Below are 115,343 nucleotides of genomic sequence, written 5' to 3'. Positions count from 1 at the left end.
TCTGTATCGCTCTGGCGGCCGGACTGTCCGCAGCCCCCGTATTCGCGCAAGATGAGGGGTTATACCCAGAGCCAAGCGCCCCGGACGCATCGTTCGTTCGGGTTTATGCCGGACCCACCGAAAATGTCTCTGTTCAAAGGGGCCAATCACTTGATCAAACAGCCAACGGGCTGACCGAATATACCGAGATCCGGCCAGGTCTCGTCGTCATCCGGATCGGTCCCAACGAATACACCATCGAAGCCGGAGCAAGCGAGCATTACACTTTTGTACCGGCGTCCACGGTGGAGGAAAGCGTTCTCCTGACCGACGCGGTGACCAACGCGCCCGGTGAGGCGGATTTGATCTTCTACAATTTCACCGATCTGGACGCGGTGGATCTTTTCGTGCCAGAGGCCGGGGTGGTCGCCGTCTCGCCTGTGGGGCCGGGGCAGGGCGCAGGTGTGGCTCTTCGCGCTCCCCTGACGCTGGGGTTTGTCGCGCGCTTCGAGGGGCAGGACATTGCCCAAGCGCCCTCGGTTGCGATGCGCCCACGCACGGGAACAAGCCTCGTCATCACGGGAAACGCAGGGGCGTACGTGATGAGGGATGCGCCCAATGTCTATGATGACTGACCCCCGAGCGCAGCATCCTAGGCGATCCCTAGCGTGCCTCATCTTGGCCGCCACCTTTACCTTTCACGCCACCTTGTCGGCAGGTGCGGAGCCTCTCGACATCCGTTTCTTGCCGCCAGACATTTCACGCGATCCGATCTGCGAGCCGCGTCCAACCGACGATGTGGTAACGGCGCGTTGGATGGATTGGGACGGCTCCCGGATGCCTGACCTCTCTACGTCGCAGATCCGACGCGATCTCCGGTTGCTGCGCGGGATCGACGCGGATCGCTGGTTCGATACGATCATCGCGGCGACCCTGCTCTTGCACGACCTCGACACCGGGTATTCCGAAACCGACATGCTCATGGACCATGTCGATCTGCATATCGCGGCTGGCCGGATCTCCGATATGCAGAATGCTGGACTGACCGAGCGACTGTTGGCGATCGACGTCTCGACCTCGCTCCGGGCGCAACTTCTTTTGTCAGAAATGCTGATGTCCGGCACCGGCGTTCCCCGTGATCGGGAGTTGGCGATGAGCCACCTCGTGTCCGCGGGCTATGGCGGCAATTCCGAGGCGCTGATCGTTCTGGCGGAAATGACGATCGACGGTGTACAGGTTCCGGGTTGGGACATCTCACCCGAGGTGGCGGTGACGCTGGCCTTCGGCAGTCTTGTGGGGGGGCTGGATGCAGCGATCTGCGATCGCATGAACCGTATTGCCAACGAGTTCCGCACAGGGACACTCGTTAGGCAAGATATGCCGCTTGCCGAGGATTGGTACCGCCTGTCTGCCGACCTCGGCGACTTCAATGCAGCGTGGTCTGTCGCGCAAATGCATATGGAGTCGAATGGCATCGTTAAAGACAACGAGACCTTGCTGGCCTACCTGGAACAGGCAGCAGCAGGGGGCCTGACCTTCGCGCAGGCCGAGCTTGGCAGCATTTATGAAATGGGCGCGCTGGCAGAACAGGATCTGGACCTTGCCCGCCATCTCTACACGCAAGCTGCCGAGACCGGCTATCCTTTCGCACAGGTCCGGCTTGCCCAGCTGCTGGGAGATTTGGACGACCCCACGCCGGAAGACCATGCAGCATGGCTCCAAAGCTTGCGTGCCCTTACCGAACTGGACGATCCACCGGATTGGGCCTTCATACAATTGGGGGACGAGCTGCTCAGGGCCGAGGGGCGTTGGGCGGGCGAGGCTGTGGCGCTTGCGCTTTATGAGCGCGCCCATGAGATCGACCCGACCCAACCGCTAACGATTTCTCGGCTGGTCAACCTGCGCATGAACGGCCTGAGCGATTACCAATCCTATCTCGACGTGATCGGACCACTCGAGCGCAGCGTGCGGATAAACGGATCGAATGGACCGATTGTTCAGTTACGCAACGCCTATATGTGCCAAAGTCCGCGTGCGCCGGAAGTCCAGCGTGCCCGCTTTTGGGCTGCAGCAGAGGACATGTCGGCCAATCTGACCCCGGTATTGTCTGACACGGATCTGCAGGCGGCCATGCTCGATCCCGACCCGGATCTGCTCGCCACGGTTCAAAGCCAAACACTGAGCGGTCGCGGCACCGCCTTTGCAATTTTCGTCCTCATGCAGGAGGGGTCGAACAGCATCGCAGGTGATCGAGACCTCTTGGCTCGCCTCGCGCGATCCGCCGATAGCTCACCCATGTCAGAGATCGGCAAGCTGCAAATCCGTTTATCCGGAGAGGATGGGCCATCGGCCGCTACCCTCGATTTGCTTCGAACGGCGGTCGAGGCCGGCGAGCCACGCGCACGGACGCAGCTTCTTCGGGCGCTCATCGCTCATCCGCACCAGACAGCCGACCAGCTTTCCGAGATACGCCACGTCGCGGAAACACTTGCCGCGGATGGCAACGGTGCTGCGATGCGCACCCTTGTGGATCTTGATGGCCGCGATGCTGCGGCAACCAACGCGATCCGCCTCGAGTATCAGAATACGATCGCGGCACGGGGCGATTTCGACGCGCTTGTTTTTGCAATGGAAGGCATGTCTGCAGGACCCGAAGCCGACGTTTACGTGCAGCGCGCCCGCGCCGCCATGGATTGCGATCTGCTGTCATCACTGGAGATGGCGCGCGCAACACACCGTCTGGCGCGGCAATCAGATGCCGAGACTTGGCTCAACATCGCGGCCATCTTGGTCGACGACGTCGGCTGGCAGCTCATTGCCCTTGGCGATGCCGTTCTGCAGATCAGCGGCGAGCCAGACGGCGCGCGCCGCGCTCTCGCCCTCTTCGAGCGTGCAGTGGCGGCGGGCGACCGCGTCGGGATTTTGCGCCTCTTGGCGTTAAGGGATGATGATCGGTTTGATCTCGATCTGGATGATGCTGGCACCGCCGATCTGTTCGTAGAGCTTGTGGCGTTGACAGAGGTAAGCGGTATTCCCGATGTGCTGGAACGCTTGCGATTTGAGTCCTCCGCCGTGCAGGCGATGGTGACGAATGTGGTCGATCCTCGCATGATCTACGCTGATGCCGCACTTGCGGGGTCTGCCGTCGCGCAACTCGAACTTGCCCGCATCGTGCGGCGCGAGGGTCAAGGGCCAGACACGCTTGTCCGCTACGCAACACTTCTGACCAGCGCAGCGGAACAAGGCGAGGCCGATGCGATGGTTTTGCTTTCCGAGGCCTATTCATACGGGCTTGGCGTGTCGCCTTCGCTGGAGGCATCGCGCACGTGGCTGCTTCGGGCCGCCGAAGCCGGAAACGCCGGGGCCATCGCGACAGTCCGGCTCCTGACGCTGGAGGAAACGACAAGATGACGATCAGACCACTTGCGATCCCGGTTGGCTTCTTGCTCGGTCTCATGCTCGCCCAAGACGCAGGGGCTGCAGAAGATTGTTTTGCAGTGCTGGAGCCGGTGACCTCGCTCTCGTACGGTAGCCGCTATACCGAAGAAAGTCAGAACCGGTCGGACATCGATCTTGAGGCGAACACGCAAGTGAATGCAGCCCTCGGGCCGATCGACGATTTCATTGTCGATCTCACGCAGGCGTCCAATCTTGCGCTGGAAGGGGGGGCAAACGCCGCCAGATCGGCCAATTGCGTTGTCGCTGCTATTGCGGCCTGGGCAGAGGCAGATGCATTGAGTGACCTTCGCACCATGAATGCGCAAATTTCCAGCCCATCACGGATTGCTGGTATGGCTTTTGCCTGGCGTCAGGCGTCGACTGTGGCAACCGAGATTGACGCCGACACGCGCAGCATGGTCGAGGCGTGGTTTAACCGCCGTGGTCATGCCATGGCCGCCTACTTTGACGATCAAGCTCCGCCGAACGCCAGCCGTAACAATCTCCGAGCCTGGGCCGGACTGGCCGCTGCCTCCGTGGCTGAAGCCACGGGTGACACGGCTCTCGCGGCTTGGGCGGCCAATACGGTCGAGCTTGTAGCCTGCCAAGCGAACGCCGATGGTGCCCTGCCGCTTGAGATGGCGCGTGGCGCCCGCGCTCTGCACTACCAGGTGCATTCCGTTGGCCCGCTGGTGGTCACCGCCGCGATGCTGTTTGACGATTGGCCAGACTTGTTCAGCCTTTGCGACGGGGCCATCCATAGGATCGTAGGCTTCGTGCCTATGGCCTTCGCAGACCTCTCGATTGCCGAGCGCATCGCAGGAGAACGTCAAACTTACCAAACTGGCGAGGACGATCTTGCCAGTTTTGAACTTGCTTGGGCTGAGGCCTATCTGTCGCTTTTCGTAGATGCCGAAATAACCGCCTTCGTGGAGGAGTACCGCCCGCTCAGCAATTCGAAACTCGGCGGCGATCAGTCTCTACTGTGGTAGGCAAGGACACCGTTCTCCTTGCTCCACCTAGAATAGGTGAACATCGCGACGCCGATTGTCCGTGCCGGCCGGAGCGTGGGCTTCTTCGTCACGATCCGGCACGGCGCCGCGCATTTCGAGGGGCAATGACGCCGGGCGGGGGGCTTCCTCGAGGCTGAAATGCCGAAAGATCAAGACCCTAAGACATCGAACCCACGCTCAGAGTGAGGGGGTCAAGGGTGAGCGGCCGGTCGCGCCAAGGTCGCGTCGAAAACGATCGGGCAGGCCACGAAAAAGGCAGCAAGCGAGATGAAGGCCCTGCTCCAGGCAGTTCGCGGCAAACTCTTAGAGCCTCGCCGAGCCCTTTGCAACGACAGGGTCCCGATCAGCCGGAACGCAGCACAAAATGAGGAAGGGTAGAATGTGATGACGACAGAAGACACGCTTTGGGCGACTGAGGAACAGTTCTGGACGCAAGGCGCGGACAGCGCGCGGACGATGACGGCCAAGGGCGCGGTCTTCGTCTTTCCCTATCCAATAGGCATCTTGCAGGGCGACCGGATCTGGCGCGAAGATTTGGTGGCGCAGCGGTGGCGCTCGGTCGAATTTTCCGAACGGTGCTTCAGCCGGGAAAAGGATATCGTCGTTCTGGCCTACCGCGCATCGGCAGAACGGCAAGGACAACCGGTCTACGAAACCTATTGCACGTCATCTTATCTGAACGATGGCGAGGCATGGTTGCGCATCTTGCACCAACAGACCCCCGTGTCCGCATCTGACCTGTCCTGACCTGTCCGGGGCGACGTGGATTATCGCCCCGGACGTTCCATAAAAGAAGACAGTCAGGCGCCGGCGTTTACTCGGGCCGGCGCAACCTTGGGCGTGAGGCCCCAGAATGCCGCGATGTGTCGGGTTGAGGATATGCCGACATCCAGCATGTATTTACCCTCCTTTCCCAGACCATGCGCCGATCTCGGGTTGATCGGCATGCCGTGGCCCATCGCTGCGACGATGTATTCCTCGATCACCGCCCGTCCCTTTGGTTCGCACCAGACCCGTCGGACCGCGCCGTCGATCTTTTCGATCCGTGTTGGCGGACCTTCGACCTTGTGAAGCTTTTGCCATTGACCGACGATGGCTCCGGCATTGGCTTGGTCGACCGTTGTGTCGCTGTCGCCATGCCAAACCGAGATCGTCGGCCAGGGACCTGTGAATTTCGACGCGCCGCGCACCAATGCGCTGAGCCTGCGGTCGGATGGTATGCCGTAGCCGTTCATGCGAAAGAGCGCAGCGGTCAGGTTGTCGGCGCTGCGGTAGGGCAGGCCCGCGACGATGGCGCCGCCCGCGAAGACCTCGGGATAAGTCGCAAGCATCACCGATGTCATGGCCCCGCCCGAGGACAGCCCCGTCACAAAGACGCGCTTGGGGTCGACCTTGTGGTCCTTTACGACGCGCCGGATCATCTGGCGGATGGACAGCGCCTCACCTTTCCCGCGGCGGCTGTCGCTGGTCATGAACCAGTTGAAACTTCCGATGGAATTGTTTGCCAGTCGCTGTCGAGGGAAGAGGAGGGTCACCCCAAGTTCCTCGGCAAGGACGGACCAACCCGACCCGATGTCATAGCTTCTCGCCGACTGGCTGCTGCCATGCAGCACGACGACGAGTGGGCCGTTCTCGGTAAAGGATTTCGGCACGAAGGTGCTTGCGCGCAACCCTCCCGGATCCGTCCCGAAGGTCTCGAGAGGGCTGAGGTGCGGGCGCCTTGCCTGTAAGGGAAGCGTCGGATGTTTCTTCATGACGTCTGGTGCCAGGTGGTCTGGCCGCAGCGGGTCATTCGCTTATTCCGACGTCGAAGGCTGCGTCTGCGGTGTAGATCGGCATGGTAGATTGACCTCTATACTGGGGTGGTCGGCGTCCAAAAGTGTCCCCCTGACAATTCTGATCAGAAGCGTCCTCAGAGGCATCAGGGAGCAATCAGGGGATGTTGGTTGTGGAGACGATCGCGAAGATCAGGCGTGCGCATTCTGTTAAAGGCGAGCCGATCAAGGAGATTTGCCGCGAGCGGCGGTTTTCAAGGGGCCTGTGCGCGTGTCATTCCACGCCTCTTTTACGGTCTTCATCTTGTCGGCAGTCCCGGATTTGGACGCTTTTTTTGTTCATTGTGGTCGTTCGTTCCCGATCTGATTGAATAGACGCAGCATCCCCGCGTGACTGACGGGCACGCCCGTTCGCCCTGCCGGGATACTGCGCCGGAACTCGGAACAATCGATCGACGACTGAAACTGCTGCCGTCCGATGAACCATGCAGCAGGATTGGCTTTTGTAGGCTGATGCAGGTTGGTTGTTCATCGGCATTTTCCGCATGTCGAAAGGCCGGAAATGTTGCAGCGGAAGTCCTGCGCTCGGACACGTGATCTGTGTCCTGTCCATCGGCACACTGCCGTGTCTGATTGGCGGGCGGGGATCTCGACACGGTTCTCTGCACGGCCGCAAAATCATGGCGCACCGTCTTTGTTTGGCCACGCCACTGCCCGGCCGATCGGAGCTTTGGGCGGCTTCCCGCCGGCAGGCCAAGGTTCCTTTTGCCTCCATCCGAATTGATCGCTAGCGTATGACGCCGTTGGCAAGGCCTCGAGCCTATCGGTTCAGGTGGCCCTCCCAACGGCAACGTGCTTGCCCACTGCAGTTGACGATTTTTGATGTTTCGTCCCGGTGTTCCCGATCCCGTTTCCCCGTGAACCAAAAGAAAGATCACAATGAACACTCAGATTGGCTTTGGACTTGTCGTCTTCGCCGTGCTGGTTTCGGCCTGCCAAGACACGCAGTCCGGTTTTTCGGTGCCGCAAAACGTGCAACGGCAATATTCCTCGTCGGGGACAGGGACACTGGTATCAACCGGCCCTGCGGCGCGAACGCCGCGCTGGACGTGCACTGTCTCCGGGGCCGGCATGGCAGGCAGTTGCTGGGGCACCTGACACTCCGTACGGGGCTACCCTGCATTCGCGACAGACAAACACCCGATCACGGCGCAGGTTTCGACACTTCCATCTGTATGGGGGCCGCCAAAGGCCTCGACTGTCCGTTCAGCGCAGTCGCCGGCGTGTAAACGCTCAAGTCCATCGGTGGCATATGCACAGCCACGGCCGTTTGGGGCGCTTCGACCCAGTTGGCCTTGCTGCCGATGGCATCATAAAGGCGAAATCCCGCAGTCGTTGCGCTGGCCGGAGAGAATATGTTGCGCAGGTCGACCATGTGGGGTTGGCACATGTCCTTTGCCAGTCGCTTCAGGTCCAACGTGTCGAAGTCCTGCCACTCCGTCATCACGACCAAAACGTCCGCTCCTTTTGCGGCTTCGTAGGCCGAGGAGTGCCATGTGACGCCGGGCAGAAGCTGTTCGCCCATACGATGTCCCTTGGGGTCGACGACCCGAACGCGCGCGCCATTTCCGATCAGCGCGGGAAGGATGGTCAGCGAAGGCGCATCACGCACGTCGTCGGTATTGGCCTTGAACGTCACGCCGAGGACAGCGACGGTTTTTCCGGTGACCCTGCCGCCGCAGGCCCGCACAATCTTTTGGATCATGCGCGCCTTGACCAGTTCGTTGGCATGCATGACGGCCTCGGTGACGTGTAAGGTTAATCCGTTCTCCTGCCCCATTCGCGCAAGCGCATGTGTGTCTTTCGGAAAGCACGAGCCGCCATATCCCGGTCCGGCCTTCAGGAATGCGGGTCCGATGCGTCCATCCAGGCCCATGCCCAGCGACACGTCGCGCATGTCCGCTCCGACACGTTCGCACAGCCCGGCCAGTTCGTTCACAAAGCTGATCTTGGTGGCCAGAAACCCGTTCGAGGCGTATTTTATCAGCTCGGAGCTTTCCAGTCCGGTCTGAAGGATGGGAATGTTTCGTCGCTTCAGCGGCGCATACATCTCGCTCAACAGCAGGGCCGCTCGGTCTGATGTCGTCCCAAGGACCACCCGGTCAGGCCGCATGAAATCAATGATCGCGCTACCCTCGCGCAGGAATTCGGGGTTCGAAGCAATATCGAAATCCAAGTCGGGCCGGAGCATCCTGATGCGCTCACCGATTTTGCGGCAGGTGCCTACGGGCACCGTGGACTTGGTCACGATGACGGCGTGATGCGTCAGCGCGTTCGCCACCTCGTCCACTGCGGCAAAAACCTGTGTCAGATCTGCCTGACCGTCGCTCTCCCGCATGGGCGTGCCCACGGCCAGGATAATCACCTCTGCGTTGCGCAGGGCTCGCTGCATCTGCGTTTCGAAACCAAGCCGACCTGCTGCGATGTTGCGGCCCATCATCTCCTCAAGGCCCGGTTCGAAGATCGGGATTTCACCTGATCGCAGCCGTTCGATCTTGTGCAGCGAGGAATCGAGGCAGGTGACCTGATGGCCGAATTCCGCCAGACAAACGCCGGAGACCAGCCCGACATATCCTGTTCCGACAATCGTGATCTTCATGGTTTTTCCCTTCATGCCACCGCAGGAGGTGGTTGCCGGAGCGATGCCTGAATCGCTGCGGCTCTGCTTTGGCTCAATTGAGCGGTTGGGCGCTGTCGCGCCAATCGGGAAGGCCGAAGTTGTTCGGCCACGGCCAGACTTCCTCGCGATTGAAATAGATGACTGCTTCCAATGCCGGGAAACGAGCGTCGATGCGGCGGACGGAATTGTACCAATCGTTCAGAAAGGCTTGGTCCCCGACAAATCCCAGTTCGGCCACCATGATGGGTTTGCCAAAACGGACTGCCCGGTCGTAGCGCGGCCCCAGGACTTCCGCAAAGGACAGGTCGGATCCCTGAAACCTTTGTTGGAAGTCTTGGGCTGCAAAGACAGATATCCCGATGACATCGACCACATCATCGCCGGGGTAGTATGCCTCCATCCCCTCGTCCCCCGCAGGCGACCACATATAGCGCAGCCCCGGCGCTGCCGATCGGCAGACACCCACCATGCGTCGATACGCTTCGATATGTTGGTCGGGCCGCCACTGGGACCATGGGAAATGACCGTTTCGGTTGTCCATTTCCTGTGCCCATCGCACGGTCACAGGGCTGTCGAGCGTGCCAAGAACGCGGCATACGCCGCGCATCGTTGCATCGTGGCGCCCCGCCAAAACGTTGTTCCGCAGTTCGGCTGCCGTGCCACGCTCCCCCCATATCCAAGGCTCGATCGTGACGAGCATCGACCGGTTTCGTTGGCGGGCATAGGCATCAGCGATGTGCAGCGTCTCAAGGTCGACGCCCTCCCAAGGCAGGAAGACATGCTCGATACTCACCTCGGGATCGTTGGAAAAGCGGCCCTCCGGATCATACACGCCGAAGGGCAGGGGCCCCGGCGGTGCTGCAAAGGCAATGCCGCTGAAGACCGTCAATCCCGCGACAAGCAACGGAACGATCCGGCGGATGGCCACAGGCGGCTGGGCGCGGCGCCGAGGAAGATCGCGATTGAACATGTTCATCAAACACTCCTCTTTTGCAGATGCAGAAACATCTGATGGGATCATTCCCACCAGACCTCGAAGTGAATGCGCCCGGGCGTGTCACCCGGCTGACCAGCCCCAGACACCGGGTACAGGATCCTCGTGACATGCAGCGGCTCGAGCCCCATGGACAGAACGTGAAGACCTTCGACGCCGCGCAGCGACATTGCTTGGACACCAAGCGTTGCCAAAACCGCGATGCCCACGAACTGAAGGGACGCGGATGCAAGATCACGCGGCAGTGTGACCGTGTTCTCGCGGATGTGCCGGATCACAATGACCGCAAAGATCGTTCCATAGAGAAACAGGTTGAACGCCGCCAGAATGTAGAAGCCGCGCGCGTTCTCAAGATCCGCAGCCCAAAGTATTGGCAGCCCGGACGACAACGCCAGCACGAAATACGGCACCAGAACCTTGATCGGCAGCACGTCGTCCGCCGCTTCTCCCTTCGGGGTAACGCGAAAGACGGCCTGTGTTCCGCGCAAGTGATCGAGGATTGCAGTTCCGGTCCCCCACAAGACCCATGGCCACTGGATAGGCATGAACAGAGCTTTTTCCCAGCTCAGAACCCGCCCGTCGCATGGACGAAAGAAACCGTCGCGGCGCACGGCATATGCGATCCACAACAGCACCAGCGTCGACGGCAGCATGTGACCGACGAAGGCAGGAAAGGTCACATCGACGAAACGGATATCGAGCAACAAGGCGATGATCGGCAGGGCGAACATAACTGCCATGAATGTCGCTTGCAGCGGATACCACATCTGCATGAAGACGAATTGCGCCTTCATCCGTACCGGTAGAGCTGAGTAATAGCGCGGCGTATGCGCCAGCATGATCGTCATCAGACTGCGCGACCATTGGAATTCCTGGGTTATCAGATCCGTGATCGTGACCGGACCCGCACCCACGGCGACCGCGTCGATTGCGTGAACACCACGCCAGCCATTGGCGTTGAAAATCATGGTCGTCGAATGATCCTCGGCCAATTCCGGCCCGAGACCGCCGACCTGCCGCAATGCAACGGTCCGCACAGCATAATGCGAACCGATACAGACAGGTGCGAGACCGTTCGTATACCCAGATTGCAGCACGCCGTGAAACATGCCCTCGGCAAACAGACGCGTGCGCGCGGCCCAGTTTCTGGTGGCATTGGATCCGCAAATGCTTGGAGCCGTGACGTAGCCCACGCGGTCATCGGCGAAAGGGGCCAAAATCTGTCTCAGATAACCGGGCTGGGCGACATGATCGGCGTCCAGCTGAACGACGAAATCGTAATCGCGGTATCCATATTGATCGTAAAAATAGGCGAGGTTTCCCTCTTTGCACTTGGCGCGACGGGGCCAGTCGCCGGAATGGTAGCCTTGCACACCCTTGCGCGATGAAACCTTCACGCCATGAATATCGCACCAGGTCTGTGTTTCGTGGTTTGGGTCTTCATCGGCCAACCACGTATCATGTGGATGATCTTGCGCCAGCATCGCCTCAAGCGTGTCACGAACCACAGCGAAAGGTTCTGCGGGCGTCTTGGTCGTAATCATGGCGACGCGAGCCTTCCCAAGGCTTTCAATCTGCCCACGCGACACTTTTGCGCGTAAAAATATAGCGAGAAAATAGACCTGAACAAAGAAGAGCCAGCCAATCCCGATGGTCAAAACCAGAAAGCTGAACAGGTTGGTGTTGTGTGGGGGTAGAAACCACCAGACCCAGAAATAGGCGGATGTTGCGAGCCATAGGGTCGCCGCAATCCGGTATTTGACATTTTGAGCAGGTGACAGCAAAGGAACGAGAAAATTCCCGTCTGACGCGGCGGCCTTGGGGACCATGTCAATTGTTGTTTGCATGGACCGCATCGATCTGAAACCGCCGCGCTGCATCGGCGACAATGCTTGAAATGTCGGATCGTTGCGTGACGAAGCCGAGCGTGCGGGCCGCAACGCGCGCGTCTGCCACAAGGGCAGGTGGGTCGCCCAAGCGACGCGGCGCCTCGCTCATCGGGATAGGACGGTCCGTCAGCTGTTGAATTTCCGTGACGATCTCAAGGATCGAATATCCGTGGCCCGATCCCAGATTGACCGCGAGGTTCGGCCCATTCCTGAGGAGATGGGCCACGGCATAAACATGTGCGCGCGCAAGATCACAGACGTGGATATAATCCCGGATGCAGGTGCCATCCGGCGTATCGTAATCGGTGCCGAAGACCGTCAATGCCCGCATCTGTCCGTAGGCGGCCATGAGAGCCAGCGGGATCAAGTGCGTCTCGGGATCATGTCGCTCTGCCAAATCTCCCGAGGGGTCTGCCCCGGCGGCATTGAAATAGCGCAAAATGACAAACTGCAGACCATAGGCGGCACCATGATCGTGGATCATCTGCTCGCACATCAGCTTTGTGCGTCCATAGGGGCTGAGGGGGTTCTGAGCTGCAGCTTCGGAGATCGGCAAGTGTTCGGGAATGCCGTAGGTCGCACAGCTTGACGAAAAGACGATCCTTGCGACCTTCGCGTCGTTACAGGCCTGCAAAAGGGAGATCGTGCCGCCGACATTTGCGGCGTAGTAACTTGCAGGCTCGACCATGGACTCGCCGACATAGGCCTTCGCGGCCAGATGAACGACCGCAACAATGTTGTTTTGCGTCAGAATCCTTTGGACGAGATCGGTATTGCGAACATCCCCTTTGACGATGGGGCCCCATTTCACCGCGTCTTCATGCCCGGTGCTCAAATCGTCCAGCGTGATCGGGTTATAGCCCGCATCTGCAAGGGCTTTGCAGGTGTGGCTCCCGATGAAGCCTGCGCCCCCCGTAACCAAGATATTGGGTTTGCAGGTCACGCCAGCACCTCGATCGCCCGGGCTTCCATCAGCGCTGCGCGTCGGAACCAGGGAATGGTCAAGTCAAGACCTTGGTCGAGGCTCACCTTGGGCTGCCAATTCAAAACCTTTCGTGCGAGCGATAGGTCCGGGCAACGTTGTCTTGGGTCGTCAATGGGCAGCGGAAGCTGGATGATCTCGGAGACAGAACCCGTCTTGCGGATGATCATATCCGCAAGTTCGGCGATCGTGAATTCGCCGTCATTGCCAAGGTTTATCGGGAAACTCACATCGGGTGGCATAGACATCAGCCGGATCAATCCATCGAGCAGATCGTTCACGAAGCAAAAGGACCGCGTCTGCAGTCCATTGCCATAAAGTGTGATCGGCCGATCTTGCAGCGCCTGCATTATGAAATTCGACACCACACGTCCGTCATTGGCCGTCATTCCGGGGCCGTAGGTATTGAAGATCCGGGCAATCTTGGTCGTGACGCCATGCTGGACACCATAGTCACGGAACAATGTCTCGGCCGCACGCTTGCCTTCATCATAGCAAGATCGCGGGCCGACAGGATTGACGTTGCCATGATAGCTTTCGGCCTGCGGGCTGAATTGTGGATCCCCGTAGACTTCGGATGTCGAGGCTTGAAGAATCCGTGCGCCCTTGTTTCGTGCGAGCCTCAGCAGATTGAGCGCACCCAGAACACTGGTCTTCAATGTGTGTACGGGGTCGATCTGGTACATGGACGGAGATGCTGGGCAAGCAAGATTGTAAATCTCGTCAATCGGCTGACTCATGATCAATGGATGGATGACGTCATGCTTGATGAAAGAGAACCCTGTTTTTCCCATCATATCTGCCAAATTTGCGGCGCGGCCTGTTTGCAGGTTGTCAATGCAGATCACATTGGCGCCGTTGGATAGGAGCCTGGAACAAAGCTGCGCTCCAATAAATCCTGCACCGCCAGCAACGAGTATTGTTTTTTTCAACTGTATGCGACTGGTCATGATATAAACTCGGTGAGGGTCGGTTTTTTCGTGGATTTGGTGGAATGGAGTTACAAAGAAATTTTTTTGCGCCTAAAGTTCATGTAGGCAGATGTCTGCCATGACTATCTTGCAGAATGGGGTACTTGGGATTGGGTTCGACTTTAATTCCGATGTGTCAGCGCTGGACAGGTATCCACATTAGTCAAGAGTTTGACTGGAGGAGATTTTCAATGGGTGACGCGACGGCCGGTGCATAGTGCTAGGCCCCACAGGGGTCGACGAATACGTGACCAAGAAAAGGCGTGCGATGGCGGCCTTTGCTGAAGCTTCCTTTCGCCCTAGGGATTACAGAATATGCTTTCTCTTGTGTGATCTGTGGATTTTCAGGCCACAGCAGACAATAAAGGCATACGGTGTCTTACCCGTCCTGTAATCCATCGGAATCTACCTAGGGCGCGGCTGCCGACACCGAGGCGGCCACGACGGGTGTTGCACGATTAATTATGAGTGGGACGCTGTTGAGCAGTGATTGGCACAAGCAGGGAGGTTGCTGACCGATTTTTGTCGCGGTGAAAAGGCTTAGAAACGAGCACCGGTATTTGCAGCAGGTGATCCCAATCCCGATGCTGTTCCTGTCGCGTCATTCCATACTCTTAGCTCGTCAACCCGCGCGTCACACTTCCAGCCACGCCATCAACGGATGGAAATTTTGCCACACATTTTACTACACAAATCTCTTTCCGAAGAATTGCAATTAACTGATTTGAAGCATGGAAAAAAATAGTACGCTATTTATTTAGACTCACTGTCCGCCACCCCACCCTTGACCGAGAAACTTGCCTCACGTGCGACCACAAGCGTGACACTGGCCCGGCCGCACATAGACGGGGCCGGGCTTGGCCAAGATATACCGCACGGATTGGTGCCGACACCGAGCGCGGCCCCTTGCGCGCCCAGCTGTGCGCAACATCGGCACCGACCATCCCTTGGGGTCTTAGCTCGATCCGCGCTTTGCCACCTTGCGCTTGCGCGGTGTGAGCATGATCAGAAGAAAGATCATGAGCAACGGCGTCAGCAGCAGCGAGAACAGGAAGGTTCCGAAAAATCCGAGCCGTGACCCGGTGCCAACGATGGCCACCGGGATGCACAAGGCGATGTAGACTGCGCCCAGTATGTAGATCATGGGTTCGCCTGTCGCGTTCGCATCTGGTGTCAGGCGGTCGCTGCCGCGGCCTCGGCCGAGGCGGCTGCCGTGTCATCGGACGCTTTCTTGCGCGAGGTCAGAATATCGGTCGCCATGGCGCGCCCCTTGGCATAGGCGCTGCGGGCCTGCGGGACGTTCGACCGGGGATCGAAATCGAACAGGGTTCCGCCCATCTCGAAATGGCCGATGAACATCTTGCCGATCATGTAGGCGGTGGCCGCGTTGGCGATCGGCAGGGTCACAGTGCCCGCCGCGGTGCCGATGCCCGGTACGAACTTCGCAAGGCTGAACCCCACGGTGACAGCCGCCCCGATGGAGCCTACGGTTCCCATGATCGTCAGAATTGCGGTACGGGCGATCGATGCCTTGAACGGCTGGTCGTAAAGCGCGCAAAGGCGGCTCACCAGCGTGACATTCGAGGCGACGCCGGTCGCGATGTCGACCAGCGGAAAGGGGATAAGCCCCAGCCCGAGCGACGCGATCATGTGTTCTTTGACGATCATCTCGGCGCGGAACTGACGGTCATGCACGGCCTGTTCCTCGGTCGTGTCACGCGCCGTTTCGGTCACGGCGGTTTCCTTGGCTGCGCTTTTGGTTTCCGCGGCCGTCGTGTCGGATGTCTTCGAGTTCGTGGGCATGGCGATCTCTTTCAATCTTGCGCCGGTCGACAGGGCGAACCTTCCCAGCGCGAATGGGGCCTCTAGGGCAAGAAAAGGGGCAAGCAAGAGCCTGCGCCTCATGACGATTCTCTCCTCGGAACAGAACGCTGCTTACTCGTTTGTCTCCTTTTAGCATGAATGGCGGGATCTTGGGACATGCGTTTGTTTCCCTACGTCAATTCCGTTGAACGTCCGTCGTGGCGGGAAGGCGCTCTTCATTGGGCACCATCGGCCAGGGCAGCTGCATGTCCCCCGCGCCCGACGGCGCGACGGATCCTACGCCCGGCGTAGGCGGCACCGGGGCGGGCTGACTGCCCGGCGTGGTTGGGAAACCCGGGCGTTCGATCGGCGGGATGGAGAGCGATGTGTCGGGGAAGAGCGGCGGCAGGCTGTCGAACCGCAGCACCCCGGTCTCCGACGTCGCGGGCTCCACGGCCGCGGGCGGGCCGGGTGGCAATGATCCGATCTCACCGCCCAGAATGATCGGCAATTGTCCCTCGCCCGAGCCGATGACGACCACCTTGGCATTCTCGGAATTGGCCAGTTGAACAGTCGCGTCGATCCCCTGCCATGTCAGAACCTCCTCGCTCAGCGACGAAGCGACGATGGAATAGAAATTCTGCAAGCCGATGGCCTCGATCCGTCGGCGTTCGGCCTCGGCCCGCTGGCTGTCGAGGATGAAGGTATAGGATTCCGCGATCTGTTCCTGTTCCAGCTTTCGCTCGATGGCCAGCCGCACGATCTCGGGCAATTCCAACCGCATGATCAGGACAGAGGTGAATTCCACCAGATCGCGCACCGCTGTTGATTGCAATTGGTCCGCGATCTGTTCCTGGAAGGTGGCGAAATCGGTCGAATAAACCGCGTGCGACGTGTAGCGGCCGAAGATTTCGCGTACTGTGGAAACCACGATCGGTTCGATCACGCGCTCGCGGTAATTGGGCCCCAGTTCCTGGTGCAATTCCCCCAACGCTTGCGCGCGCGGGCGATACAGCACGGAAATCTCGATGTCGAACCCCATCCCCTCCGAGGAGAGCGCGCGCATCGTGTGCCGGCTGTTCTGCAGGCGGGTTTCATAGGTGTAAAACCTGTCCCACGGGAACTTGATCACTAGCCCCTCGGTATAGACCTCCGTCTGGGTGCCGCCAAAGAACGGGTCGTAGCGCACACCGATCTCACCCGGCAGGACATAGACGAAGATCGACCGCGACAGCGCCATCATGATGAAGCCGGCCAGCACGATGGCCGCCACCGGGTAGACGAAAAAGCTTCGCCTGACCAAGGGGATGACGATCTCGGTGTCGGGCTCGTTCGGGTCGAGGTCGGTGTCGTTCGATCTTCTCATGTTGACCGCAGCGAAAGCTGCCCCTCTTCCATGAAGTAAAGCCTGTCGGCACAGTGAAAATACCGCTCGTCATGCGAGATAACGAGCACCGCTTTGCCGCTGGCGCGCAGGTCCGGCAGGATCTCTTCGTAAATGCGGCGGCGGAATTCGGGGTCCTGTTCGGCGGCGATCTCGTCGAACACCATGATGTCGCGATCCTCCAGCATCGCGATGGCGAGCGCCAGCCGCTTGCGCTGCCCCGTCGACAGGCGAAGCGTCGTGAACCGGCCGTCATGATAGGCGGTCTTGCCCTTCAGGCCCACCTTATCCAACGCCGCGTCCACGGCCTCCTCGGGGATGTCGCGCTGCCCGTAAAGACGGTCGAACAGGTGAAAGCTCGCAAAAATCGCCGAGATGCGCTTGCGGTAGCTGATCGCGTTGGCCGCCGTGATCGGGATGCCGTTCCAGCACACCGCGCCCGAGGTCGGCTCGTAAAGCCGGCACAGGTTGCGCAACAACGTGGTCTTGCCCGATCCGTTGCCGCCGATGACAAAGACGATCTCGCCGCGCGAAAGGGTGAAATCGCAAGGTCCGATGCCGAATGTCTTTTCCGCGCTGTCTTCGCGGGGGGGGTAGGCGTAGCACAGCTTGTCCAGTGTCAGCACCTCGAAGTCCGGCAGATCGAGGCTCGGCACCGTCTCGCGGTGCTGGATGGCGCGCAGCTGGCGTTCCAGCTTGCGCAACTCGGTAAAGGCCGCATCCCCGCGCAGGATCGTGGGCATGATCCGCAACAGCCCCTCGATCAGCAGCCAGATGACGGACGACACATAGACGATCTTCATCGCGGTGGCGGCGCTGTCGACATATTGGGGCGTGATGAAGGTGACGGTGCCGAGCAGAAGGTAGAAACTGGCAAAGACCAGAACCCCGAAGGCGATCATGGAATCCAGCGCCGAAAGCCGCGCGGTTCGCGCCGAAACGGCACGTTTGATCAGGAAATTCTCGAACAGGTCTTCGGTCCGGTCGCGGTCCATCCGCGCCTCTGCCAAACCCTCCAGCAGATGGTCGAAACTGTCGAAGAACTGCCGCTCCGCGCCTTGACCCAACGCCATGGCATCCCGCGCGCGCTGCGTGCGCAGACGGCTGGCCAGAACCACCACGATGGTCAGCGCGACCACAAGGATCGCAGCCATCATCGACAGGGTCGCGACATAGATCGTGGCCAGAACGAAAGTCACCGCCGAGGCCACGCCTTGCGTCAGAACCGCCGGGCTTTCGGCCAGGATCTGCGCATTGCGCGCCAGCGTGGACTTGATCTTTTCCTGCCCGATCATCTCGACCTGCACGAGGTCGGCTTCCTTGAGCAGGCGGGCGTATTGCACCCGCATGTGATGGGCGATGCCTTCGCCGACCGCGTTCATGATCCGCGTCGTCTCGCCCCGGGACATGACGGTCACGGCGCAGACAAGGATGAAGGCGGCGAACAATTCGTAATCGGGGCCCGCGGCGGGGTCGTAATCGGTGACCGTATTCACGAGGATCGCCACACCCAGCGTCCCGAGGCTGGACAGCGCGACATAGACATAGACCCAGCGTCCGCTGGACAGGATCGCGCGATGAACGACGGAGACGAATTCCATTTCCTGTCCCGGTCCTCAGCCCTTGCCTGTTTCGTTGCTGTGCTCCGGGGCAGCGGCCAACCGCGCCTCGTGTTCGCTCAATGCCGCTTCCAGTCGGTCGACCAATTCGATCGTCCCGTGCAGCAGCGTGGTCAGCCCGATCAGGATCACGGCATGGTGCAATTCGAAAAAGCCCTCGTAGTCGGGCAAGGCTTGTTCAAGGAACTCGTTGATCCCGATGAACAGCAGGCCGAACCCGACAAGAACGTTCAGCACTGGGTGGCGCGACACCTTGGACAGCGGTCCATAGATCACCCGCGCGATCCGAAGCGTCAGGGGCGTGTGCGGGTTTGGTGGGGCTTGGTTGCTCATTGGCGTGCGTCCTACATGGCCACGATCTTGGGATCGGCCGCGTCGCGGTTCGCATCGACGAAGGCGGCCAGCTCCCCGATGCTCAGATCCGGGCGCGGTTTGCCGTCTGGCAGCAACAGCGGCTCGTACATGATCTTCTTGCCCACCGACTGCGTGATCAGCGCCAGCACGTTCAACAGGTCGATCGAGCTCAGGCCGAGGTCTGCGCGCAGCTGCGTGTCGCCATCGAGCCAGTCCGGATCGAGGTCCGGGCGGACCTTGGCGATACTATGGGCGATGGTGTGAATGGTCGACATGGGCCGTTCCCCGTTTGGCAAGTGGTTGGGCAGAGATGGTCAGATGCGCCGCAATCTCTGCGGCTTGGCTCTGCGGGATATGGCACAGCGCGACGTGGTGGCTTTCGGACCTCGAAAACGTAACGGGTATCTCCACCGACGCAACAGATACGTGAAGCGCGTCCCCGCGCAGATGCGCCTTGAACCGGGTTGGCGCGCCCATCAGGCCGGTGCCTATGGCCTTGGCCGCAGCCTCTTTCGCGCACCACACGGCCTTGGGCCCGAACCGGTCGAGGGCCGCACGTTCGGAGGGATCGAAGGCCAGCACATTGCGCCCGATCGGATCATCCAGCCCGCTGATCGGCTCGATGTCCAGCCCGATGGCCCAGCCCGGGGCCGCCACAGCGCCCGCAGCCGTGCCGTTGCTGTGGGAAATCGAACAGGGCACCCGCGCGCCGTCCGGCAGCACAAGTGTCGGCCTCCCGCCCTCGTCTTGCGCCACGTTCAGCTCGACGAGGTCGGCAGCATCGGGATCGGGCAGGGCGCAAAGCCCGGCTTCCTTGACCGCGATCCGCCCCAAAAGCCATTCCTCCTGCCGCGGGCCGCGCGGCGGCAGCGCGTGGAACGCGGCGCGTTCCTCCGCCGACAGGCAGGCCCAGGCCAACGACCGCAGCCAGATCCGGTTGCTCGTCGTCAGGAAACTCCCTTCGAAGCCGCGCAGGATGCGGAGAGTGACGCCCTCGGGTGCCTCCAGCGGTTCGGCCAGCGACCCGCCCGCGCGACCGCGAAAGAAACTCGCCTCGAACCGGCGTGGCCAATGGATGAACACCATCTTCATGCCTTCCACCCGCATCACCACGCGCTGCGACGCGTCGCGGTAATCCAAATCGCCGGTGACCGTATTCTCCCCCGCAACCTGCCGCGTGACCACGCTCAAGGGCGCGCCCGCCTCCGGCCGCGGCCCGAAAAACCTGATGCGCTCCACCAGAACCGGGAACAGGCCGAAACTGCGGATCGTCGCATGTTTTTGCTGCAGCGCGAGGATCTGCCCCGCATTGTCCAGAAGCGGTCCGTTGATCACGCGCGGCCCCGACAGATCGGGCGTGACGAAACCCGTCTCCGACGGCGCGGTCACCGCAACCTCGATGCCGGTGTCGGACCAGCCACCGACCGCGCCGATACTGGTGAAACAAGGGCCGTGGAACAGGCGCTCGGCAAAGCCTTCGCCGGTGATCATCCGCGTGCCGTCGGGATAGGTGGCAGGGGGCGGCGGCAGCGTGGCGGGCAAGGGGGCAGGGCTTGGCGCAGGACGCCGGTTCACGATGACCTCGCAGGTGGCCGCGACACCGCCGCCGCTGTCGTCTTGCGCATTGCGATGGGAGAGCGTCACACCGTAGCGCCGCGATCCGGTCTCCGTCGTGGGCAGCGCGCGCAAGTCCAACTGCAGGTCGATCCCCCCCGTATCCCCCGCGATCCAGCGATGCCCGCGCAGCCCTTCCAGCGCGACCACATGCCAGCCGGGTCCTGCCCGCTGCACCGCAGCCGCGGCGGCGATCTCGGCCGAGACCATCAAAGGCAGAACCGTCAAACCGGTCGCGCCCGGATCGACCGAGCGTGCCTTGCAAAAGGCATGATCGCGCAAGAACATCTGGCGCTCGGGCGTCATCCGCAAATCAACGGTCATGCCCTCGTCCGTCAGCTCGATCCGGTGCGCACCGAACGGGCGCAGCAGGTCCGGTTCAGGCGCTTCTGCGTGCCGCCGCGCTGCGCCGCTCGCAGTCCCTGCCAGACGGTCGCGCAAACCGGCAAAGATCCGCGCCTCCTGTGCGAGGTGATCTCGCATCAGGCCGAAATGCGCCTGCGCAAGCGCCGCCCTCCGTCCCGCAGCGTTGAGGGCACCCGCGCCGGCTGGCGGCGGGACCGTGGAAATTGCCATCTTGGCCGGAATGGCCGCTCCGGCGACAGTCTGCGCGATGGTGGGCTCTGGCCGCGCCGTCCGGGCTTCCGCGTCGGGGCGCTGCGCCTCTTGCGGCCTCGCCGCCCGCCTATCGCTCGACACCGCGTCCAGAATACCGAGGCAGAATCCCTGCACCAGCATCCGTGGCAGGGCGCTGCCATCCTTGCGGCTTTCTTCGTCGACCGAAAGCGCGGCATGGGGCCGATCCGCCAGCGTATCGCGCACGAACCCGGCCAGCCGCCCGCCCGGACCCACGTCGACAAATACCCGGATCCCGTCCGCATGCATCCGTTCGATCGCCCGGCCAAAGCGCACCGGTTCGCTCCACTGCCGCGTCGCGGTCTCGATGATCTCCGCCCGGTTCTCGGGAAACGGCGCGCCGGTATGCCCGCTGTAGAGCGGGATCTGCCCCGGCCCGAGGTCGAGCAGCATGTAATCGGCCAAGAAGCGGTCCACGACCGGGCGGAAATGCCGGGTGTGGTAGGGCGCTGTCAGCGGCAGGCGGATCGCCAGCAATCCCTCGGCCCGCAGCGGCGCAATCCGTGCCTCCAGCAGCTTGGCGGGGCCCCAGACGACCTTCTGGCTGGGGCAATTGTCCATCATCAAGACGATCTCGCCGTCCAGCACCCGGTCCAGAACGTCGGGCTCCATCGTGGCGGGCAGCGCCAGTGCCACGCAGATCGACGTGTCCTCTCCCGCACCGGCCTCTTCCCCGCCGAAACTGGCATCGGCATTGGAAAACAGCCCGCACATATGCGACAGGACCGCGAACTTGCCCTTGCGGGTCGTCGTGCGGATCACCCCGGCGGCGAGCAGCGCCGCATTCTCCCCGTTGGAATGGCCGAGGATGGCATCGGGCCGCAGCCCCAGATCGACCAGCAGTTCGTGATGGGCCAGCGCCGCGGTCAGGCTTGCGTAACCGCCGCCCGCCAACCCGTGAAAGGCGCGCGCAGACGGGCTGTCATCGTCCCAATCCTCCAGCAACAGGCGGCTGGGCAGGGGCGACAGATCGGCCGGGTAATGCCGGTCCAGCGCGTCGAACCAATCGCGCAGCGTGGGTTGCGCATCCAGCGCCGCCCGCAACATGCCCCGGTATTGCGCGCCCTGTCCCGGAAACAGGAAGGCCACGGGTTCCCGTTCCGCCTCGGGGTTGAAACACAATCCCGACGGATGGGTGACGCGCCCCTTCGCCGTCTCGATCACCTTGCGGCCAAGGGCACGGGTCTTTTCGGCATCCATGCCCACGCTATGAACAAAGCCCAACCGCATGCGCTGCCGGGGCGTCGCGGGCGGGCAGGGGGCACCGGGCCGCCATAGGTCCAGCGCAGCCAGAAGCCCCGCCCGGTCCTCGGCGGCCAGCGTGACGATCTCGACCCCGGGCCCGATCAGCCGCGGCGGGTCGACGGCCATCGCGTCCCACAACACGATCCAGCGTCCATCGGGCAGGGCCAGCGCCGCCTCCCGGGCGGGCAGGCCGCTGATCCACGGGCGGGACGCGCCCGGTCCGTCGCCATCCCCGGGCCCGATGCGGCGCTCGTGCAGCATCAGGCTCAACTCCCACAGGGCCTGCCCGGCATCGGCGGTGGCCGGCCGGTGTTCGACCCGGAGCGGCGGGTGGCGGGGCAGGGGCGGCGGCATGGGCGATGCGCCCAGCGCCATCGCCACGTCGGGCAGGTGATCGGGCGCGGTCTCCAGCACCGCGATCCTCTGCGCGCCCGGCACCGGCTCGCCCATAAGGCGCAGCGCCCCACCGTCGCAGTGCAACAACTCTCCGACAGCGCCGGAGACGATCCATTCGACCAGCGCGGGCGCGGTCATGCCGCACACCGCCCCGGCCACACCGGAGCTGTCATCTGGAATGGGGAGAATCCAGCCCGTCACGATGCCGCCCGCATGACCACTTCGAAGCCCAACGCCGCGATCCCCTCGTTGCCCGAATGCAGGACCGTCCGATCCGACAGCCCCGCCTCCTCCAGAAGGGTCTGCATCTCGGCGGGGGTCAGTTTCTCGTCCAGCGTCGTCGGCAGATAACCCACCTTGGCGCGCATCGCGTTGAACCGCTGCATCAATTCGGCGGGCATGTCGCGGCGCGCATCGTGGATCAGCCCGATGCCGCCGGGTCGCAACACCCGGTCCATCTCGCGCAGCGCCGCCACCTTGTCGGGCAAGTGATGGATCGTGGCGCGGCTCACCACCATGTCGACGCTGGCATCCTCCAGTGGCAGGGCCTGCGCATCGCCTTGCCGCATTTCGGCGGCGACACCTTGCGCCGCGAAGCGCGCATTGCCCGCCTCCACCATGTCGTCGAACAATTCCAGCCCGATCAGCGTCCAGTCGGCAAAGACCGGGCGCTGCGACAGCCGGTAAAGAACCACCCCCGTGCCCGCCCCGACATCGACAAAGGTGCCCGCCTCCGACGGGCGCAGCGCCGCGCAGCGATCAAGGAACAATTCATCCCACGGGCCCAGAACGGCCTCGGAAAACCGGTCGTAATCCGTGGCATCTTGGCGGTTTCGCAGTCCTTTTTCGGTCCAGCCCTGCGCCATCACAACCATCCTTCCGGAAAGGCCTCTAGGTGATCGCGCGCCGCCTGCCGCCGGATGCCGAAGGCGGGGCGCGCGCGCCGCTCCAGCACATGCGCGGTGATGCCGATCCCGCGCGCCATCATCGCCAGCCCCGCCGCTGCCGCAGGGTCGCGGACGCCCGCGGCGATCATCGCCGCGCCGCAGGAGAAATCGACATTCGGCTCCAGCCCCGTGGTGGCGGCCATATGGGCGCAGGCCGCATCGTAGACGGCCCAGACCGGGTGGGAGGATCCGAGATCGCGCGCCCGCGTTCGCAGATGCGGGGGGCGTGGATCGCGGTTCAGAAGCGGATGGCCGAACCCGCCGATCTTCTGCCCCGCCGCCAGCATCCGGTCGAGCAGCGCCTCGACCGGCCCCTCCGCCTTCGCGTCCAGCGCCCGGTTCAGGATCGCCACGGCCTGCATCGTCGCCCCGATATGAAGCGGCCCCGCCGCGGCAAAGGCCGCGGCGACGGCCTGCTGGATCGACACGCCCGTCCCGATGGCGATGCGCGGGATCATCACCGAGGGCGGCAGCGGGCCGAAGCCGCCGATCCAGCCCACCAGAACATCCTCGACCAGCGCCAGATCGGCCGGGGCGCACTCCGCCCCCTCGGCGCAAAGACCATGGGCCAGCGAGACAAAACCCGCCCCCTGCGCCCGACCCGCAGGCCGCCCCTGCGCCGCAGCCCAGGCCGCGATCAGCGCGGGCACCGCCGCGCAGACCGACAGCCCTTCCGCCGCGCCCTCGGGCAGGGATGGGACAGCCTCGCGGATCGCCCCAGCCTCCGCTTCGCCCAAGGCGCAAAGCCCCGCCATCACCGCCCGCGGCAGATCTGCCCCGGCCCCTGCGGCCAGTGCCGCGATCCGCGGCCCCGGATGCTCCGGCCCGCAGGCGGCGATCACCCGCGCTAAGCCCGCGTCCAGCGCCGCCGCCGCGTCCGTTTCTGCGCCCAGCGTGAACAGCGCCGCCTCGCATAGCGACAGCGCGCCGATGATATCGGTGATCGACCGCCCCCGGATCTCCAGCCGGTCGGGGTCGATCGACACCCCGTCGATATCGGTTCCCCGATAGACAAAGCTCCGCCGCGGTTCGGTCATCTCCGTCACACCGGGCGCTCCTCGTAGGTATCGACGAAGGTGAAGCCGACATTGTGGAACATGCGCAGCCCGTAATCGAGCGTGATCTCGGGGTAATGATCGGGGAACAGCTTGCGCAGCTTGCCCTGCTCGGACTCCGGTGCGGCGGGATGCGGCGCGATCGCCTCCACCTCGGCGAAAATCCGATGTGCGAACTCGGTTCGCGCAATCCAGAGCCCCCCGTTCAGATGCTTGTAATCCGACCCCTTCGCCCCGGGCAGATCCAGTTCGAATTCCGTCAGATCCTCGGCATTGGGCCAGCTCAACTGGCAGGCACCGAACACCATCTGCGCCCCCGGAAAATGCAAATCCATGTCATCGACCAGCCGGTCGGGATCGCCCGCAAGGATGGCGTCGCGGCTGTCGGCATACATGACCCAAGGCGTGCGGATACCCTCCAGCGCGTTCAGGATGGCGCGCGGCTTGTGGACCGCGTTGATCCAGTCGGGGAATTCGCGCCCCCCCACCACGACCGGCACGCCCAACTGGGCGCAGCTGGTCTCGAACAGGCCCATCGCCCCATGCCCGTTGTTGCAGGTCAGGACGGTGATCCGGTCGCTCGGGCCAATGGACCGGGGGGCCGCGTCAAAGACATGCGCCCGGATGCGCGGCCAGACCGGCTTGTATTCGTGGTAGCCCTGCGCGTGAAAGGCCAGCGGCTCGGTGCCCGTCAGGGCATTGTGAAACCGCGTCCGGCCCTCGTGTGTGGTCTCGGTCTGCACGGTCAGGCGGCTTTCGGCAGGGGAAAGGCCGGGCCGCCCAGACGCACGAGGATGGAGCGCTTGCCGCCATCGGTCTCGGCGCGGCCGTGCAAGATACGGTGGTTGTCGATCAGCACGATATCGCCCTGTTCCCACGGAATCTTGCGGGTCATCCGGTCCGAGGTCTGGCGCACATCCTCCATCACGGCGCGGGGGATCTCGCCGCCATCGCCGGCGCGCACCACCATCGGGCAGTCCGCGCTGCGCAATCCGGGCAGGTTCTTGCTCGCCCAACCCGACCGGAACGCCATCTCGCCCAGGTAGATGAAAAGGACGTTGTTGATGAACAGCGTCTCGCCGCCGTGTTGGCGCAGGGCCGAACACCGGAACTCCGCCCCGACAGTGCCGGTCTGGGGATCATGCGTCATGGTCAGGTCGTTCTGCGCCGCAAAGGCGCGCGCCTCCTCCAGATCGTCGGTCATGAACGTCGCCTGCCAATCGCCCTCGACGAGGTTGCGCACATATTTGATGTCGTTCTCGCGGAACCATGCCTGCGTCTCGGGCTTGAGCGCCCGGAACAGGGCTGCGCCATCGCCCAGCGTTGTCTGCCCGCCCGCGACGGGCGGCACCTCGGCGTAGAACCACAGCAATTGCGGCGGATGCTTCATGTAATACATCTCGCCATGCAGCGGGATGCCGAAGCTCTGCGTATGCCCCGTCGTGGTCAGAACCGTGCTGTGCCCGCCCACCGCCTCGCGGTCGAGCATCGCAAACCGCAAGCCACCGCCCCGGTAATTCGAGAAATCCTCGGTCAGCCGATCCGAAAAGGCGACGAACCCTTCGGTGTCCTTGGTGAACCCCCGAAAAAGCAGAACCCCGTGACGGCGCAACAACGTGCCGACATGCTCGGGCGCCAGATCGTCAAGGCCGCGTCCCCGCGCTTCGATGATGGCGCCTATACCCTCGTCGATCGGTGCCGTGTCGAAATCAGCCTCTGTCATCTGTGCTTGGCTCATCTGTCACTCTCCCATCCAGTCATGCTTGTGCCGGCGGCGCTTCCGCCCCGAGGTTTTCCATCCAGTCGCCCCGCCCCGCGATCAACTCGACCGGGGCCGCGCCGTTGCCCAGCGCCCGGTTGGCCAACGCCGCACCCGCCACTAGGTCGATGGGGTGGATGCCGCGCGCCACGAATTGCGCGTTGACCGCGTCCGAGGCCATGCCCGCACCGCCCCATGGTCCCCAGTTGATCGACGCCACGCGCACATCGGGCCGGGTGGCCGCGAACCAAAGGGCCGCGCGGTTCAGGATCTCGTTGGCCGCGCCGTAATCGGCCTGTCCCCGGTTGCCGAGCCGCCCGGCGATCGAGCTGAAGAACAGCACATGGCGATAGCCCGCCGCGGCCTCGTGGGTCAGCAACAGGTCCAGCGCCCGGGTCTTGGTTCCAAGCACCCGGTCAAAGGAGGCTTGCGTCTTGTCCGCAACCAGCTTGTCCTCGACAACGCCCGCGCCATGGACCAGCGCGTCGATCCGGCCGTGCCGGGCCAGCGCCGCGTCCAGAAGGGCGCTGGTCGCCGCTCGGTCGCACAGATCGACGGCGTGAACCTCGACGTCAAAGCCATGAGCGCGCAAATCCTCCAACCCCCGGCGCGCCGCGCGGTCGCGCAGGATCTGCTCGATCCGCGCCTCGATCTCCTGCGGTCGGGGGATGGCGCCTGCGGCGCGCCCCTGTGCGATCAGCACCCGGCGCAGCGCCTGCGCATCGCCCGCTTCGGCGAGTCCGGGGGCCTCCGCTTCCGGTTCGGCGCGGCGGGCCAGCGCGATGATCCGCGCGCCCGGGGCCGCGATGGCCTTGAGCGTCGCGGCCGTCACCCCCCGCACCCCCCCGGTGGCAAGGATCACGGAACCCGGGCCGAGCGTCGGCGCGTGGACCGTCCCGCCGATCTCGAGGGGCGCGACATCCAGAACCACCCGCCCCTCTGCCGTATGGCCCACCTCGACCCGTCCGTCCGCGAACCGCATTTCCCCGATCAGGATCGCCGCCGCCGCCGCGTCCGTGATCTCGGGCGCAAGGTCGATGCCCCGCGTCACGATCCCCGGATGTTCCAGCGTCAGGCTGTTGAACAGGCCCTGCACGCCGCCTGCCGCGCAAGACGCCAGATCCGCGGGCGCATGACCGCCTGCCTCCGCCCGTCCGCCAAGGCCGCCCAGCCGCGTCAGCGCGACGATGCGCGCCCGCTCCGGCCCGTCCTTCGTGGCGCTGGCAGCCAACTCCGGCAGGCAGTCCGATATGGCGCAAAACAGCGCCTTCGTGGCGATGTCGGTTGCCTCGGGCCATGCCCCGGGCGGTGCGCACCCCGACAGATGCACGATGCCCCCGATCCGTCCCAACGTCTTGCGTGCGGCAGCGATGGCTTCGGGCAGCCTTGCCGGATCGGGGTCGACCGTCGCATGGGGCAGTCCAGCATCTTCCAGCGCGCGGGTCACCGCCCGGGTCAGATCCTCAGGGCCGCGCAGCACGAGGACCGGCCCGCAGCGCAGCGGCGCATCGCCCTCGGGCAGGGGCGACAGGCGCGGCACCATCCGGTAGGCCGGGCAGATATCGGAACGGGGCGCCGGGGCAGGGGCCGTCGCGGCCTCCGTCCCCGACGCCCCTAGATCAAAAGGGCGCGCGCCCTCCGTCCGGGCGATGGCCGCCATTGCGGCCTCGACCCAGACATCCAGGACCCGCTCCCGCGCCACGCGCTCGGCGTCGGCCCGGAACGCCTCGACCGCCGTGGCGGGCAGGCCTGCGATAAACCTCTCGAGGATTTCCAGTCGCTTGATCGAGTCGATCCCGAATTCCGCCTCGATATCGACGTCGAAGGCGATCATGTCGTCGGGATATCCCGTGCGGTCGGCCACCGTATCGCGCAGCATGGCGGCGATGGCGGGCCGGTCGGCGGCTGCGTCGGCCTTGGCCGGGGCGGCCGCCACAGGCTCGGCAACTGGCGCGGGGGCAGGGGCTGGCGCCGGGGCCGTCACGGCGACCGGGGCGACCGCTGGCGTCGACGGCGCGGCCAAGGCCTGCGCTGCGGTGGCTGCAGGCATCGCCGCGCCGGGTGTCCCCGACAAAAGCAGGTTCATCACCTGCTCCTGCGTGTGCAGGAACTGGCGCATCGTGGCCTGGTATTCGCCATAGGCTTTGAGCAGGCCGTCTTCGGCTCCGGGGTGCATCGGCTCTCCTTGGGCAATGGGGGGGGCGTGGGCCGCTTGCGGCGCGGCGCGTGGCGTAGGCGGGGCGTCGATCCCCCGCAGGTCATAACCATCCGTCGCGGCCGCGGCCGCGACGGGCTGAGGCGCATGGGCGGGGCGAATGTGCATCCCGTCGACCAGCCAGGCCGATTTCGGCACGGCGCGCGCTGCGGCCTCCGCCAGCCCCGACAGGCTTTGTCCGGTGCGGGGCGCAAGCTCCGGCATCTCGACCGGATAACCCCGCACCCACAGCCGCGCCAACGTGCCCAGCGTTCCGCGCAGGCCGCGCCCATCGTCGAGCGTCAGGAATTCCACCGCGGCCCCGCCGGTCTCAGCCGCGCTGTCCGGCGCCCGCCCAAGCACGCTCGTCGCCAGCTGGGTCAGGACACCCGTGGGCCCGACCTCCAGGAACACGCGCGCGCCTTTCTCGTAGAGCGTCTCGACCTGCGCGACCCAATCCACCTTTTCCGTCATCTGCGCCGCCAACTGGTCCGCGATGCCCACGGGCGTCTCGGGATAGGCCGCACCGCCCCGGGCCGAGATCACCGGGCAAGACGGCGCGCGGAACATGTCCGCGTCGAGGGCCTTGGCGAATTGTGCCGCAGCCTCTGTCATCAGGGGCGAATGAAAGGCACCGCCCACCGGCAACATGCGCACCGACTGGCCCCCGGCCTCCAGCGCGTCGGCCGCCGCGCGCACCGCATCGCTCGGCCCCGAGATCACGGTCTGCTGCGGCGTGTTGCGGTTGGCGATCACCACCTCGGGATGGTCCGCGATCACCTCGGCGACCAGATCGGTCGCGGCGGTCACGGCGCACATGGCCCCCGGCGCGGCCCCTGCCATGGCGCTGCCACGGGCCACCGACAGCTGCATCAGCTCTGCACGCCCCATCGCCCCCGCCGCATAAAGTGCGACCAGCTCCCCATAGCTGTGGCCCGCCACCAGATCGGGCGCGACGCCGATCCGGCGCAACAGGTCGACCAGCCCGGCACAGACTGCGCCAAGCGCGATCTGCGCGTTTTGCGGCTGGGTGAGCCGGGCGGCCTGCGCGGCCTTGCTCTCCGCATCGAAGGCGGCGGGCGGATACAGGATGCGCCCGATCTTTTCCCCGGTCCCGGCCAGCGCCGCGACTTGCGCGGCCTCAAGGCTTTCGCGCATCTCGGGCAGGTAGACCGCAGCTTCCCGGCACATGTTGGGCCGTTGGCTGCCCTGCCCGGGGAACAGGAAGGCCAGTGGCGGCACCGGCCCCGTCTCGCCCAGAAAGGCACTGTCGGGCAGCGCGCGCACAGGATCGGCCAGATGCGCGATCATCCGCGCGGCCTGCGTCGCCAGATCGGTGGTGCTTTCGGCCACGATGACGGACCGCAGGCCGGCCTCGCCGTCACACTGCGCCATCGCGGCCCCCGCAATCTCCTCGAGCGTGGGGCCACCCTTGGGCTGTGCCGCGAGGTCGCGCACCATGGCCCACTTCCGCGACAGATCCTCGGCCGAACGCCCGGTCACCGCGACCACATGCGCGGGCCAGCGCCGCGCGCCCGGCAGCGTCTCGCCAAAGGCCCTGTGCTCCTCGAGCACGGCATGGGCGTTCGTGCCGCCAAAGCCGAAGGCGCTGATCCCGGCGCGTCTTGGCCGATCTTCCGCCAGCCAAGGCTGCGGCCCATCCGTGAAATAAAGTGGGAATTCGGCCTGACCCAGCGCCCCGACGGGCCGCTCGATCCCCGGTTGCGGGGGCAGGGTGCGGTGATGCAGCGCCATCGCCACCTTGGCGAGGCCAACCGCCCCCGCCGCCGTCTTCGTATGGCCGATCAAGGCTTTGACCGATCCCAAAACACAGCTTTCGCCTGCCGCGCCGGCCTCCGTCATCAGCGATCCGACCGAGTCGAGTTCGGCCGTGTCGCCCACCGGCGTGCCCGTTCCATGCGCCTCGTAATAGGCGATATCCGCGATGCTCGACCCCAGCGCGTGATAGGCCCGGCGCAGGGCGCGCTTCTGGCCCAAGGGGCGCGGCGCGGTCATGCCCATGCCCCGCCCGTCGCTGGACGAGGCGACGGCCTTGATCGTCGCATAGATGCGATCCCCGTCGCGTTCGGCATCCACCCGCCGCTTCAGGATGAAGGCCGCCACCCCCTCGGCCAGAACGGTGCCGTCCGCCGATTGGTCGAAGGCCGACAGCCGACCACGCCGCGACAGCGCCGTGACCGAGGAAAACGCCGTGTAGTGATAGGGTGTCTGCGTCGTGTCGATGCCCGCCAACACGACAAGGTTGCTGCGCCCCGAGGTCAATTCGTCGGCCGCCTGCGCCAGCGCCGTGATGCTCGACGCGCAGGCGGAATCGATCGTGTAATTCGCCCCGCCAAGGTCGAACCGGTTTGCGATCCGCCCCGCCACCACGCTGGTCAGAACACCGGGAAAGGTTTCCTCGGTCCAACCCGGCGTGCGGTCCCGGATTTCCGCCACACCCTCGGCATCGGTGACCAGCGGCGCCAGCGCCCGCAGCGTCAGCGCATTGCCGAGAAACCCGCCCGCATCCTCGCCGCCCACCACGACGGATGTATTTTCCCGGTCGAAATCGCGCTCGGCGTAACCCGCATCCTCAAAGGCGCGCCGCACCGCCTCCAGCGTCAGCAACTGACCCGGTGCGATATGCGGTACCGATTTCGGCGGGATGCCGAACCGCAGCGGGTCGAACAGCATGGGTTCGATGAAGCCGCCCCAGCGGCTGGTCACGCAATCGGGCGCGTCCGGATCGTCGGAATAGACGCGGTGATCCCAGCGATCCGCCGGGATTTCCGAGATCGCGCCGCGCTTGTCGAGGATGTTGCGCCAGAACCCTTGAGCATCCGTCGCGCCCGGCACATGCACGGCCATGCCGATGATGGCGATGTCGCAGGCGGCCGCCCGCGCTGCCACGGCATCCTTGCCGCTCAGGCCGCTGGCGGGACGGCGCGCGATACCCGCCAAAAGATCGGCGGCTCCCTTGCTCACGCCCCGGTGCAGATCCTCCACGTCACGGGTCGTGGTGATGAGGGATGCGGCCTCGCCCGCCATGAACATGCCCTCGGCGCGCTGCGTCTCGGGCGTGACGGCCACCAGCGTCCCGTCGTTGCGTTCCAGCCCCTTGCTGGCCAGCCGCAGCCGCCCCAGAAGCAGCCCGTCCAGCGCGTCGCGCATCGTCTCCGGGTCGGTGCCCTTTGCCAGCAGCGCGCGCCGCTCGGCGTGGAACGTGTCGACGAAGGGCGTGCGCAGGCAGCGGTTCGAATGGCCCCGCCCGCTTTCGATCGTCGCGGTATCGGTCGCCTCGATCAGCGCGGATTGGAACCCGGCCCCGATACCACCCGCCTCGCACAATTGCCGCGTCGACAGGTAGGCGGTGCCCATCAGAACGCCGAGCTTGGCCCCGGCCTCCAAAAGCGGGGCGGCCGCCGCCATCGCCATGGCCGCGCTCAACCCGTCATGGATGCCGCCCGCCAGCAGGATCGACAGGTCCTTGGCCGCCGGATGGCGCGCAAGGTCCGTCGCCACCGTTTCCCACAGAACCATGGAATGCAGCGGCCCTACATGCCCGCCGCATTCCCGCCCCTCGAGGATCAGACGCCGCGCGCCGCCGTCGATCATCAGACGCGCAAGCTGCGCGGTCGGCGTATGGACATAGGTCCGGATGCCTTCCGCCTCGAGCCGCAGCACTTGGTCGGCGCGCCCGCCCGCAAGGATGGCAAGGGGCGGGGCGGCGGCCAGCACCGCCTCCATCTGCTGCGCGAATTGCTCCGTCGGCAAAAAGCCCAGCATCCCCACGCCCCATGGCTTGCCGTCGAGCTGCGCCTTGGCCTCGGCCAAAAGCGGTGCGATCTCTTCCGCCCGGAGCGCTGCCAGCGCCAGCATCGGCAAACCCCCGGCGGCGGCAACGGCGGCGGCGAACCCGGGCCTGTCGCTCACCCGCGTCATCGGTCCCTGCACGATGGGCATCGCGCAACCATGCTCTTTGGCCAACGCGGCCTCGGGGCCTATGGCGGCCGCCAGAAGCGAGGCCTTGGACCGGACACGTTGCGCGGCATCGCGATAGGTCGCGATCACCGGCCCGATCCGGCCATATCTGTCGCGCAGCGCGCGCGCGATCCCGATCCCCTGTCCCATCGGGCGCACGGTGGCCTCCGCCAGTGCCGCCTCGACAGCCGCGATCCAGTCCGTGCGGGTTTGGCCCGCGTCGCCGCCCCGCGCCTCGATCCGCAGCGCCTCCGCCTCCAGCGCGCGCGCCCCGGGCTGCGAGGGGTGCAGGAACACCCGGTAGGGCGCCCCAAGCGGCGCACCCAAAACCACCGCCTCGGTCCCGTCGGCCCCATCCAACGCGCGCAACACGCGCCGCTCCATGCCGTTCTCGGGCAGCAAGATCAGCTCGTCCGACAGAACGACCCCCGCCGCGCCCGCCAGCGCCAGCGCCCCCGCGCCCTCCGGCCCGGTCGCGCCGCGCATGAACCACGGCACGAGCTCGGGCAGGCTGCGCCCCAGCGCGGCCATGCGCTGCGCCAAGATGAAAGCCGCCTCCGACCCGCACCAGCCGCCCGCTTCCTCTCCGACCGCGATCAGCCCCGACACCGAAGGCACCCGCGCCGCCGCCTCGAGCACGGCGAAGACCCCGCTTTCGACAAGGCAAGGACCGCCATGTTCCAGCGTGGCAACCCGGTCCAGCTCGTCCAGATCGCGGCATCTGAGGATTAGGCCGACATCCGCGAAAGCCTCGCACAGCATTCCCAGAATGTCGTCCCGCCCCGCCTCGACCGTGATCAACACACCGTCGCGCGCGCCGATATCCTCGGCCGCCCGAAGCGCCGTCTGCAAACCCGACATCCCGTCGCGCGCGTCGAGGATAACCTTGCCCTGTGCGACCAGTACGGCCTTGATCGCCGCGATCTGTCGCGCGGGCAGCAGGGTCATGCAATCGAAGGCGGGGCGCGGCTGCGAGGTGAAACGGTGGAGGTCCGGAGAAGCTTCAGACTGCATGTCGCCGTCTCCCTCAAGGAGAAGAGAAGGCCAGCCGTCCATATCCGGGCTGTCGCCGGCCGCTGATAATTTGCCGATGTCCCACGGCACCGCAGCGCCGCTCGCATCGGTGGGAAAGCCGTTTGAGAACTGTGAAAATGACTAAGCCCCACCGCACGATAAGCAGCGATTCTTCGCCTGTCAGCGATTCCTTGAAAAAAATTTGGTCTTTGGACGAACCATCGGAAATCTGCGTGGACTGGCAGCAAGACGGGCATCGCACGCACGGCCCTGCCGCTTTTATGGGCGGCCCGCGAAGGTCCGTCGCGGGGTCGTCGCTTGCGCGCGCAGGTCGTGCGGCCGACCACCGCCTCCCGTTCCGCCCTGTCCATTCGCAGGCTGTCACGCGCGATTTCCGGGGGCGGCGCGGCAAAACCCGCTATATTGAACCGGCCGGGGGTGGCGCGGCCACCCCGCTCAAGGGAGGGATGCAGGCATGTTGGCAAGGATTCTCGTTCCGGTCTGGGGCGAAGACGTGGGGGAAACCGTTTTGGCGCATGCCGCCGCGCTGGCGCATCGGCACAAGGCGCATATCGTCGTCGCCCATTGCCGGGCGCGCCCCGAGGATATGATGCCCCATGGCATTCCGCTGCCCGGTTTTGTGCGCGACGCCATCCTGAAACAGGCGGCCCAAATGGCCGATCAGGAGGAAACCGGCCTGCGGGATCGCTTGCACCGCTTCGCCATGGCCCTCGATCTGCAGGAGGCGGAACGCCCGACGGGCGACGCGGCCACCGTCCATTTCGTCGAGGAACACGGACGCCTGACCGACATGATCAAGCACAACGGTCGCCTCGCCGACCTGATCGTCGTGGCCAAGCCCGACCGCGACCGCAACCTCGGGCAGAACGCGCTGAAATCGGGCCTGTTCCAGACCGGTCGTCCGGTCCTGATGTGCCCCTCGGGCGGGGATGTGGCCCCCGACTTCGGCGGCCATGTCACCGTGGGCTGGAACGGCTCGATCGAGGCGTCGCGCGCCGTCGCCCTGACCCTCGATCTGGTCGCCGCTGCGCAAAAGGTCACCGTTCTGGCCGCCGGCAGCGGCAAGCCGCATGGTGCCACGCCCGAGGACCTTCTCGACTATTACCGCCTGCGCGGCATCACCGCCGATCTCGTCCGCTTCGAGGCCCGCAATCCCGGCCTCGCACTTCTGAAACGCACCGCCGAACTGGGCGCGGGCCTCCTCGTCATGGGGGCCTATGGCCAAAGCCACGAGCGCGAGACGCTCTTTGGCGGCAACACCCAATCCGTTGTCGACAAAGCAGAAATTCCCGTCGTGCTTGCGCATTGAGCAATCGTTTCAACGCGAAATAAAATAATTCTTGAAGAGGCAATTCGGAAAGATAGTTACTCCTCCACAATCGTGCGGCGCAGGGCGAGGGATCCTGCGCCGCGTCTTTTCAAGTTACGGAGGAGGAGCCGTCATGTCGTTCACCAAGCGTGCTGTCTTGAAATTGTCCTGCGCGGCGCTCGTCGCGTTCTCGCCCCTTCCCGCGCTCGCGCAGGATTGGGAACCGCGCCGCCCGATCGATTTCGTCATCATGGCCGGCCCCGGCGGCGGTGCCGACCAGATCGCCCGCTTCATCCAGTCGGTGGCCGAACGCTACGACCTGACCTCCCGCCCGCTCGTGCCCAACAACCAAGGTGGCGGTTCGGGGGCCGAGGCGCTCTTGCATCTCAACAACGCCAACGATCCCGATCACACGATCCTCGTGACGCTGAACTCCTTCTTCACCACGCCGTTGCGGCAGGCCAATCTCGGCATCGACATCCAGACCTTCACGCCGGTCGCGATGATGGGCGTCGATCCCTTCGTGCTCTGGGTCCACCGCGACAGCGGCATCACCAATTTCGACCAATGGCTCGAAACCGTGCGCGGCATGAACGGTGATTACGTCATGGGCGGCACCGGTTCCGGGCAGGAGGACAGCATCGTCATCGCCTTCCTGTCCAACGCCTATGACCTCGACATCACCTACATCCCCTATGACGGCGGCGGGGCCGTGGCGCGCGACCTCGCGGGCCAGCAGATCATGGCCACCGTGAACAACCCCGCCGAGGCCAAGGGCTTCTACGAGGCGGGCGATGTCGTGCCGCTTCTGGCCTTCTCCGACGAACGCCTGCCCGCATTCCCCGATATCCCGACTATCCGCGAACTGGGGCATGATTTCTCCTATGCCAACCAGCGCGCCGTGGTGGGCGCACCGGGCATGTCGGACGAGGCGGCAGCCTATTACCAGGCCGTTTTCACCCAGGTCTACGAAAGCCCGGAATGGCAGGGCTATCTCGAATCCGAAAGCCTCTCGCCGCTCTGGATGAGCCCCGAGGAACAGCGCGCCTATTGGGACACCCAGGTCGCCAATCACCGCGACCTGCTGGCCTCGCTGGGCCAATAATCCGCCCTCGGGCACCAGGGCCCCGTCCGCGCCGTGCCGGCCGGACGGGCAAGGGGAAGACGAATGCGCTACGGCGAAATCCTGACGGCGGGCGTTCTGGCGCTCTTTTCCATCTACCTGATGTGGAAAAGCACCGAACTGCCCATCGGCTTCATCGAGGGCAGGGGGCCAGGCGGAGGAGCCTGGCCTTTCTGGCTTTCGGCCATCATGCTGCTCAGCTGCATCATGGTCATGGTCAGATGGTGGCGCGGCACCAGCCCCGCCGCGCAATCCGACGAGCCGTTTCTCGACGGCTACGGCTGGCGCACACTGGCGCTGGTGGGCGGCGGGCTTCTGGGCTTCGTCGCGCTGATCGACATCTTGTCGATGTACGGGGCGATCGCGGTGTTCCTGATCTACTACCTGCGGTTTCTGGGCCGTCACTCATGGGCCCTGACGCTGGTCTTCGCGGTCGTGGCCCCGATCGCGCTCTTCTTCTTCTTCGAAGGCGCGATGCGGATCACCATGCCCAGCGGCTGGTCGTTCACCGATCCCGTTTTCGACATCCTTTACGACATCATTTACTAGGCGCGCCTCATCATGGAAACTCTCGGCCTTCTTGGCGACGGCATGTTGATCGCGCTCCAGCCGATCAACCTGCTTCTGATCGTGATCGGCGTGACCGTCGGCCTGTTCATCGGCGCAATGCCGGGGCTGGGGTCGGTCAACGGGGTTGCGATCCTTTTGCCGATCACCTTCCTCGTACCGCCCACGGGCGCGATCATCTTTCTCGCCGCGATCTATTACGGGGCGATGTATGGGGGCGCGATCTCGTCGATCACGCTGGGTATCCCCGGCGCCTCGACGGCGGTGGCGACCACCTTCGACGGGCGACCACTCGCGATGCAGGGTCGTGCCTCGCTCGCGCTGGTGACGGCGGCCATCGCCTCCTTCATCGGGGGCACGGTCGCCAACATCATCTTCACAGGCTTCGCGCCGCTTTTGGCCGGCGTGGCGCTCTCCTTCGGCCCGCCCGAGATCTTTGCCCTGATGCTACTGGCCTTCGCGACCTTCGTGGGATTGGGCAGCGACGATATCCCCAAGACGATCTTTTCGATCTGCTTCGGCCTCGTTCTGGGGGCCATCGGCTTCGACCAGATCTCGGGCGCGCCGCGGCTTGTGCTCTTCGACATCACCGGTTTCTTGCAAGGCATCGGTTTTCTGGTTCTGGCCATCGGTGTCTACGGCCTGGGCGAGATGATCTGGACCATCGAACAGACACGCGGCGACGTGGAGAACACGACACCGCGCATGACCGCCAAGGGCATGGCGCAGGATACGGCGGAATCGCTCCGTCGCGGCTGGCGCGGAACCACCATCGGCTCGCTTATCGGCTTTTTCGTGGGCATCCTGCCCGCGGCCGGCGCGACGCCTGCCTCGCTCATGTCCTATGGCGTGACCAAGATGATCTCGCGCCGCCCGCAGGATTTCGGGCGCGGCAGCGTCGATGGCGTGGCAGCCCCCGAGGCGGCGAACAATTCCGCCTCCACGGGCTCCATGCTGCCCATGCTCACGCTTGGCATCCCGGGTTCGCCCACCACCGCGATCCTTTTGGGTGGCATGGTGATCTGGGGCCTGACGCCCGGCCCACGGCTTTTCGTCGATCAGACGGAATTCGTCTGGGGCCTGATCGGGTCGTTCTACATCTCGAATGTCGCAGCTTTGATCATCAACCTAGCGTTCATCCCGGTCTTCATCTGGATGCTCAGGATGCCCTTCACCATCCTCGCGCCGGTGATCTTCGTTCTGTCGATCATCGGGGGCTATGCCGCGACGCGCGACATGTTCGACATCTGGATGATCCTGATCTTCGGCATCGGGGCCTTCGTGCTGCGGCGGATGGACTACCCGCTGGCGCCCGCGGTTCTGGCCATCGTGCTCGGTCCCATCGCGGAACCGACGCTGCGCCAGTCGCTCCTCCTGTCCGGCGGCGATCCGATGATCTTCCTCAACCGGCCCATCGCAGCCCCGATCACGATCATTGCCATAAGCTTGATCCTCTTGCCGCTGGTGAAAGTTTTCAGAAAGAAAAAGCCCGCCTGAGAAAGCTTTCCTTAACTTTCCTCAAGGACCGTTAACCAAAACCGCCGCCCCTGCATCGGCACGGGCGGCGGTTTTTTTGGCGGTCACTCGGCCGCGCGGAGCGGTGTTCCGGGAGCCTCGTCCTCCCTGTCCTCCGCCTCGTCGGCATCGGTCGCGGGCGGGGCGGTCTCGGTGGGGCGGGGATCTTCGTCCCAGTAGATCGTGGGGTTCGTCGCGCGCCGCGCCTCGCGCATCAGCGCGTAATCCTCGGCCCGCTGTCCAAGCCCCTTTGCCCCCATCCGCGCCACACGCCGCGCGCCCCAGCGCAGGATGGTCCAGAACCAGATCCTCAGCGCCAAAAGCGAGGGTGTCACGATCAGTGTCAGAACCGTCGCGATGCCAAGGCCAAAGACCACCGCCGTCGCCAGCTGCTTCCACCACAGCGCGGTGGGGCTATCCACCGTGTAGCCGCCATTGGCGAAGTCGAGGCTGATGCCGAACATCATCGGCGCAAGCCCCGCCATCGTCGTGATCGTGGTCAGCAAAACGGGCCGGATCCGCGATTCCGCGGTGCGCGTGATCGCCTCCAGCCGCGGCATGTAGCGCGCGTATTCCTGGTAGGTGTCGATCAACACGATGTTGTTGTTCACCACGATCCCCGCCAAGGCGACGATCCCCGTTCCCGTCATGATGATGGAGAATGTCTGGTCCATCACCAACATCCCGATCAGCACGCCCGTGGTCGACAAGATCACCGCCAGAAGCACGAGGATCGAATTGTAGACCGAGTTGAACTGCGCGAGCAGGATGATGAACATCAATCCCAGCGCCGCCCCGAAGGCCTGCCCGAGGAAGGCCTGGCTTTCGGCCTGATCCTCCTGATCGCCCGCCCATTCCCAACTGACCGAAGCGGGAAAGGGGTTTTCCGTCTGCAGCCATTCGGTCAGAACCGCGATCCGCTCGTTGGCGTTGACCGGTTCCAGCGTCAGGGCACCGGTGCGCAACCCGTCGGCCAGTGTCTCGGCCGTCTCGCCCGACGACAGGCGGTAGACCACGTAGGACGCCTCGCCGAAGGTGAAATTGGCCGTGCCGCCCCCGGCCACGGTGGACAGGTCGCGGATATAGCCCCGCGTCGCGCCTGCCTCGTCTTGAACCCGCGACAGGCCCACGGTCACATCGGCCTTCACGTCGAAGACGCGCGATTGGTCGATGCGCTGGATCTCGGCCAATTGCGGGGTGGGGATGTAGCTCACGAAATTCGACAAGGGCACCAGCCCGTCGCGCGTGCGGACGCGCAAGGTGTCGAGCGTCGACAGCACCCGCGCCTCCTCGGGGAAACGGACGCGGATCTCGATCTCTTCGTCCGAGCTGGGCACCCGCATCGTGTCGAGCAAGATGCCCCGCGTGACGAGTTGCACCATGGCGCCAACGGTCGAGACATCGGCCCCGAACCGTCCCGCGGCCTCGACATCGACATCGATCTGCCAGTCGATGCCGGGCAGGGGCAGAGTATCTTCCACGAGGGTCAGACCCGGCAGGCCCTCGAAATGCGCGCGGGCCAGACGCGTCGCTTGCTGCAATTCTTCCCAATCATCGCCCGACAGACGCAAGTTGATCGGCTTGCCCGCCGCAGGGCCGCGCGATTGCGAAAAGATCTCGGTCTGGATGCCCGGCAGTTCGTTCAACCGCGCCTGCAACCGGTCGAGGATCAGGTCGCCGTCATCGCGCGCGCCCCAGGGCTCAAGGTCGAGCTGAACCTGGCCGATCGTGTCCGACGGTGCGGCCACGCCCCCGGTGTTGTTGTTCAACCCGCCTTCGCCCGCAAAGGCAAAGACGTCGCGCACCCCCGGTTCCTCCAGCACGATCGCCTCGACTTGCTGGACCAGCGCATCTTGTTCCGCGACCGACAGGTTGCCGCGCGCGCGGACATAGACGATGGCATTTTCCGGCTCGCTCTCGACGAAGAATTCGACGCCGTTGTTGTTGGCACCGAAATAGCTGAACGTCGCCATGACAAAGCCGATCACGGTCACGATGGTGACGACGGGCATCACCGGGTTGCCGACGATGGCGTGGATCGTCCAGCCAAACGGCGTGCGCCTGTATCCGGCCTCCACCGGCTTGGCGCGGCGTGCGACCTGCACGCTGCCCAGCATCACCGACATCCCGGCCGAGGCCAGCACGAACAAGATCACGCCGGGTGCCATGCGGACAAGCGCAGGGGCATCGGGGGCGACATCGACCAGAACACCGGGATTGATCGTTTGCAGCGCGGCAAGGAACATCAGGTAAGCCACAGCCACGGTCAGAACGATCCGCGCCGCGTACCACGGGATCAGGTTCGTCACGACCGCGCTGGCGCGGTCCACAATTCGGGTGAACCGCGCCGCCACCCCGCCCAGAACCGGCAGATAGATCAACGCCACGATCAAGGACGCCGACAGCACGAAGATCATCGTGACGGGCAGCATCCCCATGAATTCACCCGGCACGCCCGGCCAGAACAGCATCGGCAAAAAGGCGCAAAGCGTCGTCGCCGTCGAAGACACGACCGGCCAGAACATCCGTTTGGCCGCGTCCGTATAGGCCTGCATGGGCCGCGCGCCTGCCTGCAATCGCTTGTCGGCATATTCGACGACCACGACCGCCCCATCGACCAGCATCCCCACGGCAAGGATCAGGCCGAACATCACGATGTTGGAAATCGCGACCCCCATGATCCCCAAAAGGACGAAGGCCAACATGAAGGACGTGGGGATCGCGAAACCGACCAGCATGGCGGACCGCGTGCCAAGGGCTGCCAGAACCACGATCATCACCAGCGCGATGGCGGTCAGGACCGACCCTTCGAGCTGGCGCACCATGTCGGCAACCGTCACCGACTGGTCCAGCGTGGTCGTGACATGCACCGATTGGCGCAGATCCTCGGGCCATGTCGCGCGGACCTGTTCGACCGTCTCGCGTACCAGCGCCGAGGTGTCGATGATGTTGAACCCCTGCCGCTTGACCACCTGCAAGGCGATCGAGGTCTCCCCGTTGAACCGTGCCGTGCCCAGCCGATCCTCGTAGGTCAGGCGGATATCGGCCAGTTCGCCCAAGGTCACCACCCGGTCGCCGTTCACCGTGATCGGCAGGGCATAGACATCGGCGGTGCTGTCGAAACTCGACGGGATCTTGACCGAGATCGCGCCGTTTTCCGTCGTAACCTCGCCTGCAGCGATCAGCTGGTTGTTGTTGACGACCGCGTTGATCAGATCGGCGGCGGTGACGTCATAGGCCTCCAGCGCCAGCGGGTCGAGAATGACCTCGAGCATCTCGTCGCGGGTGCCGGCAAGACCTGCCTCCAGAACGGGTGTCAGCGATTCCAGCGCGTCCTGCATCTCGGTCGCCAGCCGGATCAGTGTCCGTTCAGGTGCGTCGCCGGAAAGCGCCACGATGATGATCGGAAACTCCGAGAAATTGATCTCGGAAATCTGGAAGCTTTCGGCACCCGCCGGGAAATCGGCCTCGGCGCGGCTCATCGCGTCGCGCACATCGGCGATGGTGGCCGACTTGTCCCAGCCGAATTCGAATTCGAGAAACACGCCGGCAAAGCCTTCGGAGGCGGTGGCGGTGATCGTGGTCAGCCCGTCCAGATCCTGGAACTCGGCCTCCATCGGTCGCACCAGCAAACGCTCGCTGTCCTCGGCCGAGATGCCGGGAAAGGGCACCGAGATGAAGAGCCCCGGAATGTCGATATCGGGCTCGCCCTCCTTGGGCAGGCCGACATAGGCCGCGGTACCCACGGTCAGCGACAAGATCACGAAGGCCACGATCATGCGGGCGCGGCTGGCGGCCCAATCGATGAGCCCGGTCATTGCGTCTGCTCCGATTCATACGTCACGCGGACCGCGACGCCATCTGTGACGAATTCCTGCCCGACGGTGATCACTTCGGCCATGTCCGGCAGTCCGGTGAGCCAGACGCCGTTGGCGGTATCGCGGATCATGCGGACCGGCACGAATTGCACGATCCCGTCGACGACGGTCCGCACGCCCAGCGTGCCCTCGTCGCTCAGCGTCATCGCCGATGCGGGCAAAAGATGCGCGGCCATCCCCTCGGTCTGGATCAGGATGTCGGCGGTCTGCCCATCGCGGATCGACTGGTCGGCGTTCGGCACCGTGATCTCCACCCGAAAGGTGCGGGTCTGCGGATCGGCCGAGCGGCTGACAAAGCTGACCTCACCCATCACGTCGCGGCCCGAGGCCAAGCGCGCGCCCGCTCTCGCACCCAGCCTCACGCGGTCAACATGCGCCTCGGGCACGAACCCCACCAGCTTGATCGGGTCGAGCTGGATGATCGTCGCGCAAGGCGTGCCCGGCTGCATCAGACTGCCAAGTTCGGCCGTGTCGGTTTCCAGAAGGCCCGCAAACGGCGCGTGGATGGTCAGACGGGTCAATTCATCCTCGGCGCGGGTCACGGCGGCCTCTGCCGCGCGGATGCCGCTTTCGGCCGACTGGATCGCGGCCTGCGCACTTTCCACGCCCGCCGCTGCGGAAGATACCGCAGCCTCGGCCGAAGAGACGCCCGCCACGGCATTGGCCGCCCGTGTTTCTGAGGCAAATCCGCTTTCGCTCAAGCGCGTGGCGGCATTGCCGTCAATCCGCGCTGCCGTCAGGGCGGCCTCGGCCTCAAGCTGCCGGGCCCGGGCAAGGGGGAGTTGTGCCCGCGCCTCGGGCAGACGCGCCTGCGCTTCCAGAAGGCGCGCTTCGGCCTCGGCCAAGGCAGACAAACGTGTCCCGGCGTCGATCTCGCACAAAAGCTGCCCCTCGGACACCCGCGCACCTGCGCGCAACGGTTCAGATACGATCCGCCCCGACGTCTCGGCCGAAACCACGACCTGCCGCAACGCCTCGGTCCGACCGCGCAGAACAACGGCATTCTCGGTCACTTGCGCCTCGGACCTGCGGACGACGACATGGATGCGCGCATCCTCCTCGCCCGGCTCCGCAGCCGGGGCAGGGGTTTCGCCGGCCGGTGCCGTCTCGGAGGTCTCGCCCGTGGTATCGCCGCCGAACCGACCGGCAAAGGACATCAGGGTTTCCCGGTCGAGGATCACGAAATAAAGCGCGACACAGACAAGGGTCGCCGTGATGATCGGAAAGATGCGCATGAGTGTCCTCTTGTTCGGGCGACCCGATCCCGCACCGGGCCTGTCGTCTGATGCGTCCGCTGCCCCGTCCGGCATGGCTTCTCATGCTACGCTGAACTGACCAGTTCAGATTAGAATCTTCGGCGCTTTTGCGCAAGACTGAACTAATCCGTTCAGATCACGACGCAAGAGCGGCGCAAGAGGAGGGCGCAATCCCCCGCGCCGGGCGCGCGGCCCTTGCGGCGACAGCCCGCCTCGGGCTAAGACGCGCGCAACTTTGGGTATCCCGGCGCAACCGGGGCGGGGGCGGAATGGCCAACAGCGACAGTTTCATCGATGAAGTCAGCGAAGAGCTGCGCCGCGACCGTCTGTTCGCGCTGATGCGGCGTTGGGGCTGGCTTGCGGCGCTTGTCGTCGTCGGCATCGTGGGTGGCGCGGCTTGGTTCGAATACCAGCGCGCGCAGGATCGGGCGGCGGCGCAGGCCTTCGGGGATGCGCTTCTGGCGTCCCTCGATCTGCCCGACCCCGAGGCGCGCGTCGCGGCCCTTGACGGGATCGACGCCGCGACACCGATGGCCGAGATGCTTCTGGCGCTGATGGCGGCGGGCGAGGTTGCGCAGGGCGGACAGGGCGCCGCCGCAGCAGCGGACCGGCTGCGCACCGCTGCCGAAGCCGCCGATGTGCCGCGTCATTACCGCGATCTCGCGCTCCTGCGCGCCGAGATGATGGACCCGTCCGATCCGGCCACCGCGCGGCTTGTGCTGGGCACACTGGCCGAACCCGGCGCGCCCTTCGCCGCGCTGGCCGAGGAACAGCTCGCGCTTGTCGACATCCGCCAGGGCGATCTTCCGGCCGCCCTCGACCGCCTGCGCGGATTGGAACGCAGCGCAGCGGCCACGCCGGGCTTGCAACAACGCGCGTCTCAGTTGATTGTGGCGCTCGAAGCGGGATCGCAACTGGTCGACACCGCGCCCGAACCGGTCGTGCCGCCACAGGCGGACGCGCCCGAAACGGGCGATGCAACCGGGGCCGAAACCGCCCCGGCCCCGCAGGACGGCGCGGCACCCACCGGGGCCGAGGACGACACCGGGGCGACGACCGAGACTGAGACCGAGACCGAGGCAGATGCCGCCGAACCGGCCCCTGCCGAAAGCAACTGAACCGCCGACAGGGCGGAAGAACAGGAAGGCCGGGGCAGATGAGCGTGGGCAAGGGCAGACTGGCGGGCCACCGTTTCGCGCGGATTGCGGCGCTTGGCATTCTTCCGGCGCTGGTTCTGGCAGCCTGCGAACGCGATACTGTCCTGCCCGGCGAACGTTTCGGCACGCGCACCGCGCTCGAAGCGACGCTGCCGGGCGAAGATGGCCGCGCCGCCGCCTCAAGTCTCGTCTCGACCGATGCGGCCCGTGCGATCAATCTGCCCAGTCCCACGCGCTTGGCCGATTGGCCCAGCCGGGGCTACAGCGTCACCAACCGCCTGCCGCATGGCACATTGTCGGCCAATCCCGTCGAGGTCTGGGCCGCGCCCATCGGCACCGGCAACAGCCGTCGCAACCGCATTGCCGCCGATCCGGTCGCGGGTGGCGGACTTGTCTACACGATCGACGCGGGCTCGCAGCTTCAGGCCACGTCGCTCTCGGGCGGCGCACCGGCGTGGATCACCAGTCTCGTGCCAGATTTCGACCGCGGCGCGAATGCCTCGGGCGGCGGCCTCGCGCTGTCGGGCAACAGGCTCTACGCCACCACGCCTTTTGGCGAGGTCGTGGCGCTTGATGCCGCCTCGGGCGCGGTGATCTGGCGGCAACGCTTGGGCACCGTTCTGGGCGCGCCGACCGTGTCGGGCGGTCTCGTCTATGTCGTTGGCCGCAATTCCGAGGCTTGGGCGCTCGAGGCCGATGATGGCCGTCAGCGGTGGCGCATCCCGTCCTCCGATGTTCCTTCGGTGCTGGTGGGCGGCTCCGCCCCCGCCGTGGCCGATGGACGGGCGATTTTTCCCTTCCCCTCGGGTGAACTCGTGGCGGCGATGCCCAATACCGGCATCACCTTGTGGCATTCCTTCGTCGCGGGCGGTCGCCTTGGCACGGCCTATGCCGGGATCAACGACATCACCTCCGATCCTGTGATCGTGGGCGGTACGATCTACGCCGGCAACCAGTCGGGCCGCGTCGTGTCGATGAACGCACGCACCGGCACCCGCAACTGGACCGCGACCGAAGGCGCCTATTCGCCGGTCGTTGTCGCGGGCGATGCCATCTTTTTCGTCTCCGATCGCAACGAGCTGATCCGGCTCGACGCCTCCGACGGCAGCCGCGTCTGGGGCACGGAATTGCCGCTCTACCAGCGCGACCGCCCGCGGCGGCGCGAGGCGGTCTTTACCCATTACGGGCCTGTTCTGGCGGGTGGCCGTTTGGTCGTCGCTTCGGGCGATGGGCTGATCCGGCTATTCTCGCCCGAAAGCGGTGACTTGATCGGTACGCTGGAATTGCGCGGTGGTGCGGCCTCTCATCCGATCCTGGTGGAGGATACGCTGCTCGTGGTCAGCCAGGATGGGCGTCTTCACGCCTATCGCTGAGCGCGCCTTGCACCTCAGTCAAACCAGCCGATCCGCCGATCCCTGTCGATGCCCAGCCAACCACCCGCCACATAGGCAAGTCCGCGCGCGGCATTGACCCAGATCACGACGCTTTCGCGCAACATCCAGCGCCATGTCGATAGGCTTTGGGCAGCGCTTTGCTGCACCGGAAACAGGTCCAGCTCGGGATAGCCCGCCAGCCGAAAGATCACCGCGCTCCGGGGCAGGTGGAACGCGTCACTGACCAGAACCACACGCCGGGCCGCGTTCGGCAAAAGGGGCAGAGAATAGGCCGCGTTCTGGACGGTCGACCGCGCCTCCGCCTCGATCCGTGCCGCTGCCGGTGGCAGGCCAAGGGCTGTGGCATGGGCAGCCATGGCTTGGGCCGTGGAATGGCCCGCCAGACCCGCCCCGGTGAAAATCACCTGCGGTGCCACACCCGCCGCCCAAAGCTGCGCGCAAACCTCCGCCCGCCGGGTCGAGGCCGCATCGGGCTGGCGCGGATCATCCCGCGCCACGCCCGCGCCAAGACAGATGATCACATCCGCCGCATCGGGCGGGGGGCTTGGGCGTGACAGGGCGAATGTCGTCACGACGACGGCAAGAATCGTCAGCGACCACAGGCAAAGCCCAAGAAGACCCAAACGCCCCAAGATGCGCCCGATCCCTTGAAGGCGGCTCGGCCTTGATCGCGCCATGGGTCACATCCTACCCGGTCACGCCCGCTCGAACGGGCGCGGCCGCGTCACTCCCATTCGATCGTTCCGGGCGGTTTCGACGTGATGTCATAGGTCACGCGATTGATGCCCTTGACCTCGTTGATGATCCGTGTCGCGGTTTCGCCAAGGAAATCATGGGTGAAGGGGTAGTAATCCGCCGTCATCCCGTCGACGCTCGTAACCGCGCGGAGCGCACAAGCGTAATCATAGGTCCGCCCGTCGCCCATCACCCCCACCGTCTTGACCGGCAAGATCGCGACGAAAGCCTGCCAGATTTCGTCATAAAGCCCGTGCTTGCGGATCTGGTCGATGAACACGGCATCGGCCTTGCGCAGGATGGCAAGCTTCTCTCGCGTGATCTCGCCGGGGCAGCGGATCGCCAGACCGGGCCCGGGGAAAGGATGGCGGCCGATGAAACTGTCGGGCAGTCCCAGTTCGCGGCCCAGTGCGCGCACCTCGTCCTTGAACAATTCCCGCAAGGGTTCGACCAGTTTGAGGCCCATCTTTTCCGGCAGGCCACCGACATTGTGGTGCGACTTGATCGTGACCGACGGGCCGCCGGAGAAACTGACCGATTCGATCACGTCCGGGTAAAGCGTGCCCTGCGCGAGGAATTTCGCCCCCTCGATGCCGTCGGCATAATGCTGGAACACGTCGATGAAGAGCTTGCCGATGGTCTTGCGCTTGACCTCCGGGTCGCTGACGCCTTCGAGCGCGGTCAGGAACCGCTCGCTCTCGTCGGCATGGATCAGGGGAATGTTGTAATGGTCGCGGAACATGGTCACGACCTGTTCCGCCTCGTTCTGCCGCAAGAGGCCATGATCGACGAAGACGCAGGTCAACTGGTCGCCGATCGCCTCGTGGATCAGCACGGCCGCGACCGAACTATCGACCCCGCCCGACAGGCCGCAGATGACGCGTGCATCGCCGACCTGCTCGCGGATGGCGCGGATCGCCTCCTCGCGGTAGGCCTTCATCGTCCAATCGCCCGCAAACCCCGCCAGCCGGACGAAATTCTCGTAAAGCTTCGCACCGTTGGGCGTGTGATGCACCTCGGGATGGAACTGGACCGCGTAGAACCGCCGCTCCAGATCGGCGGTCATCGCAAAGGGCGCGCCGGGCGAGACGCCCAGAACCGCGAAACCGGGCGCGATCTCCGACACATGGTCGCCATGGCTCATCCAGACCTGTTCGCGTCCGCCGTCGCCGAACCAGCCGGTCAGGAAGTCCGAGGCCTCACCTGCCCGCGTGACATAGGCGCGACCGAATTCGGCGGTCGCATGTTCGCCCGCTTCCACCTTGCCGCCCAGATCTTGCATCATCACCTGCTGGCCATAGCAGATGCCCAAGATCGGGATGCCGCGGTCATAGACCGAGCGCGGCGGCCGGGGCGATCCTTCCCGCGTCACGCTGTCGGGCCCGCCGGAAAAGATCACGGCCTTGGGCGCGAAATCATCCAGAAAAGCGTCGGTGACGTTCTGGTAGGGGTGGATCTCGCAATAGACGTTCAGCTCGCGCAGGCGGCGGGCGATCAATTGCGTGACCTGGCTGCCGAAATCGATGATCAGCAGGCGGTCATGGTCAAGCGGGTCTGGCGTGGCGGATGTGCTCATGGCCCCGCATTAGAACCGGGCGCGACCCCGCGCAAGCCCACGCCGCGGCGCGCATGTCGCTTTCCCCCGCAGGGTGCCGCAATCCGCCCTCAGCCTCGCGCCCATGCGCGCTAGGACAGCGCCACGGGCATCACCTCACCAAGGGGGCATGGGATCATGGCGGCAGCGGAACAGACGGCACGGCGCGGACGCGGCGGCGGCGGGGCCGCGCGGCGGGCGGAACGCTCGGCCGTCAGCTTCGAGACCGCGCGCTTCATCGAACGCAACATCCCGAATTTCGACATTCTCACGCCCGAGGCGATCGAGATCATCGAAGCCAATGCCGAAATCGTGCTCGAGGAAATCGGTGTCAATTTCGTCGAGAATCCTGCCGCCCTGCAACGCTGGCGCGAGGCGGGGGCCGATGTGCGGGGCGAGCGGGTCCATATCCCCAAGGGCCTTGCGCGCAAGCTGTGTTCGACCGCGCCCTCCCGCTTTACCCAGATCGCCCGGAACCCCGCCCGAAACGTCGAGATCGGGGGCAATTCGCTGGTTCTCGCCCCGGTCTATGGCCCGCCCTTCGTGCGCGACCGGCTGGGTGGTCGGCGCTATGCGACGATGGCCGATTTCGAGATGTTCGTGAAACTCTCCTACATGTCGAAATGGCTGCACCATTCGGGCGGCACGGTCTGCGAGCCGACGGACGTGCCGGTCAACAAGCGCCATCTCGACATGCTCTATGCGCACATGAGCCTGTCTGACAAACCCTTCATGGGATCGGTCACCGAACCCTCGCGTGCCGCCGACTCGATCGAAATGGCGCGTATCCTCTTCGGCTCTGACGTGGTCGATACGCAGTGCGTGATGACCTCGCTCATCAACATCAACTCGCCCTTGACCTTTGACAGCGTGATGATGGGCGCCTTGGAACATTACGCGGCCGCGGGGCAGGCCTGCATCGTGTCGCCCTTCATCGTGGGCGGCGCCATGGCGCCGGTCTCGGTCGCGGGCACGCTGACGCAAGTTCTGGCCGAGGTTCTGGCCGGCATCGCCTATAGCCAATTGGTCCGCCCCGGCGCGCCGATGATCTTCGGGGCCTTCGTCACGTCCATCGACATGAACTCCGGCGCGCCCACCTTCGGCACGCCGGAGGCGTCGCAGATCACCTATGGGGCGGGCCAACTCGCCCGCCGCCTGAACCTGCCCTATCGGTCCGCCGGGGCCTTCAACGGTTCGAAACTGCCCGATGCGCAGGCCGCCTATGAATCCGCCAATTCGCTGAATGCGGGGCTGCTGTCCGGCGTGAACTTCATGCTTCATGCCTGCGGCTGGCTCGAAGGTGGTCTGGTCGCCAGCCCCGAGAAATTCGTGATGGATGCCGACCAGCTCGGTATCTTGCACAAGCTGGCCGAGGGCGTGCCGGTCGACACCAACGCGCAGGCCATGGACGCGCTGCGCGAGGTCGGACCGGGTGGCCATTTCCTGGGCTGCGCGCATACGCAGGCGAATTACGCCTCGGCCTTCTGGCGCACCAACCTTCTGGATTACAAACCCTACGAGACCTGGTCCGAGGAAGGCGCCCGCGACACCGAGGCGCTGGCCTCCGTCAAGGTCGACAAGATGCTGGCCGATTACCGCCAGCCCTATCTCGACCCCGCCACGGACGAGGCGCTCAAGGCCTACATGACCGAGAAAAAGGCCGCGCTGCCTGACGCCTTCATCTGAGGGCTCAGGTCACCGACCGCGCGGCACACAAGATGGCGCTCATCACCTCGACATGGCGGCTGGGCGAATAGCCCAAGCCGCCGCCCAGACGCGCGGCATTCAGCCGGTCTTCTTCCGCCAGAAGAACGGGCAGGGGGCGACGACGGGCGCGTCTTTCGGCGTCGCCGGTCAGCGCGGCCATGCGCGCCGCCTGCACCAGCAATCCGGGCCGCCGCATCTGGGCGAGGGTCGCGATCACGTCTTTCATCTGGCAGGAACCTTTCGGAACGGATGTGTTGTCCTGCCAGGATGAGGCTCCGCCACGGGGTGTTGCCGGAAAAGTTATCCACCGCGCGCTGCTCCGCTATCCGTTTACAAAATGGAAACAAATTCGGGCTTATCCCCAGAATTTAACCAATCAGTAATCAATTCACCGAAAATCTGCCTCCCGTATCCAACCACAAGGGAGGTGGAGCCATGACATCGGCCTCGGCCGATCACGGCAGCCCCATGCCTGATCTCACCCGACCCTTCCCCAACCTGCCCGAATGGATCCCGATCCCGACGCGGCAATATCTGGCCCATACGGCGCGCGGCCTGTCGCTCCGCGACATCGCCCGCGTCTCGGGCGAGGCGCCGTCGACCGTCTGCCGCCGCGTCCGCCGGATCGAGGCACGGCGCGACGATCCGCTTTTCGACGAGGCGCTGACCCTGCTCGGGCGGGCCGGGTGGCCCCGGCCCGAACAGAACGCGCCAAGGACTGCGCCGCGACCTCAAGATGACGACCCTCAGGCAAAGGAGCCCCTGAAAATGACAGTTCCGTTCCGGTCGCCGCTCGGCGATGAAGGCATGATCGCGCGCGAGGCCCGCCGCATCCTGCGTCGCCTGTGCGAAACCGATGCGATCCTCGCGGTGGCGGCCGATCTCGACAAGGCGGTGGTGCTGCGCCCCGGGCCGGATGGCGAACAGACCCGCACCGCTGTGATGGATCGCAAGATCGCGCAGGCCTTCGCGGTCAAGGATTGGATCGTTTGCCTCAATTCGGGTCGCGTCGCGCGCTATGCCATCACGGCCGCGGGCAAATCCGCGCTGCGCCGCCTTCTCGACGAGGATCGCCGCCGCCGGCAGGAGGCGCTCGGCTTTGCCGAAGCCACGACGCCGTTTCAGGCCCAGCATGCCCGCTGGGGGCAGGCCGATGTCGCCCAGCCCGGCGGCGGGTCGCGCAAGATGCGGGTGAACCTCGCGGAATCGCCCCTCACCGCGCTGGCTCGCCGCAAGGACGCGGACGGAAAGGCCTTTCTCACACCGGCCCTCGTGCAGGCCGGCGAACGCCTGCGCGAGGATTTCGAGCGCGCCCAGATGGGCCCCCGCGTCGGCCAGAACTGGGACCGGTTCCTGACCGGCGGCGATCGCGGCGGCTTTCTCAACGACAGCGGCCTTGCCGAAGGTCCGCGCGCCGCCCGACAACGCGTGTCCGATGCGCTCGACGATCTGGGCCCGGGCCTGTCCGACGTGGTCCTGCGCGTCTGCTGTTTCCTCGAAGGTCTTGAATCGGCCGAGAAACGGCTCGGCTGGTCGGCGCGCTCGGGCAAGATCGTGCTCAAGATCGGCCTGCAACGCCTGCTCAAGCATTACGAGGACCGCCACGGTTTCGTCCCCGCGCTGCGGGGCTGATCCCTCATATTTGTCGAAAATCGCATCGAAAGGCGGGTTTGCACCGCGCGCAAGGCACCTGCGCCGAAATGCACATGCAGACCCGTCAAGGATGCGCTACATAGGGGGCATACAGACCAGAGAGGCACCTCTCCCATGCGCGACCTGAAGATCCCCGAACAGCGCCACCCCGAAAAGGCGCATCGCCCCGACAACGCCCAGCCCAAGAAACCGAGCTGGATTCGCGTCAAGGCGCCCGTGGGCAAAGGGTATCAGGAAACCCACCGCATCATGCGCGAGCACAAGCTGGTGACCGTCTGCGAGGAAGCGGGTTGTCCCAATGCCGGCGAATGCTGGAGCCAGGGCCACGCCACCATGATGATCATGGGCGACATCTGCACCCGCGGCTGTTCCTTTTGCAACATCGCCACCGGCAAGCCGCAGGCACTCGACGTGTTCGAACCGGGCCGCGTCGCCGATGCCGTGGCCAAGCTCGGCCTGAACCATGTCGTGATCACATCGGTCGACCGCGACGACCTCGAGGATGGCGGGGCCGAACATTTCGCCATGACGATCCGCGCCATCCGCAAACGCTCGCCCGACACCACGATCGAGATCCTCACACCCGATTTCCTGAAATGCGATGCCACCGTGCTGGAAACCGTGGTTGCGGCCAAGCCGGATGTGTTCAACCACAATCTCGAAACCGTCCCGGGGCTCTACCCCTCGGTCCGGCCCGGCGCGCGGTATTTCCATTCCCTCCGCCTCTTGCAGCGGGTCAAGGAGATGGACCCAACCATGTTCACGAAATCGGGCATCATGGTGGGCTTGGGCGAAGATCGCCAATCCGTCCTTCAGGTGATGGATGACATGCGCGCGGCGGATGTCGACTTCCTGACCATCGGCCAGTACTTGCAGCCGACCCCGAAACACCATGCCGTCGACCGCTTCGTCCATCCCGACGAATTCGCCGCCTATGAAAAATCCGCCTACGGCAAGGGCTTCTTGATGGTTTCGGCCACGCCGCTCACCCGCTCCTCCTACCACGCGGGCGATGATTTCGCCCGGCTGCGGGATGCGCGCCTGAAAAAGCTCGGGATGGCCTGAGGCGTCATTCGCCCGCGGGCGGCAATGCCTTGAGATAGGCGGCAATGGCCATGCGATCCGCCTCGGGCAGCATGGCCATGTTGCGGATCACCGACACCATGTGCCCGCCCGCACTGTCGAAATCGGGGGTGAAGCCGTCGTTCAGATAGGCGGCGATCTCGCCCTCGGACCAGGTCAACCGGTCGGGTGTCAGCGCGGGGATCGTGCCAGAACCCGACGGGTTCGGCGCTCCCGCCATCCATGCCGACCGGTCCAGCCCGCCCAGCGCATCGCGCGGCGTGTGGCACTCGGCGCAATGGGCCAGCGCCTCCACAAGGTAGCGCCCCCGCGCCTCTGCCGCGTCCAATTCGCCGGTCACGGCGAAGGCGTCGTCCATGTACAAAAAGTTCCAGAAGCCCACCGCGCGCCGGATCGAGAACGGAAAGCCCACCTCATGCGCCGCACTTGGCGCGTCGGAGGCCGGCAGGCCCTGCCAGAAAGCCCACAGATCCGCGAGATCCTGCCGCTCGGCCAATCGGTAGGCGGTATAGGGAAAGGCGGGGTAATAATGCCGCCCGTCGGGGCTGGTCCCTTCCTGCAGCGCGGTGACGAAATCCGCGAAATCCCAATTCCCGATCCCCGCCTCGGGATGGGTCGAAATGTTGGGCGCGACAAAGACCCCGAAATCCGAGGCGAACCGCTGCCCCCCCGCCAAAACCAGCCGATCCTCGCCCGTGGCTCCTTCGGCGGCATGGCACGACGCGCATCCCGCCGCCCAGAACACCTGTTCCCCTGCCACAGGGTCGCCGACCAGCCCCTCAAGGGCGCTGTCGCTCACCACGCCCGGTCGCGTCAAAAGGACCGCGCCGGCAAAACCCGCGAGGCAAAACACCAAAAGATAGATCAGGCTGGAACGCATGGGTCGGAACGGAAACGACCGGCCGCAGCGTGGGCGGCCGGTCCCTGCCAATCGTCACATCGGCTGGCGATAAGCGTCGTGGCAGGCACCGCAGGTGCCACCGACAGCCCCGACAGCGGCCCGCATCGGCTCCAGCCCCGTGCCGGCAACCTCGGCCAAGCCTTGGGCCGCCGCTCCGAACGCGTCCCATTTCGCGATCACGTCAGGCAGGTTTTCCCAGATGGCGGGCATTGCGCGCGTGCCGTCGATCGCCATGTTGTCGGTGCCCTCGGGCCAGTGGAATTGCTGGTCCAGCATCGAGATGGCGACAAGGTTGTCTGCGGCGGCCTGTGCGGCCTCGGCGTCATAGTCCACGTTGCCGCGCGCCATGTTGCCGACCACGCCGATATTCAACGCCATGATCTGGAACTGGCCCTGACGTGCCTGAACGGCAGCCGGAACATCTTGTGCCAGAGCGGGGAGGGCCGCGATGGTTGTCGCAACAAGGGCAATCTTCAAGAGGGTGGAACGGGCGGTCATCGGATGGCTTCCTTCGGATGGCAAGGGTCACAATCGTTCGAACCACACGCTACCCTGTCCGGATCACGGGTCAACAAACGCTATTGTGACTTGGCGCAGGGTCAGGGTGCGCGAATCTCCGGATCGCGCGCCTTACGGCGCGTCTGCCGCCATGCGTACCTTGCCGATGTAGGGCAGGTTGCGGTTGCGCTGCGCGTAATCGATCCCGTAGCCGACCACGAATTCATCGGGGATTTCGAACCCGATCCAATCGGCCTTGATCGCCACCTCGCGCCGCGACGGCTTGTCCAAAAGCGCGATGGTCTTGAGCCGCGCGGGTCCTTTGGACCGCAGCAGGTTCACCACATGGTGCAGCGTGTGGCCTGTGTCGACGATATCCTCCACCACCAGCACGTCACGTCCCGCGATCTCGCCGCGCAGATCCTTCAGGATGCGCACCTCGCGCGAGCTTTCCATCGCGTTGCCGTAGCTTGACGCCTCCAGGAAATCGACCTCCACCGGCAGGTTCAGTTCGCGCACCAGATCGGCGATGAAGATGAAGGAGCCGCGCAAAAGGCCCACCACCACCAGCTTGTCGGTGCCAGTGAAATCCGCCGCGATCTCACGCGCCAGCTCCTCGATCCGGGCCGCGATGGCCTTGGCGGAAATCATCTGCACCACTTCATAGGCCGCTGTCTTGGCCACGCCCGTGCTTGCCTGCGCCATAATGCCCCCCGGCCGATACGGCCCGAACCCCTTGATCTGCAGCGCTGGTTTTATGACATGGTAGTCACGGAAGAAAGACGAAAGCACCGATGCCGACCCATGCCGAAACGCGGGCTCTGCCCTACAGCCCAGAGCAGATGTATGCGCTGGTGGCCGATGTGGCGCGCTATCCGCAGTTCATCCCCTGGATCAGTGCGGCGCGCGTCCGCTCGGTCACGCCCGAAGAGGATCACGCCGTGATGCATGCCGACCTCGTGATCGGCTTCAAGATGTTCCGCGAACGCTTCCTCAGCCGCGTCACCCTGTGGGAACAGGATCGCCGCATCGACACCGAATATGTCGATGGCCCCTTCAAGCACATGATCTCGACCTGGTCCTTCACCCCCGCGCCCGAGGGCAAGACCGGCTGCGAGGTGCATTTTTCCGTCGATTTCGAGTTCCGCAACAAGATCTTGCAGAGTGCTGCCGGCCTCTTTTTTCACGAGGCGATGCAGCGCATCGTGCGCGCCTTCGAAACCCGGGCCGCGGCGCTTTACGGTCAGGGCGGGGCCGCGGCCACGGCCTGATCCTCGGCCGGCAGAAGCCTGATCTCGCCCTCTTCCTCCAGCGCGCGAATGGCCGCGACGATCTCGGCCATCGCCGCCTCGCCATCCTCGTGCCGCGGCCGCGCCATGGTGGTCGCCTCGTCGCGGATTTGTTCGGCCAGGCGCTTCGACATGTTTTCCAGCAGGAATTCGACCGACAGGGGTGCCGCGTCGAACCCGCTTGCGATGGCGCGCGTCACCTGTTCGGGATCGACCCGGCGCAAGATGCGGGGCACATCCTTTCCCTCTACCCGCTTGGGAATATGCTGGAAGGTGAAGATCGCCTTGCGCACCTCGCCCGCAAAGCCCGCGTCCCGCGCCTCCAGCCCGCCCAGCAGGCTTTCGCGCAACGCCCCGCTCACGGCGTTCAGGATCGCGCCCACCCGGTCCACCGGGCTGACGCGGAACGCCGGTTCCGCCTCCGCCTGAAGCTGGGCCACCAGCTGCGCGCCGATCCGTTCCACCATGGCGGGCGTCACTGTCGCGGTCAGCGACACGGCATGGGCGATGACCTGCGCCCGCGCCTCGGGCAGGCCCGCCAAAAGCGCCGCCGCCTTCGCGGCACCCAGCTTGGACAACAAGATTGCCGCAACCTCGGCGCTTTCGCTCAGAAGCAGGGGGCGCAACCTGTCGGGATCGGTTGTGGCCAGCCGCGTCCATGGGTCGGTCGGATCGCCCGCCTCGGCCTCCGCGCGCAGCCCGTCGCGGGCGACGGGGGAGATATGCGGCTCGAGCAGCGCCAGCGCCGCAGCCAGCCCATTGGGCGCCGTCAGGGCAAGGCTGTCCAGCCGCGCGGTGAAATCGCCCACCACATCGGCCAGCGTTGCGCGGCTGATCGGCCCGAGGCTTGCCATCGCGCGGGCAAGGTCCGCCTGCAACGCGGGCGGCAACCGGTCCAGACCCGGCGCCACGTCCTGGCTCAACAGCAGCCGTACGATCACCGCCGCCTTCTGTCGCGATCCCAGCCGCTGGGGCTGGTCGACAACGCGCATTCCCCCGATGCCGGTGTCGGCATCGCAAATTTCCCGCTGCAGGCCCATGACCCACCCATCCCGTTTCCAAAGCTCACCCGATGATGATCTTGTGGGGCAGGGGTTAACCCCTTGCTTACACAAGGGCGGCAAAAGCCAAGGATTTGTTTAGAATTGGCTCAGTAGTGGAAGCCTTCAGCCGTACCCCCGGCAATGGCCTCTGCCAGCGCCCGTTCCGGCCAGCTGCCGTCGCCACCCCGCGCCCGGATTTCCGCCAACTGCCCCTCCGCGCGGTCTGGCGATCCGAGGATCAGGTAGGCCATGCCAAGGTAGGAGCGCGCCAATAGGTTGTCGGGATCGGCGGCCAATGCCCGATCGTAGAACGCCAGCCCACGCGACATGTAGCCGAGGCTGCGGGTGGAATACCCGATATATGTCAGCACCATCGTATCCGCGGGGTCCGGCGCGCGCGCCAAAAGCGCCAAGGCATCGCCGTGCCGCCCCGCATAAGCCAGTTCGCGCGCCGTTGCGACCAACGCCGCCGGGTCGCGGATCAACCCGCTTTCGATGATGGGAAGGCAGGCGGCCTCGTCCACGTCCCAGACCTGTCCCTCGGGGCAGATCGTCGTCGTGGGCGTGGGCGTCGGGGGGCTCTCCTCCTCCGGTCCGACAGCCCGCAGCCCGCTTGGAACCAGCGACAGGACAAGGCAGAAAACGGATGCGCGCAGGATCATGGTGCTGCCCTTTTTCCCCGTTTGGATGTTGCAAGAACGTGGGATGATCGCGGCGCAGGGCAAGTGACATCTCCATGACATCAAACGAAAAACCGCGCGCGACCCGGTCCGGTCGCGCGCGGCGTGGTACAGTCTTGGTCTGGCGGCTTGGTTCAGCTGGTCGCGGTGGTGACGCAAGATTGCGACGCAGCATCCCATGTCGTGCCGTCCGCACAGCTCATGGTCACCTCATGCGCCCGGCCCCACGAACATTCTGCATAGGCAAAGCCGGGCAGGGCGGTCAGGACGAAAGCGGCCAGAAAGGTCTTGATGCGCATCATCGCGTCTCCTCGTTCAGCTGCGGTCTGGTCGTCTATTGCAGATGAAAGGGTAGCACGGGACCACAGAAAGGCAACGATCTTGCGTCAACCGACACGTATCATTGCCTTTCTTGCTGAAATCACGGGCAAATGCGCCTGCGCGCGTCCTCAGCTTTCGCCAAAAACACGGGCAAAGATCGTATCGACATGCTTGGTATGATAGCCCAGATCGAATTTCTCCTCGATCTGCGCGGGGCTGAGGGCGGCGGTGACGTCCGCATCGGCCAGCAATTCCTCGCGGAAATCGCGGCCTTCTTCCCAGACCTTCATCGCGTTGCGCTGCACCAGCCTGTAGGCATCCTCGCGGCTCACGCCCGCCTGCGTCAGCGCCAGAAGCACGCGCTGCGAATGCACGAGGCCGCGGAACTTGTTCATGTTGGCGATCATGTTGTCGGGATAGATCACCAGCTTGTCGATCACGCCGGTCAGACGCGCCAGCGCGAAGTCGAGCGTGATCGTGGCATCGGGCCCGATCATCCGCTCGACCGAGGAATGGCTGATATCGCGCTCGTGCCAGAGCGCGACGTTTTCCATCGCGGGCACCACGGCCGCGCGCACCATGCGGGCCAGACCTGTCAGGTTCTCGGTCAGGACCGGGTTGCGCTTGTGGGGCATGGCGGAGCTGCCCTTTTGCCCTTTGGAGAAAAACTCCTCCGCTTCAAGGACTTCAGTCCGCTGCATGTGGCGGATTTCGATGGCGATATTCTCGATCGAGCTTGCGATGACCCCCAGCGTGGCAAAGAACATCGCGTGGCGGTCGCGCGGGATGACCTGCGTCGAAATCGGCTCGGGGCGCAGGCCCAGTTTCGCGCAGACATGTTCCTCGACCCGAGGATCGATATTGGCGAATGTGCCGACCGCGCCGGAAATCGCGCCGGTGGCGATCTCCCAGCGGGCCTTTTCCAGACGGTTCCGGTTACGCTCCATCTCGGCGTAGAACCGGGCGAAGGTCAGGCCCATGGTGACGGGCTCGGCGTGGATGCCGTGGCTGCGCCCGATCCGCACCGTCATCTTGTGTTCCATCGCGCGGCGCTTGAGAGCCGCCAGAAGCGCGTCCATATCCGCCAGAAGGAGATCAGCGGCGCGCATCAGCTGGATGTTGAAGGTGGTGTCGAGCACGTCCGAAGACGTCATGCCCTGATGAACGAACCGCGCCTCGTCCGCGCCAACGATCTCGGCCAGATGGGTGAGAAAGGCGATCACGTCATGTTTCGTAACCGCTTCGATCTCGTCGATGCGCGCCACGTCGAATTCCACATCCCTGGCTTTCCAGACCGCTGCCGCGTTTTCCTTGGGGATCACGCCCAGATCGGCCATCGCGTCGCAGGCATGGGCCTCGATCTCGAACCAGATGCGGAACTTGGTGGCGGGTTCCCAAAGGGCGACCATCTCGGGGCGGGAATAACGGGGGATCATGGGCTGGGCCTTGCGTTCGGGTCGGGGTTGGCGTTCTCATAGGGGCAGGGAGGCAAAGGGACAAGATGAGCAGGGCAACCAAATGGACGCGGGCTTTTGCGGTCATGGCGGGGCTTGCCCCGGGACCATCGGCCGGCCAGTCCGGGGAGGCGCCCGATCTTGCTGCGATCCTTGTCGGTCATGACATCATCTACGTCGGCGCGGCTTGGGAACGCCATGTCGCCAGCGGCCGTCTTGTCCTACGCAGCCTCGAAGGGCCGAGTGGCGTGACCAGCCTTGGCGAATGGCGCGTCGAGGATGGCGCGCGTTGCCTGCGCTGGAACCCCATGATGGATTGGGAATGCTATGCCGTCGCGTTGGACGGCAGCGGGGGCATCACCTTCACCGATGGGTTCGGGAACGCGGTCACAGGTCGACTTGTGCCGCGATGATTGTCCTGTCGGATCTGTCGGGGCGTTGGCGGCTGACGCGCCGGATCGAGGATTTTCGCACCGGCCAGACCGGCACGCTCGAGGGCACGTGCCTTTGGCGGCCCGACGATGACGGCCTGCGGCAGGAAGAGGCAGGCGTTCTGAGCTTTGGCAGTGCCCCTGCGATGCAGGCCACCCGGGTCTATCTCTGGCGGCAAGACGGTGCGGATCTTGTGGTGTTTTTCGAAGATGGCCGGCCATTCCACAGACTCTCGGCCCAAGGCTTGACCGACCGTCACCTGTGCGACCCCGACACATATGATGTCACGTATGAATTCGGCAGCTGGCCTGATTGGACACAGGAATGGCGTGTCACCGGCCCGCGAAAGAATGCCCGCATCTTCAGCCGGTTTCAGCCCTTGGCATAGGCCCGGGCGATGGCATTCTGGGCCGCAAGGCCCATGCCGCCGATTTCCAGCACCAGCGCGCCTTGGATCAGCGTCAGCATTTCGGCCGCACGTTGGCGCGGCTTGGGCGTTCCTTCGGGCAGGCGCGCGGCAATCCAGTCGACCTGCCCGCCGAGAATGCGTCGCGCCGCCGCCGCAGGATCGGCCTCGCCCCGACCCGCCTCCGACAGGATGTCGAGCCAGACCCGCAGATAGGGCCGGAAGGTCGGCGTGCTCAAGAGCGCCACCACCTCGGCGGCGCAGGCGGCCTCGGTCGCGGCGCGCGTGTTTGGCAGCGCCGCGCTCATGGCCGACAGCATCTCGGCGGCGAGGTGGTCCAGCAATTCGGCCATCAGCGCCGCCTTGCTGCCGAAATGATAGATCAGCATCCGGTCCGATGTGCCCGCCGCCCGCGCCAACGGCCTCAGGCTTGCCCCGGCAAGGCCAGTGCCACGCACATGGGCCGCCATGGCCACAATCAGGTCGGATCTGTTCAGACTTGTCATGGTTCCTTGTCCCGCCCTGTCGGGGTTTCGTCGGGATGATTGGCTCGATTGCGCGGGGTCAGGCCCCGCTGTCGTGCTGCACGGGCGCCTCGGGGGCAGGGCCGGGCGGGACCGCGAGAATCCGGTCGGCCTTTTTGCGCACCAGAACGGAGCGCAGGTCATGCATCGCCAGCAAAAGCCGGTCGGTCACATCGTCCAGTTCGGCATCCGACGCGCGGCTCTGGACCCAGTGGGTCGTCAGGTTCAGGTAGTCGATGGCGCGGTGGATATCGTCGATGTCACGCTCGGCCAGAACGGCGCGGCGTTCCTCCATCCAATCCTCGATGAGCTGCATTTGCTCGGCCGTCAGAACGGTATCGCCATGCGGGCGGATGTTGCCGTTGCGGATGTTGACGACGGCGATCTCTTCCATCTCGAGACGCCTTTGGCGGTTCTCGGTCGACACGCGGAACACCGCCGCGCCGTTTTCCCGGATACGGAAATAATACTCGGGTAACTCGCTCATCCGCATCCTGTCGGTTTTCGGCCGGTGTTTCTGGCCATGTCTCGAACTGGCGGGCAAGGTATGCCGCCCATCGCAGCCTGTCAAAGGTGGAGGTCCTTAGCGTCCTGCTGCCTCGAAACTCGCGCTCAAGACCATGGTCAACGCGTGGCGCGTGGAAGACGCCCGCACCTCGGCGCGGCCGATCGCTCCGAAATCGCGCGTCTCGGTCAGAACCTTGTGCCCGGAGGCGAGGCCGAAACACACTCGCCCCTCGGGCTTGTGTTCGGATCCGCCGGGGCCCGCGATGCCGGTGACCGAAACCGCGATCTGGGCCTTTGATCGGTTCAGTGCGCCTTGCGCCATCTCGGCTGCCACGGCCTCTGAGACTGCGCCATGGGACGCCAGCGTTTCGGCAAGCACACCCAAAAGCTCGATCTTGGAGGCGTTGGAATAGGTGACAAAACCCCGTTCGAACACGTCCGAGGATCCGGCCACATCGGTCAGCGCGGCAGCGATCATGCCGCCCGTGCAGCTTTCGGCGGTGGCAAGCATCCAGCCTCGCCGCCGCAGGGCCTCCAACACATCGGCGGCCGTCATGCCAAGACCCGCGGCAGATGCGCCAGAAAGGCCAGAACCGCGACGACCAGCGCCGCCATCCAGCCTGCGATCACGTCATCGGCCATGACCCCCATCGCCCCCTCCTGCCGGTCGGCCCAGCCGACGGGGCCCGGTTTGAGGATGTCGAAGGCGCGGAAGGCCAGAAAGGCCGTCAGAACGCCGGGCCAAAGCGCCCAGAACTCCGCCCCTGCCATTTGCGCGCCAAGCGAGACGGGCCAAAGCGCGATCCACTGGCCCGCCACCTCGTCGATGACGATTTCGGACGGATCCTTGTCCGCGCTGCCCCGCGTCGCCACGCCGACGGCCCACCAACCCAGAGCGGTCACGCCCAAAGTGGCCACCAGCAAAAGCCAGAACCCGCCCGTGACATGCAGGCCCCAGGCCAGCAGGACCGCCGCCGCGCTGCCCCAAGTGCCGGGCGCGGGGCGCAGGTGGCCGACAGGCCCCAAGGTGCAGATCGCCCGGATCATGTCTTCACCAGCGTCACGGTGGCCAAAGCCGCGATCCCTTCCTCGCGCCCGGTAAAGCCCAGACGCTCCGTCGTCGTTGCCTTGACCGAGATGCGCCCCACCTCGATCCGCAGCAATTCGGCCAGACGCGCCCGCATCGTGGCGGCCTGTGGCCCGATCTTGGGTCTTTCGCAGATCAGCGTGACATCGGCATGGGTGATGGCAAACCCGCGCGCTGCGACCCGTTCGACCGCATGGGTCAGGAAAATATGGCTTTCTGCACCCTTCCATTGCGGGTCGCTGGGCGGGAAATGCGTGCCGATATCGCCCTCGGCCAGCGCGCCATAGATCGCGTCGGTCAGGGTGTGCAGCCCCACATCGGCATCCGAATGTCCCTGAAGGCCGCGATCATGCGGAACGGCCACGCCGCACAGCATGACGTGATCCCCGGGCCCGAACCGATGCACGTCGAAGCCGTTGCCGGTGCGGATATCCATTTGCGTCTTCTCCAGAATTTGGGCGGCGCGGGCGAAATCGCCCGGTGTGGTGATCTTGAGGTTGTCCTCGTGTCCGGGGACGATGGCAACCTCCATCCCCGCGGCGCGCGCGACCTGCACGTCATCGGTCGGATCGCCAGCAAAGGTTTCATGGGCGGCAAGGATCGCGGAGAGGTGAAAGCCCTGCGGCGTCTGTGCCCGCCACAGCCCGTCGCGGGCCAGTGTCCCCTCGACCAGGCCGTCCCCGCGCCAGAGCGCATCCGTCACCGCCAGCGCGGGCGCCGCACCCGGATGATCGTCAAGGGCCGCGATGACCGCGTCGATCACAGCGGCGGGGACGCCGGGACGGGCCACGTCATGGATCAGAACCAGATCGGCCAGACCGTCCAGCGCCTGCAGCCCAGCCGCGACCGAGGCCGCCCGTGTCGCGCCACCGGTCACGCTGCGCAGGGGCGTCGTCTGCGCCATGGGCAGGGCATCGGGCGGGGCGTCATCGGCCACGACCAGAACGATCTGCCCGACGGCCGGATGCGTGTCGAAGGCATCGACCGTCCATTGCGCGACGGTCTTGCCCGCAAGGGCGCGCCATTGCTTGGCCAGCCCGCCGCCTGCACGCAAGCCCCGGCCCGCTGCGACGATCAGCGCGGCGATCCGTGGATGGTCAGTATGCGGTTCTTGGGTCATGTGGCGGTGATAGGCGCTGGACGCGGACCGCACAACGGGGCACGATAATTGCACAAAAAAAGTGCATACCGCCCGATTTCTGGGCGGCTTCCCTTGCGGTCTTGGCTGTCATGATTGTTTCTTTTGAACTCCCCTGCGCCCCGACCTATGCCGTCAGGGCGTGCGCACAAGGAATAGGCACTTGACTGTTTCACTGGCAGATATGCCGCTCTCGCCCCCGGTCCTGCTGGCGCCGATGGCGGGCATCACCGACCGGCCGTTTCGCGATCTCGTCGCCTCCTTTGGCGCGGGCCTCGTCGTTTCCGAGATGGTCGCGAGCCAAGAGATGGTGGAAGCCAAGCCGTCGGTCCGTGCCCGCGCCGAGTTGGGCTATGATGCTGGCCGTACTGCGGTGCAAATCGCGGGCCGCGAGGCGCATTGGATGGCCGAGGCCGCCCGCATCGCCGAAGCCCAAGGCGCGCGGATCATCGACATCAACATGGGATGCCCCGCCAAGAAGGTGACGAATGGCTATTCCGGCTCCGCGCTCATGCGCGACCTCGACCACGCGCTACGGCTGATCGAGGCTGTGGTGGGCGCGGTCAAGGTTCCCGTGACCCTCAAGACCCGGCTGGGCTGGGATGGCGATTGTCTCAACGCCCCCGATCTTGCGCGCCGGGCCGAGGAGGCGGGCGTGCACATGATCACGATCCATGGCCGCACCCGGTGCCAATTCTACAAGGGCAGGGCCGATTGGGCGGCGATCCGCGCGGTGACGGAGGCCGTGACGATCCCCGTCATCGCGAATGGTGATATCACCGATGCCGCAAGCGCCGCGCGTGCGCTGCGCCTGTCGGGCGCGGATGGCGTGATGGTTGGGCGGGGCGCACAGGGGCGCCCTTGGGCCTTGGCCGAAATCGCGGCGGCGCTCTACGGCACATCCGCACCCGATGTGCCCGAAGCTGCCGCGCTGGTCGCGCTGGTCGCGGGCCATTACGAGGCGATGCTGTCCTTTTACGGGCGCGATCTGGGCCTGCGCGTCGCGCGCAAGCATCTGGGCTGGTACATGGATGTGGCCGCCACGCCGGCCGACCTGCGCCGCCTTGTGCTGACGGCCACGGATCCCGCACAGGTGATCGCGCATCTCGCCGATGCACTCGACCGGCCCATGACACGGGTGGCGGCATGACGCAGGTGACGACCAGCCTTTGGGCCTCGCTGCCCATTCCCGCGCTGATCTGCGATGCCGAGGATCGCATCCGCGACGTGAACCCCGCCGGCGAATTGTTTCTCAACGCCTCGCGAAAGGCGCTGGATGGCAGCCCGGTCTGGGACAAGATCTTTGTCGATGCGCCGCTGGAAGAGGCCTTTGCCCGTGTCCGCAGCGCCAGCGCCCCTCTTTTTGTGAATTCCGTCGATGTCGGCACGGGCAGTCGCAAGCCGGTATCTTGCGATGTTCAGATCGCGCCGCTGGCCGACAAGCCCGACCATGTGCTGGTGCTGCTCGAAAGCCGCGAACTCGCAGGGCGGATGGATCGGTCGATGTCGTCGAAATCGGCGGCCAAATCCGCCATCGGCATGGCCGAGATGTTGGCGCATGAGATCAAGAACCCGCTGGCGGGTATCACCGGCGCGGCGCAGCTCATTTCGATGAATGCAAGCGGCGAGGATCGCGAGCTGACCGACCTGATCGTCGAGGAAACGCGCCGTATTCTCAAGCTTTTGGGACAGGTCGAGGAATTCGGCAATGTCCGCCCGCCGGACCGGCGCGCGGTCAACATCCACGACATCCTCGACCGCGCCCGCAAATCGGCGGCCATCGGCTTTGCCGCCCACATGACGATCGAGGATGATTACGACCCGTCGCTGCCGCCGACATGGGCCGATCCGGACCAGTTGCAGCAGGTGTTCCTGAACCTTTTGAAGAATGCGGCCGAGGCCGGGCGCGCGGGGGGCACGATCCGCCTGCGCAGTTTCTACGAAACCTCGCTCAAGGTACGGCGGCGCGATGGCACCGGGGGTGCCGTGCCTTTGCAGATCGAGGTGATCGACGATGGCCCGGGCATCCGGCCCGACATTGCCGAAGACCTGTTCGAGCCCTTCGTATCCGGCCGCGAGAACGGAACCGGGCTTGGCCTTGCCCTTGTCAGCAAGATCGTCGCCGATCACGACGGCTGGATCGCCGTGGACAGCGTGCCGGGGCGCACGGTGTTCCGCGTCTCGCTGCCCGTCGCCCCGAAGGAGGCGCGCGAATGACCTTTCGCTCCGATGGACGCGCAGGAATGAAACGGGTTGCCCAAGACGCCCAGACAACCGGAGAGACCTGACCCATGGACGGCACCGTTCTTGTCGCCGACGACGACCGCACGATCCGCACCGTGCTGACCCAGGCGCTGACGCGCGCGGGCTGCAAGGTACATGCAACTTCCAGCCTCATGACGCTGATGCGTTGGGTCGAGGAGGGGAAGGGCGATCTGGTAATCTCCGATGTCATCATGCCTGACGGCAACGGTTTGGAAACCTTGCCGCAGATCACCGAGAAACGGCCCGGCCTGCCGGTGATCATCATCTCGGCGCAAAACACGATCATGACCGCGATCCAGGCGACCGAGAAGGACGCCTATGATTATCTGCCCAAACCCTTCGACCTTCCCGACCTGATGAAACGCGCCGCCCGTGCGCTGGACCAAAAACGCCGCGTCCAGCCCGCGCGCGCGCCCGCGCTCGATGCGCCGACCGCCATCCCCGCCCAGCAGGAGGATTTGCCGCTTGTGGGCCGCACGCCCGCGATGCAGGCGCTCTACCGGCTGGTGGCGCGCGTGATGAATACGGACCTGCCGGTTCTGGTGACGGGGGAAAGCGGCACCGGAAAATCCCTGATCGCGCGGGCGATCCATGATTTCTCGGACCGCCGCACGCTGCCCTTCGTCGTGGCCACTGCCGCCGATCTGGAGGGGATGGATGGCCCATCGGCCTTGGTGTCGCGGGCGCGGGGTGGGTCGATCCTGTTCGACGAGGTGGGCGATCTGGGCGAAGAGGCGCAGGCGCGGATCGTGCGGATGCTCGATGCGTTCGGGGACAGCGCGCCGCGTGTCATGGCCAGTTCGCAGCGCGACCTGATGGAACGGATGGAGGCGGGCCAGTTCCGTCAGGACCTGTTCTACCGTCTGGGCGGTGTCACGCTGAACGTGCCCAGCTTGCGCGAAAGGGTCGATGACATCCCGCTTCTGTCGGCGCATTTCCTGGCGCGGGGGGAACGCGACGGCCTGCCGCTGCGCCGCTTCTCGACCGAGGCGATGGACCTGATCCGCGCCTATTCGTGGCCGGGCAATGTGCGCCAGCTGGAAAACACCATCAAGCGGCTGACCGTCACCGGCCAGTCCGAGGAAATCACCAAGGCCGAGGTCGAGATGGTGCTGGGCAACCAGCCCGCGATCGAGCCGTTGATGGGGGGCGGGCCGGGCGACAAGCTGTCTGCGTCGGTGGCCAAACACCTGCGGCGATACTTCGATCTGCACGGTGGCGTGTTGCCGCCCGCGGGGCTTTACAACCGCATCCTGCGCGAAGTGGAGACACCTTTGATCGAGATCGCGCTGGATGCCACCGGCGGCAATCAGGCAAAATGTGCCGATCTTCTCGGCATCAACCGCAATACCTTGAGAAAAAAGATCACCGATCTGGATATCCGCGTGACACGCCGCCGCAAGTTGATGTAAACTCGCAACAGTCGCGTGGCCTAAGGGCGACAGGGAAACCCGGGCCGCGCCACCTTGGGGGAGCAGCCCGTGGACGAACCCGCGGACAGGCAGGCAGGCGGACTGCTGGACCGTTTCTGGCGGTTCAAGGACGACCCGTCCGTGCGCAGCGTGGCGACGCTGGGTCTTGTGCTTCTTGGCCCCGTTCTGGCTTTCCTGACCTTTCTGGTTCTCGGACCGCTGTCGGACATGGCAGATGCGCCGGGGCTGCGCCTGATCCTCTTGGCCGATCTGGTCTACATCCTTGTCGTGGCCGCGCTGGTCTTGCGCGAAGTGGCGCGGATCGTCGCCTCGCGCCGGGCGCAATCCGCGGGCTCGCGGCTGCATCTGCGGCTGACCGGGGTCTTCACCGTCGTGGCGCTCGTCCCCACCATCCTTGTCGCGGTCTTTGCCACCATCACAGTGAACATGGGCCTTGAGGGCTGGTTTTCCGATCGTGTGTCCAGCGCGCTTGGCAATTCGGTGGATGCCGCCGTCGCCTATAGCCAGGAACATCGTGACGACCTGGAAACCGACACGCGGGCACTGGCGAATTTCCTGAACCTCAACCGTCGGGCCACGGTGCTCTTGTCCGACGGGGATCTGCGGCAATTGCTGAGCCAAGGCCAAAGCCGCATCCAGCGCGGACTGGAAGAGGCCTTTGTCATCGACGGGGCAGGCGAGATCCGGGCGCGTGGGGAATCAAGCTACCTGTTCGATTACGACCGGCCGACAGACGCCGATCTTGCCAGCGCTACCGAGGGCGATCTGGTCTTGATCGAGGATCGCGCCCAGAACGAGTTTCGCGCGCTCTACCGGCTGGCGGCTTTTCCCGACCGCTATCTCTACGTCAGCCGCGAGGTCGACGGCGCGATCCTGTCCCTGTTGGACGAAACGCAGCAGACCGTACAGCTCTACCGCCAGCTCGAGGCGGATCGCGGCCGTGTCCTGTTCGAATTCGGACTGCTCTACCTTGGCTTTGCCATCATCATGGTGCTGGCCGCGATCTGGCTGGGCCTGTGGTTTGCCGAACGCCTGTCGCGGCCTGTGGGCCAGCTGGCCGGGGCGGCGCAGCGCGTGGGGCAGGGCGATCTGTCGGTGCGCGTCGCCGAGGAAGCGGGCGATGACGAGATCGCGATGCTGGGACGGCTGTTCAACCAGATGACCCGCCAGCTCAAAGGGCAGCGCGACACGCTTCTCGAACAGAACGACGCGACCGAGGCGCGGCGGAGGCTGTTCGACAGCGTGCTTTCCTCGGTCACGGCGGGGGTCATCGGTCTCAATGAAGCGGGCCGGGTCGATTTCATGAACCGCTCGGCCATCCGGCTTCTGCAACTGGTCGATGCGCGCGACAACGGCCTGAGCCTTGCCGCCGCCGTCCCGGAATTCGCGAACCTTTTCGAGCGGTTGCAGAAATCCACCGCAGAGCAGGTGCAAGAAGAGATCAAGCTGACCCGCGCCGGAAAACAGGAAAGCCTGCTGGTACGCATGGCTGTACGGCGCACTGCCGAGGGCACGCTCGAAGGCTATGTGGTGGCCTTTGATGACGTGACGCAGTTGGTTGGCGCGCAGCGCATGGCGGCATGGGGCGATGTGGCGCGTCGTATCGCGCATGAGATCAAGAACCCCCTGACCCCGATCCAGTTGTCGGCCGAACGGATCAACCGCCGCTTTTCCCGCGCGCTCGAGGGGGAGGAACAGGACAAGCTTGCGGAACTCACCGGCATCATCGTGCGCCAGACCAACGACCTGCGCCGGATCGTCGATGAATTCTCCAAATTCGCGCGGATGCCCGAGCCCGAAACGCGGGTGGAGGATCTTGCGAAACTGTTCCGCGAGGCCATCACCCTGCAGCGCGCGGGCCAGCCCGGCGTGACATTCGCCTTCGACATACCTGACACGCCGGTTTTGGCCGAATTGGATGCGACCATGATCGGTCAGGCCTTCACAAACTTGTTGAAGAACGGCGGCGAAGCCATTGAAAGCTTGCAAGAAAAGGGGGCCCCCGATGGGCATCGCCCGCAGTTGCGCGGGGCCCTGACCCTCAGCGGCACCATCGCAACGATCACGATCAGCGACAACGGCATCGGGCTGCCAGCCGACCGGGCCAAGCTGTTCGAGCCCTATGTCACCACCCGCGACAAGGGCACGGGCCTTGGCCTGCCCATCGTCAAGAAGATTATCGAGGAACACGGCGGAACGCTGGAGTTGCTGGATGCGGAGCCCTTCGAGGCGGGCGCGCATCCCGGCGCAACGGCGCGTATCACCCTGCCGATCTTGCCCAACGGAGAGACAGCATGAGCGACATTCTGGTCGTCGACGACGAACGCGATATCCGGGAACTGATCTGCGATATCTTGCAGGACGAGGGCTATGCCACCCGCATGGCCGGATCCTCGGACGAATGCATGGCCGAATTGAACAAGGCCCAGCCGGGGCTGATGATCCTCGACATCTGGCTCAAGGACAGCAAAATGGACGGGATCGATATCCTGGGTCATGTGAAGCGCGACAATCCCGATGTGCCGGTCGTCATCATCTCGGGCCATGGCAATATCGAGATCGCGGTCGCCGCGATCAAGCAGGGTGCCTATGATTTCATCGAAAAACCCTTCAATATCGACCAGTTGCTGGTGGTCATCCGCCGCGCGATGGAAACCTCGCGCCTGCGCCGCGAAAACGCGAGCTTGCGCCGGCAGGATGTGAAATCGGCGGAAATGGTCGGCAACGGCGCGGCGTTCCGTCTGCTCAAGGGGCAGCTCGACAAGGTCACCAAATCCAACGGGCGCGTGATGCTGACCGGTGGCCCCGGATCGGGCAAAGAGGTGGCGGCGCGCTACATTCACGCCAATTCGAACCGGGCGACTGGCCCCTTCGTCACCGTCAGTTCCGCCGCGATCCAGCCGGACCACATGGAAGAGGTGCTCTTTGGCCGGGAAAGCCCGGAACGCGGCGTGGAACAGGGACTTCTGGAACAGGCACATGGCGGCGTCGTCTATTTCGACGAGGTGGCCGACATGCCGCCCGGCACGCAATCCAAGATCTTGCGGGTGCTGGTAGACCAGAGCTTTACCCGCGTCGGCGGCACGGCCAAGGTGCGGGTTGATCTGCGGGTGATTTCCTCGACCTCGCGCGATCTTACGGCCCTGATCGCCGAGGGGCGGTTCCGCGAAGAGCTGTATCACCGGCTGAACGTGGTGCCGATCGACGTGCCGAGCCTTGAGGACAGGCGCGACGATATCCCCGAACTGGCGCGGCATTTCATCCATGAATTCAACCGTGAACAGGGTTTGCCCCTGCGCGAGTTGGGCGAGGATGCGGTGGCGATGCTGCAGACGATGCGCTGGCCCGGAAACGTGCGGCAGCTGCGCAACGTGATCGAACGCGTGCTGATCCTGGGCGATGGCACCGGCCCGATCGAGGCGCGCGATCTGCCGGGGCAGGCCGAGGCCTCGGGCGATGACGCGGGCGCGGCGCTGTCGCCGACGCTGACCACGCTGCCCCTGCGCGAAGCGCGGGAATTGTTTGAACGTCAGTACCTTATGGCACAGATCAACCGGTTTGGCGGCAATATCAGCCGCACCGCCAGCTTCGTCGGGATGGAGCGCAGCGCGCTGCACCGCAAGCTCAAGTCGTTGGGCGTGGTCACGACCGGCAAGGCGGGCGGTCGCGTCGCGCAGGTGGAGGAAGACGAGGACTGACCGCCTCAGGCCGGGTTCACGATCAGCGCCGGTCCGGGCGCGGGGCGGTAGAGGCAGGTGCCGACGGTCAAGGGCGGCATCGTCGTGCTGAGGACGACGGCCTCCCCCTCCTCGCAGCGGGGTAGGCCCACCTCGGTATAGCCGCGCGCGCCCATGCAGCCGACAAAGGCCGTGCGACGGAAAGTTTCATTGAGATCAACGGTATATGGGTCTCCGCCTTCGAAATATCCGGGGCGGATGGTGCAACTGCCCGCGCTGTTGCAGACCTGCCGCGGCGGGACATAGACGCGGGGCGTGTAGCGGATCTGGGTCTGGACCGGGTAGCTGGACAGGGCGTGGCGTTCGCAGCCCGCGATGTCGGCGTCGCGCGTGGCGAGCGTCACGCCTTCGGCGTGGTAAACGGTCTCGGACACACAGGCCGAAAGCAGGCCCAAGGCGAGGCAGACGAGGAGCGGACGGTGCATGGTTCGGTCCCTTGTCGAATGGTGAGACAGACGCGTCAGCGGCGGGTCATCAACCGTTCAAGTCCATGAAAGTGATAGATATTCGCGTATTTTGGCGGCTCCGTCAGCCGCAGGTTCGGGCAGTGTTCGAAAAGGATAGGCAGGGCGATCTGCAGTTCCAGCCGGGCAAGCGGCGCGCCGACGCAAAAATGCAACCCGGCGCCGAAGGCGAGGTTTGCGGGACCGCCCTGTCGGTCAGGGATGAAGCTGTCGGCCTGTGGATACGCGGTTTCGTCGCGGCCAGCGGAGGCAAGGAGCAGCCCGACCTGATCACCGCGGCGGAAGTCGTGGCCGAAGAGCGTGACATCCTCATAGGCCGTCCGGGTGAACAGATGCAGCGGCGGGTCATGGCGGAGGATTTCCTCGACCAGGAGATCGACCTGAGAGTCTGGCCGCAAGCCATTCTCCAGAAACAGTTTTATGCCATTGCCCATGGTGTGGACCGTCGCCTCGTGACCGGCGTTGAGCAGCAGGATGCAGGTCGTGATCAACTCGTCGGTGCTGAGTTTCTCGCCCTCTTCCTCGGCGGCGATGAGCGCGGTGATCAGATCGTCGCGCGGGTCGGAGCGGCGTTTTTCGACATAGGCGCGCAGGAAATCGGCGAAGTCGCAGGCGGCTTTCGCGGCTGCGATTTCCTCGGCCCTTGTGCGGCGAGCCTGATACATCTGGACCATGGCGCTGGACCAACCCACAAGATCTTGTGCCATCTCTTCGGGCACGCCCAGAAGCCGGGCGATCACGATGACGGGGATCGGGCGGCAATAGGCGTCGAGAAGGTCGGTGTCGCCCTCGGGGATGTTGCGCGCCAGATCATGGGCGAGGGCCGTGATTTCAGGCGCGAGCGACTGGATACGGCGCGAGGTGAAGGCGCGCAGGACAAGGCCGCGCAGGCGCGTGTGGCGGGGCGGTTCCAGTTCCAGCATGGAATGCTGTTCGACCGCGTAAAAGGGCGCGGAATGTTCGGGAAACTCAATGGGAACAATGGGTTCGCGGCCAAAGCGGCGGTCGCGCAGGATCGTGTTGACGGCGCCGTGGGTGGTGGCCATCGGCATGTCATAGTCGGTCCAGAACACGAGCGGGCCCGCGGCGCGGGCGCGGCTGTAGAAAGGATAGGGGTTCTGGACGAAGCCCGGTTCGGTGGGGGATTGGTCGAGGCGCTGCATGACCGGGTTGTCGCAGGTTTCGGGGCGCCGTTCCATCGGATTGGAGGGGAAGAAACCTTTCCCAAGGGTAAAGATTTCGGGACGTTTCTTGCCGAAACGTTAAAGGGGGCGCGCACATCCTGCGAAAGGATGAACGCGCCCCCGTGTCGTTAGGGATATTTTCAATCCGCGCCGCGGACGGGGATCGAAACGTCCGGGCGGGGTTTGAAAATCCGCTGGATCAGGTAGACGCCACCCGCGACGCCCACGCCCGCCAGATCGGTCACCAGACCGCCCTCGATCATGAAGAGGGCGGCGATGATCAGGCCCACGCGCAGGAACCAGGCCGAAGGTCCGCCCATGAACCATCCCTGCACACCGGCCGACAGGAGGAACACACCGACGGTTGCGGTGATGCCGGCACGGATCACCTCGAACCAGGTGCCGTCCATCAGGAGGGCGGCGTTGTAGAAGAACATGAAGGGCACGATGAAGGCGGTGATCCCGATCTTGAACGACGCGACCGAGGTTTCCATCGCATTCGCCCCCGAGATCCCCGCCGCGGCGTAACTGGCCAGCGCCACGGGGGGCGTGATGGCCGAGACGACGGCGAAGTAGAAGACGAAGAAATGCGCCGTCAGAAGCGGGATGCCGAGGTTCACGAGACCCGGTGCCACGACCGCCGCCGCGACGGCGTAGGCCGCCGTGGTGGGCATCCCCATCCCCAGCAGGATGGCGATGCACATCGCGAAGAAGAGCGCGAGCAACTGGCTGACGCCCGCGAGGTCGAGCAGCAGGTTCGAGAAGCGCGCGCCGACGCCCGTAAGGCTGATGACGCCGACGATGATGCCCGCTGCCGCACAGACCGCGATGATCTGGATCGACATGATGCCCGCCAGCTCGAAGGCCTTGATGATGGCGCGTGTGCCCATGCGGTGGGGGGTGAGCCAGCTGACCATGGCGGCGGCGACCGTGGCGAGCGTGCCCGCGCGGATCACCGAATAGCCCATGAACAGAGCGGCGATCAGGATGATGATGGGAATGAAGAGATAGACCTGCTTCACCATCTTGGCGAATTTCGGCAGTTCATCCTCGCGCATCCCGCGCATGCCGAGCTTGGCCGCTTCGAAATCGACCATGAAGTAGATCGAGGCGAAGTAGAGGATCGCGGGGATGATCGCGGCGGCGGCAATCTCGGTGTAGGGGATGCCCGTCACCTCGGCCATGATGAAGGCGCCCGCGCCCATGATCGGCGGCATGATCTGCCCGCCGGTCGAGGCCGCGGCTTCGATGGCGCCGGCGGTCTTGGGCTTGTAGCCGACCTTTTTCATCAAGGGGATGGTGAGCGACCCGGTGGCCACGACGTTGCCCGCCGAGGTGCCGTTGATCATGCCCATGAGGCCCGAGGCGAAGATCGCCACCTTGGCCGGACCGCCGCGTGCGCGACCGGCTGCGGCGAAGGCGAAGTTGACGAAGTAATCGCCCACTTTCGAGGCCTGAAGGAAGGCCGCGAAGATGATGAAAAGGATGATGTAGGTCGAGGAGACCGAGGTGGTGGTCCCAAGGATGCCCACGTCCGAATAAACCGTGCCGAAGAAGCGCTGCCATGTGTAGGGGGTTTCGACCCGGAGGATCGAGGGCAGCAGGTGGGCGGTGAAGGTGTAGACGAGGAAGATGCCCGCGATCACCACGAGCGCCATGCCGGCGACGCGCCGTGTCAGTTCGAGGATGAGCGCCGTGCCTGCGGTCGCGGCGAAGGCCACGCCGATCGGAACCTGCGGGGTGCCCACCGCGTTGCGCGCCGCCGTGCCGTAGATCGGGATGAGGTAGAGCGCGACGATGATTGCGCAAAAGCCCAGAACGATGTCGGAGGCGGTGAAGGACGCGCGGTCGCGGCGTTCGAACCAGCCGGTGATGATGGAGCCGAAGGTGGCGATGAGGAGCGGGACGCCGAACCACCAGATCTCGCGGCCATAGACCCAATCATAGGCCGAAAAATTCTCGGGGATCTCGGGCATGGACATCCAGAGCACGCGGCCGCCCATTTCCAAGACTTGATCGGTGCCCAGATACTGGATGAAGCCCAGCGTCGTGATGGCCGCGACAAGCGCGGGCAGGGCCAGAGCGGCGGCGGCATAGGTCACGAGTTTCGTGTCGCGCGCAGGCGCTGCATTGGCCGGAAAGCTGTGGGAGGCGAAGAGCAGGAAGCCCAGAACCAGCGCCCCCGCGATGTGGATCATGCGGAAGTTCCACGGCTCCATCGGGAGGGTGGGCAGGAAGAAGAAGCGGTCGGCCCAGACGGATTGGATATCGCGCGCGGTGCGGCGCAGTTCGGACGCTTCGTCTTGCGCGATCTCGATGTCGGCCATGAGCGCCGTGATTTCATCGGCATTGGGGGCGGTCTGTGCGACCTCGCCTGCCAGCGCCATCAGGCGGCGCATGGAATTGCCGGAAAATTCCTCGCCCGCTGGGCCGAGGGCTGCGCGCAGATCCTCGAACCCTTCTTGCGTGGTGCGTTCGGCGATGGTGGCCTGCACCGACCAGGGCGACGCGATCAGCCCGCTGACCGACAGCCCGTTGAGGGCGGCCATGTGGAAGGCCGCATAAAGGAAGGCGATCGCGGCGATGAACATGTAGGCGCGGCCCGTGAACAGGCGGCGATAGCTCTCGACCGGTTCCTCGTCGACGCCTTCGGCAAGGACCTGATCGGTCTGGCTGGTCTGGTCGGTCATTTTATGGTGTCCCCCACGGACGGCCCCTTTGGGCCTCACGGTATCGACGGCCCTTCGGGCTTGTCTGTCCTAAGGCCTTTTTGGCCTGTCGGTCCTTGGTCTTGGTGGAGCGCGCCCGGTCGGGCGGGCGCGGCCCGTAGTGTCGAAGCGGGGCGCGGGACAGGCCCGCACCCCGCCAAGGGTCTTACATCGAGCCGTGGATACGGTCGGCGGGGATGGTCGCACCGGCGTTCTCGGTGAACCAGCGGGCCGCACCGGGGTGCCACATCAGCGCGGTGTTCTTGTCCCAATGCTCGGGCAGGGTTTCACGCGCCGAGGAGTGGATGCCCACCATGCGCTCGTTGTCGGACATGATGATGTCCGTCACGGCGTAGACGAAGCTTTCGGGCAGGTCGCAGTTGGCGATGGCGAAGTTCCACATCGCGACCGAGCGCGCGGGCGCTTCGAGCGTGGTGTAGGTGGTGTCCGCGATCTGGAAGCCCGAAACGGGGAAGGCTTCGATGATCTGGGCCTGCTCTTCTTCGGTGAACTCGATGATGTTGATGTCGGTCTGCACCTCGAGCTGCGAGACGGCGGGGATCGGAACGCCGGCCGCGAAGGCGATGACATCGAGAAGGCCATCCTGAAGCTGGCCGCCGAGGTCATCCCAGCCACCGTTGCGACGCTCGAATTCCACGCCGAGCGCTTCGAGCATCAGCGGGAAGTAGGTGTCGGAGGTGGAGCCCGCCGGGCCGAAGCCGATGCGTGCGCCCGCCGGGATATCGGCGATGGTCTCGATCCCCGAGGAGGACAGCGCGGTGACGCTGAAGGGCGTCTGGTACATCGGGAACATCGCGCAGGCGTTGGTCATCTGCAGGCCGGGCGCGATCGGGTTGGTGCCGGCATAGGATTCGGCGGCCGGGCCCATGGTGGTGAGGCCGAACTGGACTTCGCCGGTGTGGACGAGCGCCATGTTCTGCATCGGGCCGCCGGTGACTTCGCCGCCGCCGGAAATGCCGAGTTCGTCGGCCACGAGGTTCGCCCAGCCGGAGCCGTAGACGAAGAAGGTGCCGCCCTGCGAGGCGGTGCCGACGGTGAAGCTTTCGGGCCAGCCGGTGCGGTCTTCCTGCGCGAAGACGGCGGTGGCGGTCAGCGCAGTGGTGGCCGCGAGGGCCGCGATACGGGTAAAGGTCATGTCACTCTCCCTGATTGACGATGAAAGCGCCCGGCTCCCCCCGGGCCGCTTGGCGGCGGGTTGTGGGGCGCATGGGGCTGTCATGCAAGCCTTGCATGGCCGGATTGCGCGGTTTCGCGGGCTTTCCGGGCCGGGATGGGTGCGATCCGACCCATCGGGCGGTCCGGGATGTTCCCATACTGACCCATCGGGGTGGTTCGGGGTGGTCGGGCCTCAATCCTCGCGGAAGCTGTCGCGGTTCAGGCCGTGGCGCTGCATCTTTTCGTAGAGCGCCTTGCGCGAGAGGCCGAGCGCCTCGTAAGTCGATTTCAGGCTGCCGCCATGGGCGGCGAGGCTGGCGGCGATGAGCGCTTTTTCATGGGCGGCCATGCGGTCGGCGAGCGTGCCTTCGGCCTCGGGGGCGAGGGGCCAGAGGCCCGCGTCCAGACCCATGGCGAGACGTTCGGCGGCATTGCGCAATTCACGCACATTGCCGGGCCAGTCGCGGGCGGCAAGGGCTGCGAGAACCGCGCCGGGCACCTCGGGCGCGTCGCGGCCGGTGCGGGCGGCGGCGGCGGAGAGGAGCGAGAGGAACAACTCTGGGATATCCTCGCGCCGGTCAGAGAGCGGCGGCAGGCGGAGCGTCACCACGTTCAGCCGGTAGAGGAGATCGGGGCGAAACGCGCCGTCCTGCGCGGCGGCGGCCAGATCGCGTTTGGAGGCGGCGATGATGCGCAGGTCGAGCGGGATCGCGTCGTTGGAGCCGAGCCGGGTGACGCTGCGCTGTTCGACGACGTGGAGAAGTTTGCCTTGAAGGGCGAGCGGCAGGCTGTCGATCTCGTCCAGAAAGAGCGTGCCGCCCCGGGCATGTTCGAATTTGCCGTAGCGGGCGCGGGTGGCGCCGGGAAAGGCGCCCGCCTCGTGGCCGAAAAGCTCGCTCTCGATGAGATCGGCGGGCAACGCCGCGCAGTTGACCGCGATGAAGGGGCGGTCGGCGCGGGGGCTGGCGGCGTGCAGCGCGCGGGCCGCGACCTCCTTGCCGGTGCCGGTTTCGCCTTCGATCAGGACATCGGATTGGGTGGCGGCAAGGGCGCGGAGTTGCGCGCGCAGGCGGACCATGGGGGCGGAGCGGCCCAGAAGGCGCGCCGCGACCGGATCGTCGGGAGAAAGGCTCGTGCCGCCCGCGCGCAGGCGACGGTTTTCGAGCGTCAGGCGGCGCTTTTCGAGTGCGCGGCCCACGGCCTCGACTAGGCGGGCGGGGGCATAGGGTTTTTCGAGGAAATCATAGGCCCCGCCCTTCATCGAGGCGACGGCGAGATCGACATCGCCATGGCCGGTGACGAGGATCACGGGCAATTCGGGATCGGTTTTCAGCGCCTCGGCCATGAGCGTCAGGCCGTCCATGCCGGGCATCCGGATATCAGTGACGAGGATGCCGGGAAAGTCGCGGTCGAGATGGGAGAGCGCCTGTTCGCCGGTGTCGCAGGGGATGGCGTTCAGATCGGCGAGCATGAGCGCCTGGGCCGCCGCGTGGCGCAGGGGCGGTTCGTCGTCGACGAAAAGGACGGGGGCGGACGTGGTCATTCGGCGGCCATTTCGCCGGGCGGGGCGGTCAGGTCAAGTTCCACGGTGAAGACCGCGCCGCCGGTCGGGCGGTTGGCGGCCATGAGCCGCCCGTTGAAATCGCGCACGATGTTGTAGGAGATCGAGAGGCCCAGCCCCAGCCCTTGACCGGGGGGCTTGGTGGTGAAGAAGGGATCGAAAGCCTGTGCCAGCGCATCGTCCGAAAGGCCGGGGCCATGATCTTCGACCTCGATCCGGCACCGACGGTCGGTCACATGAAGCGACAGGGTGACGACGGGATGGGGCACATCCTCCATCGCGTCGAGCGCGTTGCCGATCAGGTTGACGATCACCTGTTGCAGGCGGACGCGGCCCCCGGTGGCCCAGACTTCGGTGGTGGGCGGGTCGTAGGCGATGCGCGCGCCCGCGCCATCGAGGCGGGGGCGCATCAGGTCGAGCGCGTCGGAGATGACGGCGCGCAGCGGCACCGGGCCGGTCTTGTCCTGCGGGCGGCGGGCGAAGTTGCGCAGGTGGCGGGAAATCGCGGCCATGCGGTCGGCCATGGCGGAGATCAGGCCGATGTTCTCGCGCGCCTCGGGGATGCGGTCGCGGTCGAGGAAGGTGGCGGCGTTCTCGGCATAGGCTTTCACGGCGGCGAGCGGCTGGTTGAATTCATGGCTGAGCGCCGCCGACATCTGGCCCAGCGCGGCCAGTTTGCCCGCCTGGATGAGGTCGGTCTGGGTCTTGCGCAATTGCGCCTCGGCGCGGGTGCGTTCCTCGATCTCGAGGCGAAGCTGGGCGTTGGCGGCATCCAGATCGCGGGTGCGTTCGCGCACGCGGGCCTCGAGCCTTGCCTGTTCGCCCGCCTGGCGGGCCAGCCGATCCTCGAGCCGGAGGCGGCGTTGCCAGATGGCCGCGGCCAGAAACACCACGAAGAGCGCGACAAGCCCCGCGATGGCCAGCGCGACGAGCGCCTGCGCGCGCGCAGGTGCGGTCGGCGACAGGATCGACACGCGCCAGCCCGAGGTGGCGATGAGGCCCGTCTGCATCACCATGGTTTCCCGCGCGCTGTCGCCCTCGATCGTCACGATCTCGTAGGGGGTGCCTTGCAGGGGCAGGCGCCGCACGGGCAGGGGACGCAGCGCCGAGACCGGGTATTGGCGCGTGACCGCGATTGTTTCGAGCGCCGCCTCGGGCATCGGCCCGAGCGTGCGGAAATGCCAATCAGCGCGGTCCGACAGGAAGATCACGTTGGAGCTGTCTTGCACGATGATGGTGGAGCCGCTTTCGGCCCATGTCATCTCGAAGGCGTCGAGGGTGATCTTGACGGCCAAGACGCCCGCGATGCGGGTGCCGTCGAGAACCGGGGCAGCGAAGAAATAGCCGCGTTCGCCCGAGGTGGTGCCGAGCGCGTGGAAGCGGCCAAGCCCGCCGGCCAGCGCCTCGGTGAAATAGGGGCGGTAGGCGAAGCTTTGCCCCACGAAGGAGCGGTCGGTGCGGTAGGAGGAGGCCGCGATGGTCAGCCCGGTGCGATCGATCAGGTAGACATCGGAGACGCCAAGCGACAGCGCGGTCTGGCGCAATTGTTCGTTGACGAAGGGCAGGAGGCCCGAATTGTCGGGATCGGCCAGAAGCTCGGCCAGGATCGGGCGTTCGGCCAGGAGGCCCGGCAAGGCCTCGGTCCGGTTGAGCGCGCCGCGCAGCACCTGCACCGCCAGATCGAGCGTGGCGCGGTCGCGGTCGCCGATGGCCGCGAGATAGGCCCGTTCGATCCGCGGAAAGGCCAGCGCGGCCAAGATCGCCAGCACCGCCAGCGCGCCGAGGACCATCGGCACGGGGCCCCGCCTGCTGCGGCGGGGGACAAGGGGGAACGGGGCGGGTGCATCGTGCATGGCGGCAGTATGCGCGGGGCGCGCGGCGCTGGCCAGTGGGGCGATGATGCTGCGGCGGGCGGGATTTTCCCCGCAGGCGCGCGCTGCATTTCGCTGGCTTTGGCGGGGCGCGATTGGCTAGGGTCGGCGCAAGGCGCAGGTGCCGCGCCAAAAGATCGTTCCGGAGGAGATGTCCATGGCCCGCAGTTTCATAGCGCCCGTCGCCACAGCGATGGCATTCGCCACAATCGGTTTGCCAAGCTTCGCGCAGGAGGTGTCTTGCGGCGGGATCGGGGCAGGCGCGCCCTGGATCGGGGGAAGCCGGGCAGGGTCGGATGTGACTGCGGCTTCGGCGCCCTTGGCGCTGTCGGGGATCAATGTCGCGCCGGGTACGCGGGGCGTGGCCCTGTTCACCGTGGGCAGCCCCGGGGAGGTTCGGGTCGAGGCGGCACCGGCGGATGAATTCGGCGACACCGTGCTGGAGGTCTTTGACGCGGCGGGCAACCTTGTCGTCATGGATGACGATTCCGGCGGCATGCTGGCCAGCCGGTCGGAATTGCCGCTGGCGCAAGGGGATTATTGCCTCGCGGTCACGGGTTTTGGTGGCGGGCCGGTTCTGGCCGATCTTCAGGTCAGCCGGTTGGAGCAGCCCGCGCTGACCGTGGGGCTGGCTGGCGGGTTCGCCGGGACCGGGGATGGGCCGTTCTTCGTCGGGGTGGATCCCTGTCTGGCCGATACGCCCGCGATGATGCTGGGGCAGGGGCCGATCGACGGGATGCTGGGACAGGGCGGGGTGAGTGCCACGAACACCATCGCTGCGGCGCCCTATTACCGCTTTACCCTGTCGAGCGCGCAGCCCGTCACGATCCGGGCCGAGAACCCCGATGCCGACCCCTATATCTACGTCTTCGACGGGCAGGGACAGTTGCTGGCCGAGAATGACGATTACGACAGTCTCAACAGCCGGATCGATTTCACCGCGCCGCTGGCACCCGGGAGTTATTGCGTGGGGATGCGGGCCCTGTCGAACCCGAACCTGCCGGTGACCGTGCGGGTGTCGGGGTTCGATGCGCGTGCCATGGCGATGGAGGCCTATGCGACGGGCGATGCCGCGCCGCCGCTGGATGGCAGCTACCCGGTGCAGGCGCTGGGCGTGGTGGGCCGCGGCCTGACGCAGGACGTGACGGTATCGGGCACGATGGCGCAGTGGTTCGTGGTGGATATCGCGGATTACGGGATGCTGGTGGTCAATGCCGATGCGGTGACCGACAGCGACCCGGTGCTGAGCGTGTTTGACGCCTTCGGCCGCAACCTCGGCTTCAACGACGATGCGAATGGCACGCTGAATTCGGAGCTGATGGTGCGGACCCCGCCGGGCCAATACCTGATCGCGGTGCGGCAGTATTCGGAGGGCTATTCGGGGATCATCCGGCTGGGCTTCCAGCGTTTCGTGCCTGCGCCCTGAGCGGGGGCAGAGCGTATCGGGCCGCCGGTCGGGCGGCCCGATGGCAAGCGCTCAGGCGGCGTCGAGAGCGGTGATGATGCCGCCGAAATCGGCGGCCTTGAGCGAGGCGCCGCCCACCAGCGCGCCGTTCACATCGGGCACGGCAAAGATCTGGGCGGCATTGTCGGGTTTGACGGAGCCGCCGTAGAGCACCGAGATCTCGTGGCCCTGTTCACCGAAGCGGGTGACCAGATGGGTGCGGATCGCGGCGTGAACCTCGGCGATCTGGTCGGTGGTGGGCACACGGCCCGTGCCGATGGCCCAGACGGGTTCATAGGCGATCACAAGATTGGCCGCGGTCACGCCCTCGGGCACGGAATGCGCCAATTGGGTTTCGACGACGGCCAGCGTCACGTCGGCGTCGCGTTCGGCCTCGGTCTCGCCGATGCAGAGGATAACGGTGAGGCCTGCGGCGAGGGCGGCTTGCGCCTGCGCGTTGATCTGCGCGTCGGTTTCGCCGTGATCGGCGCGGCGTTCGGAATGGCCGAGGATCACATGGGTGGCGCCCGCCTCGGCCAGCATGGTGGCGGAGATGTCGCCGGTATGCGCGCCCTTGGACGCGGTGTGGCAGGTCTGGCCGCCGATGGCGAGCGCGCTGCCCTGCGCGCGGGCCGCCATACGGTGGATCAGCGTCGCGGGCGGGCAGATCACGATGCGCGACACGGGCGTGGGATGGGCGGCGATCAGGGCGTCGATCTCGGACAGGGCGGCGCCAACGCCGTTCATCTTCCAGTTTCCGGCGGCGATCTTGCGGGGCATGTGTCTGGTCCTCTGGCCTGATGTTGCCCCGGAGGGTGCGCAGGGGCGCGCCGCGAGGTCAAGGCGGGCAGGCGTGTGGTGCGGCGTTACTTGCGCACGTCGGCCTGTTCGGCCTCAAGCTCGGCCAGATCCTTGAACTTGATCGATTCTCCGCAGCCGCAGGCATCGGCCACGTTGGGGTTGCGGAACTTGAACCCGGATTCGAGCAGGCTGGTTTCGTAATCGATCACGGTGCCGAAGAGGAACATCTGCGCCATGGGCGCGATCATCACGCGCGCGCCATCGGTTTCCACGATCTCGTCATGGGGGTCGATGTCGGTGACGTAATCCATGGTATATTCCATGCCCGCGCAGCCCCCCTTTTTCACGCCGATCCGCAGGCCCTGATGGCTGTCGCGGGCCATGAGCTTGGCGATCTGTCGCGCGGCGGCGGGGGTGATGGTGACGGCCTGTTTGCCGGGGATGCCGAACATGGAACCTGTCCTTGCGGTGGGGCGGCCGTGGTGTGGCCGTGCTATCAATGTAGGGCCTCTTGGCCCGTCACTCAACCGCGGAGCGGACGCGCCGCCTTACATGAAGCCAAGTTCGAGACGCGCCTCGTCGGACATCATGTCCATGCCCCAAGGCGGATCCCAGGTCAGGTCGACATCGACATGCTTGACGCCGGGGAGCGGCTCGATCGCATCCGCGACCCAGCCCGGCATCTCGCCCGCGACGGGGCAGCCGGGGGCGGTGAGGGTCATGGTGATCCTGACCGCGTTCTCGGCATCGATGTCGATGGTGTAGACCAGCCCAAGGTCATAGATATTTACCGGGATTTCCGGGTCATAGACGCTGCGGCACGCCTCGACGACCGGCTCGTAGAGCGGATGATCGGTGCTGGAGGGCTTGATGAGGGGGGTCCCCTCGAGCTGTGGCTGCGCGTCTGACATTTTGGCCTGTCCCGTGGTATTCCTGAGCGAAGATATAAGGAAAGGCTGCGCGGGCGTAAAGGGCAGGGCTGCTGCCCGATCCGGCAAGATCCCGCGCGATCAGGCCGTTCGGCGTTTGCGGACGGGGGCGGGGCGGACCTTGCGCTCGATGGCGTCGTAAAGCAGCGCCGCGATATTCTTGCCGGTGGCCAGTTCGATCCCTTCGAGACCGGGGGAGGAATTGACCTCGAGCACCTTGGGGCCGTCATGGGCGCGCAGAAGGTCGACGCCCGCAAGCCCGAGGTTGAAGACGCGGGCGGCGCGGAGCGCCGTGTCGCGTTCCTCGCGCGTGATGCGGACGGGTTTGGCGGTGCCGCCGCGATGCAGGTTCGAGCGGAAATCATCGCCCGAGGCGCTGCGTTTCATCGCCGCCACGACCTTTCCATCGACGACGAGGCAGCGGATATCCTCGCCCGCCGCTTCCTTGACGAAGCTTTGCACGAGGAAATTGGCGCGCAGGCCGCGGAAGGCGTCGATGACCGATTGCGCGGCCTTGCGGGTTTCGGCGAGCACCACGCCCTTGCCTTGGGTCGATTCCAGAAGCTTGACCACCAGGGGGCCGCTGCCCACGAGGCCGATCAGGTTGTCGGTATCCTTGGGGCTGGCGGCGAAGGCGGTCTGGGGCATCCCGATGCCGCGCGCGGCCAGAAGCTGGTGGGCGTGAAGCTTGTCGCGGCTGGCGGTGATGCCGGCGCTGCCGTTCACGCAATGGGTGCCGAGCGATTCGAACTGGCGCAGGACGGCGGTGCCATAGGCGGTGATCGAGGGGCCGATCCGCGGGATCACGGCGTCGTAGCGGGGCAGGCGGGTGCCGTCGTAATGCACCTCGGGGGCGAGCGTGTTGATCGCCATGTAGCAGCGGGTGGTGTCGATCACCTCGATCGTGTGGCCGCGTTCCTCGCCCTCGGTCACGAGACGCCGGGTGGAATGGTTGTCCTCGCGGCTGAGGACGGCGATGCGCAAGCTGCGGGCAGGGGCGGCGAGTTTCACCTCGGCGCTGTGGTAGATGTCGTAGGAGAGTTTGGGCTGTCAGAAGCTGGCGGTGGGGCTGATGCGCCAATCGGGCTGGATCGCCTGCCGCCCGATGAGCATCCGGTAGGCCATGTTGGTGCGGTCGGTCAGCGTGATCTCGATCGGCACCTCGGCCTCGCCGATGCGGAGACTGGTTTCGATGACATAGCGCAATTCGGATTCGCCGTTCGAGGAGGTCACCTCGCGCCGGTCGCGGATGAGCGCGGAACAGGCGATGGTCAGGTCGGTGCGCCCCGGCACGGGATGGACGGCAAAGCGCAGTTTGGGGCGGGAGGCAGGCCCGAAGGGTTCGATGTCGAAGGCATGGAGCGCCGAAGTGCGCGCGCCGGTATCGACCTTGGCCTTGAGCGCGGGCAGGCCGAGGCCGGGGAGGGCCACCCATTCTTCCCATCCCAGCGTCAGGGGGCGGTGTTGCATGACCATGGTGCGCTCCTTGGCATCGGGGGGGAATCGGGGCATGACCTGCGGGGTTTCGCGGGCGCAGGCAAGGATGACAATGGGTCAGGTCTTCGACTTTCATGTGACAGCGACGGATGGCGCGGCGCGCACCGGGACGATCACGACACCGCGGGGCGACATCCGCACGCCGGCCTTCATGCCGGTGGGCACGGCGGCCACGGTCAAGGCCATGCTGCCCGAGAGCGTGGCGGCGACGGGGGCCGATATCTTGCTCGGCAATACCTATCACCTGATGTTGCGGCCCACGGCGGAGCGGATCGCGAACTTGGGCGGGCTGCACCGGTTCATGAATTGGGACAAGCCGATCTTGACGGATTCGGGCGGGTTCCAGGTGATGAGCCTGGCCGATCTGCGCAAGCTGACCGAGGAGGGCGTGACCTTTCGCAGCCATGTGGACGGGTCCAAACACATGCTGTCCCCGGAACGGTCGATGGAGATCCAGAAGCTATTGGGCTCGGACATCGTGATGTGTTTCGACGAATGTCCGGCGCTGCCCGCCGACCGCGACCGGATCGCGGAAAGCATGCGGTTGTCGATGCGCTGGGCGGAGCGGTCGAAGGAGGCCTTTGGCGACAGGCCGGGACATGCGCTGTTCGGCATCCAGCAGGGCGGGTTGGAGCGCGATTTCCGGGAGGAGAGTGCCGAGGCGCTGAAATCCATCGGGTTTGATGGCTACGCGGTGGGCGGTCTGGCCGTGGGCGAGGGACAAGAGGCGATGTTTTCCTGTCTCGATTACGCGCCGGGGATGCTTCCGCAAGACAAGCCGCGCTACCTGATGGGGGTGGGCAAGCCCGACGATATCGTGGGCGCGGTCAAGCGCGGGATCGACATGATGGATTGCGTTCTGCCGTCCCGGTCGGGGCGGACAGGGCAGGCCTGGACCCGGCGGGGGCAGGTCAACATCAAGAACGCCCGCCACGCCGACGATCCGCGCCCGCTGGACGAGGATTGCACCTGTCCCGCCTGCCGGGGCTATAGCCGCGCCTATCTGCACCATGTGTTCCGGGCGGGCGAGATGATCTCGGGGATGCTCCTGACCTGGCACAACCTGCATTACTACCAAGAGATGATGGCGGGGATGCGGGCGGCGATTGCGCAGGGGCGGTTCGCGGCCTGGGAGGCGGGGTTCCATGCGCAGCGGGCCGAGGGCGATATCGAGCCGATGTGAGCTGGGGCGCTGCCCTCGCCGGAATGTCACGGTTTCGCCACCATCCCTCCCTTGCGCCCGCGCCTGCATGGGCGCAGGATATGGCTCAAGGCGGGTTCGTCGTTGCGGTTGAAACCCCGGCCCCGGCGCCCCAAGTTATGACATCCTGACCCGGAGGGGGGCAGGGCGGCCGCCGGGCGGAGCCCAATCCCCTTGCCAACACCAAGGAAGGCTAGAGCCAGTGACCCAAGAAACGTATCCCGTCCTGCCCCTGCGCGACATCGTGGTGTTTCCGCACATGATCGTGCCGCTTTTCGTCGGCCGCGAGAAATCGGTGCGCGCGCTGGAAGAGGTGATGCAAGACGACAAGCAGATCCTGCTAAGCTCGCAGATCGATCCCGCCGTTGACGATCCGACGGCCGATGGGATCTATCGCACCGGCGTTCTGGCCAATGTGCTGCAACTGCTGAAACTGCCCGATGGCACCGTGAAGGTGTTGGTCGAGGGGCGGTCGCGGGTGCGGATCACCGGGTTCACCGCGACGGAGGCGTTTTTCGAGGCGCGCGTCGAGACGCTGGACGAGGTCGAGGGTGACCGCGCCGCCGTGCAGGCGATGATCGGCGCGGTGGCCGAGGAATTCGCCAAATACGCGAAGGTGAAGAAGAACATTCCCGAGGACGCCCTGACCAATGTCAGCGAGGCGACCGATCCCGCGCGGCTGGCCGATCTGGTGTCCGGGCATCTCGGCATCGAGGTGGGCCAAAAGCAGGAACTTCTGGAGACGCTCAATGTCGCCGAGCGGCTGGAGAAGGTCTATGGCCTGATGCAGGGCGAGATGTCGGTTCTTCAGGTCGAAAAGAAGATCAAGAGCCGCGTGAAGAGCCAGATGGAGCGTACGCAGCGCGAATATTACCTGAATGAACAGATGAAGGCGATCCAGCGCGAGCTGGGCGATGGCGAGGAAGGTGCCGGCGAGATCGCCGAGCTGGAAGAGCGCATCGCAGCCACGAAACTGTCCAAGGAGGCGCGCGACAAGGCCGAGGCGGAGCTGAAAAAGCTCAAGAACATGTCGCCGATGTCGGCCGAGGCGACCGTGGTGCGCAATTACCTGGATTGGATGCTGTCGATCCCGTGGGGCGTGAAAAGCCGCGTGAAAAAGGACCTTGGCCGGGCCGAGGCGATTTTGGATGCGGATCACTACGGGCTGGAGAAGGTCAAGGAGCGGATCGTCGAATACCTGGCGGTGCAGCAACGCTCGGCCAAGCTGAAGGGGCCGATCCTGTGCCTTGTCGGGCCGCCGGGCGTGGGCAAGACCAGCCTCGGCAAATCGGTGGCCAAGGCCACGGGGCGCGAATTCATCCGTATCAGCCTTGGTGGTGTGCGCGACGAGAGCGAGATCCGGGGTCACCGGCGGACCTACATTGGGTCGATGCCGGGCAAGATCATTCAGGCGCTGAAGAAGGCCAAGACCACCAACCCGCTGATCTTGCTCGATGAGATCGACAAGATGGGGCAGGATTTCCGGGGCGACCCGGCCAGCGCCATGCTGGAGGTGCTGGATCCGGAACAGAATGCGACCTTCATGGATCACTACCTCGAGGTCGAATACGACCTGTCGAACGTGATGTTCCTGACCACGGCGAATTCCTACAACATGCCCGGGCCGCTTTTGGACCGGATGGAGATCATCCCGCTTGCGGGCTACACCGAGGACGAGAAGCGCGAGATTGCCAAGCAGCACCTTGTCGCCAAGCAGATGAAGAACCACGGTCTGCGGGCGAAGGAATTCGAGCTGTCCGATGCCGCGCTGACGGATGTCATCCGCTACTACACCCGCGAGGCGGGGGTGCGGAACCTTGAGCGCGAGATCGCCAAGCTGGCGCGGAAGGCCGTGACATCCATCGTCAAGAAGGAGACGACGCGCGTGGTCGTCACACCCGAGACGCTGGAAGACATTCTGGGCGTGAAGCGGTTCAAGTTCGGTCTGGCCGAGCGCGAGGATCAGGTGGGTGTCGTGACCGGGCTGGCCTGGACCAGCGTGGGTGGCGATCTGTTGTCGATCGAGGCGTTGCGCCTGCCGGGCAAGGGCCGGATGAAGACCACCGGCAAGCTCGGCGAGGTGATGAAGGAATCGATCGATGCCGCTGCCAGCTATGTGCGGTCCATCGCGCCCCGGATCGGGGTGAAGCCGCCGCGGCTGGACAGCTGGGACATCCACGTCCACGTCCCCGAGGGGGCGACGCCCAAGGACGGGCCGAGCGCGGGCATCGCCATGGTGACCTCCATCGTGTCGGTACTGACGCAGATCCCGGTGCGCAAGGACATCGCCATGACGGGCGAGGTGACGCTGCGCGGCAACGTGCTGCCCATCGGCGGGCTGAAGGAAAAGCTTCTGGCCGCGCTGCGGGGCGGGATCACCACCGTCATGATCCCCGAGGACAATGCCAAGGATCTGCCCGAGATCCCCGACAACGTGAAGGAGGGGCTGACCATCATCCCCGTCAGTCATGTGACCGAGGTTCTGCAGCGCGCCTTGACCCGTCAGCCCGAGGCGGTCGATTGGGACGAGGAGGCCGAGGCCGCCGCTGCGGCGGCGAAAGCGGCCGAACGGGGCAGCGAAGGATCCGCTGTCGCGCATTGATCGTGAGATTCGGGGGCCTGCGCGCATCGCGCGGGCCCTTGAGCCGCGACCCTCTTTTTGAATTTTCCTGAATAGACCGGCGCGCGCCCGTATCGGTGCCTTTGTTGCGACTTTGTCGCATCACGGCCCTGCCTTGCAGCTCTGGTCCGGCAAATCCCCGCTCCGGCCTTGTGGGGGACTTCGGCCCGCGTCAGGCTGTGGATAACGAAGAATCCCGGGGATAGAGCAGTGACGCGCGACAGGCTTTCCCGCCGACAGATCCTGTTGGCCGCGGGTGCGGTGCTGGTCTCGTCGCCCGCGATCCTGAGGCCCGCCGTGGCGCAAGGCCTGCCCGCGCGGCCTGCCATCGCCTTGCCGCGCGACATCGCGCAGGGCGATGCGACGACGATCACCCGGGTGCGTACGGCGCGGCCTGTGGTGGCGCTGACCTTCGATGACGGGCCCCATGCAAGCCTGACGCCGCGGCTTTTGGATATTCTGGCGTTGCGGGGGGTCCGCGCGACCTTTTACGTCATCGGGTCGCGGGTGCCCGTGCATCTTTCGGTGATGCGCCGGATCGCCGAGGAGGGGCACGAGATCGGCAATCACAGCTGGTCTCATCCGAAATTGTCGGACCTTGGCGATGCCGCGATCTTGTCGGAATTGGACCGGACCAGCGCGGCGATCATGGATGCCGTGGGGCGAGAGCCGGTCACGATGCGCCCGCCCTATGGCAGCCTGACCGGGGCGCAGCGCCGCATGGTGCAGGCGTCGCGCAATCTGCCCACCGTCCTGTGGTCGGTCGACCCCGAGGATTGGCGCAATCCCGGCGCGCAAGCGGTGACCGAGCGGATCGTCGGCGGCAGCCATCCGGGCGGCGTGATCCTGACCCATGACATTCGCGCGGGCACGATCGAGGCGATGCCCGCGACGTTGGATCGGCTGTTGGCGCGGGGCTACGAATTCGTGACCCTGTCCGAGTTGATCGGCTGGCCACGCTGGGATGGACGGGCCATCAGCCTTGCCTCCAGCGGGGGGTGATGCCCGCCCTGTTCACGCGGCCTCTGGCCTCTGGTGCGATCTTTCGGTAGATTCCCGTCAAAAGTTCGCAAGGCGCGCAGCGCAGGACGGGGAGACAGGAATGGCGAGCAGCCGAGAAAAACCGATCAAGGCCACGACCAAGGCCGCGGGCCCCAAGGCGACGCCCGCCGGACCCAAGCGGCGCGCCACGTCCACCAAGGCCGCGAAGCCCGAGGTGGCGGCGGCGGAGGCGCGGCCGCATCTGCGCGCGGTCGAGCCCGTGGCGGTGGCGCCGGTCGAGGCTGAAAGCCGGGACGAGGTGGCGGCGGATGGGCGGTATCGGCGCAACGATCTGCTGGAGGCGGTTTGTGCACGCAGCGCGATCAAGCGGTCGGAGGCGCGGCAGATTGTGGAGCTGGTGCTGGACGAACTGGGCCTTGCGCTGGAGCGCCGGGACGAGCTGATCGTGCCGCCGCTGGGCAAGCTGTCGGTCAAGCGGCGCAGGCCCGAGGGCGGGGGATCCGATGTGCTGACGCTCAAGCTGCGGCGGGCGGGGTCCAACGCGGGCAAGGCGGGCGAAAGCCCCCTTGCGGACCCGGGCGAGGATGGCTAAAGACCCATCCACCCGGCGGGTGATTAGCTCAGTGGTAGAGCGCTTCGTTCACATCGAAGATGTCGGGGGTTCAAATCCCTCATCACCCACCATTTTCCCTGTCTGACCAGACGACGCCGGATCGCGGATCGCACAGTGGCGTTCGGGTGCGGGCCAGACCCTTGCCCGCCTGACGCCAAGCGGCTATCAGGCGCGCGACCGGGTGGTTAGCTCAGTTGGTAGAGCGCTTCGTTTACACCGAAGATGTCGGGGGTTCGAGTCCCTCACCACCCACCAATCCCTAATAAACGAACATCCAAGCTACCATTGGTCAGATTCTGTGCGCTTGCGCGCGGAAGCTGTGGGGATATCGGTCTCGGACCACGAGGCGGAATGCCCTAGCTTTTGCGCAGGACTTGAACAGGAGAGCGCGTCATGAGCTGGAACCCCGCCCTCGATCCGCATTGCCCGACCGGCGATGCGGTGGATGCCATCGAAACGATCATCGTGCCGCGCGCCCGCGATCTGGGAGCCTTCGAGGTGCGCCGCGCGCTGCCTGCGCCCAAGCGCCAGATGGTCGGCCCCTTCATCTTCTTTGACCAGATGGGGCCTGCGGAATTCCTGACCGGGCAGGGGATCGACATCCGCCCGCATCCGCATATCGGACTGGCCACGGTCACCTATCTGTACCAAGGGCGATTCCATCACCGCGACAGCCTGGGCACGGATCAATGGATCGAACCGGGTGCGGTGAACCTGATGACGGCAGGCCATGGCATCACCCATTCCGAGCGCGTGGATGGCGAGATGCTGAAAGCGCCTTACAGCCTGTCGGGCATCCAGACGTGGATGGCCCTGCCCAAGGATCACGAGGATGCGCCCCCCGCTTTCGTCCATGCCGGGCGCGACACGCTGCCCATGCTGGAGGGGGAGGGCAAGCGGCTGCGCCTGATCCTCGGGACGGCTTATGGGGAACGCGCGCCGGTGTCCGTGGCGTCGGAAACATTCTACATCGATGCGGCGCTGGAGCCGGGCGCGAAACTGCCGTTGCCCGAGGATCACGAGGATCGCGGTGCGTATGTCGTGCAGGGCGCGGTCGAGATCGCGGGCGAGAGATTCGAGGCGGGGCGGATGATGGTGTTTCGCCCCGGCGACCGTGTGTCGATGATCGCGGGTGAAGAGGGCGCGCGGGTGATGCTGCTGGGCGGGGCCACGCTGGAAGGGCCGCGGCACATCTGGTGGAATTTCGTAGCCAGTTCCAAAGAGCGGATCGAGGAGGCCAAGGAGGCCTGGCGCGCGGGTGATTGGGCGCATGGACGGTTCCGCCTGCCGCCCACGGATGACGCAGACTTCATCCCGTTGCCTGAGCGCTGAACGGGGCGCTGATCGGGGACGCTTGCGGGCGCGCGCGCGGCAAGGCAGGGTCGCGCGCATGATCCCGCGCCCCGCCAATCCTGCCGATCTGCCCGCCATCGCGGCGTTGCATGTCGCCAATTGGCGACGGGATTACGCGGGCCTTTTGCCCGATGCGGTGCTGGCTGCGCCGCTTGACGAGGCGATGGCGCGCAAATGGCAGGCCCGCGCGCTGGAGGGGCCGTTGCGGGTGCATGTCGCGGGCGAGGGGGCGGCGATTTCGGGTTTCGTCGCCTTTGATCTTGTTGATGCCGATGGTGTCCATGTCGATGCGCTGCATGTCGCGCAAGGCGCGCGGGGCTGCGGCCTTGGCGCGGCGCTGATGCGGGGTGTTGCGGATCTTGCGCGGGGCAGGTCCGTCTGGCTCGAGGTTTTGGCGGGCAATTCTGCGGCCCGCGCGGTCTATGCCGGGTGGGGCGGGGTCGAAGGACCGGTTTTCGTCGACAGCATTTTGGGGGTGAGCCTGCCCGCGCACCGGGTGGAATGGCCCGATGGCGCGGCGCTGGCCGCCCGGTTGGAGGCGCGGGCAGCGCGATGAGCGATCAGGGGCGGGCGATCCTTTTCGTCCTTGTCGCCGTGTTGTGCGGCACGGTGAACGACGTGGGCATCAAGCTGTTGTCGGGGGATTATCCGCTGCATCAGACGGTGTTCTTCCGCTCGGTCGTGGCGTTGTCGGTCAGCCTGATCTTTCTGTGGCGCGAGGGCGGTCTTGTCTTGCTGCGAACCGACCGGCCCGGGCTTCATGCGCTGCGCGCGGGGCTGGTCATGCTGTCGAACATGCTGTTTTTCGCGGGGCTTGCCGTGATGCCCTTGGCGGCGGCGACGGCGCTTTTCTTTGTCGCGCCCCTGTTCATCACGCTGATCGCGATCCCGGTGCTGGGCGAGCCGGTGGGGCGATACAGGCTGACGGCGATCGGGATCGGGCTTGCCGGCGTGGCGGTGATGATGGCGCCGGGGGTGGATTGGGGCGAGATCGGGCGGGTGAGCCTGCTTTTGCCCTTGGCGGCGGCGGCCTGTTATTCGGGGATGCAGGTTTTGACGCGGAAATTGGGCGCACGCTCGGCGGCCTCGGCCATGGCGGTCTACATTCAGGGCTGTTTCCTGCTTGTGTCGCTGTCGTTCTTCGTCGTCGCGGGGGATGGGCGGTTTGCCCAAGGCGCGACGCATCCGTCCGTGATCTTCTTGCTGCGAGCCTGGGTCTGGCCCGCGCCGGAGGATCTGCCCGTCTTCGCGATGATCGGGGTGATGTCGGCGATGATCGGCTATTTCATGAGCCTTGCCTATCGGTTGGGCCGGGCTTCGGTCGTGGCCTCCTACGAATATGCGGCGCTGCCCTTGGCGATTTTCTGGGGTTGGACGGTGTTTGGCGAAGTGCCGCGGCCCGCCGTCTGGGTCGGGATCGCATTGATCGCGGGGGCGGGGCTTTACGTTTTTCAGCGGGAACGGGCGCAGGGTCGAACGCTGGCCTCGGTCCGGCCGGTGCGGCGCGATTGAGAAAACGCCAGCGCGGTGTGAAAGGGCGCTTGACGGGCCGGACGCAGGGCAATAAACGAGCCCCCACGCGGTTGTAGCTCAGTTGGTTAGAGTACCGGCCTGTCACGCCGGGGGTCGCGGGTTCGAGCCCCGTCAACCGCGCCACTAGACTAAGTGTGCCAAAGACTTAAGGGCCCCGTTCACAGCGGGGCCCTTAGTGTTTTGGCATGGTTGTGTCGTGTCTGTGGCAGAGCGGTAGCACGATCCCCCCCCACGCCCTTGATCGAATCCCGAGACTGCCCCGTTTGGGGGTCTATCGATCCCTGGCCAACGGTCAATCAAGCCGGTGGTCGCGGGTGGACAGCGTTATGTCGCCCACCCAGCGGCTTGGGCACGCGCGAAATAAAGGGCGGGTATTCGAGCATTATCCGACCGAGGCCATCCTTGCGAAAACCCGGTATTCTCCATTCGAGCGCTATTGAATCATTCTTTGTCGTTGGGCCATTCGTTTCTTGCTTAACCGCATCCTTTGGCGCATCGTTGGTACCCCGGCAGTCCATCAGAGAGATGCCGTGGAAGGAGGGCAAAAGATGAAACGAACAACGATTTCCTTGTTTTTGACGTCAGTGGTTCCTCTTTTTTTCGCGTCCAGTGCAAGCGCTCAAGATGTTGATCCCGCCATTCAGGATTTGGCGGAGATTTTGGCCGGTGAGGGATTTACGGATTTCACTCTGGAAGATCCTTTGTTCGGGTCCCCCACTTTGGTTGCCGAACAAGACGGCGTGGTGCTGGAACTTGAGCTTGATCCAGAAACGTTCGAGGTCGTCGATGCCGTCGTGGCTGTCGACGAAGATGGCGACGGCGAAGTCTCTGTCGAGGAACGCCGCAACGCTATCGCGGCCGATGAGTTGCCCGAACAAGCCTCGGAAAGGGCGCGTGAGGCCATATCGGTCGCAAGAGAACGGCAGCTGGAAAACAGCTTGCGGCGGGATGCGGAAGCCAGAGAGCGCATAGCTGGCGCTGGCGGAAGTAACCGTGGAAATGGCCAAACCGGCGTGGGTGCCAGCGCATCAGCAGCCAGCAACGGGAACGCCGGCGACAACGGGAACGGCGGTGGCAATGGCAATGCTGGCGGCAACGGAAACGGCGGTGGGAATGGCAATGCCGGCGGCAACGGGAATGGCGGCGGCAATGGCAATGCCGGCGGCAATGGTCGGGATTGATCTCTCTATTTGTGGGAGAGGGGGGCAACCCCCTCTCAGCGCCTCATGGAATATGGTATTCCCTGCCCTGGTTTTGCGTCAGAATTCGACGACAAAAGGGGTGCCGTTGCGCTTGATTGAGGCATTCTACGGCCGATCCAGTAAATAGCTTTACGAACGCCCCGAGAGATTCCTGTGACTTGGCCCTGTCATTGAATGCGCGAAAAGCATTTCCGTTCGATGCAAGGGTCAATCAACAAGAAGCCGGGCAAATCCATCGATGATAAAGCAAAATACCCTGTCAGGTGTGGGTCTGGATTGGTGCGTTCGTCCGTTCCGCAGGGGGGCGCGGGTTCGATCCCCGTCAACCGCGCCACTTTTCCCCAAGATATGATGAGACGGCCTTGGCGGGCTCTGGGTCGTGGTGCGCCGTGATCGGTGCAGCCTATTGTAGGGTGTGTCCAGTGGTGCGCCTGAAGGTACACCCTACGGCGCGTACGCCGTATAATGCGCCCTGAGCGGCCACCACACCGAAGCCTGGGGCCGGTGGCGGGTGGATCAACCCCGGTGAATCCAGCCGCCGCCCAGAACCCTGCTGCCTTCGGATGCGTAGAAAACGCAGGCTTGGCCGGGGCTTACGCCATCCTCGGGTGTCATCAGCGTGATCTCGGCCGTGGTGTCGGTGATCGGGCGGATCATGGCCGGGCGCGGCGGGCGGGTGGAGCGGATCTTGACCTCCACCTCCCATTCGGTCCGCGACGTGAGGGGGGCATCGCCCAGCCAGTTGATCTCGCGCACGGGCACTGTCCGCGTCGAGAGCAGGTCCTTGGGGCCGACGATCACGCGCCGTGTGTCGGGGTCGAGTTTCACGACATAGAGCGGATCGGCCAGCCCGCCGATGCCAAGGCCGCGGCGCTGGCCGATGGTGTAATGGATGACACCGCGATGTTCGCCGAGGACATTGCCATCGATGTCCACGATCTCGCCCGGATCGGCGGCGCCGGGGCGCAGTTTCTCGATCACGGCGGCATAATCGCCGTTGGGCACGAAGCAGATGTCCTGGCTGTCGGGTTTGTCGGCGACGGGAAGGCCGTATTTGGCCGCCAAGGCCCGCGTTTCGGCCTTGGACGCCAGATGGCCCAGCGGAAAGCGCAGGAAATCGAGCTGTTCTTGCGTGGTCGAGAACAGGAAATAGGATTGGTCGCGCGCGGCATCGGCGGCGCAATGCAGTTCTGCCCCCTGTGGACCCATCTTGCGCTGGATGTAATGGCCGGTCGCCATGCAATCGGCATCGAGATCGCGGGCGGTGTTCAGGAGATCCTTGAATTTCACCCGCTCGTTGCAGCGGATGCAGGGCACAGGCGTGGCGCCGGCAAGGTAGCTGTCGGCGAATTCGTCGATCACCGCCTCGCGGAAAGTGTTTTCGTAATCGAGCACGTAATGGGGAAAGCCCATGGTTTCGGCCACGCGGCGCGCATCATGGATGTCGCGGCCCGCGCAGCATGCGCCCTTTTTCGCCAGCGCCGCGCCATGGTCGTAAAGCTGGAGCGTGACGCCCACCACGTCATAGCCTTCCTCGGCCAATTGGGCGGCCACGACCGAACTGTCGACGCCGCCGGACATGGCCACGACCACCCGCGTCTCGGAGGGGGCTTTGGGCAAGCCGAGCGAATTGAGGGGGACGGGCCGGTCGAGGGCCATGGGACGCATCCTTGGGTCGGGGTCGGGGAGTTTGTGGGAATATAGGAAAATCGGACCCATTCACAAGCGTCGCGGTTACTTCGAATTAAGGGGATGGGTCCATCACTCGGCCTGTGACGCAGGCAGGAGGATTGGCCGCCGATGTTTATCCGACGTATCGCAGGGCCCCCGGGCGTGACGCTGGCCGATGGCCGCAGGCTGACGCGGGGTGATCTGCCTCCGCCGGAGACCCGGCGGTGGGTCGCCAGCCGCAAGGCCGCCGTGGTGCAGGCGGTCGATTCGGGCCTGATCCCGGCGGAGGAGGCGATGAGGATGTGGGACCTGTCGGCCGAAGAGCTGGAGGGGTGGCGACAGGCTGTTGCGCGCCACGGACCTGCAGCGCTCAAGACCACGGCCCTGCAGCGCTACCGGTAACCAAGGTGCAGAACGGTGCGATTTCGATAGCTGAACCTGTCCAAAAGGGTAACTTGAAATTAACCAATCGAGTCGAGGCTGAGCGCGACCTTGTGAGATTCCCCAGTGAGATTCGGAGTGACATGATGCGTGTTCTGCTAGTCGAAGACGACCCCACCACGTCCCGCAGCATCGAGATGATGCTGCGCCACGCCAATCTCAACGTCTATGCCACCGACCTTGGCGAGGAGGGCATAGATCTGGCCAAGCTCTATGATTACGACATCATCCTGCTTGATTTGAACCTGCCCGATATTCACGGCCATGACGTTTTGCGCCAGTTGCGCAGCGCGCGGGTGAACACGCCGATCCTGATCCTGTCGGGGCTGGACGACCCCGATACCAAGCTCAAGGGCTTTGGGTTCGGTGCGGACGATTACCTGACCAAGCCGTTTCACCGCGAGGAATTGGTGGCGCGCATCCATGCGATCATCCGCCGGTCCAAGGGGCATGCGCAATCGGTGATCCGCACCGGGCAGATCGCGGTCAATCTGGATGCCAAGACGGTGGAGGCGAACGGGCAGGCGGTGCATCTGACCGGCAAGGAATACCAGATGCTGGAACTTCTGAGCCTGCGCAAAGGCACGACCCTGACCAAGGAGATGTTCCTCAACCACCTTTATGGCGGGATGGATGAGCCGGAACTGAAGATCATCGACGTCTTCATCTGCAAGCTGCGCAAGAAGCTGTCGGTGGCGACGGGGGGCGAGACTTACATCGAAACCGTCTGGGGGCGCGGCTACGTGCTGCGCGACCCGGTGGCGGCGCAGGGCGCGCTGGGGATCGCGATGAACGCCTGAGGCGGCTGGAAATTCGGGCGCGGGCCTCCTAAACCCAATCCTGTGGGATCGGGCATCATCGGGGGCGTCGGCATGGCCGGGAACAGCGAGCAGGCGGGCAAGGGCACGACGGCCCAGACCGGGGATGCGGCGCGCGCGGATCTGGACCAAGCGGGCGGAAACGACGCGCCGCGCGGATCGCAGCCAAGCGAGACGGATGCGCAGATCGGCGGGCCAAGCCCGAACGCGGCGGGTGCGCAGATCGGCGGGCCGGGCCCGAACGCGGCGGATATGCAGACCGGCGGGCCGGACGCTGCCGCGGATCTGGATGCCCTGACCGAGGACGCAGCGCGCGCGAGACTGGCGGATTTGGCAGCCGTGCTCGATGCCGCGAACCGGGCCTATTACCAAGACGATGCGCCCGATCTGTCGGATGCGGAATACGACGCGCTCAAGCGCGAGAATGCCGCGATCGAGGCGCGGTTCCCCGCGCTCAAGCGCCCCGACAGCCCCAGCGAGCAGGTGGGCGCGGCCCCGGCCGAGGGGTTCGGCAAGATCGTCCATGCGCAGCGGATGATGTCGCTGGCCAATGCGTTTGACGATGCGGATGTGGCCGATTTCGTCGCGGGCATCAGGCGCTACCTGAACCTGCCCGAAGAGGCGGCGCTGGCGTTTTGCGCCGAACCCAAGATCGACGGCCTGTCGCTGTCGCTGCGCTACGAGGGCGGGCAGCTGGTCAGTGCGGCCACGCGGGGCGATGGCGAGACGGGCGAGAACGTCACCTCCAATGCCCGCACCATTGCCGATATTCCCCAGACCCTGACCGGCGCGCCCGAGGTGCTGGAAGTGCGCGGCGAGGTCTACATGAGCCACGCCGATTTCGCAGCCCTGAACGCACGGCAGGCGGCGGTGGGGGGCAAGACCTTTGCCAATCCGCGCAATGCGGCGGCGGGGTCGTTGCGGCAGCTTGACGCCGAGATCACGCGCGCCCGCCCCTTGCGGTTCTTTGCCTATTCCTGGGGCGAGCTGTCGCAACCCCTGGCCGAGACGCAGATGGGGGCCATCGCGCGCCTTGCAGAATTGGGGTTCCAGACCAATCCCTTGACCGAGCGGTGTGACAGCGTGGCGGCGATGCTTGCGCATTACGCCGGGATCGAGGCGGGGCGCGCAGGCCTTGGCTATGACATCGACGGGGTGGTCTACAAGGTGGACGACCTTGGGTTGCAGGCGCGGCTGGGCCTGCGGTCGACCACGCCGCGCTGGGCCATCGCGCATAAATTTCCCGCCGAACTGGCGTGGACCCGGCTTGAGGCGATCGACATCCAGGTCGGGCGCACCGGCGCGCTCAGCCCCGTGGCGCGACTTGTTCCGGTGACGGTGGGCGGCGTCGTCGTTTCGAACGCGACCTTGCATAACGAGGATTACATCGCCGGCCGCGACGCGCGGGGGCAGGTGATCCGCGAGGGCAAGGATATCCGGCCGGGTGATTGGGTGCAGGTCTATCGCGCGGGCGATGTCATCCCCAAGATTGCCGATGTCGACCTGTCGCGCAGGCCCGAGGGGAGTGAGCCTTATGTTTTTCCGACGCGCTGCCCGGAATGCGGCTCCGAGGCGTTGCGCGAGGAAGGGGATGCGGTGCGCCGTTGCACCGGCGGGCTGATCTGTCCGGCGCAGGCCGTGGAACGGTTGCGCCATTTCGTGAGCCGCGCGGCCTTTGACATAGAGGGGCTGGGCGCAAAGCAGGTCGAGGCCTTTCACGCCGACGCGTGGGTCAAGGAGCCTGCCGATATCTTCGAATTGCGCGCGCGCTATGGGTCGGGTTTGCAGCAGGTGAAGAACCGCGAGGGCTGGGGCGAGAAATCCGCCAACAACCTGTTCGATGCGATCGACGAACGACGGCGGATCGGGCTGGGCCGGGTGATCTTTGCCCTTGGCATCCGGCATGTGGGCGAGGTGGCGGCAAATGACCTTGCACGGCATTTCGGGACTTGGGCTGCCTTTGTCGAAACGGTGGACCGGGCCGCGCAGGAGCCGGCCGCTGCCGCGCCCGATGCCAAGGCGCGCAAGCCGCTTTTGGCCGAAAGCCCGGCCTGGTCCGAAATCACGGCCATCGACGGGATCGGGGAGGCGGTGGCGGTGGCTTTGACCCATACGCTGAGCCAAGAGGCGGAGCGCGCCTCGGTCGACCGGCTGATCGCGCATCTGGAGATCTTGCCGCCGCCCGCGCGCAAGACGGAAGGCAGCCCGGTCGCGGGCAAGACCGTGGTTTTCACCGGGACGCTGGAAAAGATGACGCGGGCGGAGGCCAAGGCGCGGGCCGAGGCGCTGGGCGCCAAGGTCGCGGGCAGCGTGTCGGCCAAGACCGACCTGTTGGTGGCGGGGCCGGGTGCGGGGTCCAAGGCCACCAAGGCCGCAGAACTGGGTATCGAGACCATCGACGAGGATGGTTGGCTGGCGCTGATCGCAGGCGCGGGCGATGGCTGAGGCGCCGACCCACCCGCGGGGGCGGCCCGAGGAGCTGTGGCCGCTGTTCGCGGAGCTTGAGGCGCTGGATGGTGTCGGGCCCAAAACGGCCAAGCATTACAAAGGTCTGGGGGTCGAGACGCCGAAGGATCTGCTGCTGACGCTGCCCGTGGGCGGGGTGGACCGGGCGCGGGTCGCCTCGGTCCGGGACGTGGCGCTGCCGGGGATGGCGACGGTTGCGGTCACGGTGGGCCTGCACCGCCCGCCGACGGGGCGCGGGCGACCCTACCGGATCGAGGTGGAGGATGCGCAGACCACGTTCCAGCTTGTGTTCTTCCATGCCAAGGGCGATTACCTGTCGCGCATCCTGCCCACGGGCAGCCGCAGGATCGTGTCGGGCAAGGTGGAATTGTTCGACGGGATCGCGCAGATGCCCCATCCCGATCATATCCTGACGCTGGACGAGGCGGGCGACATCCCGGCCTTCGAGCCGGTCTATCCGCTGACCGCGGGGGTGACGCAAAAGGGGATGCGGCGCGCAATCGCCTCGGCCTTGGAGCGGGCGCCGATCCTTGGCGAATGGATCGACGGGCCGCTTTACCGGGAAAAGGGCTGGCCCGCTTGGCACGAGGCGATGGCCATAGCCCATGCGCCGCGGGGGCCGGAGGATCTGTCGCGGAGCCATCCGGCGCGTGAACGCCTCGCCTTCGACGAATTGTTCGCGCATCAGCTGACGCTTGCATTGGCCCGCGCCTCGGTCCGGAGGGGCAAGGGGCGGGTGACGCAAGGGGACGGCCATTTGCGGCGCAAGGTGCAGGACAGTCTGCCGTTTCGGCCCACGGGTGCGCAGATGCGCGCGATCGAGGAGATCGCGGCGGATATGGCCCAGCCCGCGCGGATGAACCGGCTTTTGCAGGGCGATGTGGGGGCGGGCAAGACATTGGTTGCCCTGATGGCGCTGCTTCTTGCGGTCGAAGGTGGCGGGCAGGGCGTGATGATGGCGCCGACCACGATCCTTGCCGGGCAGCATTACGCCAATCTCAAGCCACTGGCCGAGGCGGCGGGCGTGGTGATCGAGATGCTGTCGGGTCAGGACAAGGGGGCGGAGCGGCGCGCGAAGCTGGCGGCGTTGAAGCGGGGCGACATTCATATCCTTGTCGGCACCCATGCGGTGTTCCAGTCGGACGTGGAATTCGCCGATCTGCGGCTGGCCATCGTGGACGAACAGCACCGGTTCGGGGTGCGCCAGCGTGTTTTGCTGGGGGAGAAGGGGCAGGGTGCGGACCTGCTGGTGATGACGGCGACGCCGATCCCCCGCACGCTGAGCCTTGCGCAATATGGCGATATGGATGTGAGCTTGCTGGACGAAAAACCGCCCGGGCGCACGCCGGTCGCAACCGCGCTGGTGTCGGCGGGCCGGATGGACGAGGTGATCGACCATCTGCGCCGCGCCGTGGCCGAAGGGCGGCAGGCCTATTGGGTCTGCCCGCTGGTCGAGGAAAGCGAAAATTTCGACGCCACGGCGGCCGAGGAACGGTTTCGCCTGTTGCGGGCGGCCTTGGGCGAGGGGGTCGTTGGGCTGGTCCATGGCCAGATGCCGCCCGATGCCAAGACGGCGGCGATGGCAGCCTTCAAGGAAGGGAGAACGCGGGTTCTGGTCGCCACCACGGTGATCGAGGTAGGGGTGGATGTGCCCAATGCCTCGATCATGGTGATCGAACAGGCCGAGATCTTTGGCCTTGCGCAATTGCACCAGTTGCGGGGGCGCGTGGGGCGGGGGGCTGCGGCCTCGACCTGCCTGCTCATGTATCGCCCGCCCCTGGGGGAGACCGCCAAACGCCGCCTGATGGTTCTGCGCGACACCGAGGATGGGTTTCGCATCGCCGAGGAGGATCTGGCGATCCGGGGTGCGGGCGACATGATCGGGACCGCGCAATCGGGCCTGCCCCGGTTCCGCATCGCGGATCTCGAGGCGCAGGCGGGGTTGATGGCGCTGGCGCAATCGGCGGCGCGGGCGCTTTTGGTGCGCGATCCGCAGCTGATCGGGCCGCAGGGGCAATCGGCGCGCGTGCTTCTGTATTTGCTGGAACAGGACAAGGCGATCCGGCTGATTTCCGCGGGCTGACCCGTTTTGTTCGCTTATGTTCTCAAAAAGTTCTGGACTTGGGGGTCGGGGTATGAGAACAAAGCAACAACACGCAGATCAAGGGAGACCCGCCATGAACCGCATCGCCGAGATCCTGACCCGCTCCGGAGATACCCTGATCGGGGATGCGCTGGGGGTTCTTGCGCTGACGCTTTTCACTTACGGGCTGCTTCATCTGCCCGGTCTCGTCTGAGACATCCGTTTCTGCCTGCGGTCCGGCAGGGCCATGGGCGCGGCGACTGTCCCCGCCGTTTGCCCGACCATCTTTGACCCCGATTGCCTCTAGGGGCTGGTCCTGTCCAAAGACACGCTGACTGCCGCCGCGCCCCTGAAAGGGTGCGGCGGTTTTTTTTATTGAGGGTGTGGTCGTGACGAAAAAGGGGCGGATGGCCCCGATGCACGGCGCTCAGGCGCAGGCGCTGGCTTGTTCGGCCTCGGCCATGGCTTCGGCGGTGGCTTCGAGCGAGAGGAGGATCGAGGCGTGGCGGTTGCGATACTCACGGGCGGGTTCCAACACCTCGTAGCCGTGGAAAGGTGCGCCGGGCGGGCTGGCGCCGTCCTTGAGCATGGCGCGCAGCGCGTCGCGAGCTTCCTCGACCTCGGCACGGGTGCGGCCAAGGATATCGGCGCCCATCAGGCTGGCAGCGGCTTGCCCGAGCGCGCAGGCCTTCACATCTTGCCCGAAGCGGGTGATGCGCCCGTCCGCCATGTCGAGATCGACCGTCACCGTGGAGCCGCACAGCGGCGCGCGCTTGCGCACGCTTGCCTGCGGGGCGTCGAGCCGACCGGCATGGGGAATGTCGGCGGCGAGCGCGAGGATGCGCTGGGAATAGAGCTTGATCAGGTCGGTGTCGCCGGACATGGGTGTCGCCTTTCGTGCCTTGCGCATATAGGTAGCCCCGACATTCCCGTTTGCAAAGACCGATGCCATGACTGACCAGCCCGAATTTGACCCCGCAAGCCTGACATATGATGCCAATGGCCTGATCCCGTGCATCGCGCAGGAGGCGGCGACGGGCGAGGTGCTGATGCTCGCGTGGATGAACGCGGCGGCCGTGGCGCGCACGCTGGAGACGAGGCGCGTCACCTATTGGAGCCGGTCGCGGGGTGCCTTCTGGGTCAAGGGCGAAAGCTCGGGCCATGTGCAGGACTTGGTCGCGTTGCGGATCGATTGCGACCGCGATTGCCTGCTGGCGCTGGTGCGCCAGACAGGACCTGCGTGCCACACCAACCGGCGCAGCTGTTTCTACACGGCGGTCCAAGATGGGGCCGAGGTGGAGTTGATGCGGCCCGAATAGGGGCTTTGCCTGTGGGCTTTGGAAAAAGGGGGCTCTGCCCGTTGGCTTCAAGAAGGGGGCTCTGCCCGTTGGCTTCAAGAAAGGGGCTCTGCCCCCGTCGCCTGTGGCGACTCCCCCGGGATATTTTTGAAACAGAGAAGGGTCAGATGCCGATCCTGCGGCGGATATCCTCCTGCGTGGCGCCTTCCGCGCGGTAGAGGCGGATCGCGCGGGCATCGTCGCGTTTGGCAAGCCGTTTGCCCGCGTCGTCCCGGATCAGGCGGTGGTGGTGGTAGATGGGCGTGGACAGGGCGAGGAGGCGCTGAAGGAGGACGTGAATGCGCGTCGCCTCGAACAGGTCCGCGCCGCGGGTCACATGGGTGATGTGCTGTGCGGCGTCGTCCAGCACGACCGAGAGATGGTAGGAGGTGCCGAAATCGCGCCGGGCGAGCACGATGTCGCCGATGCCGCCCAGGTAGGTTTCGGGCGCGGTCGTGATCGTGCCGGCGTGATCGGGGCCGGTTTCGGTGAAATGGGGCGCGGGCGGGCCGATGGCGGCAAGCGCGGCTGCGATGTCGAGGCGCAGATGGGCGTCGCGTGGCCGGGGGCCTGTCCGGGGTTTGGTGCGGCAGGTGCCGGGATAGACCGGACCATCGGGGCCGATGGCGGGCGCGGCCCCTTCTTGCGGGGCGGTGAGCGCTTCGGCGATGTCGCGTCTTGTGCAGCTGCAGGGGTAGAGAAGACCGCGCGCCCAGAGCGCGTCAAGCGCCGCATCGTAGCTGTCGCGCCGGTCGGATTGGCGGATCGGGGCTTCATCCCATGTCAGGCCGAGCCAGGTGAGATCCTCGGGGATCAGGGCCTCCCATTCGGGTTTGGAGCGGTCGCGGTCGATATCCTCGATCCGGAGGAGGAATAGGCCACCCGCAGCCCGCGCCATGTCATGGGCGAGGATCGCGGAATAGGCATGGCCGAGATGCAGGGGGCCGGTGGGGGATGGGGCAAAGCGGGTTCGGAACGTCATGTCGGAACAATCACTTCCGCCCCGACCTTATGCAGCGGAGGAGGAAGGCGGCGCTTCAGCCTCGCGTCCCAGCCACGCTGTCCATGCCGCCTTGGCGCGGTCGGTATAGGCCTTGTAGCGGTCCTTGCGGCCACGCCGCCCGGATTTCAGCCCGTCGACCGGGGGGAAGAGGCCGAAATTCACGTTCATCGGCTGGAAGGTCTTGGCCTCCGCCCCGCCGGTGATGTGATGGACCAGCGCGCCCATGGCCGTTTCCTGCGGCACGGGGGGCAGCGCTTCGCCCTTGAGCTCGGCAGCCGCCAGACGGCCCGCAAGCAGGCCCATGGCGGCGGATTCGACATAGCCCTCCACCCCGGTGATCTGGCCTGCGAAGCGGATATTGGGCCGCGAGCGCAGGCGCATCTGGTCGTCGAGCAGGGTCGGCGAATTGATGAAGGTGTTGCGGTGGATGCCGCCCAGCCGCGCGAAACTGGCATCCTGTAACCCGGGAATCATCTTGAAAACAGTGGTTTGCGCGCCGTACTTCATCTTGGTCTGGAAGCCCACGATATTGTAGAGCGTGCCGAGCGCATTGTCGCGGCGCAGCTGCACCACCGCCCAAGGCTTGACCGTGGGGTTGTGCGGATTGGTCAGGCCCACGGGTTTCATCGGCCCGTGCCGCAACGTTTCGCGGCCGCGTTCCGCCATGACCTCGATCGGCAGGCAGCCGTCGAAATAACCGGCCGTCTCGCCCTCATGGAACTCGGTCTTGTCGGCGGCAAGAAGCGCGTCGATGAAGGCCTCGTATTCGTCCCTCGTCATCGGGCAGTTGATGTAGGCGCGCTGTTCCTCGCGCGTTTCGCCCTTGTCGTAGCGGGATTGTTCCCAAGCGATCGTCATGTCGATCGTATCGGCATAGACGATGGGGGCGATGGCGTCGAAGAAGGCCAGCGCATCTTGTCCCGTCTCGGCGGCGATGGCATTGGCGAGCGCGCCGGAGGTGAGCGGCCCTGTCGCGATGATCGTGGGGCCGTCGGGCAGGGCGGTGATTTCCTCGCCCACGACCGTGATGTTGGGATGCGCGCGGAGTTTCGCGGTCACGGCTTCGGCGAAGGGATCGCGGTCTACGGCGAGCGCACCACCTGCGGGCAGGCGATGGGCATAGGCCGTGTCCATGATGATCGATCCTGCCGTCCGCATTTCCCAGTGCAGAAGGCCCACGGCATTCTGTTCGTGGTCATCGGAGCGGAAGGAATTGGAACAGACCATTTCCGCAAGCGACCCGGTGCGATGGGCGAAGGTGCCGACCGCGGGGCGCATTTCGTGGAGAATGACGGAGATGCCGGCATTGGCGGCCTGCCAGGCGGCTTCGGACCCGGCCATGCCGCCGCCGATGATATGGAGCGTGTGTGACATGGCCGAGATCTAGGCGTTTTGGCCGGACAAGGAAAGGGGCGGCTGGGCCGCCCCGATCCGGGACCCGACCTTCGACGTCAGGCTTTGTCGAGCGCGTAGCGGCCCGGGCCGTGGATGGCGAACATCAGGACGCCGCCCGCAATGGCGAGGTTCTTGAGGAACATGGCCATCTGCATCTGATCGGCCGGGGCGAAATGGTAGAGCAGGCCCGCGGCGATCGAGAAGGCCGCGACGAGGATCGCAACGATCCGGGTCTGGTAGCCCACGATCAGAAGGACGCCCACGACGATTTCGAAGATGACGGCGGGCCAAGCCAAAACTGCGGGAAGGCCGCCCGAAGCGAGATAGCCCGAAAAGCCCTGCACATCGCCGAGCTTGCCAAGCCCTGCAAGCAGGAAAAGCACGCCGATCAGAACGCGGCCGACGAGCGGGCCGAAGGTGGTCAACATTTGCATCACTGGTTTCCTATCCCTGAACCATGCGGCGCCACACTGTCGTGCGCCGCGATACCGGGGAGATACCCGAGGTTGAGCCGCACAGAAATGAGAGGTTTTGCATGGACGCTGTGCGCCAATGCAGAGGTGGGCCGATCAGGACACCTGCAGCGCGCGGCCCATGTCAATGACGCGACAGGCGTGTCACAGCCCTATCTGCCTTGGCGCGGTTCAGGGCTGACGCGTTGTCGTGGAAGGGCTGCGACGGGATGCGCGGGGCACCCCGTCGTCGGTCACGCCTCGTCCGCGGGGCTGTCTGGGGCGGGGCCCTCGGCGCTGCCCTCGGTCTCGCTGTCGCCCTGATCGGCGATCCAGGCGACGGAAACGACCACTTCACCCTTGCCGGTGTTGAAGACCTTGACCCCGCCCGCGCTGCGCGAGCGGAAGGAGATGCCATCGACCGGGACGCGGATGGATTGCCCTGTCGAGGTGGCGAGCATGATCTGGTCGCTGAGTTCGACCGGGAAGGAGGCCACCAGCGCACCGCCGCGCATGGCCTTGTCCATCGCCATGACGCCTTGGCCGCCACGCCCGCGCACGGGGTAATCGTGGCTGGACGAGAGTTTGCCCGAACCGCCCGACGTGATGGTCAGGATCAGATCCTCGGCCGCCGACATCTCGGCGTAGCGTTCGGGGGAAAGCTGCCCCTCGGCCACGGTTTCCTCGTCCTCGTCGATCTCGATCTCTTCCTCGGGCGCACCGGCCATCAGGCGGCGCTGCTTGAGATAGGCGGCCCGTTCCTGCGCTTCGGCGTCGAAATGGCGGATCACGGCCATGGAGACCACGCGGTCGCCCGAGGCGAGGCGGATGCCGCGCACACCGGTGCTGTCGCGGCCTTTGAAGACGCGGACATCGGTTGTGGGGAAGCGGATCGCGCGGCCAAGCGCCGTCACCAGCATCACGTCATCGCTCTCGGAACAGATGCGCGCGTTGACGAGGCTGACCGAGCCATCCTCGGGCAGTTTCATCGCGATCTTGCCGTTGCGCATGACATTGGTGAAATCCGACAGTGCGTTGCGGCGCACCTCGCCCTCGCTGGTGGCGAAGACGATCTGCAATTCGTCCCAATGCGCCTCGTCCCGGTCGACCGGCATGACGGCGGCGATGCCGGTGCCGATCTCGATGGGCAGGATATTGACGATGGCCTTGCCGCGCGAGGCGCGGGAGCCAAGGGGCAGGCGCCAAGTCTTGAGCTTGTAGACCATGCCGCTGGTCGTGAAGACCAGGAGCGGCGTGTGGGTGTTCGCGACGAAGAGCGAGGTGACGACGTCGTCATCCTTGAGCGCGCCGCCCGCCAGACCCTTGCCGCCCCGTTTCTGGGCGCGGAATTCGGCCAAGGGCGTGCGTTTGATATAGCCGCCCTGCGTGATGGTGACGACCATATCCTCGCGTTCGATCAGATCCTCGTCGTCCATGTCGCCGGACCATTCGGTGATCTCGGTCCGGCGGGGAACGGCGAAAAGGTCTTTGACTTCAGCAAGTTCCGTCGAGATGATTTCGAGGATACGTTCGCGCGAGGCGAGGATGGCGAGGTAATCCTTGATCTTGCCCGCCAGTTCCTCAAGCTCGTCCGTCACTTCCTTGACGCCCAGCTGCGTCAGGCGCTGAAGGCGCAGGTCGAGGATGGCGCGGGCCTGAACTTCGGACAGGTTGTAGGTGCCGTCCTCGTTCGCGGTATGGGTCGGATCGTCGATCAGCTTGATGAAGGGCAGGATTTCCTCGGCGGGCCAGCGCCGGGTCATCAGTTTCTCGCGCGCCTCGCCTGCATCGGCGGAGGCGCGGATGGTACGCACAACTTCGTCCACGTTCGAGACCGCGACGGCCAGACCGCAGAGGACGTGGGCGCGGTCGCGCGCCTTTCGCAGTTCGAAGGCCGTGCGACGGGCCACCACCTCTTCGCGGAAGTCGAGGAAGGCGGTGAGAAAGCCGCGCAGCGTGAGTTGCTCGGGGCGGCCGCCGTTCAAGGCCAGCATGTTGCAGCCGAAGGAGGTCTGCATCTGGGTGAAGCGGAACAGCTGGTTCAGCACCACCTCGGGCGTGGCGTCACGCTTGAGCTCGATCACCACGCGGACGCCGATCCGGTCGCTTTCGTCGGCAACACCCGAGATTCCCTCGAGTTTTTTCTCGCGCACAAGATCCGCGATCCGCTCGATCATGGAGGCCTTGTTCACCTGGTAGGGGATTTCGTCGATGACGATGGCGTAGCGGTCCTTGCGGATTTCCTCGACATGGGTCTTGGCGCGGATGATGACGCTGCCGCGTCCCTCCAGATAGGCTTTGCGAGCCCCGGAGCGGCCGAGGATCAGGCCGCCGGTCGGGAAATCGGGCGCGGGGATATATTCGATGAGCTCTTCCGAAGAGAGGTCCGGATTGACGATCAGAGCCTGACAGGCGTCGATGACTTCGCCGAGGTTGTGGGGCGGGATATTGGTCGCCATACCCACCGCGATGCCGCCCGCGCCATTGACGAGCATGTTGGGGAAGCGGGCGGGAAGAACCGTGGGCTCTTGCTGCTTTCCGTCGTAATTGTCTTGGAAATCAACGGTTTCCTTGTCGATATCGGCAAGGAGATAGGCGGCGGGCTTGTCCATCCGCACTTCGGTGTAGCGCATGGCCGCGGGGTTGTCGCCGTCCATGGAGCCGAAATTGCCCTGACCGTCGAGCAGCGGCAGAGACATGGAAAAGGGCTGCGCCATGCGGACGAGCGCGTCGTAAATCGCCGAGTCGCCGTGGGGATGGTACTGGCCCATCACGTCGCCGACGGGGCGGGCGGATTTGCGGTAGGCTTTTTCGTGAGTGTTTCCAGTCTCATGCATGGCGAAAAGGATACGCCTATGCACGGGCTTCAGCCCGTCGCGCAGATCGGGGATCGCGCGGGAGATGATCACCGACATCGCGTAATCGAGGAACGAGGTCTTCATCTCGGCCGCGATGTCGATCGACGGGCCGTGATGCGGCGCGCGTTCCGGCGCGATTTCTTGATCGTTCTCAGGGGGTTCCGGGGTGTCGCTCACGCTGTCCGCCTGTTCTGCTGCTGATCGCTATATGTTGTTGGGGCGCAGTATAGGCTCCCCGGATATGGGGTGCAATGCCGGAGGGCGGGATGAACTGGCAGCACCGGGAGCGGAGTGCCAACAGATTGTTTTCGTTGATTTTTAACAGGTCTTCGGCATCCTTGAGTCGTGGAAGAGGCAACATCAGAGGTGCCCATGAAACCGACCGAGACCGAGCTGATGCTGAAGGGATACGGGCTGACCACCGCCGAGATGATCTACCGGATGCCCGATTATCGTAATGTTCTCAACACGTTCGTCTGGCAGGACTATGATCTTGCGCCGGATTATCCGCGGCTTTTCGACTTCATCGAGTTCTGGCAGGACAAGATCGAAGGTCCGCTTCATTCGGTGCGGTTCGTCCATCGCAAGCTGATTTCGCCCGGCGAATGGCGCAACGTCACGGGGGAATTCACCTATCACTAGCGGTTAACGCATCCTTGCCGGATCAGGGCGAAGATTAAGGAAACCCTGCCATGGCGCGTGAAAGGTAAAGAACGTGTTGCCGCCGTGACGGGGGTTTAGGCCTTTTTTGACGAAGACCAGACGGACCACGCGGCGGCGATCCAGAGCGCCGCAATGGCGAGGCTGGCCAGCCCGTTCCACGAGGCCATCGACAGGCCGAGGAACGACCATGCGACCTCGGTGCACAGGACGATGCCCGACCCTTGGGTTGGGTCGAGAAGGGCGGTCACATCCATCGCGCCCAGATCCTCGCCGCCGCCGGTGCAGGCGAGGTTGAGGGTCCACCACTCGCGTTCCACCCCGGTGTGCAGGAGCGCGATGCCCGCACCCGTCAGCATGGAGAGTGCGCCGGCCACGGCGACGATCGCGTGGGGCACGGCAAGGCCCACGGCGGCCAGCGCGATGGCCACGGCATGGGGCCAGCGCTGCCACAGGCACATCGCGCAGGGCGCGAGGCCGCCGATATGCTGAAACCCGAAGGCGCCCAGAAGCAGCGCCGCCGAACCGGCGCCGGCGAGGGCCATCAGAAACTTGGTCTGCGTCAGATCTTTCAAAACTCCAGCCTTTCGGAATCCCGGCCCATCAGAGGCCCAGCCAGCCCTTGAGCAGGCTTGCCAGTGTCGCGCCCGCGATCAGCAGCGTTGCGATCCAGGCGGTGCCGAGGATCGTGCCGAGGATGACGAGGATGCCGTCGCGCTGCAACAGGCCCATGGCCACGATCACAACGGCGATACCGGGCACGGTATTGGTGCCCGGCAGCGGCACGAGGATCGAAGCGCTGAAGACCACGAGGGCGACGCCGACGATCTGGTCCAATGGGCGGCGGGTGAGGGCGGCGAGGCGCGGGCGGCTGACCGCCTCGATCCGGCGTAGCCATGGCCCGGCGCGATCGGCCAGTTTCTGCAGGCTGGCGGCCGGGACCTGCCGCGCGCCGAGGCGGCCCGGCAGCCATGGCATCTTGCGCCCCATGAGGATCTGGGCCGAGACGAACACGAGCGGCAGGGCCACGATCTGGGGTATCCCGTAGAGAAAGGGAATGCAGCAGGGCAGCGCCAGAACGAGCAAGAAGAGGCCAAAGGCGCGTTCATGGAGTTGCGCCATGATCCAGTCGAGCGTCACGGCCGTGCCTTGCGCGTCGCGGGCCAAGTCGTCGAGGCGCCGGGAGATGGTGATCGGCTGCTCGTCCGGGTTGGTTTCGGGCAGGGGGGCAGGCATCGGCCCGGCTCCTCGTCGGGGGGGAAGCGGGCGGGCGCTTCGAGTCGGGGGATGGGTAGCAAACCCGCGCTGCGCCCGCCAGCGCACATGGGGGCGCGGTTCGGCGCGCACGGGTGCAATGCAGCAAGGATTCGGGCTGGACGGAGCAAGGCGAGTTCGGTAATCGGACGAACATTGCCCGAGTGGCGGAATGGTAGACGCAGCGGATTCAAAATCCGCCGCCGCAAGGCTTGCCGGTTCGAGTCCGGCCTCGGGTACCAGCGCCAAATCACTGTCATGCAACCCCCGCGCGATTCGCGGGGTGGCGGGGCCATTCGTGGCCTGACCTGTCCTTTCGGGCAGGTTTGCAGCCGGGTTGACCCCTCTGGTCCGGACAAGTCGGGAACAGAGTGTTTCCAGTTTGACCCTGTTCATTGTTCTCGCAGCGGCAACAATGCGTCCCCAGAGATGGATCAAATACTATCCAAAGTTAACGGCATTATCTCTTGGAGAGCCTTGAATAACCAAGGATTTATCGCGAATTCCCTCGGGCAGCGGGCGATTTGCTGACCTAGGGTCAAGATGCGAAGAAAGATGAAATCATGTGGAAACAAGGCGCTGCATGGCACCCTTCGGAGGGAACAGATCAAATTTTGCGCTTTTTGTAGGGCCCGGATTCCGGATACACAGGGTGCAGCCCGACTGGGGGGCGATGTCTGCATAGGCCGGGGGCGGCCGCTCGACCTGCGCGAATAGCGGCGGGGGTATGTGTGTGGTGTGCCGGTCCGTAGACCGCCTCCAAGCACGTCGGTACGGGATGCGTCATGCCCCGCACCGGGCGATTTCGTGTGCGCACGAAACAGCCGAGCCCCGTCCGTTCAAAGCCGTTGAGCGTGCCGCCACAGCGCCACGTCATCGCCCGATTGTCGTGTAAGAAATCAGCTGGTCCGCCTGTCGGACCCGGGGTCCGCGCAAGGGCCCGCGATCGGGAGAGTAACGATGACGAATACCGCGATCATTTCTGGACGTCTCGTGACGGACTCCAACCGCGACTATACCGAGGTCGCGGCGGGCGGCGGGCTCGAAACCGGTTTCGCGGGCATCCAGGTCCAGTTGCTGCGGTCCGACGGTGTGGTCCTTGCCACGACCTCCACGGATGCCTCGGGGCGCTATACCTTCGCCAACCTGCCCCAAGGCTCCTACCTGATCCGCGTGCCGACCGAGATTTCGGGCCAGACCATCGCTCCGATCGACGTTGGCGATCCGCTGCTGGACAGCGATGCGAATGCGAATGGCGTTACAGACCTTGTGACCGTCTCAACCGGCCAACAGCAGCTTCATGTCGACGTGGTCTACGGCAATTACAACGACGGCGCGGTCGATGGTGCGGCGAGTGGAGAGGTCATGCCGGTCGGCTACACCGATGCGCAGGGTGACCGGATCACCGATGGCAACGACACGATCTTTGCCAATGCCGGAAACGACACGATCATTTCGGGTGGCGGCAATGACGTGGTGGACGCAGGCAGCGGCGCCGACCGGGTGGACGCCGGAACCGGAAACGACACGATCCTGGGCAATGCGGGCGACGATTTCCTGCGCGGGAACGCAGGCGACGACGTGATCTCGGGCGACAGTGGAAGCCTCGATTCCGTGCCCAGCGTGGTGACGCTGACCCCGGTGGCGGGTGCGAACCGGACGGTCTTTGTCTGGGATCTGTCGCAAGTGACGGTGGTGAACGCGCCGGGCAACGACAATCCGTTCGAGAACAGCGCCACGGGTGAGGATGACGTGGGCGGGTCGACCCTGCGCTTTGTCGCGGGGGCAACGCCCAAGACCGTGGGTCTGAACGACAACGACAGCCGGTTCGACGATGGCGACACCAGCCAGGTCCTGGCATCGGGAACCACGCTGAACGGTATTTTCGGCGCGGCGGGCGAGCGTTTGACGCCGGAATATTCCTATTCGCTGCAGTCCTCGTCGGGCGACATCATCAACATCTATGTCGTCGAACTGGACGGCAATGACGTGGTCGGTTTCGTTTCGGATGCGCCGATCGACACCAGCGAGACCTATACGTTCATCGCGCGCACGGACACCACGCCCGAGGTGAACTACAGCTCGCTCGCCACCAGCTACACGGATGGCTCGGTGACGACCACCGTGCCCACGGGCGGGCCGGGCAATGATTTCATCGCCGGCGATGCGGGCGACGACACGATTTTCGGCGATGCGGGCAACGACACGATCTTTGGCGACAGCCCCGTCGCCGCCTCGGGCGCGCTGAGCGGGCTGGACGCGGTCGCGATCAATTTCTCCTCGGTGCGGGCGGGCAGCGAAACCGCCGGGCCGAACGCGGCAGTGGCCGGGTCGAGCGTGATCTACGACAATGTCGCCACGCTGGATGACGGCACGCAGGTTTCCGCGCGGCTGGTGCTGGTGTCCAAGACGTCGAGCCATCTGCAGGTCGATCTGGCTCAGGACAACGGCGCCGAGATCCTGTTGAACGGCAACAACAACAACGCGATGCAGGGTCAGTCCGCGACCTTCCGCTTCGAATTCTTCAACACGGTGACCGGCGCGCCGGTGGTCCTGCAACCGGGCATCGTCTTTGGGGATCTCGATTCCAATGGCGGGGCCGAGATCATCACGATCAGTGATCCCAGCCTTCTGGATGTCGGCGTCGCGCCCAACAGCAGCGTGGCCGTGTCGTTCAACAACGGTTCGATGACGGCGAGCGCCTCGGGCACGCAAGACGTGGGCAACCCCGATGATCCCATCTCGCAGGTGGCGACGATCTTCGGGCCGACCAGCTCCGTCACCTTCACGATGACGGCGCGGGCGTTCAATTCCGGCCTGAACTTCGGCACGATCGACGGCGCGAATTTCACCTATGTGAACGGCGAGACGACCGGGGATGATTTCCTGTCGGGCGGCGATGGCGACGACCTGATCCTTGGCAATCGCGGGCTCGACACGCTGATGGGCGATGCGGGCAACGACACGCTGCTGGGTGGCGCGGGCGACGACCAGCTCCACGGTGGCGCGGGCAATGACAGCCTCGTCGGCGGGTCGGAGCAGCTGGTCGATAGCCCCAACCTGGTGACGAACGGATCGTTCGAGGCCGGTATCGCCAACGGCCATTTCAGGTACGTGTCGAATGGATCGCTGGACGGCTGGTTGTCGAACAGCGGCATCATCGAGGTTCAGGCCAACGGGGTGGACGGCAACACGGCGGCGGACGGCACCAACTGGGCCGAGATCGACGCCGATTCTGCCGTGGACAACATCTATCAAGATGTCACCACGCCCGCGGGCAGCACGCTGACGCTCAGTTTCGAGGCCCAGCAGCGCGTGGCCGGCGGCACCGACAGTGTGCAGGTCTGGTTCGGCGGCCAGCTGATCGACACGATCACGCCCGCGACCAACAGCTGGCAGACCTACACCTATACCGTGTCGGGCAGCGGCCTCGACCGGCTCGAATTCCGTGAATTGGCGGCGGAGAACAGTTTCGCCGGCCCCTTGCTCGACAACGTGTCCCTGACCGAGCGGTTCCTCGCAAGCAGCGACGACACGTTGTCGGGCGGCGCGGGCGATGACGTGCTTCTGGGCGAGGGCGGGGATGACGTGCTCGACGGTGGCGCGGATGACGACACGCTGCTGGGTGGCGCGGGCGACGATCTGATCACAGGTGGGTCGGGCAATGACAGCCTCGTCGGCGGGTCGGAGCAATTGACCGATGGCCCCAACCTGGTGACGAACGGATCGTTCGAGGCCGGTATCGCCGACGGCAATTTCACGTATCTGTCGAATGGATCGCTGGACGGCTGGTTGTCGAACAGCGGCATCATCGAGGTTCAGGGCAACGGGTTGGACGGCAACACGGCGGCGGACGGCACCAACTGGGCCGAGATCGACGCCGATTCTGCCGTGGACAACATCTACCAAGATGTCACCACGACCGCGGGCAGCACGCTGACGCTCAGTTTCGAGGCCCAGCAGCGCGTGGACGGAGGCACCGACAGCGTGCAGGTCTGGTTCGGCGGCCAGCTGATCGACACGATCACGCCCGCGACCAACAGCTGGCAGACCTACACCTATACCGTGTCGGGCAGCGGCCTTGACCGGCTCGAATTCCGGGAGATCGCGGGACAGAGTTCGGCCTTTGGCCCCTTGCTCGACAACGTGTCCCTGACCGAGCAGTTCCTCGCAAGCAGCGACGACACGCTGTCGGGCGGCGCGGGCGATGACGTTCTGCTGGGCGAGGGCGGCGACGATGTCCTGTCCGGGGATGCGGGCAATGATACGATTGACGGCGGCGACGGCGATGACGTGATCACCGGCGGTTCGGGCGACCGGATCACGGGCGGCGCGGGCGCTGACAGCATCGTCATCGACGCGGATGCGCTGGACGCACTGGGCGGCACCGGCACCGGGATCGTCGTCGACGGCGGCAGCACGGGTCTCGACAACGACACGCTCGACCTGCGCGATTACGCGGCCTACCGCAACCTGGTGACGACGAACGACCCGGATGGGAATTCCGTTTCGGGCAGCGTCGAGGTGATCGACGACACCGGGGCCGTGCGCCTCGTGACCTTCACCGAGATCGAATCGCTGCTTCTGCCGCCGCCCGAAGTCGTGCCCGATGGGGTCGTGGATGGTCTTGAGGCCGGGGAGGTCATGGGGCCGGGCTATGCCGATGCCGAGGGTGACACGATCGACGGGCCGGATGGTCTGAACGACGTGATCGAAGGCAATGGCGGCGACGATACGATCGACGCGGGCGCGGGCGACGACACGGTCGACGGCGGCACGGGCGATGATGTGATCGCGGGTGGCGCGGGCGACGATGTGCTGGCCGGTGGTCTCGGCGATGACGAGATCGCGGGCGGCGCCGGTGCGGATGATATCCTGGGCGGCGCGGGCTCCGACACGCTTGCGGGCGGTGCGGGGGATGACACGCTCGACGGTGGCGATGGCGATGACGATATCGCGGTCGGCGGCGGCGATGTGGCTGCGGGCGGCGACGGGGACGATGTGTTCACGCTCGATCCGACCGATCCGGCGACGGATGTCGATGTCACGCTGGATGGCGGGCGCGACGGGACGGACGGGTTCCCGGCGGGTCCGGAGAACGGGGATGCGGGCGATGTGCTCGACCTGTCCGACGAGGCGGGCGATCTGTCGGTGATCCTTGGCACCGATCCCGAGAGCGGGACGGTCGACGGTCTGGATGCCGACGGGACGCCGGACATCACCTTCGACGAGATCGAGAAGGTCCTGACGGGGTCCGGCGACGACGTGATCGACGGCGGGGCCTCGACCGGTCCGATCGATGTGGATGCGGGCGCGG

General features: G+C 65.2%; 89 protein-coding genes, 4 tRNA genes and 1 pseudogene (1 of these 94 running past the window's edge). 41 read left to right on the top strand and 53 right to left on the bottom strand.

All coding sequences use genetic code 11. From position 1 onward, the window contains the following. From QQK63_RS14220 to QQK63_RS14205, 4 genes are all read left to right on the top strand, one after another. A protein-coding gene (locus tag QQK63_RS14220) for an alginate O-acetyltransferase AlgF (protein WP_277828357.1) crosses the window boundary here: on the top strand, positions 1-614 show its 3' portion. 13 nt of this gene lie to the left of the window's left edge; only the last 614 of its 627 coding nucleotides appear in the window; the start codon falls outside the window, past its left edge; the stop codon is at positions 612-614. A gap of 43 nt (positions 615-657) precedes the next feature. Further along, entirely contained in the window at positions 658-3,390 is a 2,733-nt protein-coding gene (locus QQK63_RS14215; protein WP_277828355.1) for a tetratricopeptide repeat protein, read from the top strand. Then, positions 3,387-4,409 (top strand): alginate lyase family protein, encoded by a 1,023-nt coding sequence (locus QQK63_RS14210; protein ID WP_277828353.1) that lies wholly within the window; start codon positions 3,387-3,389, stop codon positions 4,407-4,409. The genes QQK63_RS14215 and QQK63_RS14210 overlap by 4 nt, the downstream gene beginning before the upstream one ends. A 405-nt stretch (positions 4,410-4,814) precedes the next feature. Beyond that, positions 4,815-5,177, top strand: a complete 363-nt coding sequence (locus tag QQK63_RS14205) for a hypothetical protein (RefSeq protein WP_277828351.1) — start codon at positions 4,815-4,817, stop codon at positions 5,175-5,177. Positions 5,178-5,230: 53 nt separating this feature from the next. On the opposite strand, the gene QQK63_RS14200 is transcribed toward QQK63_RS14205, so the two are convergent. From QQK63_RS14200 to QQK63_RS14115, 18 genes are all read right to left on the bottom strand, one after another. Next, the gene (locus QQK63_RS14200) at positions 5,231-6,184 is read right to left on the bottom strand and encodes an extracellular catalytic domain type 1 short-chain-length polyhydroxyalkanoate depolymerase (protein ID WP_431312819.1); all 954 of its coding nucleotides are present in this window, start codon (positions 6,182-6,184) and stop codon (positions 5,231-5,233) included. Positions 6,185-7,409: 1,225 nt separating this feature from the next. Continuing rightward, positions 7,410-8,864 (bottom strand): UDP-glucose dehydrogenase family protein, encoded by a 1,455-nt coding sequence (locus QQK63_RS14195; RefSeq protein WP_277828347.1) that lies wholly within the window; start codon positions 8,862-8,864, stop codon positions 7,410-7,412. Between the two features lie 73 nt (positions 8,865-8,937). Then, a complete protein-coding gene (locus QQK63_RS14190) occupies positions 8,938-9,906 on the bottom strand; it encodes a glycoside hydrolase family 26 protein (RefSeq protein ID WP_277828345.1) in 969 nt (322 codons plus the stop codon). Further along, positions 9,903-11,708 carry a glycosyltransferase gene (locus QQK63_RS14185; RefSeq protein WP_277828343.1) on the bottom strand — a complete coding sequence of 602 codons (1,806 nt, stop codon included), beginning with the start codon at positions 11,706-11,708 and terminating at the stop codon, positions 9,903-9,905. The genes QQK63_RS14190 and QQK63_RS14185 overlap by 4 nt, the downstream gene beginning before the upstream one ends. A 1-nt stretch (position 11,709) precedes the next feature. Further along, positions 11,710-12,711 carry a UDP-glucose 4-epimerase GalE gene (gene galE / locus QQK63_RS14180; protein ID WP_277828341.1) on the bottom strand — a complete coding sequence of 334 codons (1,002 nt, stop codon included), beginning with the start codon at positions 12,709-12,711 and terminating at the stop codon, positions 11,710-11,712. Then, on the bottom strand, positions 12,708-13,700 hold the full coding sequence (locus QQK63_RS14175; protein WP_277828339.1) for a UDP-glucuronic acid decarboxylase family protein: 993 nt from the start codon (positions 13,698-13,700) through the stop codon (positions 12,708-12,710). Before QQK63_RS14175 ends, galE begins: the two co-directional genes overlap by 4 nt. 976 nt (positions 13,701-14,676) lie before the next feature. Beyond that, a complete protein-coding gene (locus QQK63_RS14170) occupies positions 14,677-14,865 on the bottom strand; it encodes a hypothetical protein (RefSeq protein ID WP_277828337.1) in 189 nt (62 codons plus the stop codon). 29 nt (positions 14,866-14,894) lie between these two features. Beyond that, positions 14,895-15,524 carry a YcjF family protein gene (locus tag QQK63_RS14165; protein WP_277828335.1) on the bottom strand — a complete coding sequence of 210 codons (630 nt, stop codon included), beginning with the start codon at positions 15,522-15,524 and terminating at the stop codon, positions 14,895-14,897. Positions 15,525-15,720: 196 nt separating this feature from the next. Further along, positions 15,721-16,890: a prohibitin family protein gene (locus QQK63_RS14160; protein WP_277828333.1), complete on the bottom strand. Its 1,170-nt coding sequence runs from the start codon at positions 16,888-16,890 to the stop codon at positions 15,721-15,723. Further along, positions 16,887-18,509, bottom strand: coding sequence for an ATP-binding cassette domain-containing protein (locus QQK63_RS14155; RefSeq protein WP_277828331.1), 1,623 nt, complete (start codon positions 18,507-18,509; stop codon positions 16,887-16,889). The genes QQK63_RS14160 and QQK63_RS14155 overlap by 4 nt, the downstream gene beginning before the upstream one ends. 15 nt (positions 18,510-18,524) lie before the next feature. Then, the gene (locus QQK63_RS14150; RefSeq protein WP_277828329.1) at positions 18,525-18,860 is read right to left on the bottom strand and encodes a hypothetical protein; all 336 of its coding nucleotides are present in this window, start codon (positions 18,858-18,860) and stop codon (positions 18,525-18,527) included. An 11-nt stretch (positions 18,861-18,871) separates the two neighbouring features. Beyond that, positions 18,872-19,156, bottom strand: coding sequence for an acyl carrier protein (locus tag QQK63_RS14145; RefSeq protein ID WP_277828327.1), 285 nt, complete (start codon positions 19,154-19,156; stop codon positions 18,872-18,874). Next, positions 19,128-22,910: an acyltransferase domain-containing protein gene (locus tag QQK63_RS14140; RefSeq protein WP_277828326.1), complete on the bottom strand. Its 3,783-nt coding sequence runs from the start codon at positions 22,908-22,910 to the stop codon at positions 19,128-19,130. The genes QQK63_RS14145 and QQK63_RS14140 overlap by 29 nt, the downstream gene beginning before the upstream one ends. Before the next feature lie 59 nt (positions 22,911-22,969). Then, positions 22,970-23,638: a class I SAM-dependent methyltransferase gene (locus QQK63_RS14135; RefSeq protein WP_277828324.1), complete on the bottom strand. Its 669-nt coding sequence runs from the start codon at positions 23,636-23,638 to the stop codon at positions 22,970-22,972. Next, a complete protein-coding gene (locus tag QQK63_RS14130; protein ID WP_277829080.1) occupies positions 23,638-24,756 on the bottom strand; it encodes a citrate/2-methylcitrate synthase in 1,119 nt (372 codons plus the stop codon). The genes QQK63_RS14135 and QQK63_RS14130 overlap by 1 nt, the downstream gene beginning before the upstream one ends. A gap of 5 nt (positions 24,757-24,761) precedes the next feature. Beyond that, entirely contained in the window at positions 24,762-25,517 is a 756-nt protein-coding gene (locus QQK63_RS14125) for a glycosyltransferase domain-containing protein (RefSeq protein ID WP_277828321.1), read from the bottom strand. A 2-nt stretch (positions 25,518-25,519) separates the two neighbouring features. Further along, on the bottom strand, positions 25,520-26,512 hold the full coding sequence (locus QQK63_RS14120) for a TauD/TfdA family dioxygenase (protein ID WP_277828319.1): 993 nt from the start codon (positions 26,510-26,512) through the stop codon (positions 25,520-25,522). A 19-nt stretch (positions 26,513-26,531) separates the two neighbouring features. Then, a complete protein-coding gene (locus QQK63_RS14115; protein ID WP_277828317.1) occupies positions 26,532-33,722 on the bottom strand; it encodes a type I polyketide synthase in 7,191 nt (2,396 codons plus the stop codon). A gap of 475 nt (positions 33,723-34,197) precedes the next feature. Here QQK63_RS14115 and QQK63_RS14110 point away from each other — a divergent pair, with 475 nt between their 5' ends. From QQK63_RS14110 to QQK63_RS14095, 4 genes are all read left to right on the top strand, one after another. Beyond that, positions 34,198-35,052 carry a universal stress protein gene (locus QQK63_RS14110; protein WP_277828315.1) on the top strand — a complete coding sequence of 285 codons (855 nt, stop codon included), beginning with the start codon at positions 34,198-34,200 and terminating at the stop codon, positions 35,050-35,052. A gap of 133 nt (positions 35,053-35,185) precedes the next feature. Next, complete coding sequence (locus QQK63_RS14105; RefSeq protein WP_277828313.1) at positions 35,186-36,157, top strand: Bug family tripartite tricarboxylate transporter substrate binding protein; 972 nt, start codon at positions 35,186-35,188, stop codon at positions 36,155-36,157. Between the two features lie 63 nt (positions 36,158-36,220). After that, entirely contained in the window at positions 36,221-36,724 is a 504-nt protein-coding gene (locus QQK63_RS14100) for a tripartite tricarboxylate transporter TctB family protein (protein ID WP_277828310.1), read from the top strand. Positions 36,725-36,736: 12 nt separating this feature from the next. Continuing rightward, a complete protein-coding gene (locus QQK63_RS14095) occupies positions 36,737-38,239 on the top strand; it encodes a tripartite tricarboxylate transporter permease (RefSeq protein ID WP_277828308.1) in 1,503 nt (500 codons plus the stop codon). An 83-nt stretch (positions 38,240-38,322) separates the two neighbouring features. Here QQK63_RS14095 and QQK63_RS14090 read toward each other — a convergent pair whose 3' ends face one another. Then, positions 38,323-42,075, bottom strand: coding sequence for an efflux RND transporter permease subunit (locus QQK63_RS14090; RefSeq protein ID WP_277828306.1), 3,753 nt, complete (start codon positions 42,073-42,075; stop codon positions 38,323-38,325). After that, positions 42,072-43,370, bottom strand: a complete 1,299-nt coding sequence (locus tag QQK63_RS14085) for an efflux RND transporter periplasmic adaptor subunit (protein WP_277828304.1) — start codon at positions 43,368-43,370, stop codon at positions 42,072-42,074. The genes QQK63_RS14090 and QQK63_RS14085 overlap by 4 nt, the downstream gene beginning before the upstream one ends. Before the next feature lie 290 nt (positions 43,371-43,660). Here QQK63_RS14085 and QQK63_RS14080 point away from each other — a divergent pair, with 290 nt between their 5' ends. Both QQK63_RS14080 and QQK63_RS14075 read left to right on the top strand, forming a co-directional pair. Further along, a complete protein-coding gene (locus QQK63_RS14080; RefSeq protein WP_277828302.1) occupies positions 43,661-44,509 on the top strand; it encodes a hypothetical protein in 849 nt (282 codons plus the stop codon). Between the two features lie 38 nt (positions 44,510-44,547). Continuing rightward, entirely contained in the window at positions 44,548-45,921 is a 1,374-nt protein-coding gene (locus QQK63_RS14075) for an outer membrane protein assembly factor BamB family protein (RefSeq protein WP_277828300.1), read from the top strand. Positions 45,922-45,935: 14 nt separating this feature from the next. On the opposite strand, the gene QQK63_RS14070 is transcribed toward QQK63_RS14075, so the two are convergent. Together QQK63_RS14070 and guaA are read right to left on the bottom strand one after the other, a co-directional pair. Continuing rightward, entirely contained in the window at positions 45,936-46,619 is a 684-nt protein-coding gene (locus tag QQK63_RS14070; protein WP_277828298.1) for a YdcF family protein, read from the bottom strand. 47 nt (positions 46,620-46,666) lie between these two features. Then, positions 46,667-48,253: a glutamine-hydrolyzing GMP synthase gene (gene guaA / locus QQK63_RS14065; protein WP_277828296.1), complete on the bottom strand. Its 1,587-nt coding sequence runs from the start codon at positions 48,251-48,253 to the stop codon at positions 46,667-46,669. 156 nt (positions 48,254-48,409) lie between these two features. Between guaA and QQK63_RS14060 the strand changes: the two genes are divergently transcribed. Then, a complete protein-coding gene (locus QQK63_RS14060) occupies positions 48,410-49,957 on the top strand; it encodes a trimethylamine methyltransferase family protein (RefSeq protein ID WP_277828294.1) in 1,548 nt (515 codons plus the stop codon). Positions 49,958-49,961: 4 nt separating this feature from the next. Here the strand turns inward: QQK63_RS14060 and QQK63_RS14055 are convergent, their stop codons facing one another. Beyond that, a complete protein-coding gene (locus tag QQK63_RS14055; RefSeq protein WP_277828292.1) occupies positions 49,962-50,204 on the bottom strand; it encodes a DUF6477 family protein in 243 nt (80 codons plus the stop codon). Positions 50,205-50,446: 242 nt separating this feature from the next. On the opposite strand from QQK63_RS14055, the gene QQK63_RS14050 reads away from it, so the two are divergent. Beyond that, positions 50,447-51,610 carry a DUF6456 domain-containing protein gene (locus QQK63_RS14050; RefSeq protein ID WP_277829079.1) on the top strand — a complete coding sequence of 388 codons (1,164 nt, stop codon included), beginning with the start codon at positions 50,447-50,449 and terminating at the stop codon, positions 51,608-51,610. Between the two features lie 135 nt (positions 51,611-51,745). Next, positions 51,746-52,696: a lipoyl synthase gene (lipA, locus tag QQK63_RS14045; RefSeq protein WP_277828290.1), complete on the top strand. Its 951-nt coding sequence runs from the start codon at positions 51,746-51,748 to the stop codon at positions 52,694-52,696. A gap of 4 nt (positions 52,697-52,700) precedes the next feature. Here lipA and QQK63_RS14040 read toward each other — a convergent pair whose 3' ends face one another. The 3 genes from QQK63_RS14040 to hpt form a co-directional block, all read right to left on the bottom strand. Then, the gene (locus QQK63_RS14040; protein ID WP_277828288.1) at positions 52,701-53,594 is read right to left on the bottom strand and encodes a cytochrome c; all 894 of its coding nucleotides are present in this window, start codon (positions 53,592-53,594) and stop codon (positions 52,701-52,703) included. 54 nt (positions 53,595-53,648) lie between these two features. Beyond that, positions 53,649-54,113, bottom strand: coding sequence for a c-type cytochrome (locus QQK63_RS14035; RefSeq protein ID WP_277828286.1), 465 nt, complete (start codon positions 54,111-54,113; stop codon positions 53,649-53,651). A 132-nt stretch (positions 54,114-54,245) separates the two neighbouring features. Then, positions 54,246-54,818, bottom strand: coding sequence for a hypoxanthine phosphoribosyltransferase (gene hpt, locus QQK63_RS14030; RefSeq protein WP_277828284.1), 573 nt, complete (start codon positions 54,816-54,818; stop codon positions 54,246-54,248). 89 nt (positions 54,819-54,907) lie between these two features. On the opposite strand from hpt, the gene QQK63_RS14025 reads away from it, so the two are divergent. Continuing rightward, positions 54,908-55,384 (top strand): type II toxin-antitoxin system RatA family toxin, encoded by a 477-nt coding sequence (locus QQK63_RS14025; protein WP_277828281.1) that lies wholly within the window; start codon positions 54,908-54,910, stop codon positions 55,382-55,384. On the opposite strand, the gene QQK63_RS14020 is transcribed toward QQK63_RS14025, so the two are convergent. The 4 genes from QQK63_RS14020 to purB all read right to left on the bottom strand — a co-directional run bounded on the left by QQK63_RS14020 (position 55,357) and on the right by purB (position 58,882). Next, entirely contained in the window at positions 55,357-56,442 is a 1,086-nt protein-coding gene (locus QQK63_RS14020; protein ID WP_277828279.1) for a FliG C-terminal domain-containing protein, read from the bottom strand. The two genes, QQK63_RS14025 and QQK63_RS14020, sit on opposite strands and share 28 nt — an antisense overlap. A 110-nt stretch (positions 56,443-56,552) precedes the next feature. Further along, positions 56,553-57,107, bottom strand: coding sequence for a tetratricopeptide repeat protein (locus tag QQK63_RS14015; protein ID WP_277828277.1), 555 nt, complete (start codon positions 57,105-57,107; stop codon positions 56,553-56,555). Between the two features lie 152 nt (positions 57,108-57,259). After that, positions 57,260-57,427, bottom strand: a complete 168-nt coding sequence (locus tag QQK63_RS14010) for a carbohydrate-binding module family 14 protein (RefSeq protein WP_277828275.1) — start codon at positions 57,425-57,427, stop codon at positions 57,260-57,262. Between the two features lie 147 nt (positions 57,428-57,574). Further along, the gene (purB, locus tag QQK63_RS14005) at positions 57,575-58,882 is read right to left on the bottom strand and encodes an adenylosuccinate lyase (RefSeq protein WP_277828273.1); all 1,308 of its coding nucleotides are present in this window, start codon (positions 58,880-58,882) and stop codon (positions 57,575-57,577) included. 65 nt (positions 58,883-58,947) lie between these two features. On the opposite strand from purB, the gene QQK63_RS14000 reads away from it, so the two are divergent. Together QQK63_RS14000 and QQK63_RS13995 are read left to right on the top strand one after the other, a co-directional pair. Next, a complete protein-coding gene (locus QQK63_RS14000; RefSeq protein ID WP_277828271.1) occupies positions 58,948-59,313 on the top strand; it encodes a hypothetical protein in 366 nt (121 codons plus the stop codon). Further along, positions 59,310-59,720 (top strand): DUF6314 family protein, encoded by a 411-nt coding sequence (locus QQK63_RS13995; RefSeq protein WP_277828269.1) that lies wholly within the window; start codon positions 59,310-59,312, stop codon positions 59,718-59,720. The genes QQK63_RS14000 and QQK63_RS13995 overlap by 4 nt, the downstream gene beginning before the upstream one ends. On the opposite strand, the gene QQK63_RS13990 is transcribed toward QQK63_RS13995, so the two are convergent. The 5 genes from QQK63_RS13990 to QQK63_RS13970 form a co-directional block, all read right to left on the bottom strand. Beyond that, entirely contained in the window at positions 59,705-60,244 is a 540-nt protein-coding gene (locus QQK63_RS13990; protein WP_277828267.1) for a TetR/AcrR family transcriptional regulator, read from the bottom strand. The genes QQK63_RS13995 and QQK63_RS13990 overlap by 16 nt on opposite strands. Positions 60,245-60,302: 58 nt before the next feature. After that, positions 60,303-60,749: a hypothetical protein gene (locus tag QQK63_RS13985; RefSeq protein ID WP_277828265.1), complete on the bottom strand. Its 447-nt coding sequence runs from the start codon at positions 60,747-60,749 to the stop codon at positions 60,303-60,305. 96 nt (positions 60,750-60,845) lie between these two features. After that, a complete protein-coding gene (locus tag QQK63_RS13980; RefSeq protein ID WP_277828263.1) occupies positions 60,846-61,325 on the bottom strand; it encodes a CinA family protein in 480 nt (159 codons plus the stop codon). Beyond that, positions 61,322-61,816 (bottom strand): phosphatidylglycerophosphatase A family protein, encoded by a 495-nt coding sequence (locus QQK63_RS13975; RefSeq protein ID WP_277828261.1) that lies wholly within the window; start codon positions 61,814-61,816, stop codon positions 61,322-61,324. The genes QQK63_RS13980 and QQK63_RS13975 overlap by 4 nt, the downstream gene beginning before the upstream one ends. Further along, on the bottom strand, positions 61,813-62,976 hold the full coding sequence (locus QQK63_RS13970; RefSeq protein ID WP_277828259.1) for a bifunctional 2-C-methyl-D-erythritol 4-phosphate cytidylyltransferase/2-C-methyl-D-erythritol 2,4-cyclodiphosphate synthase: 1,164 nt from the start codon (positions 62,974-62,976) through the stop codon (positions 61,813-61,815). Before QQK63_RS13970 ends, QQK63_RS13975 begins: the two co-directional genes overlap by 4 nt. A 181-nt stretch (positions 62,977-63,157) precedes the next feature. On the opposite strand from QQK63_RS13970, the gene dusB reads away from it, so the two are divergent. The 5 genes from dusB (at position 63,158) to ntrX (ending at position 70,390) form a co-directional block, all read left to right on the top strand. After that, positions 63,158-64,144 carry a tRNA dihydrouridine synthase DusB gene (gene dusB / locus QQK63_RS13965; protein ID WP_277828257.1) on the top strand — a complete coding sequence of 329 codons (987 nt, stop codon included), beginning with the start codon at positions 63,158-63,160 and terminating at the stop codon, positions 64,142-64,144. After that, positions 64,141-65,211, top strand: coding sequence for a two-component system sensor histidine kinase NtrB (locus tag QQK63_RS13960; RefSeq protein WP_277828255.1), 1,071 nt, complete (start codon positions 64,141-64,143; stop codon positions 65,209-65,211). Before dusB ends, QQK63_RS13960 begins: the two co-directional genes overlap by 4 nt. A gap of 74 nt (positions 65,212-65,285) precedes the next feature. Continuing rightward, positions 65,286-66,671, top strand: a complete 1,386-nt coding sequence (locus tag QQK63_RS13955; protein WP_277828253.1) for a response regulator — start codon at positions 65,286-65,288, stop codon at positions 66,669-66,671. Between the two features lie 69 nt (positions 66,672-66,740). Beyond that, a complete protein-coding gene (locus QQK63_RS13950; RefSeq protein WP_377135030.1) occupies positions 66,741-68,990 on the top strand; it encodes a sensor histidine kinase NtrY-like in 2,250 nt (749 codons plus the stop codon). Next, on the top strand, positions 68,987-70,390 hold the full coding sequence (gene ntrX / locus QQK63_RS13945; RefSeq protein WP_277828251.1) for a nitrogen assimilation response regulator NtrX: 1,404 nt from the start codon (positions 68,987-68,989) through the stop codon (positions 70,388-70,390). The genes QQK63_RS13950 and ntrX overlap by 4 nt, the downstream gene beginning before the upstream one ends. Before the next feature lie 5 nt (positions 70,391-70,395). Here ntrX and QQK63_RS13940 read toward each other — a convergent pair whose 3' ends face one another. From QQK63_RS13940 to QQK63_RS13915, 6 genes are all read right to left on the bottom strand, one after another. Continuing rightward, positions 70,396-70,854, bottom strand: coding sequence for a hypothetical protein (locus QQK63_RS13940; protein ID WP_277828249.1), 459 nt, complete (start codon positions 70,852-70,854; stop codon positions 70,396-70,398). Positions 70,855-70,889: 35 nt separating this feature from the next. Further along, entirely contained in the window at positions 70,890-72,056 is a 1,167-nt protein-coding gene (locus QQK63_RS13935; RefSeq protein ID WP_277829077.1) for a cytochrome P450, read from the bottom strand. Between the two features lie 161 nt (positions 72,057-72,217). Then, positions 72,218-74,767, bottom strand: a complete 2,550-nt coding sequence (locus QQK63_RS13930; protein ID WP_277828247.1) for a TRAP transporter permease — start codon at positions 74,765-74,767, stop codon at positions 72,218-72,220. A 184-nt stretch (positions 74,768-74,951) separates the two neighbouring features. Further along, positions 74,952-75,941 (bottom strand): TAXI family TRAP transporter solute-binding subunit, encoded by a 990-nt coding sequence (locus QQK63_RS13925; RefSeq protein ID WP_277828245.1) that lies wholly within the window; start codon positions 75,939-75,941, stop codon positions 74,952-74,954. A 213-nt stretch (positions 75,942-76,154) separates the two neighbouring features. Further along, a complete protein-coding gene (locus QQK63_RS13920) occupies positions 76,155-77,504 on the bottom strand; it encodes a sigma-54-dependent transcriptional regulator (RefSeq protein ID WP_277828243.1) in 1,350 nt (449 codons plus the stop codon). Continuing rightward, positions 77,501-79,312: a sensor histidine kinase gene (locus QQK63_RS13915; RefSeq protein ID WP_277829076.1), complete on the bottom strand. Its 1,812-nt coding sequence runs from the start codon at positions 79,310-79,312 to the stop codon at positions 77,501-77,503. The genes QQK63_RS13920 and QQK63_RS13915 overlap by 4 nt, the downstream gene beginning before the upstream one ends. A gap of 238 nt (positions 79,313-79,550) precedes the next feature. Between QQK63_RS13915 and QQK63_RS13910 the strand changes: the two genes are divergently transcribed. After that, the gene (locus tag QQK63_RS13910; protein WP_277828241.1) at positions 79,551-80,819 is read left to right on the top strand and encodes a PPC domain-containing protein; all 1,269 of its coding nucleotides are present in this window, start codon (positions 79,551-79,553) and stop codon (positions 80,817-80,819) included. Positions 80,820-80,870: 51 nt separating this feature from the next. Here QQK63_RS13910 and tpiA read toward each other — a convergent pair whose 3' ends face one another. The 4 genes and pseudogenes from tpiA to rimK all read right to left on the bottom strand — a co-directional run bounded on the left by tpiA (position 80,871) and on the right by rimK (position 84,037). Further along, a complete protein-coding gene (gene tpiA / locus QQK63_RS13905) occupies positions 80,871-81,617 on the bottom strand; it encodes a triose-phosphate isomerase (protein ID WP_277828239.1) in 747 nt (248 codons plus the stop codon). Between the two features lie 86 nt (positions 81,618-81,703). Further along, complete coding sequence (locus tag QQK63_RS13900) at positions 81,704-82,090, bottom strand: HesB/IscA family protein (RefSeq protein ID WP_277828237.1); 387 nt, start codon at positions 82,088-82,090, stop codon at positions 81,704-81,706. Positions 82,091-82,186: 96 nt separating this feature from the next. Next, a complete protein-coding gene (locus tag QQK63_RS13895) occupies positions 82,187-82,549 on the bottom strand; it encodes an SUF system Fe-S cluster assembly protein (RefSeq protein WP_277828235.1) in 363 nt (120 codons plus the stop codon). 99 nt (positions 82,550-82,648) lie between these two features. Continuing rightward, positions 82,649-84,037 (bottom strand): annotated as a pseudogene (gene rimK, locus QQK63_RS13890) (30S ribosomal protein S6--L-glutamate ligase). A gap of 79 nt (positions 84,038-84,116) precedes the next feature. Between rimK and tgt the strand changes: the two are divergent. From tgt to QQK63_RS13835, 11 genes are all read left to right on the top strand, one after another. Beyond that, positions 84,117-85,247: a tRNA guanosine(34) transglycosylase Tgt gene (gene tgt, locus QQK63_RS13885; RefSeq protein ID WP_277828233.1), complete on the top strand. Its 1,131-nt coding sequence runs from the start codon at positions 84,117-84,119 to the stop codon at positions 85,245-85,247. 277 nt (positions 85,248-85,524) lie between these two features. Then, on the top strand, positions 85,525-87,867 hold the full coding sequence (gene lon, locus QQK63_RS13880) for an endopeptidase La (protein ID WP_277829075.1): 2,343 nt from the start codon (positions 85,525-85,527) through the stop codon (positions 87,865-87,867). A gap of 228 nt (positions 87,868-88,095) precedes the next feature. Continuing rightward, a complete protein-coding gene (locus QQK63_RS13875) occupies positions 88,096-88,887 on the top strand; it encodes a polysaccharide deacetylase family protein (protein ID WP_277828231.1) in 792 nt (263 codons plus the stop codon). A gap of 100 nt (positions 88,888-88,987) precedes the next feature. Then, positions 88,988-89,479 carry an HU family DNA-binding protein gene (locus QQK63_RS13870; RefSeq protein WP_277828229.1) on the top strand — a complete coding sequence of 164 codons (492 nt, stop codon included), beginning with the start codon at positions 88,988-88,990 and terminating at the stop codon, positions 89,477-89,479. A 17-nt stretch (positions 89,480-89,496) separates the two neighbouring features. Beyond that, a tRNA-Val gene (locus QQK63_RS13865) sits at positions 89,497-89,571 on the top strand. Positions 89,572-89,679: 108 nt separating this feature from the next. After that, a tRNA-Val gene (locus tag QQK63_RS13860) sits at positions 89,680-89,755 on the top strand. Positions 89,756-89,893: 138 nt separating this feature from the next. Then, positions 89,894-90,832 carry a pirin family protein gene (locus tag QQK63_RS13855; RefSeq protein ID WP_277828227.1) on the top strand — a complete coding sequence of 313 codons (939 nt, stop codon included), beginning with the start codon at positions 89,894-89,896 and terminating at the stop codon, positions 90,830-90,832. Between the two features lie 58 nt (positions 90,833-90,890). After that, positions 90,891-91,409, top strand: a complete 519-nt coding sequence (locus QQK63_RS13850) for a GNAT family N-acetyltransferase (RefSeq protein WP_277828225.1) — start codon at positions 90,891-90,893, stop codon at positions 91,407-91,409. Then, entirely contained in the window at positions 91,406-92,365 is a 960-nt protein-coding gene (locus QQK63_RS13845; protein WP_277828223.1) for a DMT family transporter, read from the top strand. The genes QQK63_RS13850 and QQK63_RS13845 overlap by 4 nt, the downstream gene beginning before the upstream one ends. Positions 92,366-92,432: 67 nt before the next feature. Further along, positions 92,433-92,509: transfer RNA gene (locus tag QQK63_RS13840), tRNA-Asp, on the top strand. Positions 92,510-92,934: 425 nt separating this feature from the next. Continuing rightward, positions 92,935-93,567, top strand: coding sequence for a hypothetical protein (locus tag QQK63_RS13835; RefSeq protein WP_277828221.1), 633 nt, complete (start codon positions 92,935-92,937; stop codon positions 93,565-93,567). A 537-nt stretch (positions 93,568-94,104) separates the two neighbouring features. Here QQK63_RS13835 and mnmA read toward each other — a convergent pair. Then, positions 94,105-95,247: a tRNA 2-thiouridine(34) synthase MnmA gene (mnmA, locus tag QQK63_RS13830; RefSeq protein ID WP_277828219.1), complete on the bottom strand. Its 1,143-nt coding sequence runs from the start codon at positions 95,245-95,247 to the stop codon at positions 94,105-94,107. Positions 95,248-95,388: 141 nt separating this feature from the next. On the opposite strand from mnmA, the gene sciP reads away from it, so the two are divergent. The 4 genes from sciP to recG all read left to right on the top strand — a co-directional run bounded on the left by sciP (position 95,389) and on the right by recG (position 101,067). After that, a complete protein-coding gene (gene sciP, locus QQK63_RS13825) occupies positions 95,389-95,661 on the top strand; it encodes a CtrA inhibitor SciP (protein ID WP_277828217.1) in 273 nt (90 codons plus the stop codon). A 125-nt stretch (positions 95,662-95,786) separates the two neighbouring features. Continuing rightward, the gene (ctrA, locus tag QQK63_RS13820) at positions 95,787-96,500 is read left to right on the top strand and encodes a response regulator transcription factor CtrA (protein WP_277828215.1); all 714 of its coding nucleotides are present in this window, start codon (positions 95,787-95,789) and stop codon (positions 96,498-96,500) included. 270 nt (positions 96,501-96,770) lie between these two features. Continuing rightward, positions 96,771-98,963, top strand: a complete 2,193-nt coding sequence (gene ligA / locus QQK63_RS13815) for an NAD-dependent DNA ligase LigA (protein ID WP_277829074.1) — start codon at positions 96,771-96,773, stop codon at positions 98,961-98,963. Then, complete coding sequence (gene recG, locus QQK63_RS13810; RefSeq protein ID WP_277828213.1) at positions 98,956-101,067, top strand: ATP-dependent DNA helicase RecG; 2,112 nt, start codon at positions 98,956-98,958, stop codon at positions 101,065-101,067. Before ligA ends, recG begins: the two co-directional genes overlap by 8 nt. A gap of 427 nt (positions 101,068-101,494) precedes the next feature. On the opposite strand, the gene QQK63_RS13805 is transcribed toward recG, so the two are convergent. Further along, on the bottom strand, positions 101,495-101,950 hold the full coding sequence (locus tag QQK63_RS13805) for an iron-sulfur cluster assembly scaffold protein (protein WP_277828210.1): 456 nt from the start codon (positions 101,948-101,950) through the stop codon (positions 101,495-101,497). A gap of 67 nt (positions 101,951-102,017) precedes the next feature. Between QQK63_RS13805 and hisI the strand changes: the two genes are divergently transcribed. Beyond that, entirely contained in the window at positions 102,018-102,386 is a 369-nt protein-coding gene (gene hisI, locus QQK63_RS13800; protein ID WP_277828208.1) for a phosphoribosyl-AMP cyclohydrolase, read from the top strand. A gap of 142 nt (positions 102,387-102,528) precedes the next feature. Here the strand turns inward: hisI and gluQRS are convergent, their stop codons facing one another. The 4 genes from gluQRS to gyrA form a co-directional block, all read right to left on the bottom strand. After that, positions 102,529-103,386 carry a tRNA glutamyl-Q(34) synthetase GluQRS gene (gluQRS, locus tag QQK63_RS13795; protein WP_277828206.1) on the bottom strand — a complete coding sequence of 286 codons (858 nt, stop codon included), beginning with the start codon at positions 103,384-103,386 and terminating at the stop codon, positions 102,529-102,531. Between the two features lie 27 nt (positions 103,387-103,413). Next, complete coding sequence (gene trmFO / locus QQK63_RS13790) at positions 103,414-104,781, bottom strand: methylenetetrahydrofolate--tRNA-(uracil(54)-C(5))-methyltransferase (FADH(2)-oxidizing) TrmFO (RefSeq protein WP_277828204.1); 1,368 nt, start codon at positions 104,779-104,781, stop codon at positions 103,414-103,416. Between the two features lie 77 nt (positions 104,782-104,858). Continuing rightward, positions 104,859-105,236, bottom strand: coding sequence for a DoxX family protein (locus QQK63_RS13785; protein WP_277828202.1), 378 nt, complete (start codon positions 105,234-105,236; stop codon positions 104,859-104,861). 272 nt (positions 105,237-105,508) lie between these two features. Next, positions 105,509-108,289, bottom strand: coding sequence for a DNA gyrase subunit A (gyrA, locus tag QQK63_RS13780; protein ID WP_277828200.1), 2,781 nt, complete (start codon positions 108,287-108,289; stop codon positions 105,509-105,511). Positions 108,290-108,484: 195 nt separating this feature from the next. Here gyrA and QQK63_RS13775 point away from each other — a divergent pair, with 195 nt between their 5' ends. After that, positions 108,485-108,754, top strand: coding sequence for an usg protein (locus QQK63_RS13775; RefSeq protein ID WP_277828198.1), 270 nt, complete (start codon positions 108,485-108,487; stop codon positions 108,752-108,754). A gap of 95 nt (positions 108,755-108,849) precedes the next feature. Here the strand turns inward: QQK63_RS13775 and QQK63_RS13770 are convergent, their stop codons facing one another. Both QQK63_RS13770 and QQK63_RS13765 read right to left on the bottom strand, forming a co-directional pair. Beyond that, positions 108,850-109,317, bottom strand: a complete 468-nt coding sequence (locus tag QQK63_RS13770; protein WP_277829073.1) for a disulfide bond formation protein B — start codon at positions 109,315-109,317, stop codon at positions 108,850-108,852. Positions 109,318-109,375: 58 nt separating this feature from the next. Next, entirely contained in the window at positions 109,376-110,008 is a 633-nt protein-coding gene (locus tag QQK63_RS13765; protein ID WP_277828196.1) for an exopolysaccharide biosynthesis protein, read from the bottom strand. Between the two features lie 176 nt (positions 110,009-110,184). On the opposite strand from QQK63_RS13765, the gene QQK63_RS13760 reads away from it, so the two are divergent. Together QQK63_RS13760 and QQK63_RS13755 are read left to right on the top strand one after the other, a co-directional pair. Continuing rightward, positions 110,185-110,268: transfer RNA gene (locus tag QQK63_RS13760), tRNA-Leu, on the top strand. Positions 110,269-110,986: 718 nt separating this feature from the next. Continuing rightward, positions 110,987-115,343: beta strand repeat-containing protein (locus QQK63_RS13755; RefSeq protein ID WP_284283228.1), on the top strand; the 4,357-nt coding region annotated here is incomplete at its 3' end.

This window comes from Roseicyclus marinus (genome assembly GCF_030163795.1).
Lineage (GTDB): Bacteria > Pseudomonadota > Alphaproteobacteria > Rhodobacterales > Rhodobacteraceae > Roseicyclus > Roseicyclus marinus.
Note: the sequence above shows the minus strand (reverse complement) of the source record. Positions and strands in the feature narration are given on the sequence as shown.

Excerpts from the sequence above, each read along its gene's own strand:
- QQK63_RS13910 (WP_277828241.1), top strand. The coding sequence starts at position 79,551 with ATGGCCCGCAGTTTCATAGCGCCCGTCGCCACAGCGATGGCATTCGCC.
- QQK63_RS13835 (WP_277828221.1), top strand. The coding sequence starts at position 92,935 with ATGAAACGAACAACGATTTCCTTGTTTTTGACGTCAGTGGTTCCTCTT.
- QQK63_RS13770 (WP_277829073.1), bottom strand. The coding sequence starts at position 109,317 with ATGGCCCTCGCCGGCGCCGGTTCGGCGGCGCTGCTTCTGGGCGCCTTC.
- QQK63_RS14185 (WP_277828343.1), bottom strand. The coding sequence starts at position 11,708 with ATGGTCCCCAAGGCCGCCGCGTCAGACGGGAATTTTCTCGTTCCTTTG.
- QQK63_RS13765 (WP_277828196.1), bottom strand. The coding sequence starts at position 110,008 with ATGCCTGCCCCCCTGCCCGAAACCAACCCGGACGAGCAGCCGATCACC.
- QQK63_RS14120 (WP_277828319.1), bottom strand. The coding sequence starts at position 26,512 with ATGAGCCAAGCACAGATGACAGAGGCTGATTTCGACACGGCACCGATC.
- QQK63_RS14035 (WP_277828286.1), bottom strand. The coding sequence starts at position 54,113 with ATGACCGCCCGTTCCACCCTCTTGAAGATTGCCCTTGTTGCGACAACC.
- QQK63_RS14170 (WP_277828337.1), bottom strand. The coding sequence starts at position 14,865 with ATGATCTACATACTGGGCGCAGTCTACATCGCCTTGTGCATCCCGGTG.
- QQK63_RS14050 (WP_277829079.1), top strand. The coding sequence starts at position 50,447 with ATGCCTGATCTCACCCGACCCTTCCCCAACCTGCCCGAATGGATCCCG.
- QQK63_RS14140 (WP_277828326.1), bottom strand. The coding sequence starts at position 22,910 with ATGACCGCGCCCGCGCTGGTCGAATGGATCGTCTCCGGCGCTGTCGGA.
- QQK63_RS13955 (WP_277828253.1), top strand. The coding sequence starts at position 65,286 with ATGGACGGCACCGTTCTTGTCGCCGACGACGACCGCACGATCCGCACC.
- QQK63_RS14130 (WP_277829080.1), bottom strand. The coding sequence starts at position 24,756 with ATGACCGAACCGCGGCGGAGCTTTGTCTATCGGGGAACCGATATCGAC.
- ligA (WP_277829074.1), top strand. The coding sequence starts at position 96,771 with ATGCAGACCGGCGGGCCGGACGCTGCCGCGGATCTGGATGCCCTGACC.
- QQK63_RS14095 (WP_277828308.1), top strand. The coding sequence starts at position 36,737 with ATGGAAACTCTCGGCCTTCTTGGCGACGGCATGTTGATCGCGCTCCAG.
- ntrX (WP_277828251.1), top strand. The coding sequence starts at position 68,987 with ATGAGCGACATTCTGGTCGTCGACGACGAACGCGATATCCGGGAACTG.
- QQK63_RS13990 (WP_277828267.1), bottom strand. The coding sequence starts at position 60,244 with ATGACAAGTCTGAACAGATCCGACCTGATTGTGGCCATGGCGGCCCAT.
- gluQRS (WP_277828206.1), bottom strand. The coding sequence starts at position 103,386 with ATGACGTTCCGAACCCGCTTTGCCCCATCCCCCACCGGCCCCCTGCAT.
- QQK63_RS14145 (WP_277828327.1), bottom strand. The coding sequence starts at position 19,156 with ATGTCGACCATTCACACCATCGCCCATAGTATCGCCAAGGTCCGCCCG.
- hpt (WP_277828284.1), bottom strand. The coding sequence starts at position 54,818 with ATGGCGCAGGCAAGCACGGGCGTGGCCAAGACAGCGGCCTATGAAGTG.
- QQK63_RS14085 (WP_277828304.1), bottom strand. The coding sequence starts at position 43,370 with ATGCGCATCTTTCCGATCATCACGGCGACCCTTGTCTGTGTCGCGCTT.
- QQK63_RS14090 (WP_277828306.1), bottom strand. The coding sequence starts at position 42,075 with ATGACCGGGCTCATCGATTGGGCCGCCAGCCGCGCCCGCATGATCGTG.
- QQK63_RS14205 (WP_277828351.1), top strand. The coding sequence starts at position 4,815 with ATGACGACAGAAGACACGCTTTGGGCGACTGAGGAACAGTTCTGGACG.
- QQK63_RS13985 (WP_277828265.1), bottom strand. The coding sequence starts at position 60,749 with ATGAGCGAGTTACCCGAGTATTATTTCCGTATCCGGGAAAACGGCGCG.
- QQK63_RS13855 (WP_277828227.1), top strand. The coding sequence starts at position 89,894 with ATGAGCTGGAACCCCGCCCTCGATCCGCATTGCCCGACCGGCGATGCG.
- QQK63_RS14075 (WP_277828300.1), top strand. The coding sequence starts at position 44,548 with ATGAGCGTGGGCAAGGGCAGACTGGCGGGCCACCGTTTCGCGCGGATT.
- QQK63_RS14160 (WP_277828333.1), bottom strand. The coding sequence starts at position 16,890 with ATGAGAAGATCGAACGACACCGACCTCGACCCGAACGAGCCCGACACC.
- QQK63_RS14025 (WP_277828281.1), top strand. The coding sequence starts at position 54,908 with ATGCCGACCCATGCCGAAACGCGGGCTCTGCCCTACAGCCCAGAGCAG.
- QQK63_RS13960 (WP_277828255.1), top strand. The coding sequence starts at position 64,141 with ATGACGCAGGTGACGACCAGCCTTTGGGCCTCGCTGCCCATTCCCGCG.
- QQK63_RS14080 (WP_277828302.1), top strand. The coding sequence starts at position 43,661 with ATGGCCAACAGCGACAGTTTCATCGATGAAGTCAGCGAAGAGCTGCGC.
- QQK63_RS14155 (WP_277828331.1), bottom strand. The coding sequence starts at position 18,509 with ATGGAATTCGTCTCCGTCGTTCATCGCGCGATCCTGTCCAGCGGACGC.
- QQK63_RS14070 (WP_277828298.1), bottom strand. The coding sequence starts at position 46,619 with ATGGCGCGATCAAGGCCGAGCCGCCTTCAAGGGATCGGGCGCATCTTG.
- QQK63_RS13935 (WP_277829077.1), bottom strand. The coding sequence starts at position 72,056 with ATGCAGCGCCTCGACCAATCCCCCACCGAACCGGGCTTCGTCCAGAAC.
- trmFO (WP_277828204.1), bottom strand. The coding sequence starts at position 104,781 with ATGTCACACACGCTCCATATCATCGGCGGCGGCATGGCCGGGTCCGAA.
- tgt (WP_277828233.1), top strand. The coding sequence starts at position 84,117 with ATGGGTCAGGTCTTCGACTTTCATGTGACAGCGACGGATGGCGCGGCG.
- QQK63_RS14100 (WP_277828310.1), top strand. The coding sequence starts at position 36,221 with ATGCGCTACGGCGAAATCCTGACGGCGGGCGTTCTGGCGCTCTTTTCC.
- QQK63_RS14175 (WP_277828339.1), bottom strand. The coding sequence starts at position 13,700 with ATGACCAGTCGCATACAGTTGAAAAAAACAATACTCGTTGCTGGCGGT.
- mnmA (WP_277828219.1), bottom strand. The coding sequence starts at position 95,247 with ATGGCCCTCGACCGGCCCGTCCCCCTCAATTCGCTCGGCTTGCCCAAA.
- QQK63_RS14105 (WP_277828313.1), top strand. The coding sequence starts at position 35,186 with ATGTCGTTCACCAAGCGTGCTGTCTTGAAATTGTCCTGCGCGGCGCTC.
- QQK63_RS13850 (WP_277828225.1), top strand. The coding sequence starts at position 90,891 with ATGATCCCGCGCCCCGCCAATCCTGCCGATCTGCCCGCCATCGCGGCG.
- recG (WP_277828213.1), top strand. The coding sequence starts at position 98,956 with ATGGCTGAGGCGCCGACCCACCCGCGGGGGCGGCCCGAGGAGCTGTGG.
- tpiA (WP_277828239.1), bottom strand. The coding sequence starts at position 81,617 with ATGCCCCGCAAGATCGCCGCCGGAAACTGGAAGATGAACGGCGTTGGC.
- QQK63_RS14040 (WP_277828288.1), bottom strand. The coding sequence starts at position 53,594 with ATGCGTTCCAGCCTGATCTATCTTTTGGTGTTTTGCCTCGCGGGTTTT.
- QQK63_RS13920 (WP_277828243.1), bottom strand. The coding sequence starts at position 77,504 with ATGACCACGTCCGCCCCCGTCCTTTTCGTCGACGACGAACCGCCCCTG.
- QQK63_RS13980 (WP_277828263.1), bottom strand. The coding sequence starts at position 61,325 with ATGACGGCCGCCGATGTGTTGGAGGCCCTGCGGCGGCGAGGCTGGATG.
- QQK63_RS13785 (WP_277828202.1), bottom strand. The coding sequence starts at position 105,236 with ATGCAAATGTTGACCACCTTCGGCCCGCTCGTCGGCCGCGTTCTGATC.
- QQK63_RS13925 (WP_277828245.1), bottom strand. The coding sequence starts at position 75,941 with ATGACCTTTACCCGTATCGCGGCCCTCGCGGCCACCACTGCGCTGACC.
- QQK63_RS14060 (WP_277828294.1), top strand. The coding sequence starts at position 48,410 with ATGGCGGCAGCGGAACAGACGGCACGGCGCGGACGCGGCGGCGGCGGG.
- QQK63_RS13895 (WP_277828235.1), bottom strand. The coding sequence starts at position 82,549 with ATGTCAGACGCGCAGCCACAGCTCGAGGGGACCCCCCTCATCAAGCCC.
- ctrA (WP_277828215.1), top strand. The coding sequence starts at position 95,787 with ATGCGTGTTCTGCTAGTCGAAGACGACCCCACCACGTCCCGCAGCATC.
- hisI (WP_277828208.1), top strand. The coding sequence starts at position 102,018 with ATGACTGACCAGCCCGAATTTGACCCCGCAAGCCTGACATATGATGCC.
- guaA (WP_277828296.1), bottom strand. The coding sequence starts at position 48,253 with ATGAGCACATCCGCCACGCCAGACCCGCTTGACCATGACCGCCTGCTG.
- QQK63_RS14000 (WP_277828271.1), top strand. The coding sequence starts at position 58,948 with ATGAGCAGGGCAACCAAATGGACGCGGGCTTTTGCGGTCATGGCGGGG.
- QQK63_RS13975 (WP_277828261.1), bottom strand. The coding sequence starts at position 61,816 with ATGATCCGGGCGATCTGCACCTTGGGGCCTGTCGGCCACCTGCGCCCC.
- QQK63_RS13995 (WP_277828269.1), top strand. The coding sequence starts at position 59,310 with ATGATTGTCCTGTCGGATCTGTCGGGGCGTTGGCGGCTGACGCGCCGG.
- QQK63_RS13930 (WP_277828247.1), bottom strand. The coding sequence starts at position 74,767 with ATGACCGACCAGACCAGCCAGACCGATCAGGTCCTTGCCGAAGGCGTC.
- QQK63_RS14150 (WP_277828329.1), bottom strand. The coding sequence starts at position 18,860 with ATGAGCAACCAAGCCCCACCAAACCCGCACACGCCCCTGACGCTTCGG.
- QQK63_RS14195 (WP_277828347.1), bottom strand. The coding sequence starts at position 8,864 with ATGAAGATCACGATTGTCGGAACAGGATATGTCGGGCTGGTCTCCGGC.
- QQK63_RS14135 (WP_277828324.1), bottom strand. The coding sequence starts at position 23,638 with ATGGCGCAGGGCTGGACCGAAAAAGGACTGCGAAACCGCCAAGATGCC.
- QQK63_RS14020 (WP_277828279.1), bottom strand. The coding sequence starts at position 56,442 with ATGGGCCTGCAGCGGGAAATTTGCGATGCCGACACCGGCATCGGGGGA.
- lipA (WP_277828290.1), top strand. The coding sequence starts at position 51,746 with ATGCGCGACCTGAAGATCCCCGAACAGCGCCACCCCGAAAAGGCGCAT.
- purB (WP_277828273.1), bottom strand. The coding sequence starts at position 58,882 with ATGATCCCCCGTTATTCCCGCCCCGAGATGGTCGCCCTTTGGGAACCC.
- QQK63_RS13845 (WP_277828223.1), top strand. The coding sequence starts at position 91,406 with ATGAGCGATCAGGGGCGGGCGATCCTTTTCGTCCTTGTCGCCGTGTTG.
- QQK63_RS14210 (WP_277828353.1), top strand. The coding sequence starts at position 3,387 with ATGACGATCAGACCACTTGCGATCCCGGTTGGCTTCTTGCTCGGTCTC.
- QQK63_RS13775 (WP_277828198.1), top strand. The coding sequence starts at position 108,485 with ATGAAACCGACCGAGACCGAGCTGATGCTGAAGGGATACGGGCTGACC.
- sciP (WP_277828217.1), top strand. The coding sequence starts at position 95,389 with ATGTTTATCCGACGTATCGCAGGGCCCCCGGGCGTGACGCTGGCCGAT.
- QQK63_RS13970 (WP_277828259.1), bottom strand. The coding sequence starts at position 62,976 with ATGACCCAAGAACCGCATACTGACCATCCACGGATCGCCGCGCTGATC.
- QQK63_RS13870 (WP_277828229.1), top strand. The coding sequence starts at position 88,988 with ATGGCGAGCAGCCGAGAAAAACCGATCAAGGCCACGACCAAGGCCGCG.
- QQK63_RS13805 (WP_277828210.1), bottom strand. The coding sequence starts at position 101,950 with ATGTCCGGCGACACCGACCTGATCAAGCTCTATTCCCAGCGCATCCTC.
- QQK63_RS13940 (WP_277828249.1), bottom strand. The coding sequence starts at position 70,854 with ATGCACCGTCCGCTCCTCGTCTGCCTCGCCTTGGGCCTGCTTTCGGCC.
- QQK63_RS14110 (WP_277828315.1), top strand. The coding sequence starts at position 34,198 with ATGTTGGCAAGGATTCTCGTTCCGGTCTGGGGCGAAGACGTGGGGGAA.
- QQK63_RS14055 (WP_277828292.1), bottom strand. The coding sequence starts at position 50,204 with ATGAAAGACGTGATCGCGACCCTCGCCCAGATGCGGCGGCCCGGATTG.
- QQK63_RS14015 (WP_277828277.1), bottom strand. The coding sequence starts at position 57,107 with ATGATCCTGCGCGCATCCGTTTTCTGCCTTGTCCTGTCGCTGGTTCCA.
- QQK63_RS14010 (WP_277828275.1), bottom strand. The coding sequence starts at position 57,427 with ATGATGCGCATCAAGACCTTTCTGGCCGCTTTCGTCCTGACCGCCCTG.
- QQK63_RS14200 (WP_431312819.1), bottom strand. The coding sequence starts at position 6,184 with ATGAAGAAACATCCGACGCTTCCCTTACAGGCAAGGCGCCCGCACCTC.
- QQK63_RS13900 (WP_277828237.1), bottom strand. The coding sequence starts at position 82,090 with ATGTTCGGCATCCCCGGCAAACAGGCCGTCACCATCACCCCCGCCGCC.
- QQK63_RS14190 (WP_277828345.1), bottom strand. The coding sequence starts at position 9,906 with ATGATCCCATCAGATGTTTCTGCATCTGCAAAAGAGGAGTGTTTGATG.
- QQK63_RS14115 (WP_277828317.1), bottom strand. The coding sequence starts at position 33,722 with ATGCAGTCTGAAGCTTCTCCGGACCTCCACCGTTTCACCTCGCAGCCG.
- QQK63_RS13915 (WP_277829076.1), bottom strand. The coding sequence starts at position 79,312 with ATGGTCCTCGGCGCGCTGGCGGTGCTGGCGATCTTGGCCGCGCTGGCC.
- QQK63_RS14165 (WP_277828335.1), bottom strand. The coding sequence starts at position 15,524 with ATGCCCACGAACTCGAAGACATCCGACACGACGGCCGCGGAAACCAAA.
- lon (WP_277829075.1), top strand. The coding sequence starts at position 85,525 with ATGATCGTGCCGCTTTTCGTCGGCCGCGAGAAATCGGTGCGCGCGCTG.